General features: G+C 67.3%; 83 protein-coding genes, 5 tRNA genes and 2 pseudogenes. 60 read left to right on the forward strand and 30 right to left on the reverse strand.

The window, feature by feature from the left end:
* The coding region (locus tag N415_RS05790) for a Rieske (2Fe-2S) protein (protein WP_152531255.1) at window positions 1-427 on the reverse strand (427 nt) is incomplete at its 3' end.
* A gap of 40 nt (window positions 428-467) precedes the next feature.
* Here N415_RS05790 and N415_RS05795 point away from each other — a divergent pair.
* The 5 genes from N415_RS05795 to N415_RS05815 all read left to right on the forward strand — a co-directional run bounded on the left by N415_RS05795 (window position 468) and on the right by N415_RS05815 (window position 13,609).
* Window positions 468-1,340: a MerR family transcriptional regulator gene (locus N415_RS05795; RefSeq protein WP_068178180.1), complete on the forward strand. Its 873-nt coding sequence runs from the start codon at window positions 468-470 to the stop codon at window positions 1,338-1,340.
* Window positions 1,341-1,409: 69 nt separating this feature from the next.
* Complete coding sequence (locus N415_RS05800; protein WP_068178184.1) at window positions 1,410-2,129, forward strand: DUF1906 domain-containing protein; 720 nt, start codon at window positions 1,410-1,412, stop codon at window positions 2,127-2,129.
* A gap of 494 nt (window positions 2,130-2,623) precedes the next feature.
* Window positions 2,624-11,851 (forward strand): type I polyketide synthase, encoded by a 9,228-nt coding sequence (locus N415_RS05805; protein WP_068178186.1) that lies wholly within the window; start codon window positions 2,624-2,626, stop codon window positions 11,849-11,851.
* 28 nt (window positions 11,852-11,879) lie between these two features.
* A complete protein-coding gene (locus N415_RS05810; RefSeq protein ID WP_066928483.1) occupies window positions 11,880-12,272 on the forward strand; it encodes a holo-ACP synthase in 393 nt (130 codons plus the stop codon).
* Window positions 12,269-13,609 (forward strand): dipeptidase, encoded by a 1,341-nt coding sequence (locus tag N415_RS05815; RefSeq protein WP_068178189.1) that lies wholly within the window; start codon window positions 12,269-12,271, stop codon window positions 13,607-13,609. Before N415_RS05810 ends, N415_RS05815 begins: the two co-directional genes overlap by 4 nt.
* Window positions 13,610-13,613: 4 nt before the next feature.
* Here N415_RS05815 and N415_RS05820 read toward each other — a convergent pair whose 3' ends face one another.
* Entirely contained in the window at window positions 13,614-14,141 is a 528-nt protein-coding gene (locus N415_RS05820) for a DUF3060 domain-containing protein (protein WP_161630277.1), read from the reverse strand.
* 162 nt (window positions 14,142-14,303) lie between these two features.
* Here N415_RS05820 and N415_RS05825 point away from each other — a divergent pair, with 162 nt between their 5' ends.
* Window positions 14,304-14,663, forward strand: a complete 360-nt coding sequence (locus tag N415_RS05825; protein ID WP_152531256.1) for an MmpS family transport accessory protein — start codon at window positions 14,304-14,306, stop codon at window positions 14,661-14,663.
* A 27-nt stretch (window positions 14,664-14,690) separates the two neighbouring features.
* On the opposite strand, the gene bcp is transcribed toward N415_RS05825, so the two are convergent.
* The gene (gene bcp / locus N415_RS05830) at window positions 14,691-15,170 is read right to left on the reverse strand and encodes a thioredoxin-dependent thiol peroxidase (RefSeq protein WP_068178199.1); all 480 of its coding nucleotides are present in this window, start codon (window positions 15,168-15,170) and stop codon (window positions 14,691-14,693) included.
* A gap of 104 nt (window positions 15,171-15,274) precedes the next feature.
* Between bcp and N415_RS05835 the strand changes: the two genes are divergently transcribed.
* Entirely contained in the window at window positions 15,275-15,502 is a 228-nt protein-coding gene (locus N415_RS05835; RefSeq protein ID WP_068135488.1) for a DUF3618 domain-containing protein, read from the forward strand.
* 43 nt (window positions 15,503-15,545) lie between these two features.
* On the opposite strand, the gene N415_RS30470 is transcribed toward N415_RS05835, so the two are convergent.
* Window positions 15,546-15,764: a ferric uptake regulation protein gene (locus N415_RS30470; RefSeq protein WP_081665087.1), complete on the reverse strand. Its 219-nt coding sequence runs from the start codon at window positions 15,762-15,764 to the stop codon at window positions 15,546-15,548.
* A gap of 481 nt (window positions 15,765-16,245) precedes the next feature.
* Here N415_RS30470 and N415_RS05840 point away from each other — a divergent pair, with 481 nt between their 5' ends.
* Both N415_RS05840 and N415_RS05845 read left to right on the forward strand, forming a co-directional pair.
* Window positions 16,246-16,668: an MmpS family transport accessory protein gene (locus N415_RS05840; protein WP_193376413.1), complete on the forward strand. Its 423-nt coding sequence runs from the start codon at window positions 16,246-16,248 to the stop codon at window positions 16,666-16,668.
* Window positions 16,665-19,622, forward strand: a complete 2,958-nt coding sequence (locus N415_RS05845; RefSeq protein WP_068178203.1) for an RND family transporter — start codon at window positions 16,665-16,667, stop codon at window positions 19,620-19,622. The genes N415_RS05840 and N415_RS05845 overlap by 4 nt, the downstream gene beginning before the upstream one ends.
* 28 nt (window positions 19,623-19,650) lie before the next feature.
* On the opposite strand, the gene N415_RS05850 is transcribed toward N415_RS05845, so the two are convergent.
* Together N415_RS05850 and N415_RS05855 are read right to left on the reverse strand one after the other, a co-directional pair.
* A tRNA-Lys gene (locus N415_RS05850) sits at window positions 19,651-19,723 on the reverse strand.
* Window positions 19,724-19,869: 146 nt separating this feature from the next.
* Complete coding sequence (locus N415_RS05855) at window positions 19,870-21,108, reverse strand: GNAT family N-acetyltransferase (protein WP_068178205.1); 1,239 nt, start codon at window positions 21,106-21,108, stop codon at window positions 19,870-19,872.
* A gap of 174 nt (window positions 21,109-21,282) precedes the next feature.
* Between N415_RS05855 and N415_RS05860 the strand changes: the two genes are divergently transcribed.
* The 5 genes from N415_RS05860 to N415_RS05880 all read left to right on the forward strand — a co-directional run bounded on the left by N415_RS05860 (window position 21,283) and on the right by N415_RS05880 (window position 28,253).
* Complete coding sequence (locus N415_RS05860) at window positions 21,283-23,643, forward strand: MMPL family transporter (protein ID WP_068178208.1); 2,361 nt, start codon at window positions 21,283-21,285, stop codon at window positions 23,641-23,643.
* A complete protein-coding gene (locus N415_RS05865) occupies window positions 23,636-24,529 on the forward strand; it encodes a DMT family transporter (protein WP_068178213.1) in 894 nt (297 codons plus the stop codon). Before N415_RS05860 ends, N415_RS05865 begins: the two co-directional genes overlap by 8 nt.
* A gap of 118 nt (window positions 24,530-24,647) precedes the next feature.
* Window positions 24,648-25,871, forward strand: a complete 1,224-nt coding sequence (locus N415_RS05870) for an Ig-like domain-containing protein (RefSeq protein ID WP_193376411.1) — start codon at window positions 24,648-24,650, stop codon at window positions 25,869-25,871.
* A gap of 87 nt (window positions 25,872-25,958) precedes the next feature.
* Complete coding sequence (locus N415_RS05875; RefSeq protein ID WP_067155278.1) at window positions 25,959-26,249, forward strand: hypothetical protein; 291 nt, start codon at window positions 25,959-25,961, stop codon at window positions 26,247-26,249.
* 438 nt (window positions 26,250-26,687) lie between these two features.
* Entirely contained in the window at window positions 26,688-28,253 is a 1,566-nt protein-coding gene (locus tag N415_RS05880) for an exonuclease domain-containing protein (RefSeq protein WP_161630278.1), read from the forward strand.
* Window positions 28,254-28,527: 274 nt separating this feature from the next.
* Here N415_RS05880 and N415_RS31315 read toward each other — a convergent pair whose 3' ends face one another.
* The 3 genes from N415_RS31315 to orn form a co-directional block, all read right to left on the reverse strand.
* Entirely contained in the window at window positions 28,528-29,505 is a 978-nt protein-coding gene (locus N415_RS31315; protein ID WP_152531257.1) for a hypothetical protein, read from the reverse strand.
* A 661-nt stretch (window positions 29,506-30,166) separates the two neighbouring features.
* Window positions 30,167-30,242, reverse strand: a tRNA-His gene (locus N415_RS05900).
* A gap of 53 nt (window positions 30,243-30,295) precedes the next feature.
* On the reverse strand, window positions 30,296-30,943 hold the full coding sequence (gene orn / locus N415_RS05905) for an oligoribonuclease (RefSeq protein WP_067155274.1): 648 nt from the start codon (window positions 30,941-30,943) through the stop codon (window positions 30,296-30,298).
* Between the two features lie 105 nt (window positions 30,944-31,048).
* Between orn and N415_RS05910 the strand changes: the two genes are divergently transcribed.
* Window positions 31,049-32,605, forward strand: coding sequence for a helicase HerA-like domain-containing protein (locus N415_RS05910; RefSeq protein WP_068178228.1), 1,557 nt, complete (start codon window positions 31,049-31,051; stop codon window positions 32,603-32,605).
* A 3-nt stretch (window positions 32,606-32,608) separates the two neighbouring features.
* Here the strand turns inward: N415_RS05910 and mmaA4 are convergent, their stop codons facing one another.
* Entirely contained in the window at window positions 32,609-33,544 is a 936-nt protein-coding gene (gene mmaA4, locus N415_RS05915) for a hydroxymycolate synthase MmaA4 (protein WP_152531263.1), read from the reverse strand.
* 252 nt (window positions 33,545-33,796) lie between these two features.
* Window positions 33,797-34,603 (reverse strand): mycolate reductase, encoded by an 807-nt coding sequence (cmrA, locus tag N415_RS05920; protein ID WP_068178369.1) that lies wholly within the window; start codon window positions 34,601-34,603, stop codon window positions 33,797-33,799.
* Between the two features lie 43 nt (window positions 34,604-34,646).
* Between cmrA and N415_RS05925 the strand changes: the two genes are divergently transcribed.
* Window positions 34,647-35,966 carry an MFS transporter gene (locus N415_RS05925; RefSeq protein WP_068178231.1) on the forward strand — a complete coding sequence of 440 codons (1,320 nt, stop codon included), beginning with the start codon at window positions 34,647-34,649 and terminating at the stop codon, window positions 35,964-35,966.
* Between the two features lie 2 nt (window positions 35,967-35,968).
* Here N415_RS05925 and N415_RS05930 read toward each other — a convergent pair whose 3' ends face one another.
* Both N415_RS05930 and N415_RS05935 read right to left on the reverse strand, forming a co-directional pair.
* Window positions 35,969-36,757 carry an MmpS family transport accessory protein gene (locus N415_RS05930; RefSeq protein ID WP_068178372.1) on the reverse strand — a complete coding sequence of 263 codons (789 nt, stop codon included), beginning with the start codon at window positions 36,755-36,757 and terminating at the stop codon, window positions 35,969-35,971.
* A 67-nt stretch (window positions 36,758-36,824) separates the two neighbouring features.
* Window positions 36,825-37,472: a TetR/AcrR family transcriptional regulator gene (locus tag N415_RS05935; RefSeq protein ID WP_081665088.1), complete on the reverse strand. Its 648-nt coding sequence runs from the start codon at window positions 37,470-37,472 to the stop codon at window positions 36,825-36,827.
* Window positions 37,473-37,580: 108 nt separating this feature from the next.
* On the opposite strand from N415_RS05935, the gene N415_RS05940 reads away from it, so the two are divergent.
* The 11 genes from N415_RS05940 (at window position 37,581) to N415_RS05990 (ending at window position 50,219) form a co-directional block, all read left to right on the forward strand.
* Window positions 37,581-39,200 (forward strand): AMP-binding protein, encoded by a 1,620-nt coding sequence (locus tag N415_RS05940; protein ID WP_239645459.1) that lies wholly within the window; start codon window positions 37,581-37,583, stop codon window positions 39,198-39,200.
* Between the two features lie 83 nt (window positions 39,201-39,283).
* Window positions 39,284-40,039, forward strand: a complete 756-nt coding sequence (locus N415_RS05945; RefSeq protein WP_068178240.1) for a CoA transferase subunit A — start codon at window positions 39,284-39,286, stop codon at window positions 40,037-40,039.
* The gene (locus N415_RS05950; protein WP_068178241.1) at window positions 40,036-40,686 is read left to right on the forward strand and encodes a CoA transferase subunit B; all 651 of its coding nucleotides are present in this window, start codon (window positions 40,036-40,038) and stop codon (window positions 40,684-40,686) included. The genes N415_RS05945 and N415_RS05950 overlap by 4 nt, the downstream gene beginning before the upstream one ends.
* On the forward strand, window positions 40,683-42,269 hold the full coding sequence (locus tag N415_RS05955) for a carboxyl transferase domain-containing protein (RefSeq protein ID WP_068178244.1): 1,587 nt from the start codon (window positions 40,683-40,685) through the stop codon (window positions 42,267-42,269). Before N415_RS05950 ends, N415_RS05955 begins: the two co-directional genes overlap by 4 nt.
* A gap of 4 nt (window positions 42,270-42,273) precedes the next feature.
* Entirely contained in the window at window positions 42,274-44,244 is a 1,971-nt protein-coding gene (locus tag N415_RS05960) for an acetyl/propionyl/methylcrotonyl-CoA carboxylase subunit alpha (protein WP_068178248.1), read from the forward strand.
* Window positions 44,241-45,416, forward strand: a complete 1,176-nt coding sequence (locus tag N415_RS05965; protein WP_068178251.1) for an acyl-CoA dehydrogenase family protein — start codon at window positions 44,241-44,243, stop codon at window positions 45,414-45,416. The genes N415_RS05960 and N415_RS05965 overlap by 4 nt, the downstream gene beginning before the upstream one ends.
* A gap of 82 nt (window positions 45,417-45,498) precedes the next feature.
* Window positions 45,499-45,993: a MaoC family dehydratase gene (locus N415_RS05970; RefSeq protein WP_068103962.1), complete on the forward strand. Its 495-nt coding sequence runs from the start codon at window positions 45,499-45,501 to the stop codon at window positions 45,991-45,993.
* The gene (locus N415_RS05975) at window positions 45,993-46,814 is read left to right on the forward strand and encodes a CoA ester lyase (RefSeq protein ID WP_068178254.1); all 822 of its coding nucleotides are present in this window, start codon (window positions 45,993-45,995) and stop codon (window positions 46,812-46,814) included. The genes N415_RS05970 and N415_RS05975 overlap by 1 nt, the downstream gene beginning before the upstream one ends.
* A gap of 128 nt (window positions 46,815-46,942) precedes the next feature.
* The gene (gene pdhA, locus N415_RS05980) at window positions 46,943-48,034 is read left to right on the forward strand and encodes a pyruvate dehydrogenase (acetyl-transferring) E1 component subunit alpha (protein ID WP_068178257.1); all 1,092 of its coding nucleotides are present in this window, start codon (window positions 46,943-46,945) and stop codon (window positions 48,032-48,034) included.
* Window positions 48,031-49,065 carry a 3-methyl-2-oxobutanoate dehydrogenase subunit beta gene (gene bkdB / locus N415_RS05985; RefSeq protein WP_068178260.1) on the forward strand — a complete coding sequence of 345 codons (1,035 nt, stop codon included), beginning with the start codon at window positions 48,031-48,033 and terminating at the stop codon, window positions 49,063-49,065. Before pdhA ends, bkdB begins: the two co-directional genes overlap by 4 nt.
* The gene (locus tag N415_RS05990) at window positions 49,062-50,219 is read left to right on the forward strand and encodes a dihydrolipoamide acetyltransferase family protein (protein ID WP_068178262.1); all 1,158 of its coding nucleotides are present in this window, start codon (window positions 49,062-49,064) and stop codon (window positions 50,217-50,219) included. The genes bkdB and N415_RS05990 overlap by 4 nt, the downstream gene beginning before the upstream one ends.
* Before the next feature lie 3 nt (window positions 50,220-50,222).
* Here N415_RS05990 and N415_RS05995 read toward each other — a convergent pair whose 3' ends face one another.
* On the reverse strand, window positions 50,223-50,657 hold the full coding sequence (locus N415_RS05995; RefSeq protein WP_152531259.1) for a hypothetical protein: 435 nt from the start codon (window positions 50,655-50,657) through the stop codon (window positions 50,223-50,225).
* A 229-nt stretch (window positions 50,658-50,886) separates the two neighbouring features.
* On the opposite strand from N415_RS05995, the gene N415_RS30475 reads away from it, so the two are divergent.
* Window positions 50,887-51,264: a DUF4189 domain-containing protein gene (locus N415_RS30475; protein WP_081665089.1), complete on the forward strand. Its 378-nt coding sequence runs from the start codon at window positions 50,887-50,889 to the stop codon at window positions 51,262-51,264.
* A 71-nt stretch (window positions 51,265-51,335) separates the two neighbouring features.
* On the opposite strand, the gene N415_RS06005 is transcribed toward N415_RS30475, so the two are convergent.
* A complete protein-coding gene (locus N415_RS06005) occupies window positions 51,336-52,106 on the reverse strand; it encodes an enoyl-CoA hydratase (protein WP_068178271.1) in 771 nt (256 codons plus the stop codon).
* Between the two features lie 132 nt (window positions 52,107-52,238).
* Between N415_RS06005 and N415_RS06010 the strand changes: the two genes are divergently transcribed.
* Window positions 52,239-52,487: a hypothetical protein gene (locus tag N415_RS06010; RefSeq protein ID WP_068178272.1), complete on the forward strand. Its 249-nt coding sequence runs from the start codon at window positions 52,239-52,241 to the stop codon at window positions 52,485-52,487.
* Between the two features lie 3 nt (window positions 52,488-52,490).
* Here the strand turns inward: N415_RS06010 and N415_RS06015 are convergent, their stop codons facing one another.
* Window positions 52,491-52,916: a nitroreductase/quinone reductase family protein gene (locus N415_RS06015; RefSeq protein ID WP_068178276.1), complete on the reverse strand. Its 426-nt coding sequence runs from the start codon at window positions 52,914-52,916 to the stop codon at window positions 52,491-52,493.
* Window positions 52,917-52,981: 65 nt separating this feature from the next.
* On the opposite strand from N415_RS06015, the gene N415_RS06020 reads away from it, so the two are divergent.
* The 3 genes from N415_RS06020 (at window position 52,982) to N415_RS06030 (ending at window position 64,442) form a co-directional block, all read left to right on the forward strand.
* The gene (locus tag N415_RS06020) at window positions 52,982-53,545 is read left to right on the forward strand and encodes a TetR family transcriptional regulator (protein WP_068178279.1); all 564 of its coding nucleotides are present in this window, start codon (window positions 52,982-52,984) and stop codon (window positions 53,543-53,545) included.
* A gap of 107 nt (window positions 53,546-53,652) precedes the next feature.
* Entirely contained in the window at window positions 53,653-63,327 is a 9,675-nt protein-coding gene (locus N415_RS06025) for a type I polyketide synthase (protein ID WP_068178281.1), read from the forward strand.
* Between the two features lie 308 nt (window positions 63,328-63,635).
* Window positions 63,636-64,442: a DUF732 domain-containing protein gene (locus N415_RS06030; RefSeq protein WP_068178284.1), complete on the forward strand. Its 807-nt coding sequence runs from the start codon at window positions 63,636-63,638 to the stop codon at window positions 64,440-64,442.
* A 36-nt stretch (window positions 64,443-64,478) separates the two neighbouring features.
* Here the strand turns inward: N415_RS06030 and N415_RS06035 are convergent, their stop codons facing one another.
* The 4 genes from N415_RS06035 to N415_RS06050 form a co-directional block, all read right to left on the reverse strand.
* Window positions 64,479-65,165, reverse strand: coding sequence for a cutinase family protein (locus N415_RS06035; protein ID WP_193376412.1), 687 nt, complete (start codon window positions 65,163-65,165; stop codon window positions 64,479-64,481).
* 94 nt (window positions 65,166-65,259) lie between these two features.
* Window positions 65,260-65,691, reverse strand: coding sequence for an Hsp20/alpha crystallin family protein (locus N415_RS06040; RefSeq protein ID WP_068178289.1), 432 nt, complete (start codon window positions 65,689-65,691; stop codon window positions 65,260-65,262).
* Window positions 65,692-65,867: 176 nt separating this feature from the next.
* Window positions 65,868-66,170: a hypothetical protein gene (locus N415_RS06045; RefSeq protein WP_068178291.1), complete on the reverse strand. Its 303-nt coding sequence runs from the start codon at window positions 66,168-66,170 to the stop codon at window positions 65,868-65,870.
* 202 nt (window positions 66,171-66,372) lie between these two features.
* Entirely contained in the window at window positions 66,373-66,660 is a 288-nt protein-coding gene (locus N415_RS06050) for a hypothetical protein (protein ID WP_152531260.1), read from the reverse strand.
* Window positions 66,661-66,846: 186 nt separating this feature from the next.
* Between N415_RS06050 and N415_RS06055 the strand changes: the two genes are divergently transcribed.
* The gene (locus N415_RS06055) at window positions 66,847-67,155 is read left to right on the forward strand and encodes a hypothetical protein (protein ID WP_068178299.1); all 309 of its coding nucleotides are present in this window, start codon (window positions 66,847-66,849) and stop codon (window positions 67,153-67,155) included.
* Window positions 67,156-67,178: 23 nt separating this feature from the next.
* On the opposite strand, the gene N415_RS06060 is transcribed toward N415_RS06055, so the two are convergent.
* Window positions 67,179-67,252 (reverse strand) — tRNA-Arg (locus N415_RS06060).
* Window positions 67,253-67,437: 185 nt separating this feature from the next.
* On the opposite strand from N415_RS06060, the gene N415_RS06065 reads away from it, so the two are divergent.
* The 5 genes from N415_RS06065 to N415_RS06085 all read left to right on the forward strand — a co-directional run bounded on the left by N415_RS06065 (window position 67,438) and on the right by N415_RS06085 (window position 76,492).
* A complete protein-coding gene (locus N415_RS06065; RefSeq protein WP_068178301.1) occupies window positions 67,438-68,685 on the forward strand; it encodes an alpha/beta hydrolase in 1,248 nt (415 codons plus the stop codon).
* A gap of 139 nt (window positions 68,686-68,824) precedes the next feature.
* Window positions 68,825-70,294 carry a wax ester/triacylglycerol synthase family O-acyltransferase gene (locus N415_RS06070; RefSeq protein ID WP_068178303.1) on the forward strand — a complete coding sequence of 490 codons (1,470 nt, stop codon included), beginning with the start codon at window positions 68,825-68,827 and terminating at the stop codon, window positions 70,292-70,294.
* On the forward strand, window positions 70,291-72,066 hold the full coding sequence (locus N415_RS06075) for an HAD-IB family hydrolase/lysophospholipid acyltransferase family protein (RefSeq protein WP_068178305.1): 1,776 nt from the start codon (window positions 70,291-70,293) through the stop codon (window positions 72,064-72,066). Before N415_RS06070 ends, N415_RS06075 begins: the two co-directional genes overlap by 4 nt.
* The gene (locus N415_RS06080) at window positions 72,063-74,432 is read left to right on the forward strand and encodes a glycerol-3-phosphate 1-O-acyltransferase (RefSeq protein ID WP_068178308.1); all 2,370 of its coding nucleotides are present in this window, start codon (window positions 72,063-72,065) and stop codon (window positions 74,430-74,432) included. Before N415_RS06075 ends, N415_RS06080 begins: the two co-directional genes overlap by 4 nt.
* Before the next feature lie 26 nt (window positions 74,433-74,458).
* A complete protein-coding gene (locus N415_RS06085) occupies window positions 74,459-76,492 on the forward strand; it encodes a cytochrome c oxidase assembly protein (RefSeq protein ID WP_068178313.1) in 2,034 nt (677 codons plus the stop codon).
* A gap of 81 nt (window positions 76,493-76,573) precedes the next feature.
* Here N415_RS06085 and N415_RS30480 read toward each other — a convergent pair.
* A pseudogene (locus N415_RS30480) lies at window positions 76,574-76,711 on the reverse strand (Txe/YoeB family addiction module toxin); the annotation flags it as partial.
* Window positions 76,712-76,890: 179 nt separating this feature from the next.
* Window positions 76,891-79,158 (reverse strand): NACHT domain-containing protein, encoded by a 2,268-nt coding sequence (locus N415_RS06090; protein WP_152531261.1) that lies wholly within the window; start codon window positions 79,156-79,158, stop codon window positions 76,891-76,893.
* Window positions 79,159-79,512: 354 nt separating this feature from the next.
* On the opposite strand from N415_RS06090, the gene N415_RS06100 reads away from it, so the two are divergent.
* The 5 genes from N415_RS06100 to N415_RS06120 all read left to right on the forward strand — a co-directional run bounded on the left by N415_RS06100 (window position 79,513) and on the right by N415_RS06120 (window position 87,771).
* Window positions 79,513-79,995: a single-stranded DNA-binding protein gene (locus N415_RS06100; RefSeq protein WP_068178323.1), complete on the forward strand. Its 483-nt coding sequence runs from the start codon at window positions 79,513-79,515 to the stop codon at window positions 79,993-79,995.
* Between the two features lie 80 nt (window positions 79,996-80,075).
* Window positions 80,076-81,752, forward strand: coding sequence for an energy-dependent translational throttle protein EttA (gene ettA / locus N415_RS06105; protein WP_068178326.1), 1,677 nt, complete (start codon window positions 80,076-80,078; stop codon window positions 81,750-81,752).
* 75 nt (window positions 81,753-81,827) lie between these two features.
* Window positions 81,828-86,699, forward strand: coding sequence for an NAD-glutamate dehydrogenase (locus tag N415_RS06110; RefSeq protein WP_068178328.1), 4,872 nt, complete (start codon window positions 81,828-81,830; stop codon window positions 86,697-86,699).
* On the forward strand, window positions 86,696-87,112 hold the full coding sequence (locus tag N415_RS06115) for a thioesterase family protein (RefSeq protein ID WP_068178331.1): 417 nt from the start codon (window positions 86,696-86,698) through the stop codon (window positions 87,110-87,112). Before N415_RS06110 ends, N415_RS06115 begins: the two co-directional genes overlap by 4 nt.
* The gene (locus tag N415_RS06120) at window positions 87,097-87,771 is read left to right on the forward strand and encodes a hypothetical protein (protein WP_068178334.1); all 675 of its coding nucleotides are present in this window, start codon (window positions 87,097-87,099) and stop codon (window positions 87,769-87,771) included. The genes N415_RS06115 and N415_RS06120 overlap by 16 nt, the downstream gene beginning before the upstream one ends.
* A gap of 14 nt (window positions 87,772-87,785) precedes the next feature.
* On the opposite strand, the gene N415_RS06125 is transcribed toward N415_RS06120, so the two are convergent.
* Both N415_RS06125 and N415_RS06130 read right to left on the reverse strand, forming a co-directional pair.
* Window positions 87,786-89,354, reverse strand: coding sequence for a glycoside hydrolase family 13 protein (locus N415_RS06125; protein ID WP_068178337.1), 1,569 nt, complete (start codon window positions 89,352-89,354; stop codon window positions 87,786-87,788).
* Window positions 89,355-89,377: 23 nt separating this feature from the next.
* A complete protein-coding gene (locus N415_RS06130) occupies window positions 89,378-89,767 on the reverse strand; it encodes a globin (RefSeq protein WP_068178378.1) in 390 nt (129 codons plus the stop codon).
* Window positions 89,768-89,909: 142 nt separating this feature from the next.
* Between N415_RS06130 and N415_RS06135 the strand changes: the two genes are divergently transcribed.
* Genes N415_RS06135 through N415_RS06145 form a run of 3 tightly spaced genes read left to right on the forward strand, consistent with a single transcriptional unit; the run spans window position 89,910 to window position 91,303 of the window.
* A complete protein-coding gene (locus N415_RS06135; RefSeq protein WP_068104020.1) occupies window positions 89,910-90,557 on the forward strand; it encodes an HNH endonuclease in 648 nt (215 codons plus the stop codon).
* A 55-nt stretch (window positions 90,558-90,612) separates the two neighbouring features.
* The gene (locus N415_RS06140) at window positions 90,613-90,849 is read left to right on the forward strand and encodes a hypothetical protein (RefSeq protein WP_068104022.1); all 237 of its coding nucleotides are present in this window, start codon (window positions 90,613-90,615) and stop codon (window positions 90,847-90,849) included.
* Window positions 90,836-91,303: a DUF5130 domain-containing protein gene (locus tag N415_RS06145; protein WP_068178340.1), complete on the forward strand. Its 468-nt coding sequence runs from the start codon at window positions 90,836-90,838 to the stop codon at window positions 91,301-91,303. The genes N415_RS06140 and N415_RS06145 overlap by 14 nt, the downstream gene beginning before the upstream one ends.
* An 87-nt stretch (window positions 91,304-91,390) precedes the next feature.
* Here the strand turns inward: N415_RS06145 and pepN are convergent, their stop codons facing one another.
* Window positions 91,391-93,973, reverse strand: coding sequence for an aminopeptidase N (pepN, locus tag N415_RS06150; protein ID WP_068178343.1), 2,583 nt, complete (start codon window positions 93,971-93,973; stop codon window positions 91,391-91,393).
* A 128-nt stretch (window positions 93,974-94,101) separates the two neighbouring features.
* Between pepN and N415_RS06155 the strand changes: the two genes are divergently transcribed.
* The 4 genes from N415_RS06155 to N415_RS30485 all read left to right on the forward strand — a co-directional run bounded on the left by N415_RS06155 (window position 94,102) and on the right by N415_RS30485 (window position 96,425).
* Complete coding sequence (locus N415_RS06155; RefSeq protein WP_068178345.1) at window positions 94,102-94,725, forward strand: Rv2466c family mycothiol-dependent reductase; 624 nt, start codon at window positions 94,102-94,104, stop codon at window positions 94,723-94,725.
* Window positions 94,726-94,771: 46 nt separating this feature from the next.
* Complete coding sequence (locus N415_RS06160; protein WP_068178381.1) at window positions 94,772-95,251, forward strand: ribose-5-phosphate isomerase; 480 nt, start codon at window positions 94,772-94,774, stop codon at window positions 95,249-95,251.
* 3 nt (window positions 95,252-95,254) lie between these two features.
* Window positions 95,255-96,061: a DNA-formamidopyrimidine glycosylase family protein gene (locus N415_RS06165; RefSeq protein WP_068178347.1), complete on the forward strand. Its 807-nt coding sequence runs from the start codon at window positions 95,255-95,257 to the stop codon at window positions 96,059-96,061.
* An 88-nt stretch (window positions 96,062-96,149) separates the two neighbouring features.
* Window positions 96,150-96,425 carry a hypothetical protein gene (locus N415_RS30485; protein WP_239645460.1) on the forward strand — a complete coding sequence of 92 codons (276 nt, stop codon included), beginning with the start codon at window positions 96,150-96,152 and terminating at the stop codon, window positions 96,423-96,425.
* Between the two features lie 53 nt (window positions 96,426-96,478).
* On the opposite strand, the gene N415_RS06170 is transcribed toward N415_RS30485, so the two are convergent.
* Together N415_RS06170 and N415_RS06175 are read right to left on the reverse strand one after the other, a co-directional pair.
* Complete coding sequence (locus N415_RS06170) at window positions 96,479-97,672, reverse strand: serine hydrolase domain-containing protein (RefSeq protein WP_068178349.1); 1,194 nt, start codon at window positions 97,670-97,672, stop codon at window positions 96,479-96,481.
* A 31-nt stretch (window positions 97,673-97,703) separates the two neighbouring features.
* A tRNA-Gly gene (locus N415_RS06175) sits at window positions 97,704-97,774 on the reverse strand.
* Window positions 97,775-97,930: 156 nt separating this feature from the next.
* Here N415_RS06175 and N415_RS06180 point away from each other — a divergent pair.
* From N415_RS06180 to clpP2, 4 genes are all read left to right on the forward strand, one after another.
* Window positions 97,931-98,007, forward strand: a tRNA-Pro gene (locus tag N415_RS06180).
* A 38-nt stretch (window positions 98,008-98,045) separates the two neighbouring features.
* Window positions 98,046-99,488 carry a trigger factor gene (tig, locus tag N415_RS06185; RefSeq protein ID WP_068178352.1) on the forward strand — a complete coding sequence of 481 codons (1,443 nt, stop codon included), beginning with the start codon at window positions 98,046-98,048 and terminating at the stop codon, window positions 99,486-99,488.
* A gap of 127 nt (window positions 99,489-99,615) precedes the next feature.
* The gene (gene clpP1 / locus N415_RS06190) at window positions 99,616-100,206 is read left to right on the forward strand and encodes an ATP-dependent CLP protease proteolytic subunit ClpP1 (RefSeq protein ID WP_067159269.1); all 591 of its coding nucleotides are present in this window, start codon (window positions 99,616-99,618) and stop codon (window positions 100,204-100,206) included.
* A gap of 8 nt (window positions 100,207-100,214) precedes the next feature.
* Window positions 100,215-100,838, forward strand: a complete 624-nt coding sequence (gene clpP2, locus N415_RS06195) for an ATP-dependent CLP protease proteolytic subunit ClpP2 (protein ID WP_142281919.1) — start codon at window positions 100,215-100,217, stop codon at window positions 100,836-100,838.
* A gap of 54 nt (window positions 100,839-100,892) precedes the next feature.
* Here the strand turns inward: clpP2 and mmuM are convergent, their stop codons facing one another.
* Window positions 100,893-101,792 carry a homocysteine S-methyltransferase gene (gene mmuM / locus N415_RS06200; RefSeq protein WP_068178354.1) on the reverse strand — a complete coding sequence of 300 codons (900 nt, stop codon included), beginning with the start codon at window positions 101,790-101,792 and terminating at the stop codon, window positions 100,893-100,895.
* Between the two features lie 254 nt (window positions 101,793-102,046).
* On the opposite strand from mmuM, the gene clpX reads away from it, so the two are divergent.
* The 5 genes from clpX to mobA all read left to right on the forward strand — a co-directional run bounded on the left by clpX (window position 102,047) and on the right by mobA (window position 108,495).
* Entirely contained in the window at window positions 102,047-103,327 is a 1,281-nt protein-coding gene (gene clpX, locus N415_RS06205) for an ATP-dependent Clp protease ATP-binding subunit ClpX (protein ID WP_067159263.1), read from the forward strand.
* A gap of 30 nt (window positions 103,328-103,357) precedes the next feature.
* Window positions 103,358-104,596 carry an MFS transporter gene (locus N415_RS06210; RefSeq protein ID WP_068178356.1) on the forward strand — a complete coding sequence of 413 codons (1,239 nt, stop codon included), beginning with the start codon at window positions 103,358-103,360 and terminating at the stop codon, window positions 104,594-104,596.
* 233 nt (window positions 104,597-104,829) lie between these two features.
* Window positions 104,830-106,791 (forward strand): 2-oxoacid:acceptor oxidoreductase subunit alpha, encoded by a 1,962-nt coding sequence (locus tag N415_RS06215; protein ID WP_081665093.1) that lies wholly within the window; start codon window positions 104,830-104,832, stop codon window positions 106,789-106,791.
* A complete protein-coding gene (locus N415_RS06220) occupies window positions 106,788-107,888 on the forward strand; it encodes a 2-oxoacid:ferredoxin oxidoreductase subunit beta (RefSeq protein ID WP_068104042.1) in 1,101 nt (366 codons plus the stop codon). The genes N415_RS06215 and N415_RS06220 overlap by 4 nt, the downstream gene beginning before the upstream one ends.
* A 1-nt stretch (window position 107,889) precedes the next feature.
* Complete coding sequence (gene mobA, locus N415_RS06225) at window positions 107,890-108,495, forward strand: molybdenum cofactor guanylyltransferase (RefSeq protein WP_068178361.1); 606 nt, start codon at window positions 107,890-107,892, stop codon at window positions 108,493-108,495.
* Window positions 108,496-108,532: 37 nt separating this feature from the next.
* Here mobA and N415_RS31320 read toward each other — a convergent pair whose 3' ends face one another.
* Window positions 108,533-108,868: a hypothetical protein gene (locus tag N415_RS31320; RefSeq protein WP_152531262.1), complete on the reverse strand. Its 336-nt coding sequence runs from the start codon at window positions 108,866-108,868 to the stop codon at window positions 108,533-108,535.
* A gap of 517 nt (window positions 108,869-109,385) precedes the next feature.
* Here N415_RS31320 and N415_RS06230 point away from each other — a divergent pair.
* Window positions 109,386-109,648: pseudogene (locus N415_RS06230) on the forward strand (resuscitation-promoting factor RpfE); the annotation flags it as partial.

Raw genomic sequence — 109,648 nt, forward strand, 5'->3', positions numbered from 1 at the left:
TTGCGATCGACGCCTCCGGGAACCCCTCACGTCCCGGAAGCGCCACCAAGCGCCCCGTGTTGTCGTACGTCCACGCGTGGTAGGGACACGTGAACCGCTTCGCCCTGCCGCACCCCGTCGCGACCTGCGATTGACGGTGCAGGCAGACGTTGTCGAACGCCTTGACCGCACCCGCTGACGTGCGCGTCAGCAGGATCGATCGACCCATCACCGTCTTGGTGCAGTACGCGCCCGGAGCCGGCAGCTCCGAGACGTAGCCGACCAACTGCGGGCTGGCCAGCAGCATGGCCCGATCCCGTTCGTGCCGCTCGACCGACGTGTAATCCCGTGCGTCCACCCGATGCTGCGACGGCGCGAGGTCGGTCGTCTTGTCACGCGCCAGCTTCAACGCACGCCGCGTCAGGTCGACGAGCTGGTCACGCTCCATATGCCCAGTACAGACCTTGTGACAGTTGTAAGGTCAAGCCGTGGCTGAGCAGTTGCTGATCGGCGACGTTGCGGCCCTGACCGGAATCGCATCGGGCCGCATCCGCCACTACGAGAAAATTGGGTTGCTGCACGCCGAATACCTGAGCAACGGCTACCGCGTCTTCGACGTCGACCAGGTGCTCGAGCTGCTTCGCATCGACCTGATGAGAAGCCTCGGCGTCGGCATCAACGACATCCAGCGCTTGCTCGACGGGGGCCAGACCACCCTGGCCGAGCTGCTCGACGAGCACCGCACCTTGCTGGTGCGCGAGCGCGATCGGCTCGATCAGCTGATCGCGGCGATCGATGCCGCAACCGATACCGGCCCGTCCGGCCTCAACGAAGACATCCTGCGCAGGCTGGCGACGAGGCATCGCGACAGCATCGGCGTCATCGGCAGGCTCACCGCCCCGCTCTCCCCGTCCGTCACCGAGATGTACGCCCAGCTCTTCGACGGGTGGGAGCTGCCGGTTCCCGCTTTGTTCGGGCAGATGGCGTTGCCCCCGGCGGCCAGCACGCTGCTGGAGCAACTGGCCGAGACGCCGGGACATCAAGTGCTCTTCGACCGGCTGCGCAAACTCGCCAACGACGTGGTTGCGTTAGACGAAAGCGATTCCGCGGCAACAGAACTCGCGCGCACCTGGATCGACGCGCAAGTGGCTGATCCGTTGCCCGAAGACGTGGTCGGCGTGCTGCGGCGGGTGCAACCGTTGCTGGTGAACGACCCGGTGATGGTGCAGGGGTTCCGGGCCTGGGCCGGATCCATAAGCCCGGCGGCGGCCCATTTCCTTGACGAGATCTCGCGGCAGACCGCCCGCCGGGGCCTGGAGGCCATCATCGTCATCGTGCTGCCGGGCGATGCGCCGATGTGATGCATATGTGATCTCTGATGCTTAAGCGGTTGATGTGACAAGTGATGTTCCTGTCGTACCCTGTGGCATGTGTCGGTCTCGCGCCGTGACGTGCTCAAATTCGCAGCCGCGGCCCCGGGCCTGGTAGGGCTGTGCGTCGGGGCGGCGTCGTTGCGGGCCGCGCCGGCCTCAGCGTCATTGGGCACTCTGCTCGATTACGCGGCGGGGGTGATCCCGGCGAGCCAGATCAGGGCCGCCGGAGCGGTCGGATCCATTCGCTACGTCTCGGACCGCCGGCCGGGCGGCAACTGGATGCTGGGCAAGCCGATCCAGGTGGGTGAAGCCCGTGACCTGAGCAGCAACGGGCTCAAGATCGTCTCGTGCTACCAGTACGGCAAGGGGTCCACGGCCGACTGGCTGGGCGGGGCAGCCGCGGGGCTGCAACACGCGCAGCGCGGGATGCAATTGCACGCCGCCGCCGGCGGTCCGGCGAACGCCCCGATCTATGCGTCGATCGACGACGACCCGTCGTACGAGCAGTACAAGCAGCAGATAGTTCCGTACCTGCGTTCCTGGGAGTCGGTGATTGGGCACGAGCGCACCGGCGTGTACGCCAATTCGAAAACCATCGACTGGGCACTGCACGACGGCCTCGGCTCGTACTTCTGGCAGCACAACTGGGGCTCGCCGAAGGGCTTCACCCATCCGGCCGCGAGCCTGCATCAGGTGGAGATCGACAAACGAAGCGTCGGCGGGGTGGGGGTCGACGTCAACGAAATCCTCAAACCGCAATTCGGTCAGTGGGCCTAGCGTCCCCACGGCCCGACTTCCAGCAAACACTCGTTCGCTCATTTTCAGCCGTCGCGGGTCGGGCCGACGGGACTGACGCGGCGTCAACGGCAGTTAAGCGAGCCGATTTTTTTAACATAACGATTACATAACAATCGTGCCTTGATCAGCGCAGTTATAGCTACTCGACCGTAACCACCTGCATGCAGCAGGTTTGTTCGCCGCGCCCGCGCGGGCGGTTAAACCCGGTGTTACCCACGACACGGTTACCCGTGCGTAGAACTCACCAGTAACCGATCAACATGCAAAAAGGGCACTGATCCTTATGACACTCTTAGTACAGCCGATGCCGTCCGCCGCCCCGCTCGACCGTTGGGGTGGCCCGCGACAGCACACCGGCCAGCCGTCCTCCGGCTGTGATTCGACGGGGAATCGACGTTATGACAACAGGCCCCCACCGTCGGGAACGGCCGAATGACCGAGATGTAAAGACGCAAGCAGGGGAGAGATAGAAGGTGACGATCCACGAGCACGACCGGGTGTCCGCCGACCGCGACGGGAACAGCCCGCACAGCGCCCATGCTCTGGTCGACCGTCTGACGGCCGGTGAGCCGTACGCCATCGCCTTCGGCGGGCAGGGCAGCGCCTGGCTGGAGACCCTCGAAGAGCTGGTGTCGTCGGCGGGGATCGAGTCCGATCTGGCAACGCTGGTCGGCGAGGTGGAACTGCTGCTCGAGCCGGTGGCCAAAGAGCTGGTTGTAGTGCGTCCGATCGGTTTCGAGCCGCTGAGGTGGGTGCGCGCGCTGGCCGCCGAGGATCCGGTTCCGTCGGACAAGCACCTGACGTCGGCCGCGGTGTCGATCCCCGGCGTGCTGCTCACCCAGATCGCGGCGGCGCGTGCGCTGGCCCGGCAGGGCATGGATTGGACCGCGACGCCGCCGGTGGCCGTCGTCGGGCATTCGCAGGGCGTGCTCGCCGTCGAGGCGTTCAACGCCGCGGGCGCCCGCGACATCGAGCTACTGGCGCTGGCCCAGCTGATCGGCGCGGCCGGGACGCTGGTCGCCCGCCGCCGCGGGATCTCCGTGCTGGGCGACCGCCCGCCGATGGTCTCGGTGACCAACGCCGACCCTGAACGCATTCGCCGGCTGCTCGACGAGTTCGCCCAGGATGTGCGGACCGTGCTGCCCCCGGTCCTGTCCATCCGCAACGGCCGACGGTCGGTCGTCATCACGGGCACCCCCGAGCAGCTTTCGCGCTTCGAACTGTATTGCCAGCAGATCTCCGATAAGGAAGAGGCCGACCGCAAGAACAAGATCCGCGGCGGCGACGTGTTCGCGCCGGTCTTCGACCCGGTCCGGGTCGAGGTGGGCTTCCACACGCCGCGGCTGGTCGACGGCATCGACATTGTCGGGAGCTGGGCCGAGAAGGTCGGCATCGACGTCGCGCTGGCCCGGAAGCTGACCGAGGCCATCCTGGTGAATGGCGTCGACTGGGTGGACGAGATCACGAGCGTTCACCAAGCCGGCGCCCGCTGGATTCTCGACCTGGGGCCCGGGGACATCCTGACCCGGCTGACCGCGCCGGTGATCCGCGGCCTCGGTGTCGGCATCGTGCCCGCCGCCACCCGCGGGGGTCAGCGCAACCTCTTCACCGTCGGGGCCACCCCCGAGGTCGCCCGGGCGTGGTCGACCTACGCCCCCGGCGTGGTCCGCCTTCCCGACGGCCGGGTCAAGCTCTCGACGAAGTTCACTCGGCTGACCGGACGCTCGCCGATCCTGCTCGCCGGCATGACCCCGACCACCGTCGACGCCAAGATCGTCGCGGCCGCGGCCAACGCCGGGCACTGGGCCGAGCTGGCCGGCGGTGGGCAGGTCACCGAAGAAATCTTCGCCGACCGCATCGAGGAGCTCTCGGGACTGCTCGAGCCCGGCCGCACCTACCAGTTCAACGCCCTGTTCCTCGATCCCTACCTGTGGAAGCTGCAGGTCGGCGGCAAGCGGCTGGTGCAGAAGGCGCGTCAGTCCGGCGCCGCGATCGACGGCCTGGTGATCAGCGCCGGCATCCCGGACCTCGAGGAAGCCGTCGAATTGATCGACGAGCTCAACGACGTCGGCATCAGCCACGTGGTGTTCAAGCCCGGCACGGTCGAGCAGATCCGCTCGGTCATCCGCATCGCGACCGAGGTGCCCACCAAGCCGGTGATCATGCACATCGAGGGCGGCCGCGCCGGCGGGCACCACTCCTGGGAGGACCTGGACGACCTGCTGCTGGCGACGTATTCGGAACTGCGGTCGCGGCCCAACATCACGGTCTGCGTCGGCGGCGGCATCGGCACCCCGGAGCGGGCGGCCGAATACCTGTCCGGGCGCTGGGCCGAGGCCTACGGCTTCCCGTTGATGCCGATCGACGGCATCCTGGTCGGCACCGCGGCGATGGCGACGCTCGAGTCCACCACCTCGCCGTCGGTCAAGCGGATGCTGGTCGAAACCACGGGCACCGACCGGTGGATCAGCGCCGGAAAAGCCCAGGGCGGCATGGCTTCTAGCCGTAGCCAGCTCGGCGCCGACATCCACGAGATCGACAACAGCGCCTCGCGGTGCGGGCGGCTGCTCGACGAGGTCGCCGGCGACGCCGACGCGGTCGCCGAGCGCCGCGACCAGATCATCGCGGCGATGGCCAACACCGCCAAGCCGTATTTCGGCGACGTGGGGGAGATGACCTACCTGCAGTGGTTGCGGCGCTACGTCGAACTGGCCATCGGCGACGGCGATTCGACCGCCGACACGGCGTCCCCCGGCAGCCCCTGGCTGGCCGACACCTGGCGCGACCGTTTCCAGCAGATGCTGCAGCGCGCCGAAGCGCGTTTGCACCCAAAGGATTTCGGGCCGATCGAGACGGCCTTCGCCGACAGCGAGCTGCTGGAGAACCCCGAGGCGGCGATCGAGCTGCTGCTCGCCCGCTACCCGGACGCCGAAACCGTGCAGCTGCACCCGGCCGATGTGCCGTTCTTCGTCACGCTGTGCAAGACCCTGGGCAAGCCGGTCAACTTCGTGCCGGTCATCGACAAGGACGTGCGGCGCTGGTGGCGCAGCGACTCGCTGTGGCAGGCCCATGACGCCCGTTACGACGCCGACCAGGTGTGCATCATCCCGGGCACCGCGGCGGTGGCCGGCATCACCCGGATGGACGAGCCCGTCGGCGAGCTCTTGGACCGCTTCGAGCAAGCTGCCATAGACGAAACGCTGGCCGCGGGGGCGGAGCCCCGGCCGGTCACGTCGCGCCGGCGCGGCCGCGCGGACGTGACGGGACCGCTGGCCGTCGTGCTCGACGCGCCCGACGTGCAGTGGGCCGGCCGCACCACGACCAACCCTGTTCATCGGATCGCCGACCCGAACGACTGGCTGGTGCATGACGGACCGGAAAGCCAGCGTGCCACCCACTCCTCCACCGGGGCGCGGCTCGAGGTCAACGGCGACGGCGTCGTGCTGAGCGTGCCCGTGTCGGGCGCGTGGGTCGACATCCCATTCCAGTTGCCCGCCAACACCGTTGACGGCGGCACCCCGGTGGTGTCCACCGAGGACGCCACCGCCGCCATGCGCGCGGTCCTGGCGATCGCCGCGGGCGTCGACGGGCCGGACCTCCTTCCCCCGGTCACCAACGGGACCGCCACCCTGACGGTGGACTGGGATCCCGAGCGGGTTGCCGATCACACCGGCGTCACGGCCGTCTTCGGCGAGCCGCTGGCGCCGAGCCTCACCACCGTGCCCGACGCGCTCGTCGGCCCTTGCTGGCCCGCCGTTTTCGCGGCCATCGGCTCGGCGGTCACCGATTCCGGTGTCCCGGTGGTCGAGGGCCTGCTGAGCCTGGTGCATCTGGACCACGCCGCCCACGTGGTCGGCACGCTGCCGAAGGTGCGGGCCCAATTGACCGTCACCGCAACGGCTTCGGGCGCCCTCGACACGGACATGGGCCGGGTGGTCCCGGTCTCGGTGTCTATTTCGGATGCGGACGGTGCGGTAATCGCCACGCTCGCGGAGCGTTTCGCGATCCTCGGGCGCACCGGCGCGGCCGAGCTCACCGATCCGGTCCGGGCCGGCGGGGCGGTGTCGGAGAATGCGACCGACACGCCCCGTCGTCGCCGTCGCGACGTCACGCTGACGGCGCCGGTGGACATGCGCCCGTTCGCGGTGGTATCCGGCGACCACAACCCGATTCACACCGACCGGGCGGCCGCGCTGCTGGCCGGGCTGGAATCGCCGATTGTGCACGGTATGTGGCTGTCGGCTGCGGCGCAGCACGCGGCGACCGCGACCGACGGCAAGGCCCGCCCGCCCGCTCGGCTGGTCGGCTGGACGGCGCGTTTCCTGGGCATGGTGCGCCCCGGTGACGAGGTCGATTTCCGGGTGGATCGCGTCGGAATCGACCGGGGCGCCGAGGTTTTGGAGGTGGCCGCCCGGGTCGGTTCGGACCTGGTGATGTCGGCCACCGCGCGGCTGGGCTCCCCGAGGACCGTCTACGCGTTCCCCGGGCAGGGCATCCAGCACAAGGGCATGGGCATGGAGGTCCGGGCCCGGTCCAAGGCGGCGCGCAAGGTGTGGGACGCCGCCGACAAGTTCACCCGCGACACGCTGGGCTTCTCGGTGCTGCACGTGGTGCGCGACAACCCGACCAGCATCATCGCCAGCGGCGTGCACTACAACCACCCTGAGGGCGTGCTGTACCTGACGCAGTTCACCCAGGTGGCGATGGCGACCGTGGCCGCCGCGCAGGTCGCCGAGATGCGTGAGCAGGGTGCGTTCGTCGAAGGCGCCATCGCGTGCGGCCACTCCGTCGGTGAATACACCGCCCTGGCCTGCGTGACCGGCATCTATGAGCTGGAAGCCTTGCTGGAGATGGTGTTTCACCGCGGGTCGAAGATGCACGACATCGTGCCGCGCGACGAGCTGGGTCGCTCCAACTACCGACTCGCGGCGATCCGGCCCTCGCAGATCGACCTGCCCGACGAAGAGGTTCCGGCGTTCGTCGCCGGGATCGCCGAGAGCACGGGTGAATTCCTCGAGATCGTGAACTTCAACCTGCGTGGCTCGCAGTACGCGATCGCCGGCACCGTGCGCGGCCTGGAGGCACTGGAGGCCGAGGTCGAGCGTCGGCGCGAGCTCACCGGCGGCCGGCGCTCGTTCATCCTGGTGCCGGGCATCGACGTGCCTTTCCACTCGCGGGTATTGCGGGTCGGCGTGGCCGACTTCCGGCGCGCGCTGGAGCGGGTGATGCCGCGTGATAAGGATCCGGACATCATCATCGGTCGCTACATCCCGAACCTGGTGCCGCGACCGTTCACCCTCGATCGCGACTTCGTCCAGGAGATCAGGGATTTGGTGCCCGCCGAGCCGCTCGACGAGATCCTCGCCGACTACGACACCTGGCGTCGTGAGCGGCCGGCCGAGCTGGCCCGCAAGGTGTTGATCGAGCTGCTGGCCTGGCAGTTCGCCAGCCCGGTGCGCTGGATCGAGACCCAGGACCTGCTGTTCACCGAGGAGGCCGCGGGTGGTCTCGGTGTGGAGCGGTTCGTCGAGATCGGTGTCAAGTCGGCGCCGACCGTCGCCGGCCTCGCGACCAACACGCTCAAGCTGCCCGAATACGCGCACAGCACCGTCGAAGTCCTCAACGCCGAGCGTGACGCCGCCGTGCTGTTCGCCACCGACACCGACCCGGAGCCGGAGCCCGAGGACGAGGTCGACGATTCCGCCGCGGCCACCGCGGACGCGGCGGCGCCGGAAACCGCTGCGGCCGCGCCGGTTTCCGCACCGGCCGCGCCGTCGGGGGCAGCTCGGCCGGACGACATCACGTTCGACGCCGCCGACGCCACCCTGGCGCTCATCGCGCTGTCGGCCAAGATGCGCATCGACCAGATCGAACAACTGGACTCCATCGAGTCCATCACCGACGGCGCGTCGTCGCGGCGTAACCAGCTGCTGGTGGACCTGGGTTCGGAGCTGAACCTGGGGGCCATCGACGGCGCCGCCGAGGCCGATCTGGCCGGTCTGCGCGCGCAGGTGACCAAGCTGGCGCGCACGTACAAGCCTTACGGCCCGGTGCTTTCCGACGCGATCAACGACCAACTGCGCACGGTGCTGGGGCCGTCGGGCAAGCGGCCGGCCGCGATCGCCGAGCGGGTCAAGAAGACCTGGGAGCTGGGCGAGGGTTGGGCCAAGCACGTCACGGTGGAAGTGGCGCTGGGCACCCGCGAGGGCACCAGCGTTCGTGGCGGCGCGATGGGCCACCTGCACGAGGGTGCGCTGGCCGATGCCGCCTCCGTCGACAAGGTCATCGACGCGGCCGTCACGTCGGTCGCCGCGCGACACGGCATTTCGGTGTCGCTGCCCTCGGCGGGCGGTGGTGGCGGCGCGACCATCGACGCGGCCGCACTCTCCGAATTCACCGACCAGATCACCGGTCGCGACGGCGTGCTGGCCTCGGCGGCCCGCCTGGTGCTGGGCCAGCTGGGCCTCGACGACCCAGTGAGCGTGTCGCCGGCGGCCACCGATGCCGAGCTCATCGACTTGGTCACCGCCGAATTGGGCGCGGACTGGCCACGTTTGGTGGCTCCGGTGTTCGACGCCAAGAAGGCCGTCGTGTTCGACGACCGCTGGGCCAGTGCCCGCGAGGACCTGGTCAAGTTGTGGCTGACCGACGAGGGCGACATCGACGCCGACTGGATGCGGCTGTCCGAGCGGTTCGAGGGCGCGGGCCACGTCGTCGCCACCCAGGCCACCTGGTGGCAGGGCAAGTCGCTGGCCGCCGGCCGCCAGATCCACGCGTCGCTGTACGGCCGCATCGCCGCCGGCGCCGAGAACCCGCTGCCGGGTCCGTCCAGCAGCGAGGTCGCCGTGGTGACGGGCGCTTCCAAGGGTTCGATCGCGGCCTCGGTGGTCGCGCGGCTGCTCGACGGCGGCGCCACCGTCATCGCGACGACGTCCAAGCTCGACGACGAGCGGCTGGCGTTCTACCGCGGGCTCTACCGTGACCACGCCCGTTACGGGGCGGCCCTGTGGGTGGTGGCGGCCAACATGGCGTCCTACTCCGATATCGACGCCCTGGTCGAGTGGGTCGGCACCGAGCAGACCGAAAGCCTTGGGCCGCAATCCATTCACATCAAGGATGCGCAGACCCCGACGCTGTTGTTCCCGTTCGCGGCCCCGCGCGTCGCGGGCGACCTGTCCGAGGCCGGTTCGCGCTCCGAGATGGAAATGAAGGTCCTGCTGTGGGCCGTGCAGCGGTTGATCGGCGGTCTGTCGAAGATCGGCGCGGAACGTGACATCGCGTCGCGCCTGCACGTGGTGCTGCCGGGCTCGCCCAACCGCGGCATGTTCGGCGGCGACGGCGCCTACGGCGAGGCCAAGTCGGCGCTGGACGCGCTGGTGAGCCGCTGGCACGCGGAGTCGTCGTGGGCGGCCCGAGTCAGCTTGGCGCACGCGCTGATCGGCTGGACGCGCGGCACCGGGCTGATGGGCCACAACGACGCCATCGTGTCGGCCGTGGAGGAGGCCGGCGTCACCACCTATTCCACCGACGAGATGGCCGCGATGCTGCTCGGCCTGTGCGATGTGGAGTCCAAGGTGGCCGCGGCCAGCAAGCCGATCGAGGCGGATCTGACCGGCGGCCTCGCCGAGGCCAACCTCGACATGGCCGAACTCGCCGCCAAGGCGCGCGAGGAGATGTCGACCGAGGCCGCCAGCGAGGACGACGATGACGCGGCCGCGGGCACCATTCGCGCGCTGCCATCCCCGCCGCGCGGGTACCGCCCCGCGCCACCGCCGGAGTGGGCCGACCTGGACGTCGACCCGGCCGACCTGGTGGTGATCGTCGGCGGCGCCGAGCTCGGACCGTACGGTTCGTCGCGCACCCGCTTCGAGATGGAGGTCGACAACGAGCTGTCGGCGGCCGGTGTGCTGGAGCTGGCGTGGACCACCGGGCTGATCCGCTGGGAAGACGACCCCCAACCCGGTTGGTACGACACCGAATCCGGTGATCTGGTCGACGAGTCCGAGCTGGTCGAGCGCTACCACGACACCGTGGTGGAACGCTGTGGGATTCGCGAGTTCGTCGACGACGGCGCGATCGACCCCGATCACGCGTCCCCGCTGCTGGTGTCGGTGTTCCTGGAGAAGGATTTCGCCTTCGTGGTGTCCTCGGAGGCCGACGCGCGCGCGTTCGTCGAGTTCGACCCGGAGCACACGATCATCCGGCCGGTGCCCGACTCGAGTGACTGGCAGGTGATCCGCAAGGCGGGCACCGAGATCCGGGTGCCGCGCAAGACCAAGCTGTCCCGCGTCGTCGGCGGTCAGGTGCCGACCGGGTTCGACCCGACGGTGTGGGGCATCAGCCCCGACATGGCGAGTTCCATTGACCGGCTTGCCGTGTGGAACATCGTGGCGACCGTCGACGCGTTCCTGTCGGCCGGCTTCAGCCCGGCCGAGGTGATGCGCTACGTGCACCCGAGCATGGTGGCCAACACCATGGGTACCGGCATGGGTGGTGGCACGTCGATGCAGACGATGTACCACGGGAACCTGTTGGGCCGTAACAAGCCGAACGACATCTTCCAAGAGGTGCTGCCGAATATCGTTGCCGCACACGTGGTTCAGTCCTACATCGGCAGCTACGGCGCGATGATCCACCCCGTCGCAGCCTGCGCGACCGCCGCCGTGTCGATGGAGGAGGGCCTCGACAAGATCCGGCTGGGCAAGGCCGAGATGGTGGTGGCCGGTGGCATCGACGACCTGACGCTCGAGGGCATCATCGGCTTCGGCGACATGGCCGCCACCGCGGACACCGGCATGATGCGCGGCCGGGGAATCCACGACTCGAAGTTCTCCCGGCCCAACGACCGGCGCCGGCTGGGCTTCGTCGAGGCACAGGGTGGCGGCACGATTCTGCTGGCGCGCGGTGACCTGGCCCTGAAGATGGGCCTGCCGGTGCTCGCGGTGGTCGCGTTCGCGCAGTCGTTCGGCGACGGCGTGCACACCTCGATTCCGGCCCCGGGACTGGGTGCGCTGGGCGCGGGCCGCGGCGGCAAGGACTCGCCGCTGGCGCGTGCGCTGAACAAGCTGGGTGTGGGCGCCGACGACATCGCCGTGATCTCCAAGCACGACACGTCGACACTGGCCAACGATCCCAACGAGACCGAGCTGCATGAGCGGCTGGCCGACTCGCTGGGCCGCTCGCCGGGCGCCCCGTTGTTCGTGGTGTCGCAGAAGAGCCTCACCGGTCACGCCAAGGGCGGTGCCGCGGTCTTCCAGACGATGGGCCTGTGCCAGATGCTGCGCGACGGGGTCATCCCGCCCAACCGCAGCTTGGACTGCGTCGACGACGAATTGGCGGGCTCCTCGCACTTCGTGTGGGTGCGTGAGACGCTGCGGCTGGGTGAGAAATTCCCGCTCAAGGCGGGAATGTTGACCAGCCTCGGGTTCGGCCACGTGTCCGGGCTCGTCGCGCTGGTACACCCGCAGGCGTTCATCGCGGCGCTGGACCCGGATCAGCGCGCCGACTATCAGCGGCGTGCGGACGCGCGCTTGCTGGCCGGTCAGCGCCGACTCGTGTCGGCCATCGCCGGCGGCCCGCCGATGTATCAGCGGCCCCCGGACCGTCGCTTCGACCATGACGCGCCGGAGAAGCGGCAGGAGGCGGCGATGCTGCTGAATCCGGCCGCCCGCCTGGGCGAGGACGAGGCCTACGTCGGGTGACTTCGGTTATCCGTTAGCCTGGCCAGCCATGGGCATTGTCGGTGTGGGGATTGATCTCGTCTCCATCCCTGATTTCGCCGAGCAGGTCGACCAACCGGGCACGGCTTTCTCCGAAACGTTCACCCCGGGCGAGCGGCGCGACGCGTCGGACAAGAGCTCGTCGGCGGCGCGTCACCTGGCGGCCCGCTGGGCGGCGAAGGAGGCGGTGATCAAGGCGTGGTCGGTGTCGCGGTTCGCGCAGCGGCCCGTGTTGCCGGAGGACATCCACCGCGACATCGAGGTGGTCACCGACATGTGGGGCCGCCCCCGCGTGCGGCTGACCGGCGACATCGCCAAGCATCTGGCCGACGTGACGATCCACGTGTCGCTGACGCACGAAGGGGACACCGCCGCCGCGGTCGCCATCCTGGAGACCCCTTGAGTGCTCGCGGAATAGCGGATCGCGTCCGCGAGGTGTTGCCGTCGGTGCGCCGCGACCTCGAGGACCTGGTGCGGATCGAATCGGTGTGGGCTGACCCCGCCCGCCGCGACGAGGTGCACCGCAGCGCACGGGCCGTCGCGGACCTGTTGTCGCAGGCCGGTTTTGGCGACGTGCGCATTGTCAGCGAGGGCGGGGCGCCGGCCGTCATCGCGCGGCATCCGGCGCCGCCAGGAGCGCCCACCGTGTTGCTGTACGCCCACCACGACGTGCAGCCCGAAGGTGACCACAGCCAGTGGGCGTCGCCGCCCTTCGAGCCGACGGAACGCAACGGGCGGCTGTACGGCCGTGGCAGCGCCGACGACAAGGCCGGTGTCGCAACACATTTGGCGGCGTTTCTGGCCCATGGCGGCCAGCCGCCGGTCGGCGTGACGGTCTTCGTCGAGGGCGAGGAGGAATCCGGCTCCCCGTCGCTGGGTCGATTGCTCGCCGCGCAGCGCGACGCGCTGGCCGCCGACGTGATCGTGATCGCGGACTCGGACAACTGGAGCACGGACACACCCGCGCTGACGGTTTCGTTGCGTGGGCTGGTCGACTGCGTGGTCGAGGTCGCCACGCTCGACCACGGGCTGCACTCGGGCCTGTGGGGCGGTGTGGTTCCCGACGCGCTGAGTGCCCTGGTGCGGCTGCTGGCCAGTCTGCACGACGACGACGGCAACGTCGCCGTGGCCGGCCTGTACGAAACCGACATCAGCTCACTCAATTACCCCGACTATCCGCCCGAGCGAGTCCGCGCCGATTCCGGTGTGCTGGACGGGGTGTCCGAGATCGGCTCGGGTTCGGTGCCCCAGCGGCTCTGGGCAAAACCGGCGATCACGGTGATCGGCATCGACACGACACCCGTTGCCGCAGCGTCGAATACGCTCATCCCGCGAGCTCGGGCCAAGGTCAGCATGCGGATAGCGCCCGGCGGCGACGCCGAGGCGCACCTGGACGCATTGACCGCGCATCTGCAGCGGCACGCCCCGTGGGGGGCGCGGGTCAGCGTCACGCGGGGCGACAAGGGCGAGCCCTACGCCATCGACGCCAGCGGCCCCGTTTACGACGCCGCGCGAGCGGCCTTCCGGCAGGCCTGGGACGCCGAGCCGATCGATATGGGCATGGGCGGCTCGATCCCGTTCATCGCTGAGTTCGCCGCCGCGTTCCCGAAGGCGAAGATCCTCGTCACCGGCGTCGAAGACCCGGCGACCCAGGCGCACAGCGTCAACGAGAGCGTGCACCTGGGCGTGCTGGAGCGCGCGGCGATCGCCGAGGCGCTGCTGTTAGCCAACCTGGGCTAGGTTTTCAGCGGTTGCGCTGCGAGACGATGTTGTTGCTTCCCGTCCTGTTGATCGTCGGCGCACCGCCCCGGTAGGTCACCAGGTTGTCGTCGCCGATGATGCCGATGGTGTCGGCGCTGTCGACGGTGACTTTGTTTGCGCTACCTCGGATGTCGAGCCGCAGGCAGTGGCCGGTGACGGTGTAGGTGTTGTTGCCCCCGTCCAGCTCGAGGTTTCCGTTGTTGCAGTCGATCGTGCCCGTCGTACCGGCGTTGATCATGATGAGGTGCCCGTGCACGGTGTCCTTGTTGTAGTGAGTCGCCATGTAGCACCCGATGGCGACCAGGGCCGCGGCCCCACAGATGAGGAGAAACCTTTTTCGGGGATTCTTCGCCAGCTCGACCAAGCTAGGAAGCCGCCGCCGGAAGGTCTCCCCGGGTACCGCCCCACTTCCCGAGTCGGTCGTGAAGGGCTGGGGCGGCGTCACGGGTGGCTGGCCGACGCCGCGCTCCAGGTCGCGTATGTACTGCTCGGGGTCTTCTCGGTCCCTCATCGTCGGCTCCTTAAGCGTCTCCATCTAGGAACGCGCCATAAGTCTGCCCCATGACGCTTGCGAGATCCTTGTGCGCGACCGGACCGGCGTTGCGTCTACGAGTTGCTGAAACGCGCGAGCGGGCGCAAAGTACCCGTGAGCGGGGGCGAGAACGGAGAACTGATGAAGTCCTTGTTTGCCCTAGCCCTCGCGCTATCGGTCGGGGCGCCGCTGACGATGGCGCCGGTCGCGGCCGGTGCACCGGGCGATGCGGTGGTGTACACCGTGACGTCGGATGCCCCGTTGGCGGCGGTGTCGTATTACGACGCAACGGGTGTCCTGCAGATTCTGAACAATCAGCCTGTCCCGTGGTCGGTCTCGTTCACCAGCAAGGACACCAGCCCACCGGCGGTGCTGAGCGTCGCCGCGAATCCGACAGGTCAGAAGACGACATGCACGATCACCGTCAACGGGACGGTGAAGGACACTCAGTCCAAGACCGGGTCGGGCGAAGCCAACCTGGTGCAGTGCAGCGTCGTTTGATCAGGGTCCGGTCAAATTTGCTGCTGCCTAGCCAAGCTGGGCGATGATTTTCGGGATATTCGTCGCCGTGTGTGCCGCCTTGACGTTGTACTGGGCGACGGCGATCTTGCCCTTTTCGTCCACCACGAAGGTTGACCGGATCACTCCGGTGACGGTCTTGCCGTACATCTGCTTCTCGCCGTAGGCGCCCCACGCCGTCAGCACCTTGCGGTCGGGATCGGACAGCAGCGGGAACGTCAGCTTCTCGGCGTCGCGAAACTTCGCCAGCTTCTCGGGCTTGTCCGGCGAGATGCCCACGACGTCCAGGCCGGCGTCGTTGAGCTCGCTCAGGTTGTCGCGAAAGGCGCACGCCTGTTTGGTGCATCCCGGCGTCGAGGCGGCCGGATAGAAGTAGACGATCACTCGGCGTCCCTTGTAGTCGGCCAGCGACACCTTGTTGCCGTCGGCGTCGAGCAAGCTGAAGGCGGGCGCCTTGTCGCCCGGCGCGAGCCGTGTCGTCTCGGTCAAGACGGGTCCTTTCTCTTCACCGGCGCGATGGGGTTATCGCCGGCTGATCTAGGGTAGTGCGGGCGGGTGTATCACCTGAAGACTGGGACTTGGAGGACAGACACGTGGCGGACCGGGACCCCGAGGCCATCAAGCGGGACATCGACCTCGCCCGCGACCAGCTGGCGGCCACCGTCGACTCACTCGCCGAGCGCGCCAACCCCCGCCGTCTCGCCGACGACCTCAAGGCCCGCGCTGTCGAATTCGTCAAGAAGCCCGTGGTGATCGCGTCGCTCGTGGGGATCTCGTCGGTCGTCGTGATCGTCGTGGTCCGCCGGATCAGGGACCGCTGACCGTCGCAAAAAGTGGCGAGTCCCGTATTTGGGAAGCCGTTGTTTATCGTGCCGCCTTGGCGGCTTCGCGCCGAGCCTTCTCTTTCGCGCGGGTCGAGCAGCAATGTCCCATGTCGCAATGGAACCGGTCGGCGCATTCATGCGAGCAATAAATTGAGGCGGCCGGAAGCCAGTCCGGATCGGACAGGTCACGCCGTCGATCGTTCGGATCGAACGTATGGCCGCAATGTACGCAGACCTTGACCTTGGCCTTGGTAGCCATGTCGATCAGCGTACGCGCTATCGCCTTAAATCTGTGCTGGTTTCAACCCGTGACAACAATCGACGTCTTGTAACGAGTTTGCGCCGGCGAATCGGCTATTTCCGGACACTGATTTTCGGCACGACCGCGCGGCCATCCCGATGAGAACGACGGCTGGAGGTCGACAGCACAAATCAGTTCCTCAGTGAAATCGCTTGTAGCGCAAGTTGTTCCACGCCTTCCGCTCCGCGCGGTCGTGCGTTGCCCTTGTTGAGCGTTGCTTATTGCTGTCCGCGCGCGAGTAGCCCCCTGCCGTTGGGTCGTCGCCCAGCAAACTGGCCAGCTGGAGTACGACGAGCGGTGCGGTTGCCGTGCGGCTCGGAGGCGACCGCGCACCACGCAGGAATTAACTCGACCGTCATGGCGTTGGCTAGCGATTGCGCGGGCGCCGAGATGCCGATTCGGCGAACCCGTGGCACATTCCTAGTCGGAGGGGACGGTGTTGAGGCTACTCAAGCGGGCATGGGTTGCGCTGGTCGTTGTCGTGGCAGTGGTCATCGGCGGCGTTGCGGTGCAGCGCCTCAGCGGCGTCTTTCCGGGACCCGGCCTACCCAAGCCCGACCCGCGCGACGCGACCCCGCCGTATGCGGCCAAGACCGCCATTTACGAAATCCTGGGACCACCAGGGACAACCGGCGTCGTCAACTGGATGGATGCCGACGCGCAACCGCAGAAGGCCAACTTCACCACGTTGCCGTGGTCGCAGACGATCGTTGCGGAAATGCCCGGCATCTTCGCGTACGTCGTCGCCCAAGGCGACGGCCCCTCGATCGGCTGCCGGATCACCGTCGATGGCAAATTGGTCGATCAGCAACAGGTCAACACGCGTGATGCGCAGGTCTCCTGCTTGGACAAATCCGCGTGACCGATAACTCGAGCGACACGGACGAGATACCCGTCGCGCAACGTGCCGAAGTCGAGCACAAGCCGCGTCTGGCCCGCGCCATCCGCGTTCTGGCGTTGCCGATCGTAGTGATCTGGCTGTTGATTGCGGTGGGCGTCAACGTGTTCGTCCCGCAGTTGGAGAAAGTTGCCGAGGACGTCTCGGTGCCGCTCTCGCCATCCGACGCGCCCTCGGTGACCGGGATGAAGCACATCGGGGAGAAGTTCAAGGAGTACGACTCCGACAACCTCGTCCTGGTGACCCTCGTCGGTGACCAGCCGCTCGGCCAGGACGCCCACCGCTATTACGACGATCTGGTCAAGAAGCTGAAGCAGGACACCAAGCATGTCGAGCATGCGCTCGACTTCTGGGGACAGCGATTCACCGCCTCGGGTGTCGAGAGCTACGACCACAAGTCCGCCTACGTCCAGGTCAACCTGCGCGGTGACCAGGGCGGCGCTGTCGGCGACAAGTCGGTCGACGCGGTTCGCAAAATCGTCGCGGACTCGACACCCCCTCCGGGGGTGAAGGCCTACGTCGCGGGTCAGGGGGCCCTGACCGACGACACGATCGTCGTGGGTAACGCGAGCCTGTTCAAGATGACGATCATCACCGTCATCATCATCGCGATCATGCTGATGTTCGTCTATCGGTCCATCGGCACTGTGCTGCTGACGATGGTGATTCTGTTCGTCGGACTGGCCACCGGCCGAGGCGTCGTGGCGCTGCTGGGCGACACCGGCATCATGGGGCTTTCGACGTTTGCCGTCAACTTGCTGACGGCACTGGCGATTGCGGCCGGCACCGACTACGCGATCTTCATGGTGGGCCGTTACCAGGAAGGTCGCGAGCGGGGACTCGATCGCGAAGCCGCCTACTACGACACCTTCGCCGGGGTCACCAAGGTGGTGCTGGGCTCGGGTTTGACGATCGTCGGCGCGCTGGCCTGTTTGCATTTCACTCGACTGCCCTACTTCAATTCGCTGGCATACCCGTGCGCAATCGGTCTGTTGGTCGTTGTGGCCGCCGGGGTGACCCTGACGCCGGCGCTGATCGCAGTCGCAAGCGGCTTCGGCCTTTTCGACCCGAAGCGCAAGTTCAACTACACCCGGTGGCGCCGCCTGGCGACAGCCATCGTGCGGTGGCCGGCGCCCATCCTCGCGACCTCCGTCATCCTGGCGATTGTCGGCGCCATCGGGCTGATGGGCTTCAACCCGCGCTACAACGACCTGTACTACCTACCCAAGAGCGCTTCCTCAGTGCAGGCATACGACGCGGCTGATCGTCACTTCACCCAGGCCCGGCTGAATCCGGACCTGCTGATGATCGAATCGGACCACGATCTGCGTAACCCCACCGACATGCTGGTCCTGGACAAGATTGCCGGAGCCATCTTCCGAGTGCCCGGCATCGAACGGGTGCAGAGCATCACCAGACCGCTGGGGCCGCCGATCCAGGATGGGTCCGTCCCGTTCCAGCTCAGCGTGCAAACCGCGCCGATCCGCAGCAACCTGAACTACCTCAAAGACCGCGTCGCCGATATCAAGAAGATCACCGGTTTCCTCGACACTCAGATCGCGCTGTTGGAGCGCCAGTACGCGGTGACCCAGAAGCTCGCGGCCGCCGCGGAGGACAGCTCGAAAACCACGGGGGAGACAGCGGCGATCACGGACGAGATCCGGGACCACATCGCTGATTTCGACGACTTCTGGAGACCGATTCGCAGTTACTTCTACTGGGAGAAGCACTGCTACGACATCCCGATCTGCTGGTCGCTGCGATCGCTGTTCGACGCGCTGGACGGATTCGATCAGCTGGCCGAAAAGTTCCACGCCCTCACCGGCGATCTGTCCGACACCGCAAAGGCCACCCGTGAGCTGCTGGCGATCATTCCCGAGAATATTGCCGTCAGTAAGGCGATCCGCGACACGACACTGACCATCTACAGCACGTTCGACAACCTGGTCGATCAATTCGATCGGCTGACCGACACGAACGCCGTAATGGGCAAGTCCTTCAACGACTCTCAGATCGAGAGCCTGTTCTACCTGCCGCCCGAAATCTTCAAGAACCCGGACTTCCAGTTGGGGTTGAGCTTGATGGTGTCGCCGGACGGCAAGGCTGCCCGGTTCATCATCACCCACGCCGTGGATCCGGCGACGACGAAGGGAATCGCGTCGGTCGAGCAGGAGCGCCAGGCGGCCAAGGAGGCGATCAAACTCACTTCGCTGCAGAACGCCGACATCTACCTCGGCGGTACGGCGGCGACGTTCAACGACATCGCCCACGGCGCCAAGTTCGACCTGATGATCGCCGGGGTGGCCTCAATTGTGCTCATCTTCATCATCATGGTGATCGTCACCCGTGCGTTGGTCGCTGCAGGCGTCATCGTCGGCACGATCGTGTTGTCGCTGGGGGCCGCCTTCGGATTCTCGACGCTCATCTGGCAGCACCTCCTTAATTTCGAGTTACACTGGGTGGCAACCGAATTCGCGTTGATCGTGCTCTTGGCGGTGGGATCGGACTACAACCTGATGCTGGTGTCGCGAATCGAGGAAGAGATCGGAGCGGGTCTGAAAACGGGTCTCATTCGCGGCATGGGTCTCACCGGCCCGGTGGTGACCGCCGCCGGTCTGGTGTTTGCCGTCACCATGGCCACGATGATCACCAGCGACCTTCGGGCGATCGGCCAGTTCGGCACCACGATCGGGCTCGGCCTGATGTTCGACACCTTCGTCGTGCGATCGCTCATCACGCCGTCGATCATGACGGTGATGGGACGTTGGTTCTGGTGGCCGAAACGGGTACGCGTCCGCCCCGCCAGCCAGATGCTGCGGTCCGTCGGGCCGCGCCCGCTGGTTCGCGCGCTGTTGTACCAGCCGCGGCACGCGGAAGTGCAGAGTAGCGACCGGGAGGGCACGCCGGTTGCAGGTTGAGGCGTCGTTGAGACGCGTCTGTTCAAAGTGCGCCGTCAGGGTTTCGAACCCCGGACCCGCTGATTAAGAGTCAGCTGCTCTACCAACTGAGCTAACGGCGCCGTCTACGGCCGAGACCGCGTAGGCGACAATAACAGGCGTGCTGCCGCCAAGCGAAATCCCGATGTCCCCCCAGGATAGCGGTTGAGCGGCGAGGCGGGGGTCCGCCGCCCGGTGGCGTAGGAAAGGTCTTGTTCGCCAAGAACTATCAAAACAGCGTCCCGCAGTAGGGCGCCCGCTCGGTGCTGAACGCGGCGTCCAGTTCGCGGATGGCACCCGGGCGCAGTTCGGTGAGGCGGTCCGCTCGCGCCAGTTCGGAGGCGCGATGCGCCCCCATGTAGATGGTCGACAATTCGGCCAGGCCGATTTCGACGTCCGCCGGCCCCTCGTGCGGCGTGCATTTGCCTGCGCCGTCACGGGTCTGCAGCTGGAATCGTCCGCCGGCGAGGTTGAGCGGGTCTGTGACCTCCAGCACGAGGCCGGTGTCGGCGGAGTACTCGCGTGCGCCAAGCACTTCGGGCACGTCGTTGATCCGCACCCACAGAAAATCGCTCATCCCCGTAGTTTGGGCGGTGCGCTGGTCGCGCAGTTTGAGCCGAAGCGGATCATCGACCGGCACGTCGATCTCGATGTTGTCGAACATCTCCAACACCAACAGCGTCTGCAGCAGCTCGGTGTGAGCTTCGTCCGTGACGGGGCAGAAGTCTTCGACGAGCACGGAGCCGAACGGCGGCCGAAAGGCATGTTTGCCCGCACCGACGACGCGATATGCCAGGAAGCCGTCCGGGTGAACGGTGAAGTTCAGCGCTGACCCGTTGCCCCGCTGGGTGGGCCTGTCCTCCAAAAAGTCGGCCCACCATGCGTCGTCGCGCTCAACCGCGCCATTCGTGACCGCGCACCACCGTTCGTAGATTCCGGGCAGTAGTTCCTTCGCCTCGTCGGCGTTGACCTCGCGCGCCCGGTTGCCGCTTGGTGTGTTACGCAATTTCGCGAAGCGGCGGTCGATGGAGTAGCAGTGGGCGTAGCTCGCCACGCCGGCGCCAAAACCGTCGTACATCGCGGTCTGAGTGGGAACTCCGCAGACGATCGGGTAACCGCGCTCGAGAAGCTTTCCCAGACCCTGCGCGCTGAGCTGCGCCCAAATCCCCGTTCCCTGGTGCGTCGACGCGACCGCGATCATGGTCAGCCACGCGGCCCGCAGGCTGCCGCCACCGGGCACGGTGAGCCGGGCGCGATAGATGATCGATGTCCCCACCACGGTCGGATGCTCGGGATCCGAGACATCCTCGGCTACCAGGATGTCTTCGAGTTCGACGCGGCGTTTCCATGCTTCCACGGCGCGCGGGTCCACCGGATCCCCGAAAGTGCGAGCCTGATTCTCATAGACCGCCTGCCAGTCATTTTCGGTCGGATGCCTAATTATGATCGCGTCGTCGGTCGTGTTCATCGGTGGTCCAATCCGCTTCTAGCCCAGCCGAATCGGCGCTCCGGACGCCGAATCCTTATACCGGGGGCCCGCTCTCGTTCGATACCCGGGTGTCGGACCGTCAAACGTCAATTGACGCGAGCAACCCACCGCGGGGTGGGTCGGACGGCCCTGGTCTGGGTATAGCCATACCCCATGCTGCAAGGAATCACGCGGCTCGCCATTGCCGCGCCGCGTCGCATCATCGCGGCTACCCTCTTGATCCTGATAGGCGCCGCCATCTTCGGAATACCGGTGGTCGACCGCCTGTCGGGCGGCGGCTTCCAGGACCCGACGTCGGAATCCGCGCGGGCGACCGCCCTGCTCAGGGACCGATTCAACCAAACCGATCAGCAGATGCTGATCGCCGTGACCGACCCCGCCGGCGCCCAAAGCGGCCCGGCGCGCCAGGTCGCCACCGACATCGTCGACCATCTGGAACGGTCGCCGTGGGTGCTGAATGTGTCCTCGGCATGGACGTCGCCGCCGCAGGTCGCTACCCAGCTGGTCAGCAAGGACCGGTCGTCCGGCCTGATCGTGGCCGGGCTGAAAGGCGGCGAGAACGACGCGCAGGATTACGCCAGCATCCTCGCCCGCGAGCTGGTGCACGACCGCGACGGCGTCACCGTGCGCGCCGGCGGCATGGCGGTGGCGTATGCCCAGATCAATGACCAAAACGCGCGCGACCTGCTGTTGATGGAGTCCATTGCGATCCCGCTGAGCTTCGCGGTGCTGGTCTGGGTGCTGGGCGGGGTGGTGGCCGCAGCGCTGCCGATCGGCGTGGGCGGGCTGGTCATCGTCTGCACGATGTCGGTGTTACGGCTGATCAGCTTCGCGACCGACGTATCGACGTACGCCCTGGACCTGAGCATCGCGATGGGTCTTGCCCTGGCGATCGACTACAACCTGCTGATCATCAGCCGCTACCGCGAGGAGTTGGCACGCTCCGGCGAACGGGATCGAGCGCTGTTTCGGACGATGGCCACCGCCGGCCGCACCGTGCTGTTCTCGGCCACCACCGTCGGGTTGTCGATGGCCGTGATGGCGCTGTTCCCGATGTACTTCTTGAAATCGTCCGCCTACACCATCGTGGCCACCGCCGTGATCGTGGCGATCGCCACCGTGGTGGTGACGCCGGCGGCGATCGCGCTGCTGGGTCCCCGGCTGGACGCGCTCGACGTCCGTCGGTGGTTCGCGCGCCGGGTGCCGCCGCGGTCGAAGTCGTGGCGCGACCATGCCCACAAGCCGGTCTATTCGCTGTTCTGGTACCGGTCGACCAAGTTCGTGCTGCGCCACGCCCTGCCGGTCGGCCTGGCCGTCGTCGCGCTGCTGCTGTTGCTGGGCGCCCCATTCCTGGGGGTGAAGTGGGGCTTCCCGGACGAGCGCGTGCTGCCCCGCTCGGCGTCGGCGCGCCAGGTGGCCGACATGCTCGACAACGATTTCGGCAACGGATTAGGAACCTCGATATCCGTCGTCCTCCCCGATGCCCGCGGGGTGACAACCGCCGACCTAGAGCGTTACGCCGCCGCGCTGTCGCGCGTACCCGACGTGTCCGCCGTCACGGCGCCCACCGGGATGTTCGTGGCCGGATCCCTGGCCGGGCCGCCCGCCGCGGCCACCGGCATGGCCAACGGCAGCGCGTTCCTCACCGTGGCCACCACCGCGCCGCTGTATTCGCAAGCGTCGAACACCCAGCTCGACCGGTTGCACGCGGTCAGCGGGCCGGGCGGGCGGTCGGTGGAGATGACCGGGCTGGCGCAGATCAACCGCGACAGCGTCGACGCGATCACCCTGCGGCTGCCGGCAGTGCTGGCGCTCATCGCCGTCATCACGTTCATGCTGCTGTTCCTGCTAACCGGCAGCGCCGTGCTACCGCTGCAGGCGCTCGTGTGCAATGTGTTGTCGTTGACGGCGGCGTTCGGCGCGATGGTATGGATCTTCCAGAACGGGCACCTCGGCGCATTCGGGACCACACCGAACGGGACGTTGAACGCCAACATCCCAGTGTTGTTGTTCTGCATCGCATTTGGGCTCGCCATGGACTACGAGGTGTTCCTGGTCTCGCGGATCCACGAGTACTGGCTGGCCTCTCCCGTCGCCCGCGAGGAGCGACCGAATCCCGCTGAGGCGCATGCGGTCACGGACGAAAGCACGGCGCTGGGCCTGGCCGGCATCGGCCGGGTCGTCACCACCGCCGCGCTGGTGATGTCGATCTCATTCGCCGCGCTGATCCCCGCGCACGTCTCGTTCATGCGAATGCTCGGTGTCGGCCTGACGCTTGCCGTGCTGGCCGATGCCACCCTGGTGCGGATGGTCCTGGTACCCGCGTTCATCCACCTGCTCGGCCGGTGGACGTGGTGGGCGCCCCGGCCGTTGGTTCGGCTGCGCGAACGGTTGGCGACGGGGGAGGCCGACGCCGCCAAGGTTGGCCGGCGCCGTTGGGCTGACGACGCCCACGCGCCGCGGCAGCCCCGGATCAGGAGGTGGCCCACGCGGGCGGTGACAGAGCGTGGTTAGCGCCGCCGTCCTGGCGTTGAGCTCCGCGTTTTGCATCGCCATCGGCGACGTGCTGCAGCAACGGGCGGCGCACTGCATCGATGACAGGTCGATCGGCCACATCGCATTGCTCGCCACCCTGCTGCGCAACCGGCGGTGGTGGTGGGGCGCGCTGTTCCTCATCGCGAGCATCGCGTTGCAGGCGGCAGCCCTGGGCAAGGGGTCGGTGCTGCTGGTGCAGGCGCTGCTCATGCTTTCGCTGCTGTTTGCGCTGCCCATCAACGCGCGCGCGTGGCATCGCAGGGTGACCGGCGGCGAGTGGATCTGGGGTGGCTTGCTGACCGCCGCGGTGGTCGTGGTCGTGGTGGTCGGCAACCCAGGAGCCGGTCGCTCGAGTGCCCCGCTGGGAACCTGGCTGGCGGTGGGTGTCGTGCTTGCGCCGCTGCTGGTGGCGTGCGTCGTGGCTGGCCGGATTCGGGGTGGTGCCATGGCCGCCGCGCTGTTCGCGTTCGTGTCGGGGTCGCTGTGGGGTGTTTTCGGGGTGCTCACCAAGGAGGTCGTCGCCCGGCTCGGCGATGGCGGGTGGGCGGTGGCCCGAACCCCAGAGCTGTACGCCTGCGTGCTGGCCGCGGCGGGGGGCGTGGTCTGGAGTCAGGCGGCGTTCCGGGCCGGGCCCCTGACCGCTTCGATGCCCACGCTGCAGATGTCGCAGCCGGTGGTGGCGGCGGTGCTGGGCGTCGTCGTCCTCGGCGAGACGCTGAACGCGGGCCGCGCCGGCATAGCCGCCCTGGTGGTCGCGGCGCTGGTCATGACGGCAGCGATTTTCAAGCTCGCCCGTGTCGAGGCCGTCGTGACCCGCGATGGCGTCGAGGCCGGCCACCGGCGCCAGGTCAGCCAACCGGCCTAATCGCATGCCCGGCGGTCCGCGGGTTTCCCAGGCGGAGTGCGCAATCCGTTCGCATGGCGCATTGTGAGCGGCCAAAAACCCATTACAATGCTTCCACTCTGGTCAGCGGTGACCGAATATGCCGATCGAATTGGAAGGTCGCTCGATGACGCCTTTGCGCAGACGTCGATCATGGGTGGCTGTCGCCATGGTCGTGTTTGCTGTCGTCGCCGTTGCCTGCAGCAGCAGTCACACCGCGGCGCCGGCGAAGGTCATCTTCGACAAGGGCACCCCGTTCGCCGACCTGCTGGTCCCCAAGCTCACCACCTCGGTGACGGACGGCGCCGTCGGCGTCACGGTGGACGCGCCGGTGACGGTCAGCGTTGCCGACGGTGTCATCGGGTCGGTCACGATGGTCAACGAGAACGGCAAGACGGTCAATGGGCAGCTGAGCCCCGACGGGCTGCGCTGGTCGACGACCGACCAACTGGGCTACAACCGGCGCTACACGCTGAACGTGAAGGCGCTGGGCCTCGGTGGGGCCGCGACCCGGCAGATGACCTTCCAGACGAGTTCACCGGCCCACCTGACGATGCCCTACGTGGCGCCGGGCGACGGTGAGGTGGTCGGCATCGGTGAGCCGGTGGCGATCCGCTTCGACGAGAACATCACCAACCGAGCCGCGGCGCAGAAGGCGATCGTCATCACCACCAACCCGCCTGTCGAGGGAGCGTTCTACTGGCTGAACAACCGCGAGGTGCGTTGGCGCCCAGAGCATTTCTGGAAGTCGGGCACCGCCATCGACGTGGCGGTCAACACGTACGGCGTCGATCTGGGCGACGGGATGTTCGGCGAGGACAACGTCAAGACGCACTTCACCATCGGCGACGAGGTGATCTCGACGGCCGACGACAACACCAAGATGGTGACCGTGCGCGTCAACGGCGAAGTCGTCAAGACGATGCCGACCTCGATGGGCAAGGACAGCACGCCCACGGCAAACGGCTTTTACATCGTCGGCGGCCGGTACAAGCACATCATCATGGACTCCTCGACCTACGGCGTGCCGGTCAACTCGCCCAACGGGTATCGCACCGATGTCGAGTGGGCCACGCAGATTTCGTATAGCGGCGTCTTCGTGCATTCCGCCCCCTGGTCGGTCGGCGCCCAGGGCCACACGAACACGAGCCACGGCTGTCTGAACGTGAGCCCGAGCAACGCCGAGTGGTTTTACGACCACAGCAAGAGCGGCGACATCGTCGAGGTGGTCCACACCGTGGGATCGACGCTGCCGGGCACCGAGGGACTGGGCGACTGGAACGTCCCGTGGCCGGTGTGGCAGGCCGGTAACGCCAATACCTAACCTGGCGACCCGTTCCGGCGGCTCGGCAATGCGTCTTTCACGTTTCATTCATTCGTCCGCGACCTGAACGTTGTAGGGTGCCGGGCCATGAGCACCCCTTCTCCCGGGCCCGGTTGGTGGCTGGCGTCGGACGGCAATTGGTACCCGCAGCGTTGGGAGACCACCTTCGTCCATTACACGAACGAGTCTTTGGACGCCGTGATCGAAGAGGCGGCCCGCCAGTCCAAGGTCTACGGAGAACAGGGCTGGGAGATCGTCGGCTCCTCGGTGCAACGGGTCCAGGTCGCCCGCCACTTCAGCGACTACGACAAGGGCGGCGACCACTATTTCGAGTGGAGCATCGTCTGCACGCTGAAACGGCCGCTGGCGCCGGGATAACCGCACCCTTGCCAAAAAAGGCCGGAGGACGAGACGCCCTCCGGCCTGTTGGGGTGGCTGACGGGACTCGAACTCCCCTACGCGGTTGCGCCAGATACGTTGCAGTGCATAAAGCACCAGCAACGGTGCAGCACCATCAATGCATCGCGGTGCTTGCTGAGACATCCTCATGCACGTCGGCGTTGCATCGTTCGTTGGATGAACGAGCAATGCTTACTGGTTGACCCCCCGCCCACAAGATGTGAAGTGGGGCTTCGAGCCCGAGGCCGGGAGAGTCCTGCCATTCTTACCGGCGATGAACCCCTAGCCGATTCCTAACCGAGAACGGGAATTTCGGCACGGGCGGGTCGCTATGGTGCTGCCTGTGACTTCAGCGCGAGGGTGGTACCCGAGGCTATGGGCAGAATTTAGCTGCGGCTCGGCAGGAAATTGCGAACCTTGAGACAACTTCCGCCGCCCGGCTGGTATCAGGACCCGTCTAATCAGCGCATGTGGCGATGGTGGGACGGCCGCGCCTGGACAGCGCATACAGCGCCGATTTCCCCTCCGGTTGCTTATCCACCGTCGAGGAAACGTCGTCCGGCTCCCCAGATCACGACAGCGCGGCTCACGCGCAAGGCAACGGGCTTTCCGGCCGCTCGCACCATTTACACAGCAGTTGACGTTGAGACCACCGGGCTGGACCCGGCCGCGGACAGAATCCTTGAGATCGGCCTAGTCAAGTTCACGGCCGATGGTGTTGTGCTCGATGAGTTCGCGACTCTGGTCGCGTCGCCATTTGTCAAAGACGACGCCGCGGCGATCAATCACATAACCGAGTCTGATCTCCAGGGAGCACCGCGTATTCAAGACGTCCTCTGTGAGGCTTTCGCGTTTATCTCTGGGACGGTGCTCGTCTCCCATAATTTTCAGTTCGAAGGAGGCTTTCTATCGGAGGCGGCCGCGCAAGCGGGAATCACATTGCCTGACGTAATCGGTGTGTGCACCCTGGACGCCTGCCGGCGCCTGCTCGAAGGCAGGTCGTTCAGTCTCGTCGCAATGCACAAGACCGCGACCGGAGAGTTCACGAACTTCAGGCATACAGCACTCGGCGACGCGCGTGCGGTAAAAGAGGTGTTTCACTGGCTAGTCCGCACCGCCCCCACACCGCTGTACCTCAGTTTGCTTCCCCGCGGCGCACCTTCTGATGTCTTCGATATCTGCCAGATCAAATGCCGGCCCGTTGATCTCGCCAGGGCTTCGATGGCCGAACTACTTGCCGCCTATCCGCAATCGCCAAGGCACCGTGCCGGGGATCCGTTTGCGACGACAACTTATGAACGCCTGCTCAGCGGGTGCCTCCTAGACGGCTTGCTCACGATGCAGGAGGTACGCCAGCTAAGCGCCGCGGCTACCTCGACCGGACTCACCGGCACCCAGTTGCGAGAGTTGCACCGCGAGGCGTGGGATGCGACGTTTGCCAACGAGAGGAACACTGCGCTCAAAGATTTGACGCGCTCGAAGCGTCGGGAAATGTACCTGCTGGCCGAGGCTCTTGGGCTTGATGTGCTCGCCGCTGAGATTAGCGAAGTCATCACCCAGCTAGCCGACCCCGAGCCCGCGCCCAACGCCCGATACCTGCGCGGGTTCCGGGTCGCGATCATCGGGGAAGACGCCGTGATGGTCGCCTTGCGCGAACAGGCGGAAGCGTACGGGGCGAAGCTCGCCGTGAACATCACGAAGACCGTGCAGTGGCTCGCAACCTCAACACCCGATGCGACTGATTCTCGACACGTCACAGCGCGTCGCCTCGGCATCCCGATACTCGACGCAGACGGCGCTTCAGTCCGGCTTAACGAAGCGATTCGCGACGCCGAACTTGCTGCGTTCGAACGCCAAAGGGAAATAGACGAATACGCCGAAGTTCGGCGCCGCCGTGCAGCGGAGTCGGATGCCTATTGGCGGCCCACTTGGCGCAGGTCAGAACTCGCTCAACCTGAACTCGCGCGGGGCTTCGAAGGCTGAATCATTCCGGGCTGACGCGTACGTGTTCGGCTCGCTCGACGGGTTATCGCGCAACCCGAACGCGCTCTCGCAGATGCTCACGCGGAGGGCGACGAAGGCGCGCAAGGCGCTCGGGGCAGATTCGTTGCCGGAGATCACGTTGCACGGCCTCCGCCACACTCACGCAACGGTGTTGCTCGAAGCGGAGAGAACCCCAAAGTGGTCCAGGAGCGCCTAGGCCACGCCTCGAGCACGAACACGCCCGCGCGATGCATAGCTGCCAAGAAGGGCATTCTTAGGCGCTGGGCGTGGCTTCGTCGTTGTAGTGCCCATTCATGGTGTCGACAAAGGCGTCACGCTTAGCAAACGCGGCATTTTCGAATCTCTTGCACTTGATGGCGGTGTGCTTTCCCTGTGGAATGGGGCGCCCTCCCGGCAGCATCGCTGCTAAATAGTCGCCCCTCCAGCGCGTGGCACTTTGAACGTATTTGTTCAAGGACTCCCGGTACTCGATAAGTGAGGCTTTGGCTGTAGGGGGCACTATCAAGAGAAACGTTTCGTATGCTATGTGCCAGTCTCGAACCACGGGATCGAGCTTCGAGAGGCTCGCTTCTATTTCGTCGCGTGGCGCCTTGTTGGCGCAGAGGATCCACGTTTTCCGCGTCTCCATAGCTACCAGCCGACCAGCCGCGAGAACTTCCGCGCAACGTTTGAGGGTGTTGGCCCTGATCTCTTGCTGACGGAGTTCGTTGCGGTCTTCGACCGCTTGCTGACGGAGTTCGTTGCGGTCTTCGACCGCTTGCCGACGGAGTTCGTTGCGGTCTTCGACCGCGTGTTCGCGGGCTCTGTTGGCCGCATCTTGATCTTGCTTGTTCTTTCGGCTGGTCGCGGCATAGGTCAGTACGGCAGCGGTCAACGCGCCGATTAATGCAGAAGCCCCGGGCCAGACATGCTCGACAATCTTCGCTATACCGCTGTCGCTGGGCGGTCCCAACTTGTCGATGATGTGCTGAGGAATTGCGACGCTTACGGTGCGGCTATCTGCATTGCTCGGCGGAAGTGTGACAGCGACTGTTTGATCGGAAGGCGTAGTGCTCGTCGTTGCTGAGGCTTTTGTCGTTGTCGCAGGAGTTGAAACCCTTGGCAGGGTAGGCGACACTGAGAAGCCCGACGCCGCGTTGACCACGAACAACGTCGCTGTAACGCAGATCGCGCCAAACCCGACTGCGAGGAGAATATATTTCCAATGGAAAAGTGGTGGCCCGTCTGACATCCGCGACCCTATCGACCAGTTGACGAGAATGGTAGTTAATCAGCAAGACTAACGCAGGCCCGATTGAAGTTGCCGATTCCTATTAGGACGTTTCAATCCTATTCACTCTTGTTACAACGTCTTCACGATGGGGTTGCCGGCAACGGGACAACCATCGGCACAGTTCTGCGCGAGGCACACCGGAAACGTCACGCCGCACAATTTGGCTGCGTTGGTGAGGCTGCACCGGGTGCAGCTGGATTGTGGACGCGGCCCGCATGACTCGATGCGGGGGGAGGTTCAGCGTGAGTCCAAAGAAGGCCTGGCTACTCGCCGGATTCTCGGATGTTGGCATGTCTTCGCCCAACGATTTCCGAACTGCCATCGACCGCCAGACCTCTCGCTATCGCGACCCCTTATTGCTCGCGCTCCACATCGTTCGCGGACGACAATAGGAACTGTCGGTGGGCACGACCCGTGCATGGTGCTTCCGCTGGCGTACACCTGATGCCCTCGGGGATTTAGCATGTTCTGAGCCTTGATGGCAGGCCTGGGCCGCATCGTCACTGACTGAGGGAACAGACACGGATTTGTTGACACCTTAGTGCGACCAAGGTTGCAATAGCGTTGCAAAGTGCCCTGGCAAAGTAAGAAGCCGAGGGCGGAAAAACCCCCTGACCAGTGGGGTGGCTGACGGGACTCGAACCCGCGACACCCAGGATCACAACCTGGTGCTCTACCAGCTGAACTACAGCCACCATTGCCGCGAGCCGGCACCCATCATTGGGCCAACGAGCGGCGACCATCGATACTAGCCGCTCGGTGGCTCGGTCTCCGAATCGATCGTTTGAGTTGGATTCTCTCCGTCCTGGAGATCGGCGACCACCATCTCGATTTCGCTGGTAGACGGCCCCGGCAGGGGCACGAATGCGGTCCGCCGGTAGTACTGCAGTTCGCGGATGGATTCGTGGATGTCGGCCAGGGCTCGGTGCGTGAGCCCCTTGGCGGGCTGTCCGTAGTAGATGCGCGGATACCAGCGCCGGCAGAGCTCCTTGATGGAGCTGACGTCGATCATCCGGTAGTGCAGGTAGGAGTCCAGCTTCGGCATGTCGCGGGCGATGAACGAGCGGTCCGTGGCGATCGAGTTGCCCGCCAGCGGCGCCGTCTTGGGTTGCTTGACGTGCGTGGTGATGTAGTCCAACACCATCGCCTCGGCGGTCGCCAGGTCGACGGTGGACGCTTTCACCTCGTCGATGAGCCCCGAGCGCGAATGCATTTCGGCGACCACGTCGATCATCGACGACAGCGCGGCGTCGTCGGCGTGGATCACCACATCGACCCCGTCGCCTAGGACGTTCAGCTCGGCGTCGGTGACCAGCACCGCGATCTCGATCAGCTTGTCCGAGGCCAGGTCCAGCCCCGTCATCTCGCAGTCGATCCACACCAATTCGTCGCGCACAGCGCTCAGCGTATGCGCATTTGAGCTCTGCCTCTGCCGGGGCCTGGGAAGTAGTGTGAGTGTGCCGGACCGGACGGGCGCGACTCGGAAAGAGGGGCGAGCACGATGACCACCGAATCAGCGGCGACACCCGCGCAGCGGATCGCCAGCGGCTACGCCGTCCAAGGCCAGGCTTTGGAATTGGGCACGGTCGTCGTCGACGGTGCGGCGGACCCGACCGCGCAGATTCGCATCCCAATGGTCACCGTCAACCGCCACGGGCTGGTGGCCGGGGCGACGGGAACCGGCAAAACCAAGACGCTGCAGCTGATCGCCGAACAGCTCAGCGCCGCGGGCGTGCCCGTGCTGATGGCCGATGTGAAGGGCGACCTGTCCGGGCTGTCCCGGCCCGGAGAAGCCAACGACAAGACCGCCGCGCGTGCGAAAGACACCGGCGACGACTGGACGGGGACGGCGTTCCCGGTGGAGTTCCTTTCGTTGGGCACCAAGGGAATCGGCGTGCCGATACGAGCGACGGTCGACAGCTTCGGGCCCGTTCTGCTGTCAAAGGTATTGGGGCTCAACGCGACCCAGGAGTCGACCCTCGGGTTGATCTTCCATTGGGCGAAGGGTCGAGACTGGCGGCTGGTCACCACCGACGATCTGCGCGGCGCCATCAGCTACCTGACCAGCGACGCGGGCAAGGAAGACCTGAAGTCCCTGGGCGGCGTGTCGGCGACGACGGCGGGCGTCATCCTGCGGGCGCTGGTGAACCTAGACGCCGAGGGTGGCGACACGTTCTTCGGCGAGCCCAAGCTCGACCCGAACGATCTGCTGCGCGCCGACGGCCAGGGCCAGGGCATCATCTCGCTGCTGGAATTCACCGGTCAGTCGGTGCGTCCCGTCATCTTCTCCACCTTCCTCATGTGGTTGCTCGCCGACCTGTACGCCAAACTCCCTGAGATCGGCGACGTGGACCGGCCCAAGCTCGTCTTCTTCTTCGACGAGGCGCACCTGTTGTTCGCCGACGCGTCCAAGGCGTTCCTCGAGCAGGTCGAACAGACCGTCAAGCTGATCCGCTCCAAGGGTGTCGGTGTCTTTTTCTGCACCCAGCTACCCACCGACATACCCAATGACGTGCTGTCTCAGCTGGGCGCTCGGGTGCAGCACGCGTTGCGGGCGTTCACGCCCGACGATCAGCAGGCTCTGTCCAAGACCGTGCGCACCTATCCGAAAACCGATGTCTACGACCTGGAGTCGGCGCTGACGTCGCTGGGGATCGGCGAGGCCGTCGTGACCGTGCTGTCCGAAAAGGGCGCACCGACCCCCGTCGCGTGGACACGCATGCGGGTACCCCGTTCGTTGATGGCCTCGATCGGCACCGACGCGATCGCCGCCGCGGCCAAAGACAGTGCGCTGCAGGGCAAGTACGGGCAAACGGTTCAACAACCGGCGCAGCACCAGGCCGGTCCGCAAGTTCCGCAAGCCCAGTCCGACTACCCGCCGGTCCCACCGAACGAGCCGATTCCGCCGATGCCGGCTCCCGTGGAGCCGGGGGAACCAAAGGGTCCGGCCATGTGGGAGGAAGTCCTGAAGAACCCGACGGTGAAAAGCGGCATCAACACCGCGATCCGCGAAGCGGTGAAAGCGATCTTCGGCACCGGCGGACGCCGCCGGAAGTAGCGCCTACGGCAAATTCGGCGTTTTATCAGCTGAGGGCGTGACGGCCCCCGGCTTGAGGTGGCTGACCAAAATGCAGTCCAACATCTCCTCGGAGAAGTAATGTTCGCAACCGCGCAGGTACTTCACGTACTGGTTGTAGGTCTCTTCGGAGGTGACCTCAACGGCCTTCTCCTTGTTGGACTCCAGCGCGTCACCCCAGAGATGCAGCGTCCGGATGTAGTGCCGACGCAACGAAACCGGTTCTGGCACAAAAAATCCCGCCTTTTCGGCGTGTTCGACCATCATCGACGTTGACGGCAGCCGCGCACCGGGGAAGATATCGGTGATCATGAACCTGATGAATCGCATCGTCTCGAAGGTCAGCTTCTTGCCGCGGGCGGCCAAGTCGTAGGGGTGGTAGCTGACGTTGCTCTGGATCGTCATCCGACCGTCGTCCGGCATGATGTCGAAGCACCGCTTGAAGAAGTCGCCGTAGTTCTCGTGCCCGAAGTGCTCGAAGGCCTCGATCGATACGATCCGGTCGACGGGCTCGAAAAAGTCTTCCCAATGCTGCAGCCGAACCTCGCGCGACCGAGTGCTGTCGATGGCGCTGAGGGCCTGTTCACAGTGGGCGTGCTGATTGTGGGACAGCGTTAAGCCGATGACGTTGACGTCGAACCTTTCGACGGCGCGCTTCATGGTGGTGCCCCAGCCGCAGCCGATGTCCAGCAGCGTCATCCCCGGCTTGAGGTCCAGCTTGTCGAGGTTGAGGTCAATCTTGGCGAACTGCGCCTCTTCGAGGGTGAGATCCGGCGGCTCGAAGTAGGCGCAGCTATACGTGCGGCTGGGGTCCTGGAACAGCGCGAAGAAGTCGTCTGAGAGGTCGTAGTGTGCCCGGATGTCTTCGGGACGGGTCCGTGTCTTGGTCGGACCGCGCTGCATCTCGGCGATGTTCGTCATCTCCCCCCGAACGAAATGCACTGTCTGTGCAGAATACCCGCGTCGCTCCCCGTATGGGGGGAAGTCTAAGGGGTTCGCCGGGCGTGGCCGGTCGTTCGGCGGATACGGCTTCGGTGACCCCGAACACACGCCCGAGACCGGCGCGCCGCACTCGGGGCGAGAGTTCGGAATGGTTCCGAGCCTGCGCGCCATGGGCGGCGACACAGGGAACCCCTTCGCGACGAACTGGAGAGCCGCCGCCGGAAGTAGCCGCTACCCACCGCCGAGCTTCTTGTAGAAACTGCCCGCGATCGGCGCGACGATTGCGCGAGGGGCGTACCCGCTGGCCACCGACATGGCCTTCGACGTCAGGCCGGGCACCACGCGCATCTTGTTGCGCTCCAACGCATCCAAGGAAATCTGTGCGGTGTGCTCCGTCGAGATCCACAGAAAGTCGGGTACCAGCTTCTCCACCAGGGACCGTTCGGCCTCATCGGGGAGGTCGGTGCGAACCGGCCCCGGCGCCAACAGCGTGACGTGCACACCGGAGTTGCGCAGTTCGCCGCGCAACGATTCGCTGAACGTATTGGCGAACGCCTTGGTGGCCGCATAGGTGGCGTTGTAGGGGATCGGCGAATTGCCCGCCGCCGAACCGGAGATCAGAATGCCGCCGGCCTTGCGCTCGACCATGCCCGGCAGCACCGCCAACGTAAGGTCATGCACGGCAATGGCATTCAGCTGCACCTGCGCCTTTTCGCCCGCGGGGTCGAGGCCCGCAACCGGACCGAACGTCGCCGTGCCCGCGTTGGCGCACAGGATCGAGATGGGCCGGCCGGCGAGCTCGTCGCAAAGTTTCGCCCGTTCCGTCGGATCGGCCAGGTCGGCGGGGCGCACCTCGACGACGACTCCGTACTTGTCGGTCAGCCGGGTGGCCAAGTCGTTGAGCAGGTCCTCGCGGCGCGCGGTCACGATCAGGTTGTGCCCGCGGGCGGCGAGTTCGGTGGCCAGCGCCGCGCCGATGTTTTGCGAAGCCCCGGTGACAACGGCGCGCGCGTCGGGACTGGGAGCTGGGACCGGCATGCGGCCCATGGTAGACAGCCTCGCACCCAATAGAGTGCCGAGCATGAGTCAGCGAGGGCCGGACGTCGTCGGGCCCGTGCCATCGCAGGTGGTGGCGTGGGCGCTGTACGACTGCGGCTCCCTCGGCATGAACGCGATCGTGGCGACCTTCGTCTTCTCGGTCTACCTGACCGGCAGCGTCGGGGCCGGAATGTCCGGTGGCACCTCGCCGGCGAGTTGGCTCGGTCGGTCGCTCGCGGTCGCGGGGTTGACCATCGCGGTGCTGGCGCCGGTCGTGGGGGTGTGGGTGGAGGCCCCGCACCGTCGGCGGGTGGTGCTGACGGTCTTGAGCGGTCTCGCCGTCGCGTCGACCAGTTCGATGTTCTTGATCCGGGACGATCCCAGCTATCTGTGGGCGGGCTTGGTGCTGCTGTCGGCCACGGCCGCGTGCGGTGATCTCGCCGGGGTTCCCTACAACGCCATGCTGCGTCAGGTCTCGACGCCGCAGACGGCGGGGCGCATCTCCGGCTTCGGCGCGGCGTCGGGGTTTACCGGCAGCGTGGTCCTGCTGCTACTGGTCTACTTCGGGTTCATCGCCGGAACCGGCCCGGAGCGCGGGCTGCTGCACCTGCCCGTCCACGACGGGCTCTATGTCCGGGCGGCGATGCTGCTGACCGCGGCGTGGTTCGCCGTGCTGGCGCTACCGCTGCTGTTCGTCGCCCACCGGCTGCCGGACTCCGGCGAAACGTCGCGCCCGGCCAGCGTGCTGGGCGGCTATCGCAAGCTGTGGGCAGAGGTGCGCGCAGAGTGGCGCCGCGACCGCAACCTGGTCTATTTCCTGGGGGCCAGCGCGCTGTTCCGGGACGGGCTGGCGGCCATCTTCGGCTTCGGCGCGGTGCTCGGCGTCAACGTGTACGGCCTGTCCCAGGCCGACGTGCTGGTGTTCGGCGTGGCGGCCAGCGTGGTGGCCGCGATCGGCGCGATGACCGGCGGGTTCGTCGACCACCGGATCGGATCCAAACCGGTGATCGTCGGGTCGCTGGTCGCGCTCATCGCCGTGTCGGCCACCATGATGGCGGTGTCCGGTCCGCACGCGTTCTGGCTCTGCGGACTGCTGCTGGCCATGTTCGTCGGTCCTTCCCTGGCGTCGTCGCGCGCCCTGCTGCTGCAGTTGGCGAAGGACGGCGGGGAGGGCGTCGCCTTCGGCCTCTACACGATGACGGGACGTGCCGTCGCGTTCGTGGCGCCATGGCTGTTCTCCGTCTTCGTCGACGTCTTCGGCGCCGTGCGTGCCGGGATTGCCGGGATCTGTCTGGTGCTGACCGCCGGACTGGTGGCGATGCTGGTGGTTCGGGTTCCGGCGCGCGCCGGCCAGCCCGCGTAGGCCTAGCCGCGCGCGTCGCAGACCGTCAGGCCCACCCCTTCGCGCTGGCTCACCTGAACCCCGGCGACGGTCAGCGAGCAGGTGACGTTGTGGCCGAAGTTGACGACCGTGACGTTCGGCGGGTGCGCCGCCGACTTGGACAGGCTGACCTCTTTGCTCCACGGCAGCGCGACGTTGAACTCGGTCTGCAACATGTCGCCGGTGCCGATGTAGACGATGCTGAGCGCGCGGCCCTCGCCGGTGACGTTATAGACGACGTCTTGCATCTCCACCGGGCCGGTCGTCTCGGGCGGCGCGCCCGACGCCGTCGGCGGCGGCAACGGCCGGAAGGTGCGCGACGGCGGGGTCGTCCGGGTCGACGGGCTCGGCGTCGGCGTTTCCGAGGTCGAACCGGGCATGGCTGGCAGCGGCGGAACAACGGTCTGATTCCTGATCGCGTCGTTGACCAGCACCAGCGCTATCACCAGCGCGACCGCCAACAGCACCGCCACACCGGCGCCGATCCACAACCAGCGCGGCGGCTTCCGGCCCCCCGGCGCCGGGGGCGCGGCCCCCTCGGGCGGTGCCTCACCCGACGGCGGCAGCTCCTGCTGCCAGTAGCCGGGCAACTGTTTGGTGTCGTTCACACCGGAGGTCCATTGCGAGCCATACCCGCCGTAGGTGGGCGCGTAGGGCCCCGCCTGGTCGGCATATGCGGGGTCGACGGGCGGATACGGGTAACCCTGCCGCCCGGCCGGTCCTGACCCCGATAGAGGGGGACTAAACCGCTCGGGTCGACGTGGATCGTTCATGTCCACCTCATGGCTTGCAGGGTACCTGGGCCGGGCGGTTCGGCGGTGAGACTCCGAAGTACGCGACTCAGGGGCAGGAATTGCCAGCACTGAGCGCCGCAACCGTCATCGCCCGCATGACCGCGCGTGACCGCGTCGCGCGAGCCGGTCGCGACCGCGTATCGTCCGCCGACTTCATGCTGTGCGGTGTCGAGTTCAGCAGGCCGAACACCGCGTGGGCCGTCAGCCGGGCGTCAGCCTCGGCCAGCTTGGGATTGAGCTCACGCAGTACACCCACCCAAACCTCGACATATTGACGCTGCGCCTTGCGGACCTGCTTTTCGGCGGCCTCGGGCAGGTGGGCCAGGTCCCGATCCTGGATCCGGATCAGGTCGGGTTCACCGAGGGCGAAGTCGAGGTGGAAGTCGATGAGCTCGTCCAACGCGGCCGTCGCGTCGGCATTGCGGGCTCGCGCGCTGCGGGCGCCGGCGAGCAAGCGGGTGCTGATCCCCACCAGCAACTCGACCAGCATCGACTCCTTGTTGGGGAAGTGGCGATAGATCGCCGGGCCACTGACCCCGGCGGCCGCCCCGATGTCTTCCAGGCGCACCGCGAGGAAGCCGCGCTCGGCGAAGAGCCGTTCGGCGGCCGACAGGAGTTGCAAGCGCCGGTCGGACTTCAACTGGCTCCGGCGATTTGGGGCGTCGGCCTGGCCCTCTGGCGCGGATGCAGTCACGGCGGGCCTCCGTCCGTTCGGTTAATCGTCACTAACTTAGCACGAGCGGCCCGGTTACAGATGTCCGAGAAGGGTTTACGGTTGGTAACCGAACAAGCCGGAGGCGCCGTGGCACACCTTTCATACGACCGGGGGCCGAGCGATCCACCGTTGCTCGAAACGACGATCGGGGCCAACCTCGCCGCCACGGCCGCCGAGCATCCGCAATGCGACGCACTCGTCGACATGGCCGCGGGGCAACGCTGGAGCTACGCCGAGTTGCTGGCCTCCGTGCGCAGGTTGGCAACGGGATTGGTGGGTGCCGGAATTCGCCGGGGCGATCGCGTCGGGATCTGGGCGCCCAACCGGTGGGAGTGGGTGCTCGTCCAGTACGCGACCGCCGAGATCGGCGCGACGCTGGTCACCATCAACCCGGCCTACCAGGAACGCGAATTGCACTATGCGCTAAGGCAATCCGGGGTCGCGATGGTGATCGCCGCCCGCGATTTCAAGACTACCGACTATGCCGCCATGCTGCGCGAGGTGGCTCAGCACTGCCCGGACCTGAGCGACGTGGTGCTCCTGGACGGCGAGCGCTGGGCCGAGCTGGCCGCCACCGATGCCGACCCGACAAGGCTGGCGGACATCGCGGCCGGCCTGGTTTGCCGCGACCCGGTCAACATCCAATACACCTCCGGCACAACGGGATACCCGAAGGCGGCGACGCTGACCCACCGCAGCATCCTGAACAACGGCTACCTGGTCGGCGAGTTGCTCGGGTACACCGCGCGGGATCGGATCTGCATCCCGGTGCCCTTCTATCACTGCTTCGGCATGGTGATGGGCAACCTGGCGGCAACCAGCCACGGCGCGTGCATGGTGATTCCGGCGCCGGGTTTCGACCCCGCCGCTACGCTGCGGGCGGTGCAGGCCGAACGCTGTACCAGCCTCTACGGCGTTCCGACGATGTTCATCGCCGAGCTCGGCCTGCCAGATTTCGACGACTACGAATTGGGCAGCCTGCGCACCGGGATCATGGCCGGCTCGCCGTGCCCGGTCGAGGTGATGCGCAAGGTGATCGAGCGCATGCACATGCCGGGCGTCTCCATCTGCTACGGCATGACCGAAACATCGCCGGTATCAACCCAGACTCGCATCGACGACTCACTGGAACGGCGGGTCGCGACGGTCGGCCGGGTGGGCCCGCATCTGGAGGTCAAGGTGGTGGACGCGACGGGCGGGCACACCGTGCCGCGCGGGGTGGCGGGCGAGTTCTGCACGCGGGGCTATTCGGTGATGGCCGGGTATTGGAACGACCCGGAGCGGACCGCCGAGGTTATCGACGCGGACGGCTGGATGCACACGGGGGACCTGGCCGTGATGGACGAATGCGGCTATGTCCAGATCACCGGTCGCATCAAGGACCTCATCGTCCGCGGCGGGGAGAACATCTCACCGCGCGAGATCGAAGAGTTCCTGTACACCCACCCCGACGTCGTCGACGCCCAGGTCATCGGGGTGCCCGACGAACGGTATGGCGAGGAGGTCATGGCGGTGGTGATGCTGCGCCCTGGAGCGCCGGCGCTGACCATCGAGGGCCTGCGCGACTTCTGCGCCGGGCGGATCGCGCACTTCAAGGTCCCGCGCTACCTGCGGGTCGTCGACGAGTTCCCGATGACCGTCACCGGCAAGGTGCGCAAGACCGAGATGCGCGAGCAGGCGATCGAGTACCTGCGTGACCAGGGCTGAGCGCCCTGGACGCCGCGTGCTCGGCGATGGTATTCTCACGCCAGTTAATGAGGATTAACTGAAATCAGGAGGCTGCTGCGGCGATGGACAAGGTGGTCACCTCACCTACGGCGGCTGCCGACGCCGTGGCCGACATAACCGACGGGTCGTCCTTGGCGGTCGGCGGATTCGGGTTCTGCGGCATCCCGGAGGCGCTGATCTCGGCGCTGGTCGACTCCGGCGTGCGCGACCTGGAGACGGTGTCCAACAATTGCGGCGGTTACGGTGTCGGCCTGGAAGCGCTGTTGCACCACAAGCGAATTCGCCGGGCCGTCGCCTCCTACGTCGGCGACAACAGGGAATTCGCCCGCCAGTTCCTCGCCGGCGAGCTCGAGGTCGAGCTCACCCCGCAGGGCACTCTGGCGGAGCGGCTGCGCGCCGGCGGGATGGGAATCCCGGCCTTCTACACGCCCGCAGGGGTCGGCACCCCGGTCGCCGACGGCGGCTTGCCGTGGCGCTACGACGCTTCGGGTGGGGTGGCCGTGATGTCGCCGCCCAAGGAGACTCGCGAGTTCGACGGCGTCACCTACGTTCTCGAGCGGGCGATCCGCACCGACTTCGCCTTGGTGCACGCGTGGCAGGGCGACCGGCACGGCAACCTCGTCTACCGGGCGGCCGCCGCCAACTTCAATCCCGATTGCGCGACGGCCGGCAGGATCACCATCGCCGAGGTCGAACACCTCGTCGAGCCCGGGGAGATCGACCCGGCCGCGGTGCACACCCCGGGCGTCTTCGTGCACCGGGTCGTCCACGTGCCCAATCCCGCCAAGCCGATCGAGAAGGTCACGGTGCGCCCGTGAGCTGGACGAGGGAGGGCCTGGCCGCGCGGGTGGCCGCCGAATTCGAGGACGGCCAGTACGTCAACCTCGGCATCGGCCTGCCCACTCTGATCCCGAACCACATCCCCGACGGGGTCACGGTCGTCATCCACTCGGAGAACGGGATACTCGGGGTCGGGCCGTATCCCAGGCCCGACGACGTCGACGCGGATCTGATCAACGCGGGCAAGGAAACGGTCACCACGATGCCGGGTGCGGCGTTCTTCGGCTCCTCGACCTCGTTCGGGATCATCCGCGGCGGGCACCTCGACGTCGCGGTGCTCGGCGCCATGCAGGTCTCGGCGACCGGCGACCTGGCCAACTGGATGATTCCGGGAAAGCTGGTCAAGGGCATGGGCGGCGCGATGGACCTGGTGCACGGCGCCCGCAAGGTGATCGTGATGATGGAGCACACCGCCAAGGACGGCAGCCCGAAAGTCGTTGAGCGGTGCACCCTTCCGCTGACCGGCGTCGGCTGCGTCGACCGCATCATCACCGACCTCGCCGTCATCGACGTGCACGACGACGGCCTGCACCTCGTCGAGACCGCCCCCGAGGTCTCGGTCGACGAGGTGATCGCCAAAACCGAACCGCCCCTGACACCGGCGACCACCGGGAGGCCCACATGAGCACCGCCGTCACCACCGCGCCGTCGTTCGCCGACGAGCACCGGCGGCTGGTCGCCGAATTGAACGCCAAGCTGGCCGCCGCCGCGCTGGGCGGCAACGAACGCGCGCGGGAACGCCACGTCAGCCGCGGCAAGCTGCTGCCCCGCGAGCGGGTGGACCGCCTGCTCGACCCCGGCAGCCCGTTTTTGGAGCTGGCCCCGCTGGCGGCCGGCGGCATGTACGACGACGAGTCCCCTGGAGCCGGGATCATCACCGGGATCGGCCGGGTATCCGAGCGCGAGTGCGTGATCGTCGCCAACGACGCGACCGTCAAGGGCGGCACCTACTACCCGATGACGGTCAAAAAGCACCTGCGCGCGCAGGAAGTCGCGTTGCAGAATCGGCTGCCGTGCATCTACCTGGTCGACTCCGGCGGCGCGTTTCTGCCGCGCCAGGACGAGGTCTTTCCCGACCGCGAGCATTTCGGCCGGATCTTCTACAACCAGGCAACCATGAGCGCCAAGGGGATTCCGCAAGTGGCCGCGGTGTTGGGGTCGTGCACGGCGGGCGGCGCCTATGTGCCGGCGATGAGCGACGAGGCCGTCATCGTGCGTGAGCAGGGCACCATCTTTCTCGGCGGTCCGCCGTTGGTCAAAGCCGCCACCGGTGAGATCGTCTCGGCCGAGGAACTCGGCGGCGGCGACCTGCACTCGCGCGTCTCCGGCGTCACCGACCACCTTGCCGACGACGACGAGGACGCGCTGCGGATCATCCGGTCCATCGCGGCCACCTTCGGGCCGCGCGAGCCCGCCCAGTGGGAGGTGCAACCGTCGGTCGAGCCCAGGCACCCGCAGACGGAGCTCTACGACGTGGTGCCACCGGATCCCCGCGTGCCCTACGACGTGCACGAGGTCATCGTGCGCCTGGTCGACGGCAGCGAATTCAGCGAATTCAAGGCGAATTACGGCAAGACGCTGGTGACGGCCTTCGCGCGCATCCAGGGCCATCCCGTGGGCATCGTCGCCAACAACGGCGTGCTGTTCAGCGAATCGGCTTTGAAGGGCGCGCATTTCATCGAGCTGTGCGACAAGCGCAGGATTCCGCTGCTGTTTCTGCAGAACATCGCCGGGTTCATGGTCGGCCGCGACTACGAGGCCGGCGGCATCGCCAAGCACGGCGCCAAGATGGTCACAGCCGTGGCCTGCGCCCGGGTGCCCAAGCTGACCGTCGTCATCGGCGGCTCCTACGGAGCAGGCAACTACTCGATGTGTGGACGCGCGTATTCACCACGCTTCCTGTGGATGTGGCCCAACGCCCGCATCTCGGTGATGGGCGGCGAGCAGGCCGCGTCGGTGCTGGCGACCGTACGCGGCGAGCAGCTCAGCGCGGCGGGCAAACCGTGGTCGGCCGACGACGAGGAGGCGTTCAAGGCGCCCATCCGGGCGCAGTACGAGGACCAGGGCAACCCCTACTACTCGACGGCGCGATTGTGGGACGACGGCATCATCGACCCGGCCGACACCAGAACGGTTCTCGGGCTTGCCCTTTCGGCGTGCGCCCATGCGCCGCTGGAACCGGTCTCCTACGGCGTATTCCGGATGTGAGGCGATGTTCGACACCGTATTAGTGGCCAACCGCGGCGAGATCGCGGTGCGGGTGATCCGCACGCTGCGCCGGCTCGGCATCCGATCGGTCGCCGTCTACAGCGACCCCGACGCCGCCGCGCGGCACGTGCTCGAGGCCGACACCGCCGTGCGCCTCGGGCCCGCCGCGGCGCGGGAAAGCTACCTGGACATCGACAAGGTCGTCGACGCCGCGGTGCGCACCGGGTCCCAGGCGATCCACCCGGGCTACGGGTTCCTCTCGGAGAACGCGCATTTCGCCGCGGCGTGCGAGCGCGCCGGCGTGGTGTTCCTGGGCCCGCCGCCTCGGGCGATCGAGGTGATGGGCGACAAGATCACCGCGAAGAACGCCGTGGCCGCCTTCGACGTCCCGGTGGTGCCCGGGGTGGCCAAGCCGGGCCTGACCGATGACGATCTCGTCGCCGCCGCCGACGAGATCGGCTATCCGGTGTTGATCAAGCCGTCGGCCGGCGGCGGTGGCAAGGGCATGCGGCTGGTCGAGGGCCCCGCGCGGCTGCGTGAGGCGCTGGTGGGTGCGCGACGGGAGGCCGCCTCCTCGTTCGGCGACGACACGCTGTTCCTGGAGCGGTTTGTGTTGCGGCCCAGGCATATCGAGGTGCAGGTGCTCGCTGACACGCACGGCAACGTGGTTCATCTGGGCGAGCGCGAGTGCAGCCTGCAACGGCGCCACCAGAAGGTCATCGAGGAGGCGCCCTCGCCGCTGCTCGATCCCGCGACACGCGCGCGCATCGGCGCCGCGGCCTGCAACACCGCCCGCAGCGTGGATTACGTCGGCGCCGGGACGGTGGAGTTCATCGTCTCCGCGGAGCGTCCCGACGAGTTCTTCTTCATGGAGATGAACACCCGCCTGCAGGTGGAGCATCCGGTCACCGAGGCGGTCACGGGCCTGGACCTGGTGGAGTGGCAGCTGCGGGTGGCCGCCGGCGAGAAGCTGGGGTTCGCCCAGGACGACATCGAACTGCGCGGGCACGCGATCGAGGCCCGCGTGTACGCCGAGGATCCCGCGCGCGGGTTCCTGCCCACCGGCGGCGAGGTGCTCGCGGTGTCCGAACCGTCGGGTGCCGGCGTGCGGGTGGACTCGTCGCTGCTGGCCGGCACGCGGGTCGGCAGCGACTACGACCCGATGCTGAGCAAGGTCATCGCGCACGGCGACGATCGCGAGGAGGCGCTCGCGAAACTCGATCGGGCACTGGGGCAAACCGTGATCCTCGGCGTGCAGACGAACGTCGAATTCCTCCGCTTCCTGCTGGCCGACGACCGGGTGCGCGCCGGTGATCTGGACACCGCGCTGCTCGACGAGCGGCTGACGGACTTCGCGCCGGCGCCGGCGCCCGACGACGTGCTCGCCGCAGGCGGGCTGTACCGCCAGTGGGTTCTGGCGCGCCGCGGCCGGGGCAACCCGTGGGCGGTGCCGACGGGATGGCGGGTCGGTGGTGGCGCCGCGCCGGTGCGCACCGCGATGCGCACCCCGCTGCGCAGCGAGACGGTGTCGGTGTGGGGAACGCCCGAGGCCGCCCGGGTTCAGGTCGGCGAGGGCGAGATCGTCTCCGCCAGCGCGGAACTCGACGGCGCACGGATGAGCGCGACGCTGGGCGGCCGGCGCCGCGACTACTGGTGGGCCGAGGCCGACCGGCACCTGTGGATCGCCGACGAGCGGGGAACCTGGCACCTGCGCGAGGCCGAGGAGCACAAGATTCACCGCGCGGCGGGCGAGCGGCCGGCCGAGGTCGTCAGCCCCATGCCCGGCAACGTGATCGCCGTGCAGGTCAGCTCCGGCGACGAGGTCTCCGAGGGCGACGTGATCGTCGTCGTCGAGGCGATGAAGATGGAACATTCTCTGCCCGCACCGGTTTCGGGTCGAGCGGAGCTGCTGGTGTCGGTCGGCGATCAGGTGAAAGTCGACCAGGTGCTGGCTCGAATTAAGGACGGATCATGACGACAACAATTACTACGATTTCCGGGGGAACGTTACCCAAGGAATACGAGGACCTTCGCGACACCGTCGCCGACTTCGCGCGGACCGTGGTCGCGCCGGTGTCGGCCAAACACGATGAGGAACACAGCTTCCCGTACGAGGTCGTCGCCAAAATGGCCGAGATGGGCCTGTTCGGGCTGCCCTTCCCGGAGGAGTACGGCGGCATGGGCGGCGACTACTTCGCGCTGGCGCTCGCGCTAGAAGAACTCGGCAAGGTCGACCAGTCGGTGGCCATCACGCTGGAGGCCGGCGTCGGGCTCGGCGCGATGCCGATCTACCGGTTCGGCACCGAGGAGCAGAAGCAGAAATGGCTGCCGGACCTGACCGCCGGCCGGGCGCTGGCGGGTTTCGGGCTGACCGAGCCGGGTGCCGGCTCCGACGCGGGGGCCACCCGCACCACCGCCCGGCTCGACGACGGTGAGTGGGTGATCAACGGCAGCAAGCAATTCATCACCAACTCCGGCACCGACATCACGTCGCTGGTCACCGTCACCGCGGTCACCGGAACGCTCGCGGGTGACAAGAAGGAGATCTCGACGATCATCGTGCCCAGCGGCACACCGGGTTTCACCGTCGAACCGGTCTACAACAAGGTCGGCTGGAACGCGTCGGACACCCACCCGCTGAGCTTCGCCGACGCCCGCGTCCCGGAGGAGAACCTGTTGGGTGCCCGCGGGACCGGCTACGCGAACTTCCTGTCCATTCTGGACGAGGGCCGCATCGCGATCGCCGCGCTGGCGACCGGGGTCGCGCAGGGCTGCGTCGATGAAAGCGTCAAGTACGCCAAGGAACGCCAGTCGTTCGGCCAACCGATCGGCTCGTACCAGGCGATCAGCTTCAAGATCGCCCGGATGGAAGCCCGCGCGCATGTGGCCCGCACGGCGTATTACGAGGCCGCCGCGAAGATGTTGGCGGGCAAGCCCTTCAAGAAGGAGGCGGCGATCGCGAAAATGGTCTCCTCCGAGGCCGCGATGGACAACGCCCGCGACGCCACCCAGATCCACGGCGGCTACGGCTTCATGAACGAATATCCGGTGGCGCGCCACTACCGCGACAGCAAGATCCTCGAGATCGGTGAAGGCACTACGGAAGTGCAGCTGATGCTGATCGCGCGATCGTTGGGGCTGTCGTGACGCGCGCCGGCGACGATGCAGTGGGGGTGCCCCCAGCCGCGCAGCAGCGAGGGGGACGGAGCGACGAGCAGGAGAGGCGCTCATGACGGAACCCCGGTCGATCATCCAGCGGGGCTTGTGGTTTGAGGAGTTCGAGGTCGGCACGACCTACCTGCACCGGCCCGGCCGCACCGTCACCGAGGCCGACAACGTGTTGTTCACCACGCTGACGATGAACACCCAGTCGCTGCACCTGGACGCGGCGTGGGCCGCCGAGCAGCCGGGCTTCCGCGGCGAGCGGCTGGTGAACTCGATGTTCACCCTCTCCACGCTGGTGGGGCTGTCGGTGGCGCAGTTGACGCTCGGCACGATCGTCGCCAACCTCGGCTTCTCCGAGGTGTCGTTCCCCAAGCCCGTCTTCCACGGCGACACCCTGTACGCCGAGACCGTGTGCACCGACAAGCGCGAGTCGAAGAGCCGGCCCGGCGAGGGCATCGTCACCCTCGAGCACACGGGCCGCAACCAGCACGGCGACGTCGTGGCGCGGGCGGTGCGGACCACTCTGGTACAAAAGCGGCCAGACACAGAGGAGTCGTGATGGACCTGCGCGCCGCCGGGCCGGCCTGGTTGTTCTGCCCGGCCGACCGTCCCGAGCGTTTCGCCAAGGCCGCCGCCGCGGCCGACGTCGTGATCCTCGACCTCGAGGACGGCGTGGCCGAAGCCGACAAGCCCGCCGCCCGCAAGGCGCTACGGGAAACCCCGCTGAACCCCGAGCGCACCGTGGTGCGGATCAACGCCGCCGGCACCGACGAGTACGCCCGCGACCTGGAGGCCCTGGCCGAGACCGCCTACACCACGGTCATGCTCTCCAAGACCGAGTCGGCCGCGCAGGTGACCGCGCTGGCGCCGCGTCAGGTGGTCGCGCTGATCGAGACGCCGCGCGGCGCGGTGTTCGTCGCCGAGATCGCCGCGGCCGAGGGCACCACCGCCGTGATGTGGGGTGCCGAGGACCTGGTCGCCACCCCCGGCGGCAACTCCAGCCGGCTGGCCGACGGCACCTATCGCGACGTCGCCCGGCACGTGCGGTCGGCCGCCCTGCTCGCGGCGTCCGCTTTCGGCCGGATCGCGCTCGACGCCGTCCATTTGGACATCCGCGACATCGACGGCCTGCGGGCCGAGGCCGACGACGCCGTCGCCGTCGGTTTCGACGCGACCGTCTGCATCCACCCCAGCCAGGTCGCCGTCGTGCGGGAGGCCTACCGCCCCAGCGAGGAGAAGCTGGACTGGGCGCGACGGGTGCTGGCGGCAGCGCGCTCGGAGCGCGGCGTGTTCGCGTTCGAGGGACAGATGGTCGACTCGCCGGTGCTCAAGCACGCGGAGACGTTGCTGCGGCGGGCGGGCGAGTCCGCATCGGAGTAAAGCGCGACACGTTTTCCCCTCAGCCGTGATCAACGAGGTGTCTTCGTATTTGGGCGCATAATGGGGGATAAGCCAGTCTCGCGGCGAGCGCAGGCTCTCGCGTAGCTGGCGATCGCCAAGGAGGCGGTATGACGGAATTCGCGCAGAAGCCGATGACCGTCGACCTCGAGCCGGTCCAACTCATCGCCGCCGACGGCACGCAGACCGCCGAGCGCCGCTACGGCCGCGACCTTCCGCCGGAGACGCTGTGCTGGCTCTACGAGATGATGATCGTCACCCGCGAGCTCGACACCGAGTTCGTCAACCTGAAGCGCCAAGGGCAACTGGCGCTGTTCGCGTCGTGCCGCGGCCAGGAAGCCGCCCAGGTCGGCGCCGCGGCGTGTCTGCGCAAGACCGACTGGCTGTTTCCGCAATACCGTGAGCTCGGCGCGTATCTGGTGCGCGGCATCCCGCCCGGGCACGTGGGGGCGGCGTGGCGGGGAACGTGGCATGGCGGCCTCGATTTCACCAAGAAATGCTGCGCCCCAATGTCCATCGCGATCGGCACGCAGACGCTGCACGCCGTCGGCGCGGCGATGGCCGCGCAACGCCTGGGGGAGGATTCGGTCACGGTGGCCTTCCTCGGCGACGGCGCCACCAGCGAGGGCGACGTGCACGAGGCGTTGAACTTCGCTGCCGTCTTCGCGACGCCGTGCGTGTTCTACGTGCAGAACAACCAGTGGGCGATCTCGGTTCCGGTGTCCAAGCAGACGGCCGCACCTTCCATCGCGCACAAGGCAATTGGCTACGGAATGCCCGGGATCCGGGTGGACGGCAACGACGTCCTGGCGTGCTACGCGGTGACGGCCGAGGCGGCCGCCCGGGCGCGAGCCGGTAGCGGCCCGACGTTGATCGAGGCGGTCACCTACCGGCTCGGCCCGCACACCACCGCCGACGATCCGAGCCGGTACCGGACCCAGGACGAAGTGGACCGGTGGGAGGCTCTGGACCCGATCCCGCGCTACCGCACGTACTTACAGGGCCAGGGCGTGTGGTCGCAACGCCTGGAGGATCGGGTCGTCGCGCGTGGCAAGCGGATGCGGGCCGAACTGCGCCAGGCGGTGTTCGACGCACCCGACTTCGACGTCGACGAGGTGTTCACCACGGTGTACGCCGAGATCACGCCCGGGCTGGAGACGCAGCGCCAACAGCTGCTGGCCGAACTGGGGAGGCTCGAATGACCCAGCTCGCCGAGCCTCCGCGCCTGCCTGCCCTTGATGCGGCAACCGGAGCGCAACAGCTGACCATGGTGCAGGCGCTGAACCGCGCGCTGCACGACGCGATGGTCGCCGACGATCGCGTCCTGGTGTTCGGCGAGGACGTCTCCGTCGAAGGCGGGGTCTTCCGGGTGACCGAAGGGCTCGCCGAAACCTTCGGCGAGGAGCGGTGTTTCGACACGCCCCTGGCGGAGTCGGCCATCATCGGCATCGCGGTCGGACTGGCGCTGCGCGGATTTGTCCCGGTGCCGGAGATCCAGTTCGACGGATTCTCCTACCCAGCCTTCGATCAGGTGGTCAGCCACCTGGCCAAGTACCGCACCCGCACCCGTGGCGAGATCAACATGCCCGTCACCGTCCGGATCCCGTCATTCGGCGGAATCGGTGCGGCCGAACATCATTCGGACTCCACCGAGTCCTACTGGGCGCACACCGCCGGCTTGAAGGTGGTGGTGCCGTCCAGCCCGGCCGACGCCTATTGGCTGCTCCGCCACGCGATCGCCTGCCCCGACCCGGTGATGTACCTGGAGCCGAAGCGGCGCTACCAGGGCCGGGACTTGGTCGACGTGAGGCGGCCGGAACCGCCGGTCGGGCAGGCGATGGTGCGGCGCCCGGGCCGGGACGTAACCGTCATAACGTACGGCAGCCTGGTGAGCACCGCCGTGGCCACCGCGGAAGACGCCCAGCGCCAACGTGATTGGAGCCTGGAGGTCATCGATCTGCGGTCACTGGTCCCGCTGGACTTCGACACGATCGCTGCGTCGATCCATCGGACCGGGCGCTGCGTGGTGTTGCACGAAGGACCGCGCAGCCTGGGCTACGGGGCCGGCCTGGCCGCCCGCATCCAGGAGGAGATGTTCTACGAGCTGGAGGCACCGGTGCTGCGCGCCTGTGGTTTTGACACGCCCTATCCGCCGGCCCGGTTGGAAAGGCTGTGGTTACCCGGCCCCGACCGGCTGCTGGACTGCGTCGAGCGCGTGCTGAGCCTGCCGTGAGCACCGACGAGCGCGTCAAGCCGTTCCGGGTTCCCGACCTCGGCGAGGGGCTGGAAGAGGTGACGGTGTCGTGCTGGTACGTCGCTGCCGGCGACGAGGTCGAGCTGAACCAGGTCTTGTGTTCGGTGGAGACCGCCAAGGCCGAGGTGGAAATCCCGAGCCCGTACGCCGGGCGAATCGTCGAGACCAATGGGGCCGAGGGCGATGTGCTCAAGGTCGGCGCGGTGCTGGTCCGCATCGACACCGCGCCCGCCGCCAGCAACGGACAGGCCGCGGCGCCCACGCTGGTCGGCTACGGCGCCGACGCGGCCGTCGACGCGAGCCGACGGGCCGCCCGGCCGCTCGTCGCCCCACCCGCGCGCAAGCTGGCCAAGGAACTCGCGGTCGACCTCGCGTCGATCCGGCGCGATCCGGGTGAGGTCATCACCCGCGCTGATGTGCTGGCGGCCGCCCGCGGGACGGGGCGAGACATTCGGCCGGTCCGCGGCGTGCAGGCCCGGATGGCCGAGAAGATGGCGTTGTCCCACAAGGAAATCCCGGCCGCCACGGTCAGCGTCGACGTTGACTGCAGCGCGCTGTTGCGGCTGCGCGACCGTTGTCGCCCCGCTCACCCGGAGATCACGCCGTTCGTGCTGACGCTGCGGCTTCTCGTTATCGCCCTGGGCCGCAACCTGATTCTCAACTCGACCTGGGTCGACTCGCCCGAAGGCCCGCAGGTGCAGGTCCATCGAGCCGTGCATCTGGGGTTCGGCGTGGCCACCGAGCGGGGGCTGCTGGTCCCGGTGATCACCGACGCGCAGAACAAGACGACCCGCGAACTGGCCAGCAGGACAGCCGAATTGATCGCCGGCGCGCGGGAGGGCAGCCTGACACCCGCGGAGTTGCTCGGCTCGACGTTCACCGTGTCGAACTTCGGAGCGCTGGGCGTGGACGACGGCGTGCCGGTGATCAACCATCCGGAGGCGGCGATCCTGGGCATGGGAGCAATCAGGCCACGACCGGTGGTGGTGGGGGATGAGGTTGTTGTCCGGTCGACGATGAGCTTGACATGCGTGTTCGATCACCGCATCGCGGACGGGGCCCAGGTGGCGCAATTTATCTGCGCACTCAGGGATCTGATCGAGTCGCCCGAGACCGCCCTGCTGGACCTGTAGGCGTCAGGAGGACGCCGGCGTCTGCTTGATTTCTATCTTGTCGGTTTCCGTGTATCCCGCGGGTCGGCCGCAGGCGGGCAGGACGTAGGTTTGTTGGGCCGTTCCGGTGAGGGTGTTGGGATCCCACGTCATGTGCGAATTCGATCCGTACTGGGTGTAAGAACCGTCCGCGCAACTGATGTTGTTGAGCGTGTCGAGCACCCATTGGCCGTCGACCAACCGAGCCTGGCTGCCGCCGGCCCCAGCTTTTATCCAGATGCATCCGTCGCCACAGGAGTTGACGGTCCAACTGGTGGTCAGGGTTCCGCCGGAAGGCGTGGTCGCGGTCAAGGTGTAACTGCCGTCCATCGTCGGTGTGTCGGCCCACGCGGTACCGGCCGCGCCGACGACACAACCGGCGAACATAGCGGTTGCTACCAACCCCCGTGCGATTGCCATGCTCTCGCTCCCGTCTGCACCCGATCACGCGCGTCGGGCGCTTTTGATGGTGTATCACAGGTTGCGCGTCACCGCGATTTGAAAGCCGACTGGCGGCGACAAATGCGCAGGTCAGCGCGGTGGTTGCCTGGCTGGTGTCGCGCCGGAAGCGGCGACGAGGGAGAATCGTCTCCTCGCGTTTACCTGCGCCACTGCGGCGCAGCGCAACGGAAAAGGGGCGGGGAGCGCCATGAAGACACCAGCAGCGGCCGCGATTGCCATCGGCATGGCATTCGCAGCGACGCCGCTCGCTCATGCCGACGACCCGTGGATCGCCATGGCGATCTCGGACTCCACGGGGAAGATCAAGTTCACCACTGGGGGAAGCAGCCAATCCGACGCGGAGAAGACGGTGATGTCGGCATGTCGCAATACGATCAGCGACTGTCGCCTGTTGGCCAGCGGGCCGGGCGGGTGCGTGGCGATCGCCATGCCCCCGGCGCACACCAGATACTTCGGCGGCTGGGGTGCCACACGTGAGGACGCGGAGGCGGCCGCTGTGGCGAACTCCGCCGGCGGGACGGTTTTGAAGGACCACACCCATTGCGCGGGGGATCCCACCGGCTAGTGCTCAACCCGAAACTTAACTGACTGCGATGCCCCTCGGCATGTCGCACGTCCGCGGGACGTGGTAGGCGGCTAACGGCGCCGCGCCGCGGCCAATCTGCTTGCGAATTCCGGCGATTGGATGGAGCCCGCCTGCGGGCCGAGCTCCGTGCGCATGGCGAGGTCGTGCTGCTCGGTGTCCACCGATCCCGGGTTGATCGTGGCGCGCATGGTCGCCTTGGTCGCCAGCACCACGTCACGGGGAGCCGCCGCGGGACCCGCGGCCAGCTCCAGCGCAGCGGCGACGGGATCGTCGGCGACACTGAGCGCCAATCCGTGCCGCACAGCGGATTCGGCGTCGAAGCGCATCCCGAACAACAGGGCAGCGCGCGCGACCTGGGGACCCACCGCGCGTTGCAGCATCCAGGTCGCGCCCCCTCCGGGGTGGAGGCCGAGCTTTTGGAAACGGGCGTCGAACAACGCGCCCGGCCCCGCGATGCGCACGTCGGCGGCCAAGGCCAGGTTCAGGCCCGCGCCGACGGCCGCCCCGTTGACGGCGGCGATTGTGGGCAACCGGCAGTTGCCCACGGCCATGAAGCCGTCGTAGATGCGCCGCAGCCCCGATTCCGCCGCACCCGCACCGGCGGCGCCCAGGGCGCTGAGGTCGGCGCCGGCGCAAAACGCCTTGCCTGCGCCGGTGACCACGACGGCGTGCACGTCGGCATCGGCCTCGGCCCGCTCCACAGCCTCGCGCAGGAGCGCCGACATCTCGTCGGTGAAGGCGTTGCGCCGATCGGGGTCATTGACGGTGATGAGCGCGACGCGGGCGTCGACGCTGTACAGGACGGGGTCGGACTGGCTCACCCGGATAACGGTACTTGGCGCGCTCACCGGCCCAAACGCCCGCCAAGGATCCATTGAGGATCCCTCAAGCACTCCCGCCGATGCTCGGTTTACGAGAAACGAGCGATCCGGCGTCAGACGGGAGGAGCACCCATGCACACCACGGCGGAGAAGAAAGCGAACAGGAAACTCGGATTCCTCCGGTTGGCGATGGTGTCTTCCGCCACCGCGATCATCATCGCGATCGGTATGGCGGTCGCCTACTTCAACCTCCCGGCCGCGGGCCACCCGTGCTCCGTACGGAACGCCACCGCCCGCGATGCCGCCGGACGCACCATGTGGTGCAACCCGACGATGGCGGCGGGCCACGACGCGGTCTGGCAGTACGCGCCGGGCGCTTAGCAACTAGGTGAAGTCGATCCGGACGGACACCGGCGTCGTCTCCAACGCCTTTACCATCTTGGCCGCCAGCCGTCCGAACTTGCGGGCGCGCGCGACGACGTCGTCGTCCGGCCGGAATGTCGCGACCCCGGTGCGCCACTGATTGCCCTGTCGCAGGCGAACATTCGGGTTGTCGGCGATGTTCTTGCCCCAGCCGGACCGGCTGCCGTGCTGACAGATAACCCACGCGCCGTCGTCGTCGAATTGGGCCGACACCGGAACCCGACGCGCCTGGCCGGTCTTGCGGCCGATGGTTTCCAGTTCGGTGGCCATGGCGGTGCGCACCCCGAGCGCGCTCAGCCCCTTCACGGCCGGGTTGAGCAGATAGCGTCCGATCGCACGTTCCCTGCGGAACTTTCGCAGCGTCTTCTGCTCGTTGGTGCTCGTCATGGCGTTGAGGCTAGTAGACCGATTGGTATAGTTCAAGCCTTAGGGGCAACGAAAGGCGGCGAGATATGTCGGCGCGGGAGGCTCTCATCGCCAGCGTCACGGGATTGGTGCGACGGCGGGGAGTCGCCGGAACGGGCCTCAACGCGCTGCTGGAGGACAGCGGAGTCGCCCGCAGGACCGTCTACCTGAACTTTCCCGGCGGCAAGGCCGAGCTCGTCGCCGAAGCCACCCGCCTGGCGGGGGACGAGTTGACGGCGGTGATCCGGTCGGGAGACGACGGCGGCGATCCCGCCGAGGCGGTCCAGACCTTCATCGACGCGTGGAAGGCGCAGCTGACGGCGACGCAGCTCCAAGCGGGCTGCCCGATTGTGGCAGCCGTCCTCGGTCGCTCCGAAGCGCCGGCGGCCGCGGAGGCGGCCCGCGAGGCCTTTGGTGACTGGCAGACGATCCTCGCCGACCGGCTGGTGAGCTCCGGCGCCGATCGTGACAACGCACGCTCACTGGCGACCCTCACGGTCGCCGCCATCGAAGGCGCCGTCATCCTCGCGATCGCGACGCAGTCGACCGATGCGCTCGACGACGTCGGACGTCACCTGATCGAGGTCATGAGGCTGCACCTGCCCGCGTAGCAGCCGGGCGCCGAAGCGAAAACGCACGTGCTCAACCGCGCGCCAGCGGCTTTTCTGGGCTGGGCGGTTTCGCCGACGCCCCGTGCGTTCATCGGTATCGTCAAGCTGTGCTTGAGCATTCCATTCCCGAGGTCCTGCGGGAGCGTGCCAGCTCGCGGCCCAACGACCTGGCGTTCACCTATGTCGATTACGAGAACGACTGGGAGGGCGTTGCGGAAAGCCTGACGTGGTCACAGCTGTATCGCCGCACGCTGAACCTCGCACGTGAGCTCAAAACCTGCGGGTCTACCGGCGACCGCGCCGTCATCCTGGCGCCGCAGGGGCTCGAGTACGTCGTCGGCTTTCTCGGCGCGCTGCAGGCCGGTCAGATCGCGGTTCCGCTGTCGATGCCGGTGGGTGGCGCCAGCGACGAGCGGGTCAGCGCCGTCCTGCATGACGCGTCGCCTTCGACGATTCTGACCACATCCGCTGCCGTGGACATCATCGCCGAGTACGCGAAGTCGGAGCCCGGTGCGCCATCGGTCGTCGAGGTCGATCGGCTGGATCTTGACTCTCGGCAAACGGTCGCCGCGGGCACCGACGGCGCGACGAGCATCGCGCACCTGCAATACACCTCCGGGTCGACCCGCACTCCCGCGGGAGTTGTCGTCTCGCACAAGAACATTCAGGTCAACTGCGAGCAGATCATGGCCATGTACTACGAGGCCGAGGGTGGGATGGCCCCGCCAGACACCACCGTGGTGTCGTGGCTGCCGCTCTTCCATGACATGGGTTTGATCCTGGGTATCGCCTTCCCGGTCCTGTGGGGATTCCCCACCGTGCTCACGAGCCCGCCGTCCTTCCTGCAGCGCCCGGCGCGGTGGATGCAAATGCTGGCCAGCAATCCGCACGCGTTCTCGGCGGCGCCCAACATCGCGTTCGAATTGGCGACGCGAAAGACGTCGGACGACGACCTGGCGGGGCTGGACCTCGGGGGCGTGCACACCATCCTCAACGGCGCCGAGCGTGTGAACCCCCCGACGCTGTGGCGCTTTGCGGACCGCTTCGCCCGCTTCAACTTCCGCCCCGAGGCGTTGCGTCCCTCCTACGGACTCGCGGAGGCCACGCTCGTGGTGGCGACCCGCCAGGCGGGTCACCCCCCGGTGACAGTGTCTTTCGATTCGGAGCAGATGACCGCCGGCCGTGGCGAGCGGTGCGCGGACGGTGCCGGTATCCCGCTGGTCAGTTATGGCATGCCGAAGTGGCCGATCGTGCGAATCGTCGACCCCGAGACGAGCATGGAGTGCCCGGAGGGAACGGTCGGCGAGATCTGGACGATCGGCGAGAACGTCTGCTCTGGCTATTGGCAGAAACCCGAAGAGACAGAACGTGTCTTCGGCAGAGCTATCGTCGGCGCGTCGGACGGCACACCGGAAGGGCCGTGGCTGCGGACGGGGGATCTGGGCTTCTACTCCGAAGGCGAGATGTTCATCGTCGGCCGGATCAAGGATCTCTTGATCGTCTACGGGCGCAACCATTCTCCCGACGACATCGAGGCGACGATCCAGGAGATCACCCGCGGCCGCTGCGTGGCGATCGCGGTTTCGGATGATGACGGTCCCGAGAAACTCGTCACAATCGTCGAACTCAAGCCCGGCGGCGATTCCGAAGAGGACGCGCTACGGTTGATCGCCACCCGGCGTGAAATCATCGCAGCGATATCGAGGACGCACGAACTGAGCGTCGCGGATCTCGTTCTGGTGCCCCCACATTCGATTCCCCTCACCACAAGCGGCAAGGTGAGGCGACGGGATTGCTCAAAGCTTTATCAGCAGGGCGCATTCACCCGTTTGGACGCGCACATCGGCCCGTCAAAGCCGCCCGCGGTCGAGGACACCGCCGCGGACGCAGGGGCCGACTCGGGATTGGCCCAACGTGTTCGCACGCTAAGCCAGCAGCAACACGACCTGCTGGTGGGGATGGTCTGCGCGCAGGCGGCGGCGGTGTTGGGGCGTCCGAGCCCGGACGACATCGACCGCGGGTCGGCGTTTCGCGACCTGGGTCTTGATTCGGTGAAAGCCACGGAATTGCTCGACCGGCTCAGGACCGAAACCGAGCTGCCGTTGCCGCCGACGCTGGCGTTCGACTATCCCACCCCCGACGAATTGGCCGCCCATTTAGCCCAGCTGCTGATCGGGCCGGTCGCGGCGGCCTCGCCGGTGGAGTCGCAGGTTGCGGTGGACGAGCCGATTGCGGTGGTGGGCATGGCGTGTCGGTTCCCGGGTGGGGTGGATTCGCCGGCGGCGTTGTGGGATTTGGTGGCCAGCGGTACGGATGCCGTCGGGGCGTTTCCGGCCGACCGGGGTTGGAATTTGGGGGAGTTGTTCGACCCCGACCCGGATGCGGTGGGCAAGACGTATACCCGCGCGGGTGGGTTCTTGGCGGACGCGGCCGGGTTCGACGCGGAGTTCTTCGGGATCTCGGGGCGTGAGGCCCAAACCATGGATCCCCAGCAGCGGCAGCTGCTGGAGGTGTGCTGGGAAGCGTTGGAAACGGCTCGAATTGATCCGGCCGGGTTGGTGCGGACCGAGACCGGCGTGTTCGTCGGCGCGTGGTCACAGTCTTACGGCGGGGGCGGCTCGGAGGGCGTGGAGGGCTACGCGCTGACCGGCCTGTCCCCAAGCGTGGCGTCCGGGCGAATCGCTTATGCGCTGGGCTTGCAGGGCCCCGCGATCACCGTCGACACCGCCTGTTCGTCGTCGTTGGTGGCCACGCATTTGGCGTGTCAGTCGCTGCGCAATGGGGAGTCTTCTTTGGCGTTGGCCGGTGGGGTGACGGTGATGACGACGCCGTCGGTGTTCACCGAGTTCGCGCGCCAGCGTGGGCTGGCCGCCGACGGGCGCTGTAAAGCGTTCTCCGCCAACGCCGATGGCACCGGCTGGGGTGAGGGTGCCGCGGTGCTGGTGTTGGAGCGCTTGAGTGATGCGCGGCGCAATAACCACCCGGTGCTGGCGGTGATCGCGGGCTCGGCGATCAACCAGGACGGCGCCTCCAACGGATTGACCGCCCCGAACGGGCCCTCCCAACAACGCGTCATCACCCAGGCCGCGGCCAACGCGGGCATCGGGCTCGATCAGGTCGATGTGGTCGAGGCGCACGGCACCGGCACCACGTTGGGCGATCCGATCGAGGCCGGTGCGCTGATCGCCACCTATGGGGCGGCCCGCTCGGCGGATCACCCGTTGTGGGTGGGCTCGATCAAGTCGAATATCGGACACACCCAGGCCGCCGCCGGGGCGGCGGGGTTGATCAAGATGATCGAGGCGCTGCGCCACGACAGTCTGCCGCCGACGCTGAACGTGGATCGGCCCAGCCCGCATGTGGATTGGTCGGCCGGCACGGTGCGGCTGCTGACCGAGGCGGTGCCCTGGCCGCGGGAAGATCATCCGCGCACCGCGGCGGTGTCCTCGTTCGGGATCAGCGGCACCAACGCCCACGTCATCGTGCGGCAAGCCCCCGACGCGCCGGTCGAGCCGGCCGAAGAACCCGAGGGTGTCGACTTCGGGCTGCGGGTGTGGCCGGTGTCGGCGCGCACGCCCGCGGCGTTGCGCGCGCAGGCCGACCGGCTGCACGACTCCCTGCTCGCTCATCCGGAGCTGGATCTGACCGACGTGGCCTACAGCCTGGCCACCACCCGCACCCACCACCCATATCGGGCGGTGATCACCGGAGCGGTCGACCGCGCCGATCCCCGCGAAGACTTGCTGGGCGCGCTGCTAGCCCTGCGCGACGGCCACGCCCACCCGCAGCTCACCCAACACCACTACCTGGCCCAGGTCCGCGGCAAGACCGTGTTCGTGCTGCCCGGCCAGGGCGGCCAATACCCGGGCATGGGGCGCGAGCTTTACGAGCGCCACCGCGTCTTTGCGGCGATGGTCGATGACTGCGACGAGGCGTTGCGCCCGTTCACCGGCTGGTCGGTGCGCGAGGTCCTGTTGCAGGAGTCGGGGGCGCCGGCGCTGGATCGTGTCGATGTGGTTCAGCCGGTGCTGTTTACGATGATGGTCTCGTTGGCCGAGGTGCTCAGCTCTTACGGCATCGTGCCCGACGCGGTGATCGGACACTCGCAGGGCGAGATCGCCGCGGCTTACATCGCCGGGGTGTTTTCCCTGCCCGAGGCGGCCCAGATTGTGGCGCGGCGCAGCCAGGCGCTGGGCGAACTGTGTGGGGCCGGTGCGATGGCCTCGGTGCTGCTGGGCGCCGAGCAACTCGAGCCCCTGCTGCGGCCGTGGGGCGCGGCGTTGAGCATTTCGGCGATCAACGGCCCGTCACACACCATCATCAGCGGCGAGCCTTCCGCGATGGAGCAGTTCAGCGCGGCCTGTGAGCGCGATGGCATCCAGTTCCGGGCGATTGCGGTGGATTACGCCTCGCACTGCGCGCAGGTTGAGGCGGTGCGCGAGCGGCTGCTGGCCGAGCTGGGCGAAGTCAGCCCGGCCTTGTCCCGCATTCCGTTGTATTCGACGGTGGGACAGGCGGTTTCGGGTGATCCGTTGGACACCACCACGATGGACGCCGGCTACTGGTATCGCAACCTGCGTGAGCCGGTGCGCTTTTATGACCGGGTGGCCGAGCGGCTGGCCGTGGGGGAGTGCACGTTTGTCGAGCTGTCTCCGCATCCGGTGTTGGCGCCCGCGCTGGCCGATACGCTGGCGCAGACCCCGGGGCGTGCCCAGTCGACGGTCGTCATCACGCTGCACCGGGAACGTCCGGACCACGACAGCCTGGCTATGGCGTTGGCGCAGTTGCACACTCACGGCCACAGCCCCTCATGGCAAGCGCTCTACCCGCACGCCCACAGCGTCGCGCTGCCCACCTACCCGTTCGACCACCGCCGCTACTGGCTCGCCCCCACGCCGGTCGATGACGCCGCCGCCCTCGGGCTGGACCGCGCCGAGCACCCCTTACTGGGTGCGGTCGCCGAATTGGCCGACGAAGACCAGATCATGGTCAGCGGGCGGCTGTCGCCGGCCACCCTGGAGTGGCTGGGCGGACACCGGGTCAACGACACCATCTTGTTCCCGGCGACGGGATTCATCGAAGTGATCCTGCGGGCCGGGGAGCTGGCCGGTGCCCCGATGATCGACGAGCTGATCCTGCACACCGCCCTGGTGTTGTCGGAGCAGGCGCCGACCGATCTGCAGGTCCTCGTGCACCCACTCGATGAGCTGGGCCGCCGCCCGTTCAGCGTGCACTCGCGCGCCGGCGGCCAGCTTCGTGCCGCGTGGACGCTGCACGCCAGCGGCGCGCTCACCGTCCGCCAGCCGGCCGTCGGCTCCCCGCCGCCTGCATTGGGTGCGGAGGCGCTCAACCAGGACGACTTCTACGACCGGCTGGCTCAGCAGGGCTACAACTACGGCGGTTCGTTCCGATCGGTCCGGAGCATCGGCACCGATGCGGCCCGACCCGACGTCGTCTACGCCGAGGTGGCGCTGCCCGCCGGCACGGAGGTCGCCGGTTACGGCATTCACCCGGCCCTGCTTGACGCGGCCCTGCAGCCGTTGGCTTCCGTGCTGGACGGGAATGACTCGGGATCGCCGCGACTTCCGTACGCGTTCAACGGAATTGCCCTACATGCCACCGCGGCCACCGAGCTGCACGTGCACCTCACCCGGACTGGCGAGGACACGTTCACGCTGCACGCCGCCGACCCCACCGGCGCTGCGGTGATCACCATCGGCGCGGTGACGTTGCGCGCGATGTCCGACCAGCTCGGCCGGCCCGCTTCGACGGCCGGGCTCTCCGAGAGCATGTTCGAGCTGACCTGGCCGTCGCTGCCCGACCTGCCCGGTGTGTCCGCGGACCAACCACCGGCATGGGCGGTGTGCACCGATTCACCCGAGCAGTTGCCGAATGGCCTGTCCCGCGCCACAATTCACGACGACCTCGCCACCTTGACCCCATGCCCGGAGCTGGTCATCTGGGCCCTACCGCAACCCGCCGAAACCGATCCACTTCGCCGGGTGCACGCCCTGACCCGACATGCCTTGGCCCAGCTCCAGGGCTGGCTGACCCGTCCCGACAATGCCAACGCCCATTTGGTGATCGTCACCCGCCATGCGGTCAGCATCGGCGCCTATGACGCCGTCCCGGATCTGGCGCACGCCGCGGTCTGGGCGCTGATACACACCGCTGCAAACGAGCACCCCGGCCGCATCACCCTGATCGACACCGACGACACCCCAGCCACCGCCACTGCCCTGCTGGCCATCGTCTCGGCGCGACCGGCGGGCGAGCCGGAGTTGGCCCTGCGCAACGGTGTTGCCCACATTCCGAGGGTGGCCCGCATCCCAACCCTGACCCCGCCCGATGCTCCCGACTGGCAGTTGGGCACCACCGGCAAAGGTGACCTGACCAACCTGACCCTGCTCCCCACCGATGCGCCAAATACCCTGGCGCCGGGGCAGATTCGCGTTCAGATCCGGGCCGCTGGGCTGAACTTCCGGGACGTGGTCGTCGCCTTGGGCGCGATCGCCGATGACGGAATGGGCAGCGAAGCATCGGGGGTCGTCCTCGACGCGGCCCCGGGCGCATCGCTGCGCCCCGGTGATGCGGTGATGGGGCTTTTCCCGCATAACGCGTTCGCGCCCACCGCGATCGCCGACGAGCGCATGGTGGTGCACGTCCCGGACGGATGGTCGTTCACCCAGGCCGCATCCGCGCCCATCGTATTTCTCACCGCCTATGCCGCGTTGGTCGACATCGCCGGGCTATCGGCCGGCCAACGCGTGCTCATCCACGCCGGCGCCGGAGGCGTCGGTCAGGCCGCCATCCAGATCGCCCGCCACCTCGGTGCCGAGGTGTTCGCCACCGCCCACCCGAACAAACACCACGTGCTGGGCCAGCTGGGGCTCGACCCCGCCCATATCGCGTCGTCGCGCACGCTGGACTTCGTCGACACCTTCAAAGCCGCCACCGATGGGCAAGGCATGGACGTCGTGCTCAACAGCCTGGCCGGCGAGTTCATCGACGCGTCGCTGCAATTGCTGCCCCGCGGAGGCAGTTTCGTCGAAATCGGCAAGACCGACATCCGCCGGGCCGACGACATCGCCGCGTCCCATTCCGGAGTCGACTATCAGGTCTACGACCTGTCCAGCGCACCGGCGCAAGCCCTGCAGCCCGCATGGGCGGCCCTGACCGAAATGTTCGCCGCCGGCGTGCTCAAGCCGCTGCCCACCACGAGCTACGGCCTGCTGAACGCGCCGCAAGCCTTCCGCGACATGAGCCAAGCCCGGCACACCGGAAAGATCGTGCTGATCCCGCCCGCGGTATTGGATCCCCAAGGCACCGTGCTGATCACGGGCGGCACCGGGATGCTGGGCGCGCTGTTCGCCGAACACCTGATCACCCGCTACGGCGTCGAGCATCTATTGCTGTTGTCCCGCAGTGGAATCGACGCGCCCGGGGCCGGCGAACTGCAAGAGCGGCTGACCGGGCTCGGCGCCCGAGTCGCGATCGCCGCGTGTGACACCAGCGACCCCGCCGAGGTGGCCGCTGCACTCGACACGATCCCCGCCGACCACCCGTTGACCGCGGTGATCCACGCCGCGGGCGTCCTCGACGACGCGCTGGTGACCGATTTGAGCGCCGAACAGCTCGATGCGGTCTTGGCCGCTAAGGCGGACGCGGCCTGGCACCTGCATCACCTCACCGCCGACCGCGACCTGGCCGCGTTCGTCCTGTTCTCCTCCGCCGCGGGCATCCTGGGCAGCGCCGGGCAGGCCAACTACGCGGCCGCCAACGCGTTCCTGGACGCGCTGGCCCGCCACCGGCATCACACCCAACGCCAGGCCACCAGCCTGGCCTGGGGCTATTGGCAAACCCCGTCCGGGATGACCGCCCACCTCAGCACCGGCGACCTGACCCGCCTGAGCAGCACCGGGCTCACCCCCATCACCAACGAGCACGGCCTGGCGCTCTTCGACGCGGCGCTCACCAGTCAGCCGACCAACCTGCTGGCCAGCCCGTTCAACACCGCCGCGCTGGCCCGGCAGGCCCGCAACGGCACGCTGGACCCGATCCTGTCCGCCCTGACCACCAGCCGCCGCCAGGCCGCCACGGCCAGCCCGCGCACGCTGGCCGCCACGCTCGCCACCCAAACGCCGCGACAACGGCTGGACACCCTCACCGCGATGGTCACCGCCACCACCGCCGCGGTGCTGGCCCACCCCGACCCGGCCGCCCTCGACCCCGAGATTCCCTTCAAGGAACTCGGCATTGACTCCCTGACGGCTCTGGAACTGCGCAACACGGTGAACCAACGCACCGGCCTCGCCCTGCCCGCAACGCTGGCCTTCGACCACCCCACCCCGGCGAAGCTCGCCGGACACCTCGCGGAGCTGCTGACCGACACCGCCGCGCCCGCCGCGCCGGCGGCTCAGGTCAGCACGCGTGGCGACGAGCCCGTCGACAATCGACTCGCATACCTGGATCAGGCGGCGTTCCTGGCGCTGCGAGCGGTGCACGGCGCGCTGATTCAGGTCACCTGGATTTACGACCGCGCCATCGACGTCGAGGGGCTAAAGCGTTTTCACCGCAACCTTGGCCGCGGGTTGTTGGGACGCCGGATCGAACGGTCCACGTTGCCATTCGCGCGCGATCGCTGGGTGCAGGCACCGCCGCCGGAGGAGATCGACTTTGCCGCGACGCCACGTCCGCGTGCCCAGGTGAACGCGTGGGCCGACGAGCGGGCCCGCCTGCCCATCGACCCGGAGTGGGGCCCGGCCTGGCACCTCGGCGTGCTTCCGCTCGAGGACGGCGGCACCGCGGTAAGCCTGGTGGCCTCGCACACGATCGTCGACGCCATCGCGTTCGGCCAGGCGATAGAAGACGCCGCCGAGGGCAGGACGCGTGACCTGGGCTATCCCGCCGCGGGATCGCGCACCCTCGGGCGGGCCGTGCGTGAGGATCTCCGGCAAACCGTCAAAGACCTGCCCGACATAGGGCACGCGTTGGCCGCGGTGGCCCGCCGGGCCCGGCGCGACCGCAAGGAACTCAACTCATCGTTCAAGGCGGCACCGCCGTCGCCGAGGAGGTCCGCCGACGACCAGCCGGTAGAGGTGCCCGCCCTCACGGCATACATCGACCTTGCCGAATGGGATGCCCGCGCGAAAAGCCTTGGCGCAAGCAGCAACTCACTGGTGGCTGGAATCGCGTGCCGGCTCGCGGTGCGGATGGGTCGGGTTCAGGACGACGGGACCGTCACCCTCCGATTCATGGTGACGCTGCGGACCGAAGGCGATACCCGAGGCAACGCGCTCACCAGCGTCGACGTCCCGGTCGACCCGACGCACGCGGCGACGGACCTGGCCGATATGCAGGCCAAGATCACGCAAACGATCCTCGAGGCGATGGAGGACCCCGACAACGAGTGGCTGGCGCCGCTGCCGCTCGCCGCGTTGACGCCGGTATGGGCGGCCAGGAAGGTCGCGGGGATGGCGACCGGTGGCTCCACCCTGCCGGTCACGTGCTCCAACGTCGGTGACCTGTCCCCGTCGGCGAATCGCCCCGACGGCACCGACGCCGATTACGCGTACATGAGAAACCTCGAGCCCGATATGAAGCAAAGCACGCTCGAGGCCATGGGCGGACAATTGTTCCTGGGTTCGGGGCGGGGCCGCGGCAAGATGTTTATCCGAATCTCGGCGTATCTTCTCGGGCGGTCGAACACCAAAGAGGAGCTACGGGAAAGCGTGTCGCGCACGTTCGCCGAATTCGACCTGAATGCGGAGATCGACTGCTAATCGCGGCGCGTCGGGGCCGTTGTAACCGATTGCGTAGCGGCTTTCGGTGTCAACGGAATCTCTGTTGCCTTGTACCGCAACGTGTTTGAGCTGATCCGGCTCGGTTCAGAAAATCGGGTATTTACCGCGCAATCGCGGTGATTTATTATGAACGGATTGGTTAACAAAAGATGAACAAATGGTGAACGGATTCAAGGTATAGCAGCGTTGGCACGTGCGCCGTGAAACCGGAGGGGCGGCGCAAGTGCGTGGTGTACATGGCAATTCGCCCGTCACGCGACGGCCCGACCAGAACGGAAATCCCTCCTATGTTCACCGGCACCACCGGCCGCTCCGGTGCCCTGATTACCGCCGTTGTGGTCCTAACTGGAGCTGCAATTGTGCGCGGCGGCGCGGCTATCGCCGACCCGAGCCAAGACGACCGGTTCCTGGCACTGCTCGATCAACAAGGCATCCCCGCACTCCGTGGCGTCCCGAGCCTCATCGAAACGGGCCATGACGTGTGCCGCACGCTCGACGCCGGCATGCCGGCGGCCGGCTTGGTGGACGCGATGGTCAACAATGCGGTTGGCATCGACCCGAGCGAGCGCGATTTCGACCTCGGCCGCCTTGCCCGCACCGAGGCGCGCTTCATCACCGCCGCGGTCGGGGCCTACTGTCCCTACGATCGGGGCAAAATCGCTTCCCTCAAGACCAATCCCAGCGGGTGGGAAGGGTCCACGCACCCGGTCACACGGCCGGCGGTCGACTTGCGGAGCGATCTTCGGGAGTTGCCCGCGGCGGTTCCGTCCGGAGAGATCGACGATCCCAATCCGCCGCAACTTCCGGTACCGCCACCGCAAGCAGCTCAGATCCAGACGCCACGGCAGCCGATAGCGGCGCCGTCCGCACCAAAGCACCCGCCGCCCCCGCCGCAAACCGCAAAGCCCCCGCCACAGCAGCCGCCGTCGCCACCGCAGCAGATGGAGCCCGCGGGGGGTCCGCAGCCGGGCGGCGCCGGAGGCAGCGGCGGCGGCGGGAGCGCCGGTGGCGGCAACGGCGGTGGTAGCCCTGGCGGAAATGGTGGCGGGGTCTCCGCGGATCCGTCGCCGGGCTTTGTCCGGCTCGCACCGTGAGGTTGCGCTGAGAGCCTTGCGCTACAACGGTTGTGGCTAGAGGTGGCTCGCCACGAAAGTTGCTGCCTGACTGGGCATCCCGGACTGCTGATACGACAAGTGCTCCGGGGAGAAAATCTGGTCGTGCGAGGGCAGCGACAGGCCGCCCCCAGAACACACCGGATCGCCGGGCGCGCACAAGTCGATGGCCTTGGCCCCGTACCAGGGGCTGGCCTCGTTCATGGGCCCCACCACCCTGTCGGCCATATTCCCGAACACGGCGACGGCGGCGACGTGGGCTGCCTCGTCGGCCGACAGCGTGTCGGCGTTGAAGCCCGCGATCGACGCTCGGGCGATGGTGATCAGATCGATCACCATCGCGCCTTGCGAATATCCGCCGAGCACCAGCTTGGTGTTGGGACAGGTCGCGACCATGGATTGAACGTGCGCCTTTGCGTCGACGGCGCCGGCGGATGCGGACGGGGGCCAATCCTCGGTGGCCGGGTAGTTGACGGCATACACCCCAAGGGACCGACCGCCGACCTGCGAACGTAGCGAGTCGATAAAAGCCTGCCCGACGCCGCCGACGCCCGGCGGCTCATCGGTGCCGCGGGCGAATGTCACCTCGACGTCGGGGCAGGGAGCGGCCGAGGCGGGGGGAGCGAGGATGGGTGCGCCCAGGAGCGCCGCCCCGGTCGTCACCACCGCGGAAACAAGCAAACGAGCCAATTGGCGTGCGTTCACGATTCCAATGCTGACATATCGGGATCGAAGCGTTCCGCCCGCATCGCACCACTGGATGGCACGCCCGGGGACTCACTGGCCGTCGGCCGCGGAGTTACTCCCGAATTTCGACCTCGATGCGTTTGGCCGCCGGGGCGCCGTTGGGCACCGGCACCGAGACCGCGAGGATGCCTTTTTCGTAGGTGGCGTGGACGTCATCGACGTCGGCCCCGGCGGGCAGCGGAACGGAGCGCGCGAAGGCCCCATAGCTGAATTCGGACCGACCGTGGGATTCGACGGCCTGGCTGCGCACGGCCTTGATGGTCAGCATCCCGTCGTGCACGGTGATGTCGATGTCCTTCGCGGGGTCGACGCCTGGGATCTCGGCGCGAACCTCGTAGCGGCCGTCGTTCAACTCGTCCTCGACCCGCAGCAGGTTGCGGTCGAAAAGCGGGCGCAGGCCCGACAATAGGGGGGTGCCGCTGAAGAGCTCGGTGAGATCGGGCATCAGGGTTCTGGGTTGACGCTGGGCCGGCAGAGTTGCCATGGATTCTCCTGAAATCGTTGCATCTCTTTCGATTTCGATCGAACCACTGTGCGGCCGCCGGTGCTAGACGGGGGCCGCCGAAGTTGCCGAGAGGTTCATTGCGCGTTCAACCGGTCGCTCCCGGACGCTGGCCAAGGTGCACAACGGGTTTCGTTTCGGTGGAATGGACCCAATCCCTAGCCGGGACGGAGCGGCCGTTTGAGCGTGCAGACCATGCTCCATTCGAAATACAGCTCGCCGTCTTTGTCGTAGCCCTTGAAGCGATGGGCGACCTGGGTGCGTTGCACCGAGGAGTTCACGATTTCCCAGCCCTGTTCCCCGTAGGCCTTCGACAGTTCGGCGACCTCCTCGACGACAGCTTGCAGGGACTCATTCGTGCGGTAGATGAAGTTGCTTTCCCATCGCTGGGGGTACCACTGGCCGTCGGATGCCAGCCACCACCCGGGCCCGGGCGAAGGGGTGCTGGTGGGAGCGCTCATGCCCGGCGATCTTAGGGCGCCGCGCGCCCGTCAAAGCGATCTCCTAGTTAATTCTGAGGTAATTCCGTCGACTTCCCGCCGGCGGTCTTCTATAGATATTCGGCATTCCCGCGGCCCTTGGTTTGGGGCATCGCCGCACGCAAATGATCCGTGATTTCGCCGCTGAATTGGGCGCAGCAACTGAGGCGTGGTATTCGCGCGTTCAGCCGACCTGCTTCAGCGTGTAGTGAGCATTCGTGCGCCTGGGGTCATCTGCGAGCCGCTTCACCTCTTGGCGGATCGGATCCACGGCGCCGCCGAATACGCCGGGGCAGCCGTCGGGGCATCGGACTTCCCACCAGGAGTCCGACGGGTGTTGCGGCCACGCCGCGAGCATTCCGCCTCTCGGCTGATAGCCGATCTCGGCTGCAAACTTTCTGAGGTTCCCGACGTGATGTTGGGCGGGGCAGAAGAGCGCTAGGTCGATGCCTAAATTGTCTGGTTCGTTCATGGCCGCCATTCTCGCCTGTCCGCTCGGCACCGACCCCTCCTTTGCGACGACCATCGGCGGCGACAGCGTGACCACGATCACGCGCCGCTGAGGGCGTTAGTCACTTGACTACACGCCGCGCAGGTGGTGTAGTCAACTGACTAACCCGGGCTAGAGCTGGCGCCCACAACCCAAGGAGAACCGACCATGACCACAGCCCGATCGCGGGACCTCGCAGCCCCCCACGGGGCCACCTGCGTCGACGAATGGGAGAGCTTCGGCGCGGCCTTCAGGGTGTTCGACGGCCCGGAGTGGAGGATCAAGCACGTCACCGACCACGGCCGATGCGCCGACATCGAGGACATCGTGGTGTCGGTCATCGGGCGGCAGTACGTGGATGGGCGCGCTGAGCGCAAGATCATCATCGACGGCGCTCACACCCCGGTCATCACGTCGAGCGAAGCGCGGAAGCTGGGCAGCGCATTGATCGCCGCCGCGGACGCCGCTGACGAGTGACTTGCGGGCCGCAAAAATGCCAGTGCCCCCGGCACGACTCGAACGTGCGACCTAGGGATTAGAAGGCCCTTGCTCTATCCACCTGAGCTACGGAGGCAATGTGCAGGTCAGTCTATCGAACGCGACACGCCGAAAGACTGGCTGAACGCGACGCGCCCGAAAAGTCTTCCGCCGCCGCACTTATCGGTTATCGTGTGAGGCCTCGACACACGCACAACACCGGCTGATCATCAGCCGTTAACCGCAACGAAGCGTGTGCATAGCCGTCGAGGGGTGCGTTGCATGAGCGTGACCTTGAACTTGACTTCGCGCTGCTCGCAGGCTGGCGCGCAGGCGCTGCGACTGGCGGCTGACGCCAGGGACACGTATCGCGCCGGCGCGGTGTTGCTGCGCGGCTCGCCGTTCGCGGTCGGCTGGTTTGCCGGCTGGCTCTCGACCGAATTTCCCCCGCACGTGGTGACCGGGCACGCGTTGTCCCGGGTATCGCAACCCGCCATCGAACGCGTCGGTACCTCGTGGGCCGCGCAAAAAGCCGACCAAGCCCTCTCCGCCGCGCTCGTCGAGTGCTTCGGGCCCGACTTCCGCGACTTGGTGCAACATCCGGCCTACGTCCAGTCCGAGGGTGCGCCGCGCGGCGGGCTGCTGCGCAGGCCGGGGCCGCACCGCCGGTACGCCGCGGAGACGTCCGACATCTCCTACGGTCCCGGCGGCAGCGAACACCTGCTGGACATCTGGCGGCGTCACGACCTGGCGCCCGGCCGGCGCGCGCCGGTGCTGATCCAAGTCCCCGGCGGCGCGTGGTCGGTCAACGGCAAACGCCATCAGGCCTACACGCTGATGAGCCACATGGTCGAGCTCGGCTGGATCTGCGTCTCGATCAACTACAGCAAGAGCCCACGCTGCACATTTCCCACGCACCTCATCGACGTGAAGAGGGCGATCGCATGGGTCCGCGAGAACATCGCCGACTACGGCGGTGATCCCGACTTCATCGCGATCACCGGTGGGTCCGCGGGCGGCCACCTGGCGTCGCTCGCCGCGCTCACCCCGAACAACCCGACTTTCCAGCCCGGCTTCGAGGACGCGGACACCACCGTCCAGGCCGTCGCGCCCTATTACGGCGTCTACGACTTCACCGACTTCGAGAACATGCACGAGATGATGCTGCCGTTCCTTGAGCACTTCGTGCTCAAGTCCCGCTACAGCGAGAACCCTGAGCGCTTCAGGGCAGCGTCGCCGATCACCTACGCGCACAGCGAGGCCCCGCCGTTCTTCGTGCTGCACGGCGAGAAAGACGAACTGATTCCCACCGGCCAGGCTCGGGTCTTTTGCGCGGCACTACGGGACGCCGGGGCCGCCACAGTGGGCTACGCCGAACTCGCCAACGCGCACCACGCATTCGACATCACACCGACGGTGCGGTCGCGGTTGGCCGCCGGGGCCGTCGCCGACTTCCTGGGCATCGTCTACGGCGGCCGCGCCGGCTCGCTGGCGGGTTCGTTGCCGCTATCGGCGACTTCGGCCAGCTGAGCCGGGCCGCTTCGCTGACTGGATCGCGCCTTTCACCAGCGCGGCAAGCCGACTAGCGTGGGTTGGGCAATCCGGTTTGCGGGTCCCAGACAGGAGGCTTGGTCAGCGGTGACAACGTTGGCGCGTCGAGTTCGCGATCATGGCTGAGTCGGTCGAGGCCATTCAATTGGCCGACGAGCTCGGGCCGGTGGACTATCTGATGCATCGGGGGGAGGCGAACCCCCGGACCCGGTCCGGGATCATGGCGCTCGAACTCCTCGACACCACACCGGACTGGGATCGGTTCCGGACCCGATTCGAAAACGCCTCCCGGCGGGTGCGCCGGTTGCGCCAGAAGGTCGTCGTACCGACGTTGCCGACGGCGTCACCGCGCTGGGTGGTCGATCCCGACTTCAACCTCGACTTCCACGTGCGACGGGTGCGGGTGTCCGGGTCAGGCACGCTGCGCGAGGTGTTCGACCTGGCCGAGGTGATCCTGCAGTCGCCGATGGACATCTCGCGGCCGCTGTGGACCGCCACGCTGGTGGAGGGCCTGGCCGACGGCCGGGCCGCGACGCTGCTGCACGTCAGCCACGCGGTCACCGACGGCGTCGGCGGCGTCGAGATGTTCGCCGAAATTTACGACCTGGAGCGGGAGCCGCCGGCCAGGCCGACGCCGCCGCAACCCGTTCCGCAGGACTTGACGCCGAATGACCTGATGCGCCAAGGCATCAACCGCCTGCCCCTGGCCATCGTCAACGGCGTCGTGGGCGCCGTGTCCGGGGCGGTGTCGGCGGCCGGCAAGGCGGTGCTGGACCCGGTTTCCACCGTCGGCGGAGTGGTCGGCTACGCCGTGTCGGGCATGCGGGTGATGAACCGCGCCGCCGAGCCGTCGCCGCTGCTGCGCCGCCGCAGCCTCGCCACCCGCACCGAAGCGATCGACATTCCGCTTTCCGACCTGCACCGGGCCGCGAAAGCCGGTGGGGGATCGATCAACGACGCCTACCTGGCCGGCCTGTCGGGCGCCCTGCGCCGCTACCATGTGGCGCTCGGCGTGCCCATCAGCACGCTGCCGATGGCGGTGCCGGTGAGCCTGCGTGCCGACGCCGACACGGCCGGCGGCAACCGCTTCACCGGCGTCAACCTGGCTGCGCCGCTGGGCACCGCCGATCCGGTCGCCCGGATGAAGAAGATCCGCGCCCAGATGACGCAGCGCCGCGAGGAGCCCGCGATGAACATCATCGGTTCCATCGCCCCGGTGCTCAGCGTGCTGCCCACGCCGGTGCTGGAGGGGATCACCGGCTCGGTGATCGGCTCCGACGTGCAGGCCAGCAACGTCCCGGTCTATCCCGGCGACACGTACATCGCCGGCGCAAAGGTCTTGCGGCAGTATGGCATCGGCCCGCTGCCCGGGGTGGCGATGATGGTGGTGCTGATCTCCCGGGGCGGGTGGTGCACGATCACTGTGCGTTACGACCGGGCCTCGGTGCGAAACGAGCCGCTGTTCGCCCAGTGCCTGCTGGAGGGCTTCGACGAGATCCTGGCGCTGGCGGGTGATCCGGCGCCGCGCGCGGTGCCCGCCTCCTTCACGGAGCCGGCCGTCTCCGCGCGATCGGTGGCGAGCTCATGAGCGCCTCGCAAGAGCCAGCCAAAAACGGTGGCGCGCAAAAACAACCGGCAGGCGACATGCGGTTGCCCGGCTCGGTCGCCGAGATCATGGCCAGCCCGCCCGGGCCGAAGATCGGCGCGTTTTTTGACCTGGACGGCACGCTGGTCGCCGGGTTCACCGCGGTCATCCTGACCCAGGAGCGGTTGCTGCGCCGCGACATGGGCGTGGGTGAGCTGCTCAGCATGGTTCAGGCCGGCCTGAGCCACACCCTGGGGCGCATCGAGTTCGAAGACCTCATCGGCAAGGCCGCCGCGGCGCTGGCCGGGCGGCTACTGGACGATCTGGAGGAGATCGGCGAGCGGCTCTTCGTGCAACGGATCGAGTCGCGGATCTACCCCGAGATGCGCGAACTGGTGCGCGCGCACGTGGCCCGCGGCCACACCGTGGTGCTCAGCTCGTCGGCGCTGACCATTCAGGTCAACCCGGTGGCGCGCTTCCTCGGAATCTCCAACATGCTCACCAACAAGTTCGAGACCAACGAGGACGGGATACTCACCGGCGGTGTGCAGAAGCCGATCCTGTGGGGGCCGGGCAAAGCCGCTGCCGTGCAACGATTTGCCGCCGAGCACGGCATCGACCTCAAGGACAGCTACTTCTACGCCGACGGTGACGAGGACGTCGCCCTGATGTATCTGGTCGGCAATCCACGGCCGACCAACCCCGAGGGAAAGATGGCCGCGGTGGCCAAGCGCCGCGGCTGGCCGATCCTGAGATTCGAGAGCCGGGGTCGGCTCGGCCTACAGCGGCAGTTGCGAACGCTCGCCGGCTTCAGTTCGATGTTCCCGGTTGCCGCCGGCGCCGTCGGCATCGGAGTGCTGACCCGCAGCCGTCGGCGCGGCGTGAACTTCTTCACCTCCACCTTCTCTCAGTTGTCGCTGGCGATCGCCGGGGTGCAGCTCAACGTCATCGGCCAGGAGAACCTGACCGCGCAGCGGCCGGCGGTCTTTATCTTCAACCACCGCAACCAGGTTGACCCCGTCATCGCGGGCGCGCTGGTGCGCGACAACTGGGTCGGTGTCGGCAAGAAGGAACTGCAGAAAGACCCGATCATGGGAACGCTCGGCAAGCTGGTCGACACCGTGTTCATCGACCGGGACGATCCGGTCGCCGCGGTCGAGACGATGCACACGGTCGAGGACCGGGCCCGAAACGGGCTCTCCATCGTGATCGCTCCGGAGGGCACCCGGGTCGACACCACCGAAGTGGGGCCGTTCAAGAAGGGGCCCTTCCGCATCGCGATGGCGGTGGGAATCCCGATCGTCCCTATCGTCATCCGCAACGCCGAGATCGTCGCTGCGCGAAACTCCACCGTCATCAACCCCGGCACGGTCGATGTCGCGGTGTTCCCGCCAATTCCCGTCGACGACTGGACCGTTGAGACGCTGCCCGACCACATCGCCGAGGTCCGCCAGCTCTACCTGGACACGCTGGCCAACTGGCCTGTCGACGAACTGCCCGAGGTCGATCTGTACGCCGAGAAGAAGGCGGCGAAAAAGGTCCACGCGCCGGCGAAGAAGTCGGCCGCCAAGAAGGCTGCCGCGAAAAAGGCGCCCGCCAAGAGGGCCGCCGCGAAAACGGCAGCCGCGAAAAAGGCTGCGCCCAAGGCAAAGCCGGCGAAGGCGAACCCGAACGAGTCTCAGGTGGCGCTCAAAGACGGTGAGGCGCAACGGCCCAGCGGGCAGGGAACCGTCAGCGGCGAGTCGCCGGGTGCCGCGCCGAGAGGGCGGCAGTGACCAAACCGGCCGCGGATATCAGCGCCGTCGTCGCCGCACAAGACTCGCTGATATTGGCGTCCATGGCCTCTCCGGTCGAGCGGGAGCTGGTCATGGCGTGGGTGGATCAGGAGCGTGCCGGCAACCCCGACGCGACGTTCGAGGTGTTGGCGCTGCCCGAAGAAAACGCGCCGCCCACGGCGCTACCCGAGCTGGTTGAGCGGCTCGAGTCCGAATCCAACGACGACCGCTCGGTCGTTCCCGTGCGGGTGTTCTGGCTGCCGGCCGCCAATCGCGGTCGGGTCGCCAAGCTCGCCGGGCTGCTCCCGGGCCAGGATCCCTACCACCCCAACCCACGTCAGCAGCGGCACATCATCCGCAATGACCCGCTACGCGCGCGGGTGGTGGCCGGCGAGCCGGCGAAGGTCTCGGAATTGCGCCAGCAGTGGCGCGACACCACCGTCGGCGAAGACAGACATGACTTCGCGCACTTCGTCACCCGCCGGGCGATCTTGGCGCTGGAACGCGCCGAATACCGGATCCTGGGGCCGCAGTACAAGTCGCCGCGGCTGGTCAAGCCAGAGATCTTGGCCTCCACGCGCTTTCGCGCCGGCCTGAAAAAGATCCCGGGCGCCACCGTCGAGGAAGCCGGCAAGATGCTCGACGAACTGTCCACCGGGTGGAGCCGGGTGTCCGTCGACCTGGTCGGCGTCCTGGGCAGGGCGCTCAGCCGCGGATTCGACCCCCAGATCGACTATGACGAATACCAGGTGGCCGCGATGCGCACCGCGCTGGAAACCCATCCCGCCGTGCTGCTGTTTTCGCACCGCTCATACATCGACGGCGCGGTGGTGCCGGTCGCGATGCAGGAGAACCGGTTACCTCCGGTGCACGTGTTCGCCGGCATCAACCTGTCCTTCGGGGTGATGGGTCCGCTGCTGCGCCGTGCCGGGACGATCTTTATCCGCCGCAACATCGGCGACGACCCGCTCTACAAGTACGTCCTGCGCGAATACGTCGGCTACATCGTCGAGAAGCGGTTCAACCTGAGCTGGTCGATCGAGGGCACCCGCTCGCGCACCGGAAAGATGTTGCCGCCCAAGCTCGGTCTGCTCTCGTACGTCGCCGACGCATACCTGGACGGCCGCAGCGAAGACATCCTGTTGCAGCCGGTGTCGATCGGCTTCGACCAGCTGCACGAAACCGCCGAGTACGCCGCCTACGCCCGGGGCGGCGAGAAGACACCGGAGGGCGTCGTCTGGCTCTACAACTTCATCAAGGCACAGGGCGAGCGTAACTACGGCAAGATCTATGTGCGCTTCCCTGAAGCGGTCTCGATGCGGCAGTACCTCGGTCCGCCGCACGGGGCACGCGCGCTGGATGAGGGCGCCAAACGCCTTGCGCTGCAGAAGATGTCGTTTGAGGTCGCGTGGCGGATCCTGCAGGCTACGCCGGTGACCGCGACGGGATTGGTGTGCGCGCTGCTGCTCACCACCAGGGGCGCGGCGTTGACGCTTGGTCAGCTGCACCACACCCTGCAGGACTCGCTGGATTATCTGGAGCGCAAGCAGACCCCGATGTCGACGAGCGCCCTGCGGTTGCGCCGGCGCGACGGGGTGCTCGCCGCGGTCGACACGTTGTCCAACGGACACCCGATCACCCGCGTCGACGGCGGCCGCGAGCCGGTGTGGCGAATCGCGCCCGAGCAGCAGCACGCCGCGGCGTTCTACCGAAACTCCTTGATCCACGCCTTTTTAGAGACCTCGCTCGTGGAGCTTGCGCTGGCGCATGCCCGGCGCGTCACCGATCCTGATGGCGATCGGATCGCGGCGTTCTGGGCGCAGGCGATGCGGTTGCGGGATCTGCTGAAGTTCGATTTCTATTTCGCCGACTCGGCGGCGTTCCGGGACCACATCGCCGAAGAGATGGCGTGGCACGACGACTGGGAAGCGCACGTCACCGCCGGCGGCGACGAAATCGACGCGATGCTGTTCGCCAAGCGTCCGTTGATGGCGGAAGCCATGTTGCGGGTGTTCTTCGAGGCGTACGAGATCGTCGCCGACGTGTTGCGCGACGCGCCGGCCGATGTCGGGCCCAAGGAGCTGACCGAGTCCGCGCTCGGGGTGGGCCGGCAATACGTGGCACAGACCAGGATCCGCAGCAGCGAATCGGTATCGACGCTGCTGTTCGCCACCGCGTATCAGGTCGTCGTCGACCAGGATCTGGTCGCGCCGGCCCCCGACCTCGCCGAACGGCGGACCGCTTTCCGCCAGGAGCTGCGCGACATCCTCGAGGATTCCGAGTACGTCGGCCGGATCGCCCGCGAGCAGTTCATCGCCCGCGAGGCACGCGCGCGCCGGGAGCGGCTGGACGGCCAAGCTCGGTAGTTGGCAGCGCCCAATACGCTGGGTGCATGACCGTTGACCGGCCGGTGGCCACCCGCGCAGCACGGGTGTGGCCGGTGCTGATCGGCGTCGCGGTGCTCGCGGGCTGCACGGCCGCGGGCATCGGGGCGCTGTCGCTGGCCGGCGCGCTGACCGCCACGGGGTTGCCCGACCCCGGCCCGGCCACCACGCTTGGGCTGCCATTCGTCCGCGCGGTGGGTGAGATCGCCGCGGTGCTGGCCGTCGGGTCGTTCCTGTTCGCGGCGTTTCTGGTGCCACCGCAGGGCAGCGGCGTCCTCGATGTTGGTGGCTATCGCGCGCTTCGCCTCGGGACGGTCGCGTCGGGGGTTTGGGCCGTGTGCGCCGCCCTGCTCGTCCCGCTGACCATCTCCGACGTGTCCGGTCACCGCTTGGGCGACCTCGACCCGGGCACCGTCTGGTCGCTGGCCGGTTTGGTCAACACCGCCTCGGCCTGGCGCTGGACCGCGATCCTGGCCGCGGTCGTCACGCTGGCGAGCCTGTCGGTGCTGCGCTGGTCGTGGACGCCGCTGCTGCTGGCCGGATCGTTGGTCACGCTGGTTCCGCTGGGGCTGACCGGTCATTCGTCGGCCGGCGGTTCGCACGACTTTGCCACCAACAGCCTGCTGATCCACCTTGTCGCCGCCAGTGTGTGGGCCGGCGGCCTGCTCGCGCTGCTCGCCCACGGGCTGCGCGGCGGTGATCACCTGGGCCTGGCGGCGCGGCGGTTCTCGACGGTCGCGCTGTGGTGCTGGGTGGCGATGGCGCTCAGCGGAGTGGTCAACGCCCTGGTGCGGGTGCTGCCGTCCGATCTGTTGACGACCGGGTACGGGCGGCTGGTCGTCGCCAAATTCGTCGCGCTCTGCGCGCTGGGCACACTCGGCTGGCGCCAGCGACGCTCGGGAGTGGTTGCGCTGCAAGGCGATCCGAGTTCGCCGCGAGCGCGCCGGCTCCTGATCAGGCTCGCCCTGATCGAGGCCGCGGTCTTCGGCCTGACGTTCGGCATCGCCGTCGGGCTGGGCCGAACCGCGCCGCCACCGCCCCCGGCCCGGCTGCCCACTATCCCGGAAGCCGAGATCGGCTACGACTTCGACGGACCTCCCACCGCGGTGCGCATCCTGCTCGACTGGCGCTTCGACCTGATCTTCGGCACCGCCGCGATCGTGTTCGCCGCGCTGTACGTGGCGGCCGTGCTGAGGTTGCGCCGCCGGGGCGATCACTGGCCGCCGGGGCGGACGGTGTCCTGGCTGCTGGGCTGCCTGACGTTGCTGTTCGTGACCTCGTCGGGCGTCGGTCGCTACATGCCGGCGATGTTCAGCATGCACATGGTCGCGCACATGGGCCTGTCGATGCTGGTCCCGATCCTGCTGGTGCTGGGCGCCCCGGTCACCCTGGCGTTGCGGGCGCTGCCCGCCGCCGGGCGCGACGGCCCGCCCGGCCTGCGCGAGTGGCTGCTGGCCGCGCTGCACAGCCACGTGTCGCGGTTCCTCACCAACCCCGTGGTCGCGACGGTCCTGTTCGTCGCCGGGTTTTACGGGCTATATCTGTCGAACCTTTTCGACACCACGGTGAGCAGTCACGCGGGGCACCTGGCGATGAACGTGCACTTCCTGCTCAGCGGCTACCTGTTCTATTGGGTCGTCATCGGGGTGGACCCGACGCCGCGTCCCATCCCGCCGCTGGCCAAGGTCGGCGTGGTGTTCGCCTCGCTGCCGCTGCACGCGTTCTTCGGGGTGGTGCTGATGGGCACCCGAAAGGTGCTCGGCGCCGACTACTACCGATCGCTCGGGCTGCCCTGGCACACTGACCTGATCGGTGACCAGCATTTGGGCGGCGGAATCGCCTGGGCCGCAGGCGAAGTGCCGCTGGTGATCGTGATGATCGCGCTGCTGGTGCAGTGGGCGCGCAGCGACAAGCGCACCGCCCGGCGCCTGGATCGCGCGGCCGACATGGACGACGACGCCGACCTGGCCGCCTACAACGCGATGCTGGCAGAGTTGGCGCGGGGGGAAACTCCCGGGCGTAGCGGGAGTCCGCGAGCGTAACGACACTGCGAAAACCCGGGCGAATTTTCGCAGTGAGGTTACGCTCGCGGGCCCTGACGAGATCGCGTGGCATTCGCCCGGCTAGCTGTAGCGATACCGGGTCTGCAGGATCTGCAGGTCATCGCCGACAACCCGGTAGACCAGTCGGTGCTCCTGGGTAATCCGTCGAGACCAAGCGCCGACGAGCCCGTATTTCAATGGTTCCGGCTTGCCGATGCCTTCCTGCGGCGACCGGGAAGCATCGAATGTCAGCCGCTCGTGTAGCGGGGTGCGTTTCCCGGCCGCGAGCTAGACAGGGCGTTGCTTCCTTCCGCTTGCCGGAGCGACCATGCCTTCAATAATTACGGCCCGATGCTGTATCTCATCTCAGTGAGTCCCGTCACCAGTTTCGTGCTCAGTCAACACGAATGTGCATCTGCAGGCGGACTGGGTCTCATGCTGGCATCCCGATTACCGCCGCCTTCTGTGAGCCATTGCTGGTAGGTGTCGTGCCGGAACTGGTAGGCGATACCGGTCACACGCAGAAGTCCTGCGTTACGTGCCCACTCCAGAAACACAGCAGGCCGACGTGGAAAGCGCCCAGTGAAGCCGAACAGTAGCGAGGCAATCGCGTAACGCCCGCTCGCTACCGCCGACAACGACGCGAACACGAGGGCGAGTAGGAGCCCCATGACGAGGGCTATCAACGCCGTTGGAAGCCAGGAGTGCCAGTCCTTCAGCACGGCGGTCACGCTAACGGATATGCGCTGAAATTGAACGTAAGAAATCGTTCCGTCCTGATTGGTTCGCACGCCCCAAACCGACGTATCCGACATAAATCTGTGGATTTGATCAGGAGTGCGCGGGGGCTGCTCGTGAACGTGGGGGACGTACTTGTACCTGTAGGAGTGGCTAAGTTTCAGGTGGACTGCGTAGACCAGTAAGAATGTTGCGGAAGTCGTGAACCAGATGAGCCCGCCCATCAGCGCTGACACATGGTCGTCGTGGATGGCCCGGCTTGCGTCTTGTCCCAGTGCAAGACGCTCTTCGGCGGTCGTTTCAAGCCCGCGTAACAGCCCGAACACAACCGCCAGCGCAAACGCCAGCCCAACCAGCAGCGGCGCCAACACCCCAACGTTCGCACGAGGTAGCGCCATCAGCAGCAACAGTGAGCAGAGACTCGTCAGCAACCCAATGGCAATCCCGCGCTTTATGCCTCTCCGCCATCTCGAGCGGCCGGGAACGCGCCACGCAAAACGTTTAGGAACTCCGCTACCGCGCCAAGCAAACCGCCTGGCAGGTCTGGAACGTTGCAGCCCAATGTCGGCTCGAACGGCGGCGAGGCCGTACCACAGGCCCGTCACGATACCGGCCGGGATACCAAATGCAAGGCCGCCTATGAGGTCGTCTCGGATGTTGTCGCGTGTAAGCGCCCCGACCGAAAGTGATACAGCGAGGCCAGCGGCTAGCCATACCAACGCGCCCAGGACTGCGTGGAGCGCGCGGCATTTGCGTGTTCCCGCAATCTGCCAGATTTGGTCGAGCGCAACCTGGCTTCCGCCGGCGTGCTCGGTGCGCCGCTTTTCGAGATGGTCGGCCAATGTGCTTAACCACGCTGCGACGTTTTCCTCGGTGTAGTTGTGCGTGTGCTTCGTGTCGGGGGTGGCGTCAACGGCTGCCGGGATTAACGCCGCGAAAAGTAGGTCGCGGACTTGGGCGGTATCGCGACACGCCGCAAGTTTGGTGGCAGCCTCGTGCCCGCCGCGCTTTAGGGCCATGGCGGCCAAGCTCAGCAGCCAAGGTGTACCCAAAGCCGTCGCCAGGATCCCGTCGGGTGCGCGCTCAAGCTGGTCAGTGACCGGCGCCCACTTTACTTCGGCTTGGCGATGTTCCTCGCGATACTGGTCGAGATAGATGTAGATGTCCTCTGCGGAAAGAGGCTGCAGGGTGACTGTCGTCGCAAATTGCAGACCGGCGTCTCCACAAAGTTCGCGGATCGCGTCGTAGACCCTGCTGCGGCACGTGATCACGACGGCCCTGTTGCGCCAGGGCGGTCTATTGAGGCGGTCTAGGGTTGCGCGAGCCAGCACCGGTTGGGCGTCGAGTGGGTCCATTTCATCAAGCCCGTCAAGGACAGGGAGTATGCGATCGGTGTCGACCATCGCGCGGGCCACCCGCGGATTCAGCCCATAGTCGATGGCCAGCTGGTTAGCCAGCCACGCGGTGAAGTCAGCACTGCCGTCCCAGCCGGCCGCATTGACGCGAACGGCCACTGGCTCGCGGGCACGTAACGCGTCTCCAAGCATGGTGCGATGCTGCAGTTGGTCGAGCACAAGGCGAACGGCCAGAACGGTCTTTCCGGCACCCGCTTTCCCGAGTACGACCATGCGGTGCGTTTCTTGCCGCCGGAAATACCGGCCGATTTCTTTGAGCACGCCGGTGGCATCGGCTGCAGCAAACTTCGATCGAAGCTCGGCGCGGAATTCCAGATCGCCGATCACCATATCCTTCCCGCCGCGTAATTGATCAAGGAGGACCAGTTCCCGGCGTTCAACGGCGTCGGCGAGATCATCGGTTTTGCCGATTAGTGCCGTGCGAGAGGTGTCGGGTCGCATCCATCGCCAGAGCCGCGCAGCGCTCCGCTTTGCCACTGCTTCAGCGACAGCGGTGGCCTCAGCACCTGTCACAAGTAATTAGCGTGCCACTGCGCAGTGCCATTCGCTGGACTTTGAAGCCGCGTCGCTTACAGGGTAATGCTGATTTGTATTGCCGCGCCCGACCGGCAGACGTTGAGGTGACGCCAGCCTTCGCGCGTGAGCCGAGTGCGCGATCTTCCATAACTTGTCTCGCACATGCGATTCGCGGCAACCGGTGGACTGATCCACAGACACGGTTTTCTCCACAGCGTTAGCCGAGTCAGCCCGTCATTCGCCTTTCCCTGCACGGAGCCGGTCGTTGGTGCCGGGGTAAATGGCATCCGGAAGGTGCGGTGACTCTGTCGCCCGCCAAGAGAAATGCAATCGAGAAAGGGAATTGAGCCCATGTTTGAAACACCGCTTACGGTCGTCGGCCACATCGTCAACAACCCCGAACGCCGACAGGTCGGCACCCAGGAGGTCATCAAGTTCCGCGTCGCCAGCAACTCCCGGCGGCGCACGGCCGACGGCGGCTGGGAGCCCGGCAACTCGCTGTTCATCAACGTCAATTGCTGGGGCAAGTTGGTCACCGGCGTCGGTGCCGCGTTGGGCAAGGGCGCGCCGGTAATTGTGGTGGGCCACGTGTACACCAGCGAGTACGAGGACCGCGACGGCAATCGTCGTTCATCGCTCGAGATGCGGGCGACCTCCGTCGGGCCGGACGTGTCGCGCGCGATCGTGCGCATCGAGCGGCCGGGCTACACCGGGCCGACCACCGCGGACACCCCGCCGTCCACGGCGGCAGCGGCCGACGCCGCTGGTGAGGACACCGATGCCGATGACGGCGTCGAGTCCGACGATTCGGCAGCGCTGCCGCTGACGGCTTAGCTGCGGGATCGGCGCCGCCGCGCGATGCCTAGGATGGTGCGCGAGATCTCTCTCAAAGACCAGAAAGGCAAAACCGCGGCATGGCTGAGTTCATCTACACGATGAAGAAGGTCCGCAAGGCGCACGGCGACAAGGTGATCCTGGACGACGTCACATTGAGCTTCTTCCCGGGCGCCAAGATCGGTGTCGTCGGCCCCAACGGCGCCGGCAAGTCGAGCGTCTTGCGGATCATGGCCGGCCTGGACAAACCCAACAACGGCGAGGCGTTCCTGGCCACCGGCGCCACCGTCGGCATCCTGCAGCAGGAGCCACCGCTGAACGAGGAGAAAACGGTCCGCGGCAACGTCGAAGAGGGCCTGGGCGACATCAAGGTCAAGCTCGACCGCTTCAACGAGGTGGCCGAACTGATGGCCACCGACTACTCCGACGAGCTGATGGAGGAGATGGGGCGGCTGCAGGAGGAGCTGGACCACGCCGACGCGTGGGACCTCGACTCCCAGCTGGAGCAGGCGATGGACGCGCTGCGCTGCCCGCCGCCCGACGAGCCGGTCACGAACCTGTCCGGCGGGGAGCGGCGCCGCGTCGCGCTGTGCAAGCTGCTGCTGTCCAAACCGGACCTGCTGCTGCTCGACGAGCCGACCAACCACCTGGACGCCGAGAGCGTGCAGTGGCTCGAACAGCACCTGGCCGCGTACGCGGGGGCGATCCTGGCGGTGACCCACGACCGCTACTTCCTGGACAACGTCGCCGAGTGGATCCTCGAGCTCGACCGCGGCCGCGCCTACCCCTACGAGGGCAACTACTCGACCTATCTGGAGAAGAAGGCCGAGCGGATCGCCGTGCAGGGCCGCAAGGACGCCAAGCTGCAGAAGCGGCTGACCGAGGAGCTGGCCTGGGTCCGCTCCGGCGCCAAGGCGCGCCAGGCCAAGAGCAAGGCACGCCTGCAGCGCTACGAAGAGATGGCCGCCGAGGCTGAGAAGACGCGCAAGCTCGACTTCGAGGAGATCCAGATCCCGGTAGGGCCGCGGCTGGGCAACGTGGTCGTCGAGGTCGACCACCTCGACAAAGGCTACGACGGGCGCACCCTCATCAAGGACCTGTCGTTCACGCTGCCGCGCAACGGCATCGTCGGCGTCATCGGCCCCAACGGGGTCGGCAAGACCACGCTGTTCAAGACCATCGTCGGCCTCGAGCAGCCGGACAGCGGCACGGTCAAGGTCGGCGAGACGGTCAAGCTCAGCTACGTGGACCAGACCCGCGCCGGCATCGATCCCAAGAAGACGGTGTGGGAAGTGGTCTCCGACGGGCTGGACTACATCGAGGTCGGCCAGAACGAGATCCCGTCCCGGGCCTACGTGTCGGCGTTCGGTTTCAAGGGGCCGGACCAGCAGAAGCCGGCGGGCGTGCTGTCCGGCGGTGAGCGCAACCGGCTGAACCTGGCGCTCACGTTGAAGGAGGGCGGCAACCTCATCCTGCTGGACGAGCCGACCAACGACCTCGACGTCGAGACGCTGAGCTCGCTGGAGAACGCGCTGGAGAAGTTCCCCGGCTGCGCGGTGGTGATCAGCCACGACCGCTGGTTCCTCGACCGTACGTGCACGCACATCCTGGCGTGGGAAGGCGACGAGGACAACGAGGCCAAGTGGTTCTGGTTCGAGGGCAACTTCGGCGCGTACGAGGAGAACAAGGTGGAACGCCTCGGAGTCGACGCCGCCAGGCCGCACCGAGTGACCCACCGCAAGCTTACGCGCGACTAGTGTCAGGGCTGCCCCGCTGAGAAGTGGGGCGATCGGGCGCAGAGTGGCATCCGTCGCGAGTTGGGAGCAATCGGCATGACGATCGATCCCGGTGCTAGGCAGGATCTCAAGCCGTGGACCACGTTCACCACGAGTGACGACATCCCCGACTGGATCGCGAACGCCTACATCGAGAGCTACCGCGGTCCCCGCGGCGACGAACCGGGAGCCCTGGACGCCGGCGTACCCGGTCCCGTCGACCCCGCGGCCATGGTGACCCCCGCCATGCTGCGCGCGCACTATCGCCTGGCCGAGTGCCGATCGCAGGGCAAGAGCTGTGTCTGTGTGCACCCGGCCGACGACCCCGACGGATTCGGGCCCGCCCTGCAGGTCGTCACTGACCACGGCAGCATGCTGTTGGACTCCGTCACGGTGCTGCTGCACCGGCTGGGAGTCGCCTACGCCGGCATCATGACTCCGGTGTTCGACGTGCACCGCGACTCGGCCGGCGAGCTGCTCAGCGTCGAACCGAAACCGCCCGGCAAGTCGCAATACGACGGCGAGGCGTGGATCTACGTCCCGCTGTCGCCGTCCGTCGACAGCAAGGTCCTCGCCGAGGTGGAACGGCTGCTGCCCAAGGTGCTGGCCGACGTCGAGCAAGTCGCCACCGACGCCGCCTCGATGATCAGTGCCCTGAGCGAGCTGGCCGAGGCCGTCCACACCAACGCCGACGACCGATTCTCGGCGCCGGACCGCGAGGACGTCGCCCAGCTGCTGCGCTGGCTGGGCAACGGAAACTTCCTGCTGCTGGGCTATCAACGCGCGCGGGTGCACGACAACGTGGTCTCCGCCGACGGCGCGACCGGCCTCGGGGTCCTGCGCACCCGCACCGGTTCGCGCCCGCGACTGACCGACGAGAACCACTTGCTCGTCCTGGCCCAATCCGTCGTCGGCAGCTACCTGCGCTACGGCGCCTACCCGTATGCGATCGCGGTTCGCGAATACGCGGACGACGGCCAGGGCGGCAGAGCGGTCTTCGAGCACCGCTTCGTCGGACTCTTCACAGTCGCCGCCATGAACGCCGACGTCCTGGACATCCCGACGGTCTCGAGCCGGGTCCGCGAGGCGCTCGCGATGGCCGACGGCGACCCCATCCACCCCGGCCAGTTGCTGCTCGACGTCATCCAGACCGTCCCGCGCTCGGAGCTGTTCACGCTCAGCGCCGAACGGCTCCTGACGATGGCCAAAGCGGTGGTGGACCTGGGATCGCAGCGGCGCGCCTTGCTGTTCCTGCGCGCCGACCGCCTGCAGTACTTCGTCTCCTGCCTGGTCTACGTGCCCCGCGATCGCTACACCACCCCGGTGCGCCTGCAGATCGAGGACATCCTGGTCCACGAATTCGGCGGCACACGACTGGAATTCACCGCGCGCGTCAGCGAATCACCTTGGGCGCTCATGCATTTCATGGTCCGCCTGCCCGAGAACACACCGACCGTCGACGTGTCGGAAGCCAACCGCCTCCGGATCCAGGGGCTGCTCAGCGAAGCCGCGCGAACCTGGGCCGACCGCCTGATCGCCGCCGCGGCCGAGGTCTCCGACGGGCCCGTCTCGCACGCCGACGCCGAGCACTACGCCGCCGCCTTCTCCGAGGTCTACAAGCAGGCCGTCACGCCCGACGACGCCATCGAGCACATCGCGATCATCAAAGAGCTGTCCGATGATTCGGTCAAGCTGGTGTTATCCGACCGCGGGGAGGACGCGGCCGCCCAGCTGACCTGGTTCGTCGGCGGTCATACCGCCTCGTTGAGCCAGCTGTTGCCGATGTTGCAGAGCATGGGCGTCGTGGTGCTCGAGGAGCGCCCGTTCACGGTCACGCGCGAGGACGGGCTGGCGGTGTGGATCTACCAGTTCAAGATCCAGCCGCACCCGACGATCCCGCTGGCGACGACGGCGGCCGAACGGGAGTCCACCGCGGAGCGATTCGCCGACGCCGTCACCGCCATCTGGCAGGGCCGCGTCGAGATCGACCGGTTCAACGAGCTGGTGATGCGCGCGCGGCTGACCTGGCAGCAGGTCGTGCTGCTGCGCGCCTACGCGAAATACCTTCGGCAGGCCGGCTTTCCGTATAGCCAGTCCCACATCGAATCGGTGCTGAGCGAGCACCCGTCGACCGTGCGGTCCCTGGTCACCCTGTTCGAGGCGCTCTTCGATCCGAGGGCGTCCGCCGCTAAGGGGTCGCCGACTGGTCGCGACGCACAAGCGGCCGCCGCCGCGGTCGCCGCGGACATCGACGCCGTGGTGGGCCTGGACACCGACCGCATCCTGCGCGCGTTCGCGTCGCTGGTGCAGGCCACGCTGCGAACCAACTACTTCGTGACCCGCGAGGGATCCGCCCGCGCCCGTAATGTGTTGGCGCTGAAGCTGGATGCGCAGCTGATCGACGAACTCCCGCTGCCGCGGCCAAAGTTCGAGATCTTCGTGTACTCGCCACGCGTGGAGGGGGTGCACCTGCGGTTCGGCCCGGTGGCGCGCGGGGGCCTGCGCTGGTCCGACCGTCGCGACGACTTCCGCACCGAGATCCTGGGTTTGGTCAAGGCGCAGGCGGTGAAGAACGCCGTCATCGTGCCGGTCGGGGCCAAGGGCGGATTCGTCGTCAAGCGGCCACCACTGCCGTCGGGTGAGGCCGCCGCCGACCGCGATGCCACCCGCGCCGAGGGCGTCGCCTGCTATCAGCTGTTCATCTCCGGCCTGCTCGACGTCACCGACAACGTCGACCACGCCACGAAGAAGGTCAGCCCGCCGCCCGAGGTGATCCGCCGGGACGGGGACGACGCCTACCTGGTGGTGGCCGCCGACAAGGGCACCGCGACGTTCTCCGACATCGCCAACGACGTCGCCAAGTCCTACGGGTTCTGGCTGGGTGACGCGTTCGCGTCCGGCGGGTCGGTGGGCTACGACCACAAGGCCATGGGCATCACCGCCAAGGGCGCGTGGGAGGCCGTCAAACGCCATTTCCGTGAGATGGGCGTCGACACCCAGACCGAGGACTTCACCGTCGTCGGTGTCGGCGACATGAGCGGCGACGTGTTCGGCAACGGCATGCTGCTGAGCAAGCACATCAAGCTGCTCGCCGCCTTCGATCACCGGCACGTCTTCTTGGACCCGGACCCCGACCCGGCGGCGTCGTGGCAGGAACGGCGGCGGATGTTCGACCTGCCGCGGTCCAGCTGGGACGACTACGACAAGTCGCTGATCAGTGAGGGCGGCGGGGTATACAACCGCGACCAGAAGGCCATCCCCATCAGCCCGCAGGTCCGCGAGGCGCTGGGCATGGACAGCGACGACATCACCGAGATGTCCCCGCCCAACCTGATCAAGGCGATCCTGCAGGCGCCCGTCGACCTGTTGTTCAACGGCGGCATCGGCACCTACATCAAGGCCGAATCCGAGTCGGACGCCGACGTCGGCGACCGCGCCAACGATCCGGTGCGTGTGAACGCAAACCAGGTGCGCGCCAAGGTCATTGGTGAAGGCGGGAACCTGGGGGTCACCGCGCTCGGCCGCGTCGAATTCGATCTGTCGGGCGGGCGGATCAACACTGACGCGATGGACAACTCCGCCGGCGTGGACTGTTCCGACCACGAGGTCAACATCAAGATCCTGATCGACTCGCTGGTCACCGCGGGCAAGGTCAAGGCCGAGGAGCGCAAGGAGCTGCTGGAGTCGATGACCGACGAGGTCGGGCGGCTGGTGCTGCTCGACAACGAGGACCAGAACGACCTGATCGGCACCAGCCGCGCCAACGCGGCCAGCCTGCTGCCCGTGCACGCGATGCAGATCAAGTACCTCGAAGACCGCGGCATCAACCGCGAGCTGGAGGCGCTGCCGTCGGAGAAGGAGATCCACCGGCGCATCGACGTCGGCATCGGGCTCACCTCTCCCGAGCTGTGCACGCTGATGGCCCACGTCAAGCTGGCGCTCAAGGAGGAGATGCTCACCACCGAACTGCCCGAGCAGGACGTCTTCGCATCCCGGCTGCCGCAATACTTTCCGACGCAGCTGCGCGAGCGGTTCACCCCGGAGATCCGCGGCCACCAGCTGCGCCGGGAGATCGTCACCACCATGCTGATCAACGACCTGGTGGACGCCGCGGGCATCAGCTACGCGTTCCGGATCACCGAGGACGTCGGCGTCGGGCCGATCGACGCGGTGCGCACCTACGTCGCCACCGACGCCATCTTCGGCGTGAGCGAGATCTGGCGGCAGATCCGCGCGGCGAGCGTGCCCGTCGCGCTGTCGGACCGGCTCACGCTGGACACCCGACGGCTGATCGACCGCGCCGGACGCTGGCTGCTGAACTACCGGCCGCAGCCGTTGGCCGTCGGCGCCGAGATCAACCGGTTCGCCGCGAAGGTCAAGGAGCTGACGCCACGGATGTCGGAGTGGCTGCGCGGCGACGACAAGGCCATCGTCGAAAAGGAAGCCGCCGAATTCGCCTCGCAGGGCGCACCGGAGGACTTGTCCTATATGGTGGCCGCCGGCCTGTACCGCTACAGCCTGCTCGACATCATCGACGTCGCGGACATCACCGAAATGGACAGCGCCGAAGTCGCCGACACCTATTTCGCCCTGATGGACCACCTGGGCACCGACGGCCTGCTGACGGCGGTTTCGGAGTTACCCCGCCACGATCGCTGGCAATCGTTGGCGCGCTTGGCGATTCGCGACGACATCTACGCGTCGTTGCGGTCGCTGTGCTTCGACGTGCTGGCCGTCGGCGAGCCCGACGAGAGCGGTGAAGAGAAGATCGGCGAGTGGGAACACATAAGCGCGTCGCGGGTGGAGCGGGCCCGTCGCACGCTGAGCGAGATCCAGGAAAGCGGGGCAAAGGATCTCGCGACGCTCTCGGTGGCCGCGCGGCAGATCCGCCGGATGACCCGCACCAGCGGCAGGGGATCGTCGAGTTGAGCGTTGGCTTCGTTGCGCCGGTGCCCGTGCGCTGGTCGGATATCGACATGTACCAGCACGTCAACCATGCCACCATGGTCACCATCCTCGAAGAGGCGCGGGTGCAGTTTCTCAAGGAACCCTTCGCCGCCGACGTCACGACCGTCGGGTTGCTGATCGCCGACGTGCGCGTCACCTACAAGAGCCAGCTGCGATTGGCCGATTCGCCTCTGCAGGTGACGATCTGGACCAAACAGCACCGGACGGTCGACTTCACGCTTGGCTACGAGGTGCGCTCGGTCAACGCCGATCCGGCGTCCAAGCCCGCCGTCATCGCCGAGACGCAACTGGCCGCCGTGCACATCGAGGAGCAACGGCTGTTTCGGCTTTCGCCCCAGCATCGGGAGTATCTGCAACGGTGGCTCAGGGAGTAAGCGGGGTAGCCGAGCGAGGTGTGTGGTTGCGTGACGCCACCCACCGCGGGGATCTCGCCACATTCGTCGATCACGCGATGCGCCTCGACGACGCCGCGGTCATCCGGCTGCGGGCCCGATCCGCCGGACTGCTGACCGCTTGGGTGGCAACCGGTTTCGACGTGCTCGCGAGCCGGGTGGTGGTCGGCCGGGTGCGGCCCGACGATTTGTCGGTCGCGGCGGACGGGCTGGCGCGCGGCCTTTCGGCGATGGACGCGGAGGGCTACGTCGATCCCGGCTACGCGATGGACTCCGCGTGGCGGGGAGCCCTGCCCCCCGAATCCGGCTTCACCCACCTCGACGACGTACCCGCCCGGGTGATGCTGGACCTCGCGCAGCGCGGCGCGCAACTCGCCAAGGAGCACGGCAGCTCTCATGGCCCCCCGGTGTCGCTGCTCGACCAGGAGGTCATCCGGGTCAGCTCCGCCGACCTCAGCGTCGGCCTTCCGATGCGCTGCGTGTTCGCCTTGACCGCAATGGGTTTCCTGCCCCAATCACCCGATGCGATCGGCGCCGACGAGATGGTCCGGGTCCGGATCCTGCCGAGCTGGCTGCGGGTCGACGCCAAGTTCGGCTCGGTGTACCGGCGCCGCACGCATGCGGCGCTGGTGCTGCACTGACCGGCTCGAGGGGCTCAGACCAGCCAGGCCGCCGCGTCCGGCGGCAGCTTGCCGTCGACCAGCGGCGCGCTGGCCAGGATCACCTCGCCCGGCGGCAAAGCCATCGGCAGCCGACCGGCGTTCAGCGCGCACACCAGCGCGCCGCCGTGCCGCTCGAAGATCAGCAGGTCGTCGTCGGCGGCCAGCCATTCGAGCTCGTCGCCGTCGAATTCGCTTCGCTCCCTGCGTAGTTGGATGGCCCGCCGGTAGAAGGACAGCGTCGAGTCTGGATCGTCGAGCTGCTTTTCGACGGTCAGCGCCGCCCAGTCGGCCGGCATCGGCAGCCAGGTGTCGGCGGTGCTGGAGAAGCCGAACGGGGGAGCGTCGCCCGACCAGGGCAGCGGGACCCGGCACTTGTCGCGGCCGCGTTCGGTGTGCCCCGAGCGTTCCCACGTCGGGTCCTGGAGCACCTCCTCGGGCAGGTCGAGGACATCGGGCAGGCCCAATTCCTCACCGTTATAGATGAATACCGCGCCGGGCAGGGCCAGCATCACCATCGCCATCGCCCGCGCCCGGCGCAGCCCGACCTCGCCGCCGCCGTAGCGGGTGACCTCCCGGCCCACGTCGTGGTTGGAAAGCGTCCAGGTCGGGGTGGCGTTCTCAATCGCGGTGGCTTCCAACGAATTCTGGATCGCGTCGTGGATTTCGCGCGCGTCGAAGTCGATCTTCGTCAGCCGGAAATTGAAGCCGAGATGCAGTTCGTCGGGCCGCAGGTACTCGGCCCAGAGCAGGTTGTCCATCACCCACACCTCGCCAATCGTCACCGCCGGCGAGTAGTCGTCGACGATCTTGCGGATTCCGCGGTGAATCTCGTGCACGCTCGGGTGGTTGAAGCGCGGGTCGTCGTCGCTGTGGCTCAACACCTTGACGTCGTCCTTGGCATCGGGCAGGCCCGGCGGCTTGGCCATCCCGTGGGCCACGTCGATGCGGAAGCCGTCCACGCCGCGCTCCAGCCAGAAGCGCAGCGTCTTCTCGAAGTCGTCGAAGACTTCGGGGTGCTCCCAGTTCAGGTCGGGCTGCTCGGCGTCGAAGAGGTGCAGGTAGTACTGGCCGGGGTTGCCGTCGGGTTCGATCACCCGGGTCCAGGCCGACCCGCCGAACACCGATGTCCAGTTGTTCGGCGGCAATTCGCCGTCGGGACCGAGGCCGTCGCGAAAGTAGTAGCGCTCGCGCGCGTCGGTGCCCGGACCGGCGGCCAGCGCCGCCTGAAACCACGGGTGCGCCGAACTGGTGTGGTTGGGCACCACGTCCATGGTGATCTTGATGCCCCGCTCGTGCGCCGCCGCGATCAGCCGCTCGATCGCGGCCATCCCGCCGAACAGCGGGTCGACGTCCCGCGGGTCGGCGACGTCATAGCCGTGGTCGGCCATCGGCGAAACGGTGACCGGGTTGAGCCAGATCGCGTCGATGCCGAGCTGCGTGAGGTAGTCCAGGCGGGCGGTCAACCCGTCCAGGTCGCCGACGCCGTCGCCGTCGCTGTCCGCGAACGACCGCGGATAGACCTGGTAGAAGACCGCGCTCAACCACCACGGCTCGGGGCTCATGCTGCTCCGTTCGGTTACTGGGATCAGAACGATGAATTGACCAGGGAGTGCGCGGCCATATCCAGGTATTCAAGCAACTCGCGGCGGTGTGCGTCGTCCAAAGTCTGCGAGTCGATGGAGGCGACGGCGGTGTGCATGCAGCGCAGCCAGGCGTCGCGCTCGATGGGGGTGATCCGGAACGGCGCGTGTCGCATCCGCAGCCGCGGATGCCCGCGCCGGTCGGAGTAGGTGCGCGGGCCGCCCCAGTACTGCTCGAGGAACATCCGCAGCCGCTCCTCGGCGCCCGCCAGGTCGTCCGCAGGGTACAGCTGAGAAAGAATCTCGTCCTCGGGGACCTGCGCGTAAAACCGCGACACAATCGCATTGAAGGTTTCGGCACCGCCGACGGCGTCGTAGAAGCTCACCTGATCCATCCCCTCCATTGTGGTGCATCGCCGGGTTGGCAAGGCGGTACGGCCCCGCGTCGCGCCTTCTGTTCACCGGTTTGTCACGGCGCGCACCAGCAATAAGGGTGCGTTCGGCGGCGAATCATGGTGGACTATCGGCGGAGGATCTATGGCGCATGGCAAGAGACGCCGCAGCCACCGCAGTTCCGGTGCCGCGGCAGGGTTAACCGGGCCCCCAACCGCGTCACCCCTGCATAGCGTCGATACCCACCCGCCTACCCGCCACGAAACCGCGTCGATCTGGAGCCGGCGGCGGGTGCTCCTGCTCAATTCCACCTACGAGCCGCTGACCGCGCTTCCGATGCGGCGGGCCATCGTCATGGTGATCTGCGGCAAGGCGGACGTGGTGCACGACGACCCGGCCGGGCCGGTCATCCACTCGGCGACCAGGTCGATCGTGGTGCCCTCCGTGATCCAGCTGCGGTCCTACGTGCGGGTTCCCTACCGGGCGCGCGTGCCGATGACCCGCGCCGCCCTGATGCACCGCGACCGTTTCTGCTGCGCCTACTGCGGGGCCAAGGCCGACACCGTCGACCACGTGGTGCCGCGCAGCCGCGGCGGTGACCACTCCTGGGAGAACTGCGTGGCGTGCTGTTCGACCTGCAATCACCGCAAGGGCGACAAGCTGCTCGCCGAATTGGGCTGGGCGCTGCGCCGCGCGCCGCTGCCGCCCACCGGGCAGCACTGGCGGCTGCTGTCGACGGTCAAGGAGCTGGACCCGTCCTGGGCCCGGTACCTCGGCGAGGGTGCAGCCTGACCAATCCCGTGTCCAAGTGTGCGGGTACATCACTCGGTGGGATACGGTTTGCGTCGTGAGCCCTGGAGAGATTCACCTTTACTTCATCGGAATCCCGCTGGCGCTGGTTGTGGTGCTGTCCCTGCTGATCTGGCGGCACAAGGGGCCCCACCCCGCGACCTACAAGATGTCGGAGAAGTGGACGCACCCGCCGATCCTGTGGGCCGCCACCGACGAAGACGTTGGCGGCGCGCATCACGGACACGGCACGTCGGAGTTCTCGGTGGGAGGTGGCGCCAGTGGCACATGGTGAGGTTGCGACGATCGAGCGCAGCGAGCTGCCCAAGGGTTCGGTGATCACCACCAGCGGGCGGATTTCCGGTGTTACCGAGCCGGGTGAGCTGTCCGTTCATTACCCGTTTCCGACCAAGGACCTGGTCGCCATCGACGACGCGCTGAAGTACGGCTCGCGGGCGTCTCGGGCGCGGTTCGCCATCTACCTCGGGGACCTGGGCAGCGACACCGCCGCGCGGGCCCGCGAGATTTTGGCCAAGGTGCCGACGCCCGACAACGCGGTGCTGCTCGCCGTGTCGCCCGACCAGTCCGTCATCGAGGTGGTCTACGGCTCGGCGGTACGCGGTCGTGGCGCCGAGTCGGCCGCACCGCTCGGGGTGGCCGCCGCCTCGTCGGCGTTCGAGCAAGGCCACCTGGTGGACGGGCTGGTCAGCGCGATCCGCGTGCTCAGCGCCGGGATCGCACCGGCCTAGCCTCCCGCCCACCACGCGAGGGCGCGTAAATGTACGCCGAATGCGGCGTGTCGGCGTACCAACGCGCGCGCTCGCCTGAAAGCAGGATCAGGATGCGTCGAACGTGCGGGCGCGCAGCGACCGCTTGACCCCGGCCTGACCTTCCAGCACCAGGCGCCGCAGCGCCGGCGGAATCTCCGGGTCGCTCAGGAACTCGTCGGCGGCCGCGATGCCGGCCTCGCTGATGTCCCAGTGCGGGTAGAGGCCGATCACCACGGTTTGGGCGACCTCGCTGGACCGCCGCGCCCAGACCCCGGCAATCGCGTCGAAGTAGCGCGCGGTGAACGGCTTGAGCAGCTCGTGCTGTCCCGGCGGGGCGATGCCAGCGATGATCGATCGGGCCGTGATGTTGGCTAGTGTGTCGTCCTCCATCACCGTCGTCCATGCCCGCTCCTTGACCTCGAGTTGGGGCCGTGCCGCCGCCGCTTGGGCGCCGTGGCGCTTGCCGGCGGCGGTCGGGTCACGCCGCACCTCGGCGTCGATGAACGGGGTCGCGGACCCGTCGGCGTCGATATCGCCGGCCGCGGCCAGCGCGGTCACGATGCGCCAGCGCAGGTCGGTGTCGATCTCCAGTCCGGCCAGACCCCGCTCGGCCGGGTCGTGATCCAGCAGGTCGGCCAGCGTCACCACGTGCCGTGTCGACAGGACGGACGTGCACAGCGTGTTGACGAACGCGAGCTGGTGATCCGATCCGGGCGCCGCGGCGCGGGCCAGCTCCAGCAGCCGGTCGGCGAACTGCGGCCAGCCGTGCTCGCGCGCCCAGCCCGGCTCGGCGTAGGACGCCAGCGCCGTCTGGGCCTGCATCAGCAGCCGTTGCGCCACCCCGACCTCGGTTTCGGCCTGCACGCCGCCGGAGACCAGCGCCACGAAATCGCGGGCGCGCAGCTCGGCCTCGCGGGTCATCTCCCACGCGGCCGACCACACCAGCGAGCGCGGCAGCGGCTCGGCGATATCGGCGATCCGCTCCAGCGCGGTCTGCAGCGACTGGCCGTCCAACCGCAGCGAACAGTAGGTCAGGTCGTCGTCATTGACCAGGATCAGCTTGCCGCGCGAAACCCCAACCAGCGCAGGCACTTCGGTGTCCGGGCCCTCGACGTCGAGTTCCTCGCGGTGCACCCGCACCAGCTTGCCGGCGCCATCTTCGTCGTAGATGCCGATCGCCAGCCGGTGCACCCGCGTCTCGCCCGCCCCGGGCGCGGCGCCGCTTTGGCGCACCACGAACCGGGTGAACTTGCCCTCAGCGCCCGGGCCGTCGACGTCGAAGTCAGGCCGCAGCGTGTTCAGGCCGGTGGTTTTCAGCCACTGCTGACCCCAGTCGGACAGGTCGCGACCGGACGCCTTTTCCAGCGCGGCGATCAGGTCGCTGAACGTGGCGTTGCCGTAGGCGTGCGTGCGGAAGTAGTCGCGCAGCCCGGCCAGGAAGTGCTCCAGCCCGACGTAGGCGACCAGCTGCTTGAGGACCGACGCGCCCTTGGCGTAGGTGATCCCGTCGAAGTTCACCTCGACGGCGGCCAGGTCGGGGATCTCGGCCGCGATCGGGTGCGTCGACGGCAGCTGGTCCTGGCGGTACGCCCACGACTTCTCGACGGTGGCGAACGTGGTCCACGCCTCGGTGAATTCGGTTGCCTCGCTTTGGCACAACACCGACGCGAAGGTCGCGAACGACTCGTTGAGCCACAGGTCGTCCCACCACGTCATGGTGACCAGGTCGCCGAACCACATGTGCGCCATCTCGTGCAGCACCGTCTCGGCGCGCCGCTCGTAGGAGGCCCGCGTGACCTTGCTGCGGAAGACGTAGTCCTCGAGGAAAGTCACCGCCCCCGCGTTTTCCATGGCGCCGGCGTTGAACTCGGGCACGAACAGCTGGTCGTACTTGCCGAACGCGTAGGGCAGGCCAAAGTTCTTGTGGTAGAAGCCGAATCCCTGTTTCGTCTGGGTGAATAACCGCTCGGCGTCCATGAATTCGGCCAGCGAGGCCCGGCAGTAGATGCCCAGCGGGATCTCGCCGTGTTCGTCGGTGTAGGAGTCCCTCCACTCGGCGTACGGGCCGGCGATCAGCGCCACCAGGTAGGTGCTCATCCGCGGGGTGGTGGCGAAGGTGTGTATGCCGTCCTCCACCGATACCGTCGCGCCGTTGGAGATCACCTTCCAGTGTTTGGGCGCGGTCACCCGCAGGTCGAACGTCGCCTTGAGGTCGGGTTGGTCGAAGCACGCGAACATGCGCTTGGCGTCGGCCGTTTCGAATTGCGAATACAGATAGACCTCGTCGTCCACCGGGTCGACGAAGCGATGCAGCCCCTCGCCGGTATTGGAGTAGCGGCAGTCGGCGTCGACGACGAGGACGTTTTGCTTATCCAGCCCGCGCAGCGGGATGCCGGTCGATTCGTCGTATCCGGACACGTCGAGTTCGCGGCCGTTGAGGGTGGCGCTGCGGATGGCGTCGGCGGCGATGTCGATGACGGTGTCGGCGCCGGCGAGCGCCTCGAACGCCACGGTGGTAGTGGACCGGAAGGTCCGGTCGCCCGGGCCGCCCGAGCCGTCGGTGACGTCGAGGCTGATCCGGTAGCTGTCAACGGTGATCAGGGCCGCGCGCTCGACGGCCTGGTCACGGGTGAGGTTTGGAAGGGCCACGCGTCCAACTTAAACGTGTTGGTGAACGCCTGGTAACCGGAGCGACGGGGCGGGAACACCCGCCGCGCGACTACGGTTGTGCTGAACGGTGTCCTGACCGTATCTGCTCTCGAGGAGAGGACCGCGCTATGTCCGAGAAGACCAACGAGAAAAACCGAGCCGATTTCTGGTTCGACCCGCTGTGTCCCTGGTGCTGGATCACGTCGCGCTGGATCCTCGAGGTGGAGAAGGTTCGCGACATCGAGGTGCACTTCCACGTCATGAGCCTGGCCATCCTCAACGAAAACCGCGAAGGCCTGCCCGACAAGTACCGCGAGATGATGAAGCACGCCTGGGGGCCGGTGCGGGTGGCGATCGCCGCGGAGCAGGCCCACGGCGCCAAGGTGCTGGACCCGCTGTACACCGCGATGGGCACCCGGATCCACAACGAGGACAACAAGAACCTCGAGGAGGTCATCAAGCTGTCGCTGGCCGACGCCGGCCTGCCGGCGGAGCTCGCCGAGGCCGCGCAGAGCGAGGACTACGACGAGGCGCTGCGCAAGAGCCACCACGAGGGGATGGACGCGGTCGGCGACGACGTCGGCACACCGACCATCCACGTCAACGGTGTGGCGTTCTTCGGGCCGGTGATCTCGAAGATCCCGCGCGGCGAGGAAGCGGGCAAGCTCTGGGACGCCTCGGTGACCTTCGCCTCGTATCCGCACTTCTTCGAGCTCAAGCGGACCCGCACCGAGCCGCCCCAGTTCGACTAGACCCTCGACTGGCCCCGGCGGGCGCGCGGCTGTAAAGATGGCGGGCATGCGCGTCTACCTGGGTTCTGACCACGCCGGATACGAGCTCAAGCAGCAGATCATCTCCCACCTCAAGGAATCCGGGCACGAGCCGATCGATTGCGGAGCGTTCAGCTACGACGCCGAGGACGACTACCCGGCCTTTTGCATCGCGGCCGCGACGCGCACGGTAGCCGACCCGGAGAGCTTGGGCATCGTGCTCGGCGGGTCGGGCAACGGTGAGCAGATCGCCGCCAACAAGGTGCCGGGAGCGCGCTGCGCGCTGGCGTGGAGCGTCGAGACCGCGACCCTGGCGCGCGAACACAACAACGCGCAGTTGATCGGCATCGGCGGCCGCATGCACACCGTCGAGGAGGCGTTGACGATCGTGGATGCCTTCCTGAGCGCGCAGTGGTCGAAAGCCGAACGCCACCAACGGCGTATCGACATCCTCGCCGAATACGAACGCACCCACCAGGCGCCGCCGGTGCCCGGCGCCCCGGCTTAAGAGATGCCCGAAGGGCACACCCTGCACCGGCTGGCCCGGCTGCATCAGCGCCGATACCGCGGGACGGCGGTCGCTGTGTCCAGCCCGCAGGGCCGGTTCGCGGACGCGGCGGCCGTCGTCGACGGCCGGGTGCTGCGGCGCACTAGCGCCTGGGGCAAGCACCTGTTTCACCACTATGACGGCGGCCCCATCGTGCACGTGCACCTCGGGTTGTACGGCGCCTTCACCGAGTGGGAGCGGCCCCACGATGCCCCGCTGCCCGAACCGGTCGGACAGGTGCGGATGCGGATGGTCGGCGCCGACTACGGCACCGACCTGCGTGGCCCGACGGTGTGCGAGGTCATCGACGAAGCTCAGGTCAGCGACGTGGTGGCCAAGCTCGGTCCCGACCCGCTGCGCAGCGATGCCGACCCGGCGTGGCCGTGGGCTCGAATCAGCAAGTCACGCAAGCCCATTGGCGCGCTGTTGATGGACCAGACCGTGATCGCCGGCGTGGGTAACGTCTACCGGAACGAGTTGCTGTTCCGCCACCGCATTGATCCGTTCCGGCCCGGCCGCGCGATCGGCGAGGCGGAGTTCGACGCGGCGTGGACCGATCTGGTGGCGCTGATGAAGGTCGGTTTGCGGCGCGGCCAGATCGTCGTGGTGCTGCCCGAACACGACCACGGCCCGCCGTCGTACCGGCAAGGGCGGCCACGCACCTACGTGTACCGGCGCGCGGGGGAGGCGTGCCGCGTGTGCGGCGGACCGATCCGCACCCAAGTGCTCGAGGGCCGAAACGTGTTCTGGTGCCCCAATTGCCAGAAGTGACGGAATCCTGCCACTGACAGGAAACCCCAAGCAAGAAACGCCGGCGTCTACTGTTTGGGCGCGGCTTCGGTCGGGTATGAATTGCGCCGTGAAACTCCTTCCACGTTTAGTTGCAACCGTTTTCGCGATTTTCGTCGGTCTGGGCCTGGCGGGGCTGGGCGCCGCCACCGAGGCGCAAGCGCAGCCCGGGCCGTTCCCGCAATGGTGCCCCGGGGACTTCTGGGACCCGGGATGGGGAGACAACTGGGACCGCGGGCACTGCCATGACAACTGGCGGGGGCCGGGCCCCAACCCGCACCCCGAACCGTGGCGTGGCCCCGGCGGCCCGGGCGGACCCGGCGGTCCTGGTTGGGACCATCGCTGATCCGTTGACCGAATGACCGCGCCCCGTCGGCAACGGTTCGGCGGGGTGCGGTCTTACGTTTGGGCGCGCTCGATGACGCCCAGCGCGGCGTAGACCTCGTCGCTCAGCGCGACGCTCCGCGGGTCGGCGTTGGCCTTGGTGGCGTCGAAGCGATTCATCACGTATGCGTAGCCGATTCGGTGCTCGAGGTCGACAAACCCGAATGAGCCACCCAGGCCGCCGTGGCCGAAGATGCGGGGATTGGGGCCGTTGACGCACCGCTGGTTGAGCATGTAGCCCAGGCCCCAGCCGTGGTCGGCGACGCGCGGGCCCAGCACCAGGTCGGTTTCAAAGCCGCCCTGCGACACCCGGACCCGTTCCATGTGCTCGCGGGTCAGCAGCCGCTCCTGCGCGAGCCCGTTATAGAACGTCGCCAGTCCCAGCGCCGACACCTGGCCGTTGGTGCCGGGGAACTCGAGCTGGCGCCACAGCTCCAGGTCGTGCGAGCCGAGTTCGTCGTCGGGGGCGAAGCCCATCGATATCGACAGCGCCGCCTTGGGGTGTTCGGTCAGGCTGGTCGGGTAGCCGGGCGCCTGCGCTTCGGCCAGCAGGTCCCGGGCGTGCGGCTTGTTGACCCGCTCGGCGCAGCGCCGTTGCTCGGCGGGCGACAGGCCGATGTGGACGTCGGCGCCGAGCGGTTCGGCGATCTCGGTGCGCAGGTACTCGCCGACGGTGCGGCCCGTGACGCGGCGGAACACTTCGCCGAGGATGAAGCCGAACGTGGTCATGTGGTAGCCCTGCGCGGTGCCGGGCTCCCACCACGGTTCGGCGGCGGCGAGCTGCCCGCAGACGAAGTCCCAGTCGGCGACGTCCTCCCAGCGCATCCGGGTGCGCGGCCCGATGACGCCGGAGCGGTGGCTCATCACCATGGCCAGCGTGATGGCTTCCTTGCCCGCCTGTGCGAACTCGGGCCAATAGCGCGCCACCGGCGCGTACAAGTCCAGCTCGCCGCGGTCGGCCAGCTGGTGGATGCAGGTGGCCGTCATCCCCTTGGTGCCCGACAGGACCGTCGTCAGGGTGTTCTGTTGCCACGGCCGGGTGCAAGCGGCGTCGGCCCAACCGCCCCAGAGGTTGACGACGAGCTCCCCGTCGACCCACACCGCGACGGCCGCCCCAACCTCGCCCTGCAGCACAAAGTTGCGCTCGAACGCGTCGCGCACACCGACGAAGTCGGAAGCACATGAGCCCTTCAGTTCGACGTCGCTCATGGCGCCTTTCTGTCGAGCAAGCATCAGCCCGAGCGGGCGACGGGAATCGAACCCGCGTAGCTAGTTTGGAAGACTAGGGCTCTACCATTGAGCTACGCCCGCAAGTTTTAGTCGAGCGAGACTGTATCTGGCGGCGAACATCAAATCTAATCGAAGCGGTTTTGTGATCGCCCCGTGAGGTCCCGCACGTCTTGACGGTCGCTGCGGAGCCGACGGCCACCTTTGCGGTGAAGGGCCGTAGGATCTGCGAGGTCAGCGCGGGGTGTAGCGCAGCTTGGTAGCGCATCCGCTTTGGGAGCGGAAGGCCGCAGGTTCAAATCCTGTCACCCCGACCAATACTGCGCCGATCCACCGAATACCGAGGAGCACACCCGTGAAGAGCAGCGTCGAGCAGTTGAGCCCCACCCGGGTGCGCATCAACGTTGAGGTGCCGTTCACCGAACTCGAGCCCGATTTCCAACGCGCCTACAAGGAGCTGGCCAAGCAGGTCCGGCTGCCCGGATTCCGGCCCGGCAAGGCGCCGGCCCGGCTGCTCGAGGCGCGTTTCGGCCGCGAGGCGATGCTCGACCAGGTCGTCAACGACGCGCTGCCGGCCCGGTACGGACAAGCGGTCGCCGAGGCCGAGGTCGAGCCGATCGGCCAGCCCGAGATCGAGGTCACCAAGAAGGAGTACGGCGAGGAGCTGGCGTTCACCGCCGAGGTCGACGTGCGTCCGAAGATCACCCTTCCCGACCTCGGCTCGCTGAAGGTCTCGGTCGACCCGATCGAGGTCAGCGACGACGACGTCGACGCCGAACTGGAGTCGTTGCGCGCGCGGTTCGCCTCCTTGGAAGAGGTGGACCGCCCGGTGGAGCAGGGCGACTTCCTCTCAATCGACCTGTCGGCCACAGTCGGCGGCGAGGACGTGCCGAACGCGGGCGCCGAGGGGCTGTCCTATGAGGTCGGCTCCGGCCGGCTCATCGCCGGGCTCGACGACGCGGTGGTGGGGCTCTCCCTCGACGAGTCGAAGGAGTTCACCGCGAAGCTGGCGGCCGGCGAACACGCCGGCGAAGACGCGCAGGTCACCGTCACCGTCCGGTCGATCAAGGCGCGCAAGCTGGACGAGCTCAACGACGAGTTCGCCCAATTGGCCAGCGAGTTCGACACGATCGACGAGCTGCGGTCCAACCTTCGCGAGCAGGTGGGCCGGGTCAAGCGCGCCCAGCAGGCGGAGCAGATCCGCGACGCCACGATCGACGCGATTCTCGAGCAGGTCGACGTGCCGCTGCCCGAGGCGATCGTGAAGGCTCAGGTCGACAGCGCGGTGCACAACGCGCTGCACAGCTTCGAGCACGACGAGGCCAAGTTCGCGGAGGCGCTGCGCGAGCAGGGTAAGTCGCGCCAGCAGTTCGAGGTCGACGCGCACAACGCCGCCGAGTCGGACGTCAAGAAGCAGCTGTTGTTGGACGCGCTGGCCGACGAGCTGGGAATCCAGGTCGGCCAGGAGGACCTGACCGAGCGACTGGTGATGACGTCCCGGCAGTACGGCATCGAGCCGCAGCAGCTGTTCACCTACCTGCAGGAGAACAACCAGCTGGGGGCCATGTTCGCCGACGTGCGCCGCGGACTGGCCGTCGCGGCGGCGGTGGAGGCGGCGACCGTCACCGACACCGATGGCAACACCATCGACACGAGCGAGTTCTTCGGCAAGCGGGGCGAAGCCCCGGACGAGGCCGCGGAGGCTCCGGACGACGCCGACGAGGTCGAGGCGGCCGACGAGGCTAAGGATTCCGAGGACGCCGACGAAACCGCTGAGGCCGACGACGAGGCAAAGTGACCCGCGATGACGCTGTGAGCGAACGGGCCCATTTCAGGGGGCGCGCGACCGGCACACGGCGGGCTTGGTTGGTTAGGGTCGGAACAGAGAAGAACTCGAGAAAGCAGGTAACCCAGTCGTGACTGACATGCGTTCGCCCTCGCAGGGGCTCAACCTCACGGACTCGGTCTATGAGCGCTTGCTCTCCGAGCGCATCATCTTCCTGGGTTCGGAGGTGAACGACGAGGTCGCCAACCGGCTGTGCGCGCAGATCCTGCTGCTCGCCGCGGAGGACGCCGACAAGGACATCTCGCTCTACATCAACTCCCCGGGCGGATCGATCAGCGCCGGGATGGCGATCTACGACACCATGGTGCTGGCGCCCTGCGACATCGCCACATACGCGATGGGCATGGCCGCCTCGATGGGCGAGTTCCTGCTCGCGGCCGGCACCAAGGGCAAGCGCTACGCGCTGCCGCACGCCCGGATCCTGATGCACCAGCCGCTGGGCGGGGTGACCGGCAGCGCGGCCGACATCGCCATCCAGGCCGAGCAGTTCACGGTCATCAAGAAGGAGATGTTCCGGCTCAACGCCGAATTCACCGGCCAGTCCATCGAACGGATCGAGGCCGACTCCGACCGCGACCGCTGGTTCACCGCCCAGGAAGCCCTCGAATACGGTTTCGTCGACCACATCATCACCCGCGCCGCTCACATCACCAACGGAGAAGCCCAGTGAATCCCGAAATGCAACCCCAGGCGCGGTACATCCTGCCGTCGTTCATCGAGCACTCCAGCTTCGGTGTCAAGGAGTCCAACCCGTACAACAAGCTGTTCGAGGAGCGCATCATCTTCCTCGGCGTGCAGGTCGACGACGCGTCGGCGAACGACATCATGGCGCAGCTGCTGGTGCTGGAGTCGCTGGACCCGGACCGCGACATCACCATGTACATCAACTCGCCCGGCGGCGGGTTCACCTCGCTGATGGCGATCTACGACACCATGCAATACGTGCGCGCCGACATTCAGACCGTGTGCCTGGGCCAGGCCGCGTCGGCGGCGGCGGTGCTGCTGGCCGCCGGGACGCCGGGCAAGCGGATGGCGCTGCCCAACGCCCGCGTGCTGATCCACCAGCCGTCGCTGTCCGGCGTGATCCAGGGCCAGTTCTCCGACCTGGAGATCCAGGCCGCCGAGATCGAGCGGATGCGCACGCTGATGGAGACCACGTTGGCCCGCCACACCGGCAAGGACGCGTCGGTCATCCGCAAGGACACCGACCGGGACAAGATCCTGACGGCCGAAGAGGCCAAGGACTACGGGATCATCGACACCGTCCTGGAATACCGCAAGCTCTCCGCGCAGACGGCCTGACACCTCGCCGAGCCTGTAATGCTGCAGGGAAAGTGCGAGTAGCGTGCGGCGAAATTACAGGCTCGATGCAAGCGCCCTCGACACTTCGGCGATGTCGGCCGGCCCCACACGGCAGCAGCCGCCGATGATGCGAGCACCGGCGGCCGCCCACTGCTCGGCCAAGCGCGCCGAGAAATGCGATCGACCGACCCACGCGCGTCCGTCCCAGCGCTCGCCGCTGTTCGGATAGACGATCACCGGCTTGCCGACCGCGCGGGCCAGCGGGATCGCGGGCAGCACGTCGCCGGGCGCGCAGCAGTTGACGCCGATAGCGACGATCTCCGGGACGCCGGCGGCCACCGCGAACGCCTCGGCCAGCGGTTGTCCGGCGCGGGTCGTCGCCCCCTCGATGGTGTAGCTGAGCCACGCCGGCACGCCGGCGGAGCGGACCAGATCGACGAGCGCCTCGGCCTCGTCGACGTCGGGCACCGTCTCGCACGCCAGCACGTCGGCGCCGGCGGCGGCCAGGACCTCCAGCCGCGGCCGGTGCCAGCGCCGCAACTCCGCGACCGACAGGCCGTAGCGGCCGCGATACTCCGACCCGTCGGCCAGCGCCGCGCCGTACGGGCCGACGGAGGCGGCGACGATCAGCCCGCCCGCGCCGGCTTCGGCGCGCGCCGCCTTCGCCAGCTCGACGCTGCGGCGCAGCAGGGCGGCGGATTCGTCCCGGTCGATTCCGCGAGCCGCGAAACCCTCGAACGACGCCTGATAGCTGGCCGTGGTCGCGATCGCGGCGCCGGCCCGGAAAAACGCGGCGTGCACGGCGACGATCTCCTGCGGCGCGTCTGTAAGCAGCCTGGCCGACCACAGCGGGTCCGAAAGATCGTGCCCGCGCGCCTCCAGCTCGGTGGCCAGGCCGCCGTCGCCGATCAGCACGGGCTCGGTTGGCCCTCCAAAACCGAAAGCCAATCCCACTCGATAACTGTAGGGTTGTGGCAGCCCACTGGACTCGATCGGGTAACGAGCGCGACACGCCAAAAACACGGATTGCGCGTCTCGGCGAGTGAGGGGCGCCGTCTGCCTATATGTTTCATGCAGACAACGGACATGAATACCAACGACGCGATTCGGCGGTAATGGTCGCGGGGGGCCCAAGCAAGCGGGTAGCGTCGGGGAATACATGCGGCATAGCACGACGAACGGCGAACAGGAAGTAGGCCCTCAGCACCATGGCGCGCATCGGAGACGGCGGTGACCTGCTTAAGTGCTCGTTCTGCGGGAAGAGCCAAAAGCAAGTCAAGAAACTCATTGCTGGCCCCGGTGTGTACATCTGCGATGAGTGCATAGACCTCTGCAACGAGATCATCGAAGAGGAACTCGCCGACGCCGACGACGTCAAGCTCGACGAACTGCCCAAGCCCGCCGAGATCCGGGAATTCCTGGAGGGATACGTCATCGGGCAGGACACCGCCAAGCGCACGCTGGCCGTCGCCGTCTACAACCACTACAAGCGGATCCAGGCCGGGGAGAAGGGCCGCGACTCGCGGTCCGAGCCCGTCGAGCTGACCAAGTCCAACATCTTGATGCTCGGCCCCACCGGCTGCGGCAAGACCTACCTCGCCCAGACCCTGGCCAAGATGCTCAACGTGCCGTTCGCCATCGCCGACGCCACCGCGCTCACCGAGGCCGGTTACGTCGGCGAGGACGTCGAGAACATCTTGCTCAAGCTGATCCAGGCGGCCGACTACGACGTCAAGCGCGCCGAGACCGGCATCATCTACATCGACGAGGTCGACAAGATCGCCCGCAAGAGCGAGAACCCGTCGATCACCCGCGACGTGTCCGGCGAGGGCGTCCAGCAGGCCCTGCTGAAGATTTTGGAGGGCACCCAGGCGTCGGTTCCCCCGCAGGGCGGCCGCAAGCACCCGCACCAGGAATTCATCCAGATCGACACCACCAACGTGTTGTTCATCGTCGCGGGTGCGTTCGCCGGGCTGGAGAAGATCATTTATGAGCGGGTCGGCAAGCGCGGCCTGGGCTTCGGCGCCGAGGTGCGCTCCAAGGCCGAGATCGACACCACCGACCACTTCGCCGACGTCATGCCCGAGGACCTGATCAAGTTCGGCCTGATCCCGGAGTTCATCGGGCGGCTCCCGGTGGTCGCGTCGGTCACCAACCTGGACATGGAGTCGTTGGTCAAGATCCTGTCCGAGCCGAAGAACGCGTTGGTCAAGCAGTACACCCGCCTGTTCGAAATGGACGGCGTGGAGCTGGAGTTCACCGACGACGCGCTGGAGGCGATCGCCGACCAGGCTATCCACCGCGGCACCGGCGCCCGAGGCCTGCGCGCGATCATGGAAGAGGTCCTGCTGCCGGTGATGTACGACATCCCGAGCCGCGACGACGTCGCCAAGGTCGTGGTGACCAAGGAGACGGTCCAGGACAACGTCCTGCCGACGATCGTGCCGCGCAAGCCGTCGCGCAGCGAACGCCGCGACAAGAGCGCCTAAGCAATTCCCTGATTCCGGCCGCCTGAAGCTTTGAACAGCCCGGCCGAGGTTCCGCGGCGCCTGGCGCACGGGCTGGACCTGCTCAACTTCCTGCTGGCCGATGTTCGTGACGGGTTGGGCCCGTACCTGTCGGTCTACCTGCTGGTGACCCATCACTGGGACCAGGGGTCGATCGGGTTCGTCATGGCGGTCGGCGGCATCGGGGCGATCGTCGCTCAGGCGCCGGCCGGCGCGCTGGTCGACCGGACGACGGCCAAGCGGGCGGTGATCATCGCGGGCGCGCTGACCGTCACCGCCGGATCGTTGGCGATGCCGTTGTTTCCGGGCTTATATTCGATCTCGGTGCTGCAGGCTCTCACCGGAGTCGCCGGTTCCGTCTTCGCGCCGGCGTTGGCCGCCATTACGCTCGGCGCGGTCGGCCCCCGTCTCTTCGCGCGCCGGGTAGGGCGCAACGAGTCGTTCAACCATGCCGGAAACGCCTCGGCCGCCGCCGTCACCGGCGGCTTGGCTTACTTCCTTGGGCCCGCGGTGGTGTTCTGGGTACTCGCCGCGATGGCGGCCGGCAGTGTCGTTGCGACCCTGCGGATTCCGGCCGACGCGATCGACAACGATGTGGCGCGGGGCATGGACCACTCCCCGGGCGAGCCGCACCAGCAGCCGTCGCGGCTGGCGGTGCTGCTGCACAATCGCCGGCTGATGATTTTCGCCGTCACGGTCATCGCCTTTCACTTCGCCAACGCGGCGATGCTTCCCCTGGTCGGCCAGCTGTTGGCGTTGCACAACAAAGACGTCGGGACGGCGCTGATGGCGGGGTGCATCGTGGCCGCGCAGGTCGTGATGGTCCCGGTGGCCTACCTGGCCGGGGCCAAGGCCGATTCCTGGGGGCGCAAACCCATTTTCTTGGTCGGCTTCGCGGTCTTGGCCGCGCGCGGATTTCTCTACACCCTGTCCGACAACTCGTACTGGCTGGTGGGCGTCCAACTGCTCGACGGCGTGGGGGCGGGTGTGTTCGGCGCGTTGTTTCCGCTCGTCGTGCAGGACGTGACGCACGGAACCGGTCGGTTCAATATCAGCCTGGGTGCGGTGACGGCGGCGACGGGCATCGGCGCTGCGGTCTCGAACCTGGTTGCCGGCTCGATCGTGGTGGCGGCCGGCTACGACGCGGCCTTCGCCTTCCTCGGTGCCCTGGCCGCCGCGGGCCTCGTGTTGTATCTCGTCGCGATGCCCGAGACGGCGCCTCAGCGCATGTCGGGCAGGCGATCAACGTGACCAATACCACACTTTCGCTGCCTACGCACCAGTAGCCCGCGCTGACTTCGGCATTTAACCGTAAATCCGCTGCATGCAATGCTTTCGAGACGCCCATGCTTCTCTTAAAGAAGTGCCATAATTGGTACTACCAGTGACACACAAGCTTGTGGGCCAGGGAGCCGCCCCAGCGGCGCGTACCCTAATGCTCCAGCGCGAAGTGCCTATCCGGTTAACGAATGGAAGGCGGATAAGTGGATCCGAACGGCAGTGGGGCCGGGTCTGATTCTCCCAATGGCTCCTCTCGCAATGGGTCGGACCGCCAGCGTCTAGAACAAGTTGTCATTCGATTCGCCGGGGACTCCGGCGACGGCATGCAGCTGACCGGCGACCGGTTCACCTCCGAGGCAGCCCTTTTCGGCAACGACCTGGCGACCCAGCCGAACTATCCCGCCGAGATCCGCGCCCCCGCAGGCACATTGCCCGGGGTTTCGTCGTTCCAGATTCAGATCGCCGACTACGACATCCTGACCGCCGGCGACCGCCCCGACGTCCTCGTCGCGATGAATCCGGCGGCGCTCAAGGCCAACATCGGGGACCTGCCGCGCGGCGGAATGGTCATCGCGAATTCCGACGAGTTCACCAAGCGCAACCTGACCAAGGTGGGCTACGTAACGAACCCGCTGGAGACCGACGAGCTCGAGGAATACGTCGTGCACTCCGTCGCGATGACGACGCTGACGCTCGGGGCCGTCGAGTCGATCGGCGCGTCGAAGAAGGACGGCCAGCGCGCCAAGAACATGTTCGCGCTCGGCCTGCTGTCGTGGATGTACGGGCGGCCGATCGAGACCAGCGAGCGGTTCATCCGGGAGAAGTTCGCCCGCAAGCCCGACGTCGCCGAGGCCAACGTGCTCGCGCTCAAGGCGGGCTGGAACTACGGCGAAACCACGGAGGCGTTCGGGACGACGTACGAGGTCTCGCGGGCGGTCCTGCCGTCGGGCGAATACCGCCAGATCTCGGGCAACACCGCGCTGTCCTACGGCATCGTCACGGCCGGCCAGCTGGCCGGGATCCAGGTCGTGCTCGGCAGTTACCCGATCACGCCGGCCTCGGACATCCTGCACGAGCTGTCCAAGCACAAGAACTTCAACGTGATCACCTTCCAGGCCGAGGACGAGATCGGCGGCATCTGCGCGGCGATCGGCGCGTCCTACGGCGGCGCCCTCGGCGTCACCAGCACGTCCGGCCCGGGCATTTCGCTGAAGTCCGAAGCGCTGGGCCTGGCCGTGATGACCGAGCTGCCGCTGCTGGTCATCGACGTTCAGCGGGGCGGCCCGTCGACCGGCCTGCCCACCAAGACCGAGCAGGCCGACCTGCTGCAGGCGCTGTACGGCCGCAACGGGGAGTCCCCGGTGGCGGTGGTCGCGCCGCGTTCGCCGTCCGACTGCTTCGAGACCGCCATCGAGGCGGTACGCATCGCGGTGTCCTACCACACCCCGGTGATCGTGTTGTCCGACGGCGCGATCGCCAACGGCTCGGAGCCGTGGCGCATCCCGGACGTCGGCTCGCTGCAACCGATCACGCACGCCTTCGCCAAGCCCGACGAGCCCTTCCAGCCGTACAACCGCGACCCGGAGACCCTCGCCCGGCAATTCGCCGTCCCCGGCACCCCCGGGCTCGAGCACCGCATCGGCGGCCTGGAAGCGGCGAACGGCTCCGGCAACATCTCCTATGAGCCGGTCAACCACGACCTCATGGTCCGGATTCGGCAGGCCAAGATCGACGGCATCGCGGTGCCCGACCTGGAAGTCGACGATCCGACGGGAGACGCCGAGCTGCTGCTGATCGGGTGGGGGAGCTCGTACGGGCCGATCGGCGAGGCCTGCCGGCGCGCCCGGCGCAAAGGCATCAAGGTCGCGCACGCGCACCTGCGCAACCTCAGCCCGTTCCCGGCGAACCTCGGCGACGTGTTACGGCGCTACCCGATGGTGGTATGCCCGGAGATGAACCTGGGTCAGCTCGCGCTGATCCTGCGCGGCAAGTACCTGGTGGACGTGCAATCGGTCACCAAGGTCCAGGGTGTGGCCTTCCTGGCGGACGAGATCGGGCGTCTGATCCGCGCCGCGCTGGGCGGCACGCTGGCCGAAATCGAGCAAGACAAGAAGATGGTCGCCAGAATGGCGGCAGCGACGGTTGGAGCGGGAGCTAGCGAATGACCGACCTGATGGGCAATCTGGCGGGCACGGACCTCGGCTTGTCCCCGAGGCTTACCAAGAACGACGGGGTCCCCGCGTTGTCCGCCGAGGACCAGCCGCAGAAGGCCAAGGACTTCACCAGTGATCAGGAGGTGCGCTGGTGCCCCGGTTGTGGTGACTACGTCATCCTCAACACGATCCGCAACTTCCTACCCGACCTCGGGCTGCGCCGCGAAAACATCGTCTTCATCAGCGGCATCGGCTGCTCCAGCCGCTTCCCGTACTACCTGGAAACCTACGGCTTCCACTCGATCCACGGCCGGGCGCCGGCCATCGCGACCGGCCTGGCGCTGGCCCGCGAGGACCTCTCGGTGTGGGTGGTCACCGGTGACGGCGACGCGCTGTCGATCGGCGGCAACCACCTGATCCACGCGCTGCGCCGCAATGTCAACATCACGATCCTGCTGTTCAACAACCGGATCTACGGGCTGACCAAGGGCCAGTACTCGCCGACGTCCGAGGTCGGCAAGGTCACGAAGTCAACGCCGATGGGCTCGCTCGATCAGCCGTTCAACCCGGTGTCGTTGGCGCTGGGCGCCGAGGCGACCTTCGTCGGCCGCGCGCTGGACTCCGACCGCGCCGGCCTCACCGAAGTGCTGCGCGCCGCCGCCGAGCACCGCGGCGCCGCCGTCGTCGAAATCCTGCAGGACTGCCCGATTTTCAACGACGGCTCCTTCGACGCGCTGCGCAAGGAGGGCGCCGAGGAGCGGGTGATCAACGTCCGCCACGGCGAGCCGATCGTGTTCGGCGCCAACGGCGAATACTGCGTGGTGAAGTCGGGCTTCAGCCTGGAAGTGGCCAAGACGGCCGACGTGCGCACCGACGAGATCGTGGTGCACGACGCGCACGCCGACGACTCGGCCTACGCGTTTGCGCTGTCACGGCTTTCGGACCAGAACCTCGACCACACCGTGCTGGGCATCTTCCGCAACATCAGCCGGCCCACCTACGACGACGCGGCGCGCGCTCAGGTCCACGCCGCGCAGGCGTCGAAGCCGTTCGATTCCGCCGCGCTGCAATCCCTGCTGCGCGGGCGCGACACCTGGACCGTCGACTGACATGGCCGACCAGGGACCCGACACAGTGCCACTGGCCGGGGTGATAGTCGCTGGGGGCGAGTCGCGCCGCATGGGCCGCGACAAGGCCACCCTGCCCGGGCCCGGCGGACCGGGCACGCTCGCCGAGTACGTCGTCGGCATCGTCGCGCAACGCTGCGAGCCGGTCTTCGTGATGGCCGCCCCGGGGCAGCCGCTGCCGTCGCTGCAGGCACGTGTGATTCGCGACGAGGTGCGGGGGCTGGGGCCGCTGTCGGCGACGGGGCGGGGATTGCGCGCGGCCGCGGAGGCCGGCGCCCGGCTCGCGTTCGTCAGCGCCGTCGACATGCCGCTACTGACCGCCGAACTCATCGACGACCTGGTCCACCTCGCCACCGAGACCAACGCCGAGGTGGTGTTGCCGTGGGACGGCCGCAGCCACTACCTGGCCGCGGTGTACCGCACCGATCTCGCCGATCGGATCGACGCGCTGGTCGCCGCCGGCGAGCGCAGAATGAGCGCCCTGATCGACGCCTCGGATGCGCAGCAGATCGTGCTGCGGGATTCGCGCGCCCTGACCAACGTCAACACCGAGGCGGAGCTGCGCGCGGCGACGCAGGCGCGCGTCTGACCTAAGCGGTTCCGCCATTTAATTGGCGACCGAAGCGCTATTCAATGAATCGCTTCGCGCCAATTCGCGTCTTTGTTTCGAGCATAAGTCCGTAGTCCGTCGTTATCTGCGCAATGGCGCCCGCGGCGGGGCCCATCGCTTCGTCGAATCGCCTTGGTGCGGAGCGGTTTTCAGGATCCGGACAATCAGCCGCGCACTCCGCCGATGCGGAAATCCGGGACCGTTCCGGCAAATTGCAGGCTTGGTATCGAAAACAGTTGGCACGTTTGATAATTGGATTATGAATGCGGAATCCATTGCCGTGCAGCAGCTTTGGGTCGGTGACCGCCTGGTCCGTCCGTTCCGGTGCGTCGGAGGCGATCTCACGTATCATGTTGTATCCTGCGCCGGTTCAGCGTCGCGCGCCGGGGCGGGATATGCGCACTCAGGATGTCTCGCCGAGCCGGCAAACGCGTGTGCCAGCTCACAAAAAGGGCGTGATTCGGCTCACGATTCGATTGGGATTCCGACGTATGGGCACGGCGCGAAAACGCCGGACTGACCTGCAGAGATGATTCTGCGATCGCGGCGTGATTCGCTCGTTACCGAACCGAGATATCCGTTTCCTGAAGATGACGAACGCCCGCGGGTTTCGTACGGTCCCTGGTAGCCCGCAACGGGTTAACGGATAAGTAATCGAAAATTGAAAACACGGACCCGCGTGCGAGCGGGGCTGCGGACGGCATGGAAGCGCCGCGGCCCGGGGTAGGACCCCGCCGGGCAGATCGAGAGCCCGCCGCTGTCGTGCCCGAACGAGACGGCACGTCCCAGAGCACCTTTTCGGCATCAACCAAACCTTCGACCCACTCCGGTGGGTCTGCTTTGGCGCGCGCACCGCGAAAGGAAGAAATTTGAAGAACGTCCGCAAGACGCTCATCCTCGCCGCGATCTCCGGCACCCTGGTGACGGTGCCCTCCGCCACCGCCACCGCGGAACCGATGGGCTTTGACCCGAACGTTCCCCCCATCGGGGCCCCCGACGCGCCCCCGCCGCCGGCTCCGGACGCTCCGCCGGCAGCTCCCGCGGCCTTCGACCCCAACGTTCCGCCGCCGGCGGCCCTCCCGGACGCCCTGGCGCCTGTCGACGTGCCTCCCGCGCCGGACGCCCCGCCGCC

It is taken from the genome of Mycobacterium sp. UM_CSW (genome assembly GCF_000455205.1).
In the GTDB taxonomy this organism is placed as follows: domain Bacteria; phylum Actinomycetota; class Actinomycetes; order Mycobacteriales; family Mycobacteriaceae; genus Mycobacterium.

Coding starts and splice junctions, on each gene's coding strand:
- N415_RS31315 (WP_152531257.1), bottom strand. CDS start 29,505: ATGTCAGACGGGCCACCACTTTTCCATTGGAAATATATTCTCCTCGCA.
- N415_RS05870 (WP_193376411.1), top strand. CDS start 24,648: ATGCCGATCGAATTGGAAGGTCGCTCGATGACGCCTTTGCGCAGACGT.
- N415_RS05995 (WP_152531259.1), bottom strand. CDS start 50,657: ATGGCAATCGCACGGGGGTTGGTAGCAACCGCTATGTTCGCCGGTTGT.
- N415_RS06055 (WP_068178299.1), top strand. CDS start 66,847: ATGACCACAGCCCGATCGCGGGACCTCGCAGCCCCCCACGGGGCCACC.
- N415_RS05825 (WP_152531256.1), top strand. CDS start 14,304: ATGAAGTCCTTGTTTGCCCTAGCCCTCGCGCTATCGGTCGGGGCGCCG.
- N415_RS05930 (WP_068178372.1), bottom strand. CDS start 36,757: ATGAACGATCCACGTCGACCCGAGCGGTTTAGTCCCCCTCTATCGGGG.
- mobA (WP_068178361.1), top strand. CDS start 107,890: ATGGCCGACCAGGGACCCGACACAGTGCCACTGGCCGGGGTGATAGTC.
- clpP1 (WP_067159269.1), top strand. CDS start 99,616: ATGCGTTCGCCCTCGCAGGGGCTCAACCTCACGGACTCGGTCTATGAG.
- N415_RS05970 (WP_068103962.1), top strand. CDS start 45,499: ATGACGGAACCCCGGTCGATCATCCAGCGGGGCTTGTGGTTTGAGGAG.
- N415_RS06155 (WP_068178345.1), top strand. CDS start 94,102: ATGTCCGAGAAGACCAACGAGAAAAACCGAGCCGATTTCTGGTTCGAC.
- N415_RS06165 (WP_068178347.1), top strand. CDS start 95,255: ATGCCCGAAGGGCACACCCTGCACCGGCTGGCCCGGCTGCATCAGCGC.
- mmaA4 (WP_152531263.1), bottom strand. CDS start 33,544: ATGACGAACATCGCCGAGATGCAGCGCGGTCCGACCAAGACACGGACC.
- N415_RS05820 (WP_161630277.1), bottom strand. CDS start 14,141: ATGAGGGACCGAGAAGACCCCGAGCAGTACATACGCGACCTGGAGCGC.
- N415_RS05945 (WP_068178240.1), top strand. CDS start 39,284: ATGGACAAGGTGGTCACCTCACCTACGGCGGCTGCCGACGCCGTGGCC.
- N415_RS06070 (WP_068178303.1), top strand. CDS start 68,825: ATGGCTGAGTCGGTCGAGGCCATTCAATTGGCCGACGAGCTCGGGCCG.
- N415_RS06010 (WP_068178272.1), top strand. CDS start 52,239: ATGCACACCACGGCGGAGAAGAAAGCGAACAGGAAACTCGGATTCCTC.
- N415_RS05955 (WP_068178244.1), top strand. CDS start 40,683: ATGAGCACCGCCGTCACCACCGCGCCGTCGTTCGCCGACGAGCACCGG.
- N415_RS06015 (WP_068178276.1), bottom strand. CDS start 52,916: ATGACGAGCACCAACGAGCAGAAGACGCTGCGAAAGTTCCGCAGGGAA.
- clpX (WP_067159263.1), top strand. CDS start 102,047: ATGGCGCGCATCGGAGACGGCGGTGACCTGCTTAAGTGCTCGTTCTGC.
- N415_RS06220 (WP_068104042.1), top strand. CDS start 106,788: ATGACCGACCTGATGGGCAATCTGGCGGGCACGGACCTCGGCTTGTCC.
- N415_RS06075 (WP_068178305.1), top strand. CDS start 70,291: ATGAGCGCCTCGCAAGAGCCAGCCAAAAACGGTGGCGCGCAAAAACAA.
- N415_RS05860 (WP_068178208.1), top strand. CDS start 21,283: ATGCTGCAAGGAATCACGCGGCTCGCCATTGCCGCGCCGCGTCGCATC.
- N415_RS06050 (WP_152531260.1), bottom strand. CDS start 66,660: ATGAACGAACCAGACAATTTAGGCATCGACCTAGCGCTCTTCTGCCCC.
- N415_RS06170 (WP_068178349.1), bottom strand. CDS start 97,672: ATGAGCGACGTCGAACTGAAGGGCTCATGTGCTTCCGACTTCGTCGGT.
- N415_RS05965 (WP_068178251.1), top strand. CDS start 44,241: ATGACGACAACAATTACTACGATTTCCGGGGGAACGTTACCCAAGGAA.
- N415_RS06110 (WP_068178328.1), top strand. CDS start 81,828: ATGACGATCGATCCCGGTGCTAGGCAGGATCTCAAGCCGTGGACCACG.
- cmrA (WP_068178369.1), bottom strand. CDS start 34,603: ATGCCGGTCCCAGCTCCCAGTCCCGACGCGCGCGCCGTTGTCACCGGG.
- clpP2 (WP_142281919.1), top strand. CDS start 100,215: ATGCAACCCCAGGCGCGGTACATCCTGCCGTCGTTCATCGAGCACTCC.
- N415_RS06030 (WP_068178284.1), top strand. CDS start 63,636: ATGTTCACCGGCACCACCGGCCGCTCCGGTGCCCTGATTACCGCCGTT.
- N415_RS06160 (WP_068178381.1), top strand. CDS start 94,772: ATGCGCGTCTACCTGGGTTCTGACCACGCCGGATACGAGCTCAAGCAG.
- ettA (WP_068178326.1), top strand. CDS start 80,076: ATGGCTGAGTTCATCTACACGATGAAGAAGGTCCGCAAGGCGCACGGC.
- N415_RS06085 (WP_068178313.1), top strand. CDS start 74,459: ATGACCGTTGACCGGCCGGTGGCCACCCGCGCAGCACGGGTGTGGCCG.
- N415_RS06040 (WP_068178289.1), bottom strand. CDS start 65,691: ATGGCAACTCTGCCGGCCCAGCGTCAACCCAGAACCCTGATGCCCGAT.
- N415_RS06045 (WP_068178291.1), bottom strand. CDS start 66,170: ATGAGCGCTCCCACCAGCACCCCTTCGCCCGGGCCCGGGTGGTGGCTG.
- N415_RS06020 (WP_068178279.1), top strand. CDS start 52,982: ATGTCGGCGCGGGAGGCTCTCATCGCCAGCGTCACGGGATTGGTGCGA.
- N415_RS31320 (WP_152531262.1), bottom strand. CDS start 108,868: ATGATACGTGAGATCGCCTCCGACGCACCGGAACGGACGGACCAGGCG.
- N415_RS06100 (WP_068178323.1), top strand. CDS start 79,513: ATGTTTGAAACACCGCTTACGGTCGTCGGCCACATCGTCAACAACCCC.
- N415_RS05810 (WP_066928483.1), top strand. CDS start 11,880: ATGGGCATTGTCGGTGTGGGGATTGATCTCGTCTCCATCCCTGATTTC.
- N415_RS05925 (WP_068178231.1), top strand. CDS start 34,647: ATGAGTCAGCGAGGGCCGGACGTCGTCGGGCCCGTGCCATCGCAGGTG.
- bkdB (WP_068178260.1), top strand. CDS start 48,031: ATGACCCAGCTCGCCGAGCCTCCGCGCCTGCCTGCCCTTGATGCGGCA.
- N415_RS05855 (WP_068178205.1), bottom strand. CDS start 21,108: ATGAACACGACCGACGACGCGATCATAATTAGGCATCCGACCGAAAAT.
- N415_RS30475 (WP_081665089.1), top strand. CDS start 50,887: ATGAAGACACCAGCAGCGGCCGCGATTGCCATCGGCATGGCATTCGCA.
- N415_RS06130 (WP_068178378.1), bottom strand. CDS start 89,767: ATGGATCAGGTGAGCTTCTACGACGCCGTCGGCGGTGCCGAAACCTTC.
- N415_RS06065 (WP_068178301.1), top strand. CDS start 67,438: ATGAGCGTGACCTTGAACTTGACTTCGCGCTGCTCGCAGGCTGGCGCG.
- N415_RS06135 (WP_068104020.1), top strand. CDS start 89,910: ATGGCGCATGGCAAGAGACGCCGCAGCCACCGCAGTTCCGGTGCCGCG.
- N415_RS05875 (WP_067155278.1), top strand. CDS start 25,959: ATGAGCACCCCTTCTCCCGGGCCCGGTTGGTGGCTGGCGTCGGACGGC.
- N415_RS05975 (WP_068178254.1), top strand. CDS start 45,993: ATGGACCTGCGCGCCGCCGGGCCGGCCTGGTTGTTCTGCCCGGCCGAC.
- pdhA (WP_068178257.1), top strand. CDS start 46,943: ATGACGGAATTCGCGCAGAAGCCGATGACCGTCGACCTCGAGCCGGTC.
- N415_RS05910 (WP_068178228.1), top strand. CDS start 31,049: ATGACCACCGAATCAGCGGCGACACCCGCGCAGCGGATCGCCAGCGGC.
- N415_RS30470 (WP_081665087.1), bottom strand. CDS start 15,764: ATGGCTACCAAGGCCAAGGTCAAGGTCTGCGTACATTGCGGCCATACG.
- N415_RS05960 (WP_068178248.1), top strand. CDS start 42,274: ATGTTCGACACCGTATTAGTGGCCAACCGCGGCGAGATCGCGGTGCGG.
- N415_RS06125 (WP_068178337.1), bottom strand. CDS start 89,354: ATGAGCCCCGAGCCGTGGTGGTTGAGCGCGGTCTTCTACCAGGTCTAT.